86 protein-coding genes and 1 pseudogene are annotated in these 95,171 nt (G+C 41.2%); 41 read left to right on the top strand and 46 right to left on the bottom strand.

What is annotated here, in order from left to right; translation table 11 throughout:
• Window positions 1–355: 355 nt before the first annotated feature.
• The 7 genes from efeB to V7K79_RS16005 form a co-directional block, all read right to left on the bottom strand.
• Complete coding sequence (efeB, locus tag V7K79_RS16035; RefSeq protein ID WP_335048997.1) at window positions 356–1,615, bottom strand: iron uptake transporter deferrochelatase/peroxidase subunit; 1,260 nt, start codon at window positions 1,613–1,615, stop codon at window positions 356–358.
• 241 nt (window positions 1,616–1,856) lie between these two features.
• Window positions 1,857–3,047 (bottom strand): iron uptake system protein EfeO, encoded by a 1,191-nt coding sequence (gene efeO, locus V7K79_RS16030; RefSeq protein ID WP_335048996.1) that lies wholly within the window; start codon window positions 3,045–3,047, stop codon window positions 1,857–1,859.
• 31 nt (window positions 3,048–3,078) lie between these two features.
• Complete coding sequence (gene efeU, locus V7K79_RS16025; RefSeq protein ID WP_335048995.1) at window positions 3,079–3,912, bottom strand: iron uptake transporter permease EfeU; 834 nt, start codon at window positions 3,910–3,912, stop codon at window positions 3,079–3,081.
• 190 nt (window positions 3,913–4,102) lie between these two features.
• On the bottom strand, window positions 4,103–5,371 hold the full coding sequence (locus tag V7K79_RS16020) for an MFS transporter (RefSeq protein WP_335048994.1): 1,269 nt from the start codon (window positions 5,369–5,371) through the stop codon (window positions 4,103–4,105).
• Complete coding sequence (locus V7K79_RS16015) at window positions 5,337–5,810, bottom strand: MarR family winged helix-turn-helix transcriptional regulator (RefSeq protein WP_335048993.1); 474 nt, start codon at window positions 5,808–5,810, stop codon at window positions 5,337–5,339. The genes V7K79_RS16020 and V7K79_RS16015 overlap by 35 nt, the downstream gene beginning before the upstream one ends.
• 19 nt (window positions 5,811–5,829) lie before the next feature.
• Entirely contained in the window at window positions 5,830–6,684 is an 855-nt protein-coding gene (locus tag V7K79_RS16010; protein ID WP_335048992.1) for an ABC transporter permease, read from the bottom strand.
• The gene (locus tag V7K79_RS16005; RefSeq protein WP_335048991.1) at window positions 6,641–7,492 is read right to left on the bottom strand and encodes an ABC transporter ATP-binding protein; all 852 of its coding nucleotides are present in this window, start codon (window positions 7,490–7,492) and stop codon (window positions 6,641–6,643) included. The genes V7K79_RS16010 and V7K79_RS16005 overlap by 44 nt, the downstream gene beginning before the upstream one ends.
• A gap of 406 nt (window positions 7,493–7,898) precedes the next feature.
• Here V7K79_RS16005 and V7K79_RS16000 point away from each other — a divergent pair, with 406 nt between their 5' ends.
• From V7K79_RS16000 to V7K79_RS15990, 3 genes are read left to right on the top strand one after another with little or no spacing between them, the layout of a single operon-like run.
• Window positions 7,899–8,375: a hypothetical protein gene (locus tag V7K79_RS16000; protein ID WP_335048990.1), complete on the top strand. Its 477-nt coding sequence runs from the start codon at window positions 7,899–7,901 to the stop codon at window positions 8,373–8,375.
• 17 nt (window positions 8,376–8,392) lie between these two features.
• The gene (locus V7K79_RS15995; RefSeq protein ID WP_335048989.1) at window positions 8,393–8,530 is read left to right on the top strand and encodes a DUF6883 domain-containing protein; all 138 of its coding nucleotides are present in this window, start codon (window positions 8,393–8,395) and stop codon (window positions 8,528–8,530) included.
• Window positions 8,531–8,549: 19 nt separating this feature from the next.
• Entirely contained in the window at window positions 8,550–8,819 is a 270-nt protein-coding gene (locus V7K79_RS15990; protein WP_335048988.1) for a DUF4926 domain-containing protein, read from the top strand.
• Window positions 8,820–9,133: 314 nt separating this feature from the next.
• Here the strand turns inward: V7K79_RS15990 and V7K79_RS15985 are convergent, their stop codons facing one another.
• Both V7K79_RS15985 and V7K79_RS15980 read right to left on the bottom strand, forming a co-directional pair.
• On the bottom strand, window positions 9,134–9,823 hold the full coding sequence (locus V7K79_RS15985; protein ID WP_335048987.1) for an SAM-dependent methyltransferase: 690 nt from the start codon (window positions 9,821–9,823) through the stop codon (window positions 9,134–9,136).
• 46 nt (window positions 9,824–9,869) lie between these two features.
• The gene (locus tag V7K79_RS15980; RefSeq protein WP_335048986.1) at window positions 9,870–10,436 is read right to left on the bottom strand and encodes a protein-tyrosine phosphatase family protein; all 567 of its coding nucleotides are present in this window, start codon (window positions 10,434–10,436) and stop codon (window positions 9,870–9,872) included.
• Between the two features lie 15 nt (window positions 10,437–10,451).
• On the opposite strand from V7K79_RS15980, the gene V7K79_RS15975 reads away from it, so the two are divergent.
• The 4 genes from V7K79_RS15975 (at window position 10,452) to V7K79_RS15960 (ending at window position 12,061) form a co-directional block, all read left to right on the top strand.
• On the top strand, window positions 10,452–10,592 hold the full coding sequence (locus V7K79_RS15975; protein ID WP_335048985.1) for a hypothetical protein: 141 nt from the start codon (window positions 10,452–10,454) through the stop codon (window positions 10,590–10,592).
• A gap of 372 nt (window positions 10,593–10,964) precedes the next feature.
• Window positions 10,965–11,174 carry a DUF2997 domain-containing protein gene (locus V7K79_RS15970; protein ID WP_335048984.1) on the top strand — a complete coding sequence of 70 codons (210 nt, stop codon included), beginning with the start codon at window positions 10,965–10,967 and terminating at the stop codon, window positions 11,172–11,174.
• A gap of 39 nt (window positions 11,175–11,213) precedes the next feature.
• Window positions 11,214–11,600 (top strand): DUF1257 domain-containing protein, encoded by a 387-nt coding sequence (locus V7K79_RS15965; protein ID WP_335048983.1) that lies wholly within the window; start codon window positions 11,214–11,216, stop codon window positions 11,598–11,600.
• Complete coding sequence (locus V7K79_RS15960; protein ID WP_335048982.1) at window positions 11,600–12,061, top strand: ferredoxin; 462 nt, start codon at window positions 11,600–11,602, stop codon at window positions 12,059–12,061. The genes V7K79_RS15965 and V7K79_RS15960 overlap by 1 nt, the downstream gene beginning before the upstream one ends.
• Window positions 12,062–12,187: 126 nt before the next feature.
• Here V7K79_RS15960 and V7K79_RS15955 read toward each other — a convergent pair whose 3' ends face one another.
• The 3 genes from V7K79_RS15955 to V7K79_RS15945 all read right to left on the bottom strand — a co-directional run bounded on the left by V7K79_RS15955 (window position 12,188) and on the right by V7K79_RS15945 (window position 15,212).
• Entirely contained in the window at window positions 12,188–12,472 is a 285-nt protein-coding gene (locus tag V7K79_RS15955) for a YiaA/YiaB family inner membrane protein (RefSeq protein ID WP_335048981.1), read from the bottom strand.
• 276 nt (window positions 12,473–12,748) lie between these two features.
• Window positions 12,749–14,356: a DUF4335 domain-containing protein gene (locus V7K79_RS15950; protein WP_335048980.1), complete on the bottom strand. Its 1,608-nt coding sequence runs from the start codon at window positions 14,354–14,356 to the stop codon at window positions 12,749–12,751.
• A gap of 250 nt (window positions 14,357–14,606) precedes the next feature.
• Window positions 14,607–15,212, bottom strand: coding sequence for a DUF3038 domain-containing protein (locus V7K79_RS15945; RefSeq protein WP_012406938.1), 606 nt, complete (start codon window positions 15,210–15,212; stop codon window positions 14,607–14,609).
• Between the two features lie 741 nt (window positions 15,213–15,953).
• Between V7K79_RS15945 and V7K79_RS15940 the strand changes: the two genes are divergently transcribed.
• Entirely contained in the window at window positions 15,954–16,883 is a 930-nt protein-coding gene (locus tag V7K79_RS15940) for a molybdate ABC transporter substrate-binding protein (protein ID WP_335048979.1), read from the top strand.
• 337 nt (window positions 16,884–17,220) lie between these two features.
• Here the strand turns inward: V7K79_RS15940 and V7K79_RS15935 are convergent, their stop codons facing one another.
• From V7K79_RS15935 to V7K79_RS15925, 3 genes are all read right to left on the bottom strand, one after another.
• Window positions 17,221–19,659 (bottom strand): endonuclease MutS2, encoded by a 2,439-nt coding sequence (locus tag V7K79_RS15935; protein ID WP_335048978.1) that lies wholly within the window; start codon window positions 19,657–19,659, stop codon window positions 17,221–17,223.
• Between the two features lie 183 nt (window positions 19,660–19,842).
• Window positions 19,843–20,139 carry a DUF2288 domain-containing protein gene (locus V7K79_RS15930; RefSeq protein ID WP_335048977.1) on the bottom strand — a complete coding sequence of 99 codons (297 nt, stop codon included), beginning with the start codon at window positions 20,137–20,139 and terminating at the stop codon, window positions 19,843–19,845.
• Window positions 20,140–20,278: 139 nt separating this feature from the next.
• Window positions 20,279–21,316, bottom strand: coding sequence for an AI-2E family transporter (locus V7K79_RS15925; protein WP_335048976.1), 1,038 nt, complete (start codon window positions 21,314–21,316; stop codon window positions 20,279–20,281).
• Window positions 21,317–21,439: 123 nt separating this feature from the next.
• Between V7K79_RS15925 and V7K79_RS15920 the strand changes: the two genes are divergently transcribed.
• Window positions 21,440–21,571: a hypothetical protein gene (locus V7K79_RS15920; RefSeq protein WP_335048975.1), complete on the top strand. Its 132-nt coding sequence runs from the start codon at window positions 21,440–21,442 to the stop codon at window positions 21,569–21,571.
• Here V7K79_RS15920 and V7K79_RS15915 read toward each other — a convergent pair.
• Together V7K79_RS15915 and V7K79_RS15910 are read right to left on the bottom strand one after the other, a co-directional pair.
• On the bottom strand, window positions 21,560–22,198 hold the full coding sequence (locus V7K79_RS15915) for a lysophospholipid acyltransferase family protein (protein WP_335048974.1): 639 nt from the start codon (window positions 22,196–22,198) through the stop codon (window positions 21,560–21,562). The genes V7K79_RS15920 and V7K79_RS15915 overlap by 12 nt on opposite strands.
• Window positions 22,146–22,292 (bottom strand): hypothetical protein, encoded by a 147-nt coding sequence (locus tag V7K79_RS15910; RefSeq protein ID WP_335049002.1) that lies wholly within the window; start codon window positions 22,290–22,292, stop codon window positions 22,146–22,148. Before V7K79_RS15910 ends, V7K79_RS15915 begins: the two co-directional genes overlap by 53 nt.
• 40 nt (window positions 22,293–22,332) lie before the next feature.
• Here V7K79_RS15910 and V7K79_RS15905 point away from each other — a divergent pair, with 40 nt between their 5' ends.
• Window positions 22,333–27,729: an ATP-binding sensor histidine kinase gene (locus V7K79_RS15905; protein WP_335048973.1), complete on the top strand. Its 5,397-nt coding sequence runs from the start codon at window positions 22,333–22,335 to the stop codon at window positions 27,727–27,729.
• An 84-nt stretch (window positions 27,730–27,813) separates the two neighbouring features.
• Here the strand turns inward: V7K79_RS15905 and fabD are convergent, their stop codons facing one another.
• The 6 genes from fabD to V7K79_RS15875 form a co-directional block, all read right to left on the bottom strand.
• Entirely contained in the window at window positions 27,814–28,695 is an 882-nt protein-coding gene (fabD, locus tag V7K79_RS15900; protein WP_335048972.1) for an ACP S-malonyltransferase, read from the bottom strand.
• Window positions 28,696–28,802: 107 nt separating this feature from the next.
• Window positions 28,803–29,795 (bottom strand): beta-ketoacyl-ACP synthase III, encoded by a 993-nt coding sequence (locus V7K79_RS15895; protein WP_335048971.1) that lies wholly within the window; start codon window positions 29,793–29,795, stop codon window positions 28,803–28,805.
• 78 nt (window positions 29,796–29,873) lie between these two features.
• The gene (plsX, locus tag V7K79_RS15890; RefSeq protein WP_335048970.1) at window positions 29,874–30,896 is read right to left on the bottom strand and encodes a phosphate acyltransferase PlsX; all 1,023 of its coding nucleotides are present in this window, start codon (window positions 30,894–30,896) and stop codon (window positions 29,874–29,876) included.
• Window positions 30,897–31,291: 395 nt separating this feature from the next.
• Window positions 31,292–32,773, bottom strand: a complete 1,482-nt coding sequence (locus tag V7K79_RS15885) for a leucyl aminopeptidase (RefSeq protein WP_335048969.1) — start codon at window positions 32,771–32,773, stop codon at window positions 31,292–31,294.
• Window positions 32,774–33,133: 360 nt separating this feature from the next.
• Window positions 33,134–34,300, bottom strand: a complete 1,167-nt coding sequence (locus V7K79_RS15880; RefSeq protein ID WP_335048968.1) for an EcsC family protein — start codon at window positions 34,298–34,300, stop codon at window positions 33,134–33,136.
• 347 nt (window positions 34,301–34,647) lie between these two features.
• Window positions 34,648–37,254, bottom strand: coding sequence for an ATP-binding protein (locus V7K79_RS15875; RefSeq protein WP_335048967.1), 2,607 nt, complete (start codon window positions 37,252–37,254; stop codon window positions 34,648–34,650).
• Window positions 37,255–37,678: 424 nt separating this feature from the next.
• Between V7K79_RS15875 and V7K79_RS15870 the strand changes: the two genes are divergently transcribed.
• Window positions 37,679–37,822, top strand: coding sequence for a hypothetical protein (locus V7K79_RS15870; RefSeq protein WP_335048966.1), 144 nt, complete (start codon window positions 37,679–37,681; stop codon window positions 37,820–37,822).
• Window positions 37,823–37,972: 150 nt separating this feature from the next.
• A complete protein-coding gene (locus V7K79_RS15865; protein ID WP_335049001.1) occupies window positions 37,973–38,134 on the top strand; it encodes a hypothetical protein in 162 nt (53 codons plus the stop codon).
• A 101-nt stretch (window positions 38,135–38,235) separates the two neighbouring features.
• Here the strand turns inward: V7K79_RS15865 and V7K79_RS15860 are convergent, their stop codons facing one another.
• Complete coding sequence (locus V7K79_RS15860; RefSeq protein WP_335048965.1) at window positions 38,236–38,445, bottom strand: type II toxin-antitoxin system HicA family toxin; 210 nt, start codon at window positions 38,443–38,445, stop codon at window positions 38,236–38,238.
• The gene (locus tag V7K79_RS15855) at window positions 38,442–38,642 is read right to left on the bottom strand and encodes a type II toxin-antitoxin system HicB family antitoxin (protein WP_334796348.1); all 201 of its coding nucleotides are present in this window, start codon (window positions 38,640–38,642) and stop codon (window positions 38,442–38,444) included. The genes V7K79_RS15860 and V7K79_RS15855 overlap by 4 nt, the downstream gene beginning before the upstream one ends.
• A 276-nt stretch (window positions 38,643–38,918) precedes the next feature.
• On the opposite strand from V7K79_RS15855, the gene V7K79_RS15850 reads away from it, so the two are divergent.
• Both V7K79_RS15850 and V7K79_RS15845 read left to right on the top strand, forming a co-directional pair.
• Window positions 38,919–39,893, top strand: coding sequence for a hypothetical protein (locus V7K79_RS15850; protein ID WP_335048964.1), 975 nt, complete (start codon window positions 38,919–38,921; stop codon window positions 39,891–39,893).
• Window positions 39,894–39,895: 2 nt separating this feature from the next.
• Window positions 39,896–40,387 carry a hypothetical protein gene (locus tag V7K79_RS15845; protein WP_335048963.1) on the top strand — a complete coding sequence of 164 codons (492 nt, stop codon included), beginning with the start codon at window positions 39,896–39,898 and terminating at the stop codon, window positions 40,385–40,387.
• Window positions 40,388–40,561: 174 nt separating this feature from the next.
• On the opposite strand, the gene V7K79_RS15840 is transcribed toward V7K79_RS15845, so the two are convergent.
• The 3 genes from V7K79_RS15840 to V7K79_RS15830 form a co-directional block, all read right to left on the bottom strand.
• Window positions 40,562–40,768 carry a DUF433 domain-containing protein gene (locus V7K79_RS15840; RefSeq protein WP_335048962.1) on the bottom strand — a complete coding sequence of 69 codons (207 nt, stop codon included), beginning with the start codon at window positions 40,766–40,768 and terminating at the stop codon, window positions 40,562–40,564.
• Between the two features lie 13 nt (window positions 40,769–40,781).
• On the bottom strand, window positions 40,782–41,057 hold the full coding sequence (locus V7K79_RS15835; protein ID WP_335048961.1) for a LapA family protein: 276 nt from the start codon (window positions 41,055–41,057) through the stop codon (window positions 40,782–40,784).
• 117 nt (window positions 41,058–41,174) lie between these two features.
• Window positions 41,175–42,599, bottom strand: a complete 1,425-nt coding sequence (locus V7K79_RS15830; protein WP_335048960.1) for a phosphoglucomutase/phosphomannomutase family protein — start codon at window positions 42,597–42,599, stop codon at window positions 41,175–41,177.
• A 145-nt stretch (window positions 42,600–42,744) separates the two neighbouring features.
• On the opposite strand from V7K79_RS15830, the gene V7K79_RS15825 reads away from it, so the two are divergent.
• The 5 genes from V7K79_RS15825 to V7K79_RS15805 all read left to right on the top strand — a co-directional run bounded on the left by V7K79_RS15825 (window position 42,745) and on the right by V7K79_RS15805 (window position 45,683).
• Complete coding sequence (locus V7K79_RS15825; protein ID WP_335048959.1) at window positions 42,745–43,599, top strand: PD-(D/E)XK nuclease family protein; 855 nt, start codon at window positions 42,745–42,747, stop codon at window positions 43,597–43,599.
• Between the two features lie 225 nt (window positions 43,600–43,824).
• Window positions 43,825–44,037, top strand: coding sequence for a hypothetical protein (locus V7K79_RS15820; protein ID WP_335048958.1), 213 nt, complete (start codon window positions 43,825–43,827; stop codon window positions 44,035–44,037).
• 18 nt (window positions 44,038–44,055) lie between these two features.
• Window positions 44,056–44,757 (top strand): YwqJ-related putative deaminase, encoded by a 702-nt coding sequence (locus V7K79_RS15815; RefSeq protein ID WP_335048957.1) that lies wholly within the window; start codon window positions 44,056–44,058, stop codon window positions 44,755–44,757.
• 51 nt (window positions 44,758–44,808) lie between these two features.
• On the top strand, window positions 44,809–45,258 hold the full coding sequence (locus V7K79_RS15810) for an SUKH-3 domain-containing protein (protein ID WP_335048956.1): 450 nt from the start codon (window positions 44,809–44,811) through the stop codon (window positions 45,256–45,258).
• 272 nt (window positions 45,259–45,530) lie between these two features.
• Entirely contained in the window at window positions 45,531–45,683 is a 153-nt protein-coding gene (locus V7K79_RS15805; RefSeq protein ID WP_335048955.1) for a hypothetical protein, read from the top strand.
• A gap of 83 nt (window positions 45,684–45,766) precedes the next feature.
• Here V7K79_RS15805 and V7K79_RS15800 read toward each other — a convergent pair whose 3' ends face one another.
• The gene (locus V7K79_RS15800; RefSeq protein WP_335048954.1) at window positions 45,767–47,434 is read right to left on the bottom strand and encodes a transglutaminase family protein; all 1,668 of its coding nucleotides are present in this window, start codon (window positions 47,432–47,434) and stop codon (window positions 45,767–45,769) included.
• A gap of 562 nt (window positions 47,435–47,996) precedes the next feature.
• Between V7K79_RS15800 and V7K79_RS15795 the strand changes: the two genes are divergently transcribed.
• On the top strand, window positions 47,997–50,855 hold the full coding sequence (locus V7K79_RS15795; protein WP_335049000.1) for a cation-translocating P-type ATPase: 2,859 nt from the start codon (window positions 47,997–47,999) through the stop codon (window positions 50,853–50,855).
• Window positions 50,856–51,087: 232 nt separating this feature from the next.
• Window positions 51,088–52,212, top strand: coding sequence for a DNA replication/repair protein RecF (gene recF / locus V7K79_RS15790; RefSeq protein ID WP_335048953.1), 1,125 nt, complete (start codon window positions 51,088–51,090; stop codon window positions 52,210–52,212).
• Between the two features lie 165 nt (window positions 52,213–52,377).
• On the opposite strand, the gene V7K79_RS15785 is transcribed toward recF, so the two are convergent.
• Window positions 52,378–52,848, bottom strand: a complete 471-nt coding sequence (locus V7K79_RS15785) for an MgtC/SapB family protein (RefSeq protein WP_335048952.1) — start codon at window positions 52,846–52,848, stop codon at window positions 52,378–52,380.
• Window positions 52,849–53,331: 483 nt separating this feature from the next.
• Between V7K79_RS15785 and V7K79_RS15780 the strand changes: the two genes are divergently transcribed.
• Window positions 53,332–55,677 carry a putative PEP-binding protein gene (locus V7K79_RS15780; protein WP_335048951.1) on the top strand — a complete coding sequence of 782 codons (2,346 nt, stop codon included), beginning with the start codon at window positions 53,332–53,334 and terminating at the stop codon, window positions 55,675–55,677.
• Between the two features lie 33 nt (window positions 55,678–55,710).
• On the opposite strand, the gene V7K79_RS15775 is transcribed toward V7K79_RS15780, so the two are convergent.
• From V7K79_RS15775 to V7K79_RS15755, 5 genes and pseudogenes are all read right to left on the bottom strand, one after another.
• Window positions 55,711–56,550 (bottom strand): hypothetical protein, encoded by an 840-nt coding sequence (locus V7K79_RS15775; protein ID WP_335048950.1) that lies wholly within the window; start codon window positions 56,548–56,550, stop codon window positions 55,711–55,713.
• A 176-nt stretch (window positions 56,551–56,726) separates the two neighbouring features.
• Window positions 56,727–57,389 (bottom strand): DUF1361 domain-containing protein, encoded by a 663-nt coding sequence (locus V7K79_RS15770; protein WP_335048949.1) that lies wholly within the window; start codon window positions 57,387–57,389, stop codon window positions 56,727–56,729.
• Window positions 57,390–57,867: 478 nt separating this feature from the next.
• Window positions 57,868–58,623 carry a hypothetical protein gene (locus V7K79_RS15765; protein ID WP_335048948.1) on the bottom strand — a complete coding sequence of 252 codons (756 nt, stop codon included), beginning with the start codon at window positions 58,621–58,623 and terminating at the stop codon, window positions 57,868–57,870.
• Window positions 58,624–58,762: 139 nt separating this feature from the next.
• Window positions 58,763–59,421: pseudogene (locus tag V7K79_RS15760) on the bottom strand (iron uptake porin); the annotation flags it as partial.
• Between the two features lie 286 nt (window positions 59,422–59,707).
• Window positions 59,708–60,184, bottom strand: coding sequence for a hypothetical protein (locus tag V7K79_RS15755; RefSeq protein ID WP_335048999.1), 477 nt, complete (start codon window positions 60,182–60,184; stop codon window positions 59,708–59,710).
• Between the two features lie 117 nt (window positions 60,185–60,301).
• Between V7K79_RS15755 and V7K79_RS15750 the strand changes: the two genes are divergently transcribed.
• The 3 genes from V7K79_RS15750 to V7K79_RS15740 all read left to right on the top strand — a co-directional run bounded on the left by V7K79_RS15750 (window position 60,302) and on the right by V7K79_RS15740 (window position 66,293).
• On the top strand, window positions 60,302–61,540 hold the full coding sequence (locus V7K79_RS15750; RefSeq protein ID WP_335048947.1) for a glycosyltransferase: 1,239 nt from the start codon (window positions 60,302–60,304) through the stop codon (window positions 61,538–61,540).
• Between the two features lie 102 nt (window positions 61,541–61,642).
• Entirely contained in the window at window positions 61,643–63,511 is a 1,869-nt protein-coding gene (locus V7K79_RS15745) for a glycosyltransferase family 39 protein (protein WP_335048946.1), read from the top strand.
• A gap of 253 nt (window positions 63,512–63,764) precedes the next feature.
• The gene (locus V7K79_RS15740; RefSeq protein WP_335048945.1) at window positions 63,765–66,293 is read left to right on the top strand and encodes a mannose-1-phosphate guanyltransferase; all 2,529 of its coding nucleotides are present in this window, start codon (window positions 63,765–63,767) and stop codon (window positions 66,291–66,293) included.
• Window positions 66,294–66,401: 108 nt separating this feature from the next.
• On the opposite strand, the gene V7K79_RS15735 is transcribed toward V7K79_RS15740, so the two are convergent.
• Window positions 66,402–66,704 carry a hypothetical protein gene (locus tag V7K79_RS15735; protein ID WP_335048944.1) on the bottom strand — a complete coding sequence of 101 codons (303 nt, stop codon included), beginning with the start codon at window positions 66,702–66,704 and terminating at the stop codon, window positions 66,402–66,404.
• Window positions 66,705–67,657: 953 nt separating this feature from the next.
• Between V7K79_RS15735 and fldA the strand changes: the two genes are divergently transcribed.
• The 4 genes from fldA to V7K79_RS15715 all read left to right on the top strand — a co-directional run bounded on the left by fldA (window position 67,658) and on the right by V7K79_RS15715 (window position 70,671).
• Window positions 67,658–68,170: a flavodoxin FldA gene (gene fldA / locus V7K79_RS15730; protein ID WP_335048943.1), complete on the top strand. Its 513-nt coding sequence runs from the start codon at window positions 67,658–67,660 to the stop codon at window positions 68,168–68,170.
• Window positions 68,171–68,232: 62 nt separating this feature from the next.
• Window positions 68,233–68,985, top strand: coding sequence for an alpha/beta fold hydrolase (locus tag V7K79_RS15725; RefSeq protein WP_335048942.1), 753 nt, complete (start codon window positions 68,233–68,235; stop codon window positions 68,983–68,985).
• A gap of 365 nt (window positions 68,986–69,350) precedes the next feature.
• Window positions 69,351–69,764, top strand: a complete 414-nt coding sequence (locus V7K79_RS15720) for a DUF6088 family protein (RefSeq protein ID WP_335048941.1) — start codon at window positions 69,351–69,353, stop codon at window positions 69,762–69,764.
• Window positions 69,748–70,671: a nucleotidyl transferase AbiEii/AbiGii toxin family protein gene (locus tag V7K79_RS15715; protein WP_335048940.1), complete on the top strand. Its 924-nt coding sequence runs from the start codon at window positions 69,748–69,750 to the stop codon at window positions 70,669–70,671. Before V7K79_RS15720 ends, V7K79_RS15715 begins: the two co-directional genes overlap by 17 nt.
• Window positions 70,672–71,041: 370 nt before the next feature.
• On the opposite strand, the gene V7K79_RS15710 is transcribed toward V7K79_RS15715, so the two are convergent.
• A complete protein-coding gene (locus tag V7K79_RS15710; protein WP_335048939.1) occupies window positions 71,042–72,355 on the bottom strand; it encodes an ABC transporter ATP-binding protein in 1,314 nt (437 codons plus the stop codon).
• Window positions 72,356–72,535: 180 nt separating this feature from the next.
• Here V7K79_RS15710 and V7K79_RS15705 point away from each other — a divergent pair, with 180 nt between their 5' ends.
• The 5 genes from V7K79_RS15705 (at window position 72,536) to V7K79_RS15685 (ending at window position 78,308) form a co-directional block, all read left to right on the top strand.
• Window positions 72,536–73,792: an FAD-dependent oxidoreductase gene (locus V7K79_RS15705; RefSeq protein ID WP_335048938.1), complete on the top strand. Its 1,257-nt coding sequence runs from the start codon at window positions 72,536–72,538 to the stop codon at window positions 73,790–73,792.
• Between the two features lie 419 nt (window positions 73,793–74,211).
• Entirely contained in the window at window positions 74,212–74,784 is a 573-nt protein-coding gene (locus V7K79_RS15700) for a single-stranded DNA-binding protein (protein ID WP_335048937.1), read from the top strand.
• Window positions 74,785–75,221: 437 nt separating this feature from the next.
• Window positions 75,222–75,374, top strand: coding sequence for a hypothetical protein (locus V7K79_RS15695; protein ID WP_335048936.1), 153 nt, complete (start codon window positions 75,222–75,224; stop codon window positions 75,372–75,374).
• Between the two features lie 49 nt (window positions 75,375–75,423).
• Window positions 75,424–76,209 (top strand): aquaporin Z, encoded by a 786-nt coding sequence (gene aqpZ, locus V7K79_RS15690; RefSeq protein WP_335048935.1) that lies wholly within the window; start codon window positions 75,424–75,426, stop codon window positions 76,207–76,209.
• A 212-nt stretch (window positions 76,210–76,421) separates the two neighbouring features.
• Window positions 76,422–78,308, top strand: a complete 1,887-nt coding sequence (locus tag V7K79_RS15685; RefSeq protein ID WP_335048934.1) for an ABC transporter ATP-binding protein — start codon at window positions 76,422–76,424, stop codon at window positions 78,306–78,308.
• A 442-nt stretch (window positions 78,309–78,750) separates the two neighbouring features.
• Here V7K79_RS15685 and ureG read toward each other — a convergent pair whose 3' ends face one another.
• The 6 genes from ureG to V7K79_RS15655 all read right to left on the bottom strand — a co-directional run bounded on the left by ureG (window position 78,751) and on the right by V7K79_RS15655 (window position 85,264).
• On the bottom strand, window positions 78,751–79,347 hold the full coding sequence (gene ureG, locus V7K79_RS15680; protein ID WP_335048933.1) for an urease accessory protein UreG: 597 nt from the start codon (window positions 79,345–79,347) through the stop codon (window positions 78,751–78,753).
• 41 nt (window positions 79,348–79,388) lie between these two features.
• Window positions 79,389–80,066: an urease accessory protein UreF gene (locus tag V7K79_RS15675; RefSeq protein ID WP_442938945.1), complete on the bottom strand. Its 678-nt coding sequence runs from the start codon at window positions 80,064–80,066 to the stop codon at window positions 79,389–79,391.
• Window positions 80,056–80,502 (bottom strand): urease accessory protein UreE, encoded by a 447-nt coding sequence (gene ureE, locus V7K79_RS15670; protein ID WP_335048931.1) that lies wholly within the window; start codon window positions 80,500–80,502, stop codon window positions 80,056–80,058. Before ureE ends, V7K79_RS15675 begins: the two co-directional genes overlap by 11 nt.
• 53 nt (window positions 80,503–80,555) lie before the next feature.
• Window positions 80,556–82,385, bottom strand: a complete 1,830-nt coding sequence (locus tag V7K79_RS15665) for a PAS domain-containing sensor histidine kinase (RefSeq protein ID WP_335048930.1) — start codon at window positions 82,383–82,385, stop codon at window positions 80,556–80,558.
• A 63-nt stretch (window positions 82,386–82,448) separates the two neighbouring features.
• The gene (locus V7K79_RS15660) at window positions 82,449–85,127 is read right to left on the bottom strand and encodes a sensor histidine kinase (protein WP_335048929.1); all 2,679 of its coding nucleotides are present in this window, start codon (window positions 85,125–85,127) and stop codon (window positions 82,449–82,451) included.
• The gene (locus V7K79_RS15655) at window positions 85,118–85,264 is read right to left on the bottom strand and encodes a hypothetical protein (protein ID WP_335048928.1); all 147 of its coding nucleotides are present in this window, start codon (window positions 85,262–85,264) and stop codon (window positions 85,118–85,120) included. The genes V7K79_RS15660 and V7K79_RS15655 overlap by 10 nt, the downstream gene beginning before the upstream one ends.
• A gap of 432 nt (window positions 85,265–85,696) precedes the next feature.
• Between V7K79_RS15655 and V7K79_RS15650 the strand changes: the two genes are divergently transcribed.
• Together V7K79_RS15650 and V7K79_RS15645 are read left to right on the top strand one after the other, a co-directional pair.
• Window positions 85,697–86,824, top strand: a complete 1,128-nt coding sequence (locus tag V7K79_RS15650) for a sensor histidine kinase (RefSeq protein WP_335048998.1) — start codon at window positions 85,697–85,699, stop codon at window positions 86,822–86,824.
• A gap of 241 nt (window positions 86,825–87,065) precedes the next feature.
• The gene (locus tag V7K79_RS15645; RefSeq protein WP_335048927.1) at window positions 87,066–87,653 is read left to right on the top strand and encodes a Uma2 family endonuclease; all 588 of its coding nucleotides are present in this window, start codon (window positions 87,066–87,068) and stop codon (window positions 87,651–87,653) included.
• 115 nt (window positions 87,654–87,768) lie between these two features.
• Here the strand turns inward: V7K79_RS15645 and V7K79_RS15640 are convergent, their stop codons facing one another.
• Complete coding sequence (locus V7K79_RS15640) at window positions 87,769–88,860, bottom strand: hypothetical protein (RefSeq protein ID WP_335048926.1); 1,092 nt, start codon at window positions 88,858–88,860, stop codon at window positions 87,769–87,771.
• A gap of 225 nt (window positions 88,861–89,085) precedes the next feature.
• Between V7K79_RS15640 and ada the strand changes: the two genes are divergently transcribed.
• The 3 genes from ada to V7K79_RS15625 are packed head-to-tail and all read left to right on the top strand — an operon-like array spanning window position 89,086 to window position 91,841.
• Window positions 89,086–90,207 (top strand): bifunctional DNA-binding transcriptional regulator/O6-methylguanine-DNA methyltransferase Ada, encoded by a 1,122-nt coding sequence (ada, locus tag V7K79_RS15635; protein WP_335048925.1) that lies wholly within the window; start codon window positions 89,086–89,088, stop codon window positions 90,205–90,207.
• Complete coding sequence (locus tag V7K79_RS15630) at window positions 90,191–90,826, top strand: DNA-3-methyladenine glycosylase family protein (RefSeq protein WP_335048924.1); 636 nt, start codon at window positions 90,191–90,193, stop codon at window positions 90,824–90,826. The genes ada and V7K79_RS15630 overlap by 17 nt, the downstream gene beginning before the upstream one ends.
• 49 nt (window positions 90,827–90,875) lie before the next feature.
• The gene (locus V7K79_RS15625) at window positions 90,876–91,841 is read left to right on the top strand and encodes a DMT family transporter (protein WP_335048923.1); all 966 of its coding nucleotides are present in this window, start codon (window positions 90,876–90,878) and stop codon (window positions 91,839–91,841) included.
• Window positions 91,842–91,971: 130 nt separating this feature from the next.
• Here the strand turns inward: V7K79_RS15625 and dapF are convergent, their stop codons facing one another.
• Window positions 91,972–92,811, bottom strand: coding sequence for a diaminopimelate epimerase (dapF, locus tag V7K79_RS15620; protein WP_335048922.1), 840 nt, complete (start codon window positions 92,809–92,811; stop codon window positions 91,972–91,974).
• Window positions 92,812–92,880: 69 nt separating this feature from the next.
• Here dapF and V7K79_RS15615 point away from each other — a divergent pair, with 69 nt between their 5' ends.
• A complete protein-coding gene (locus V7K79_RS15615; RefSeq protein WP_335048921.1) occupies window positions 92,881–93,096 on the top strand; it encodes an Hfq-related RNA-binding protein in 216 nt (71 codons plus the stop codon).
• A 408-nt stretch (window positions 93,097–93,504) separates the two neighbouring features.
• On the opposite strand, the gene V7K79_RS15610 is transcribed toward V7K79_RS15615, so the two are convergent.
• Window positions 93,505–93,690, bottom strand: a complete 186-nt coding sequence (locus V7K79_RS15610) for a hypothetical protein (RefSeq protein ID WP_335048920.1) — start codon at window positions 93,688–93,690, stop codon at window positions 93,505–93,507.
• 284 nt (window positions 93,691–93,974) lie between these two features.
• On the opposite strand from V7K79_RS15610, the gene V7K79_RS15605 reads away from it, so the two are divergent.
• On the top strand, window positions 93,975–94,895 hold the full coding sequence (locus V7K79_RS15605; RefSeq protein ID WP_335048919.1) for a diguanylate cyclase: 921 nt from the start codon (window positions 93,975–93,977) through the stop codon (window positions 94,893–94,895).
• Window positions 94,896–95,171 lie beyond the last annotated feature (276 nt).

Below are 95,171 nucleotides of genomic sequence, written 5' to 3'. Positions count from 1 at the left end.
ATGCCATGAGACTGCCCCCAATCTGAGATCAATAGTTTTCAAAGACAGCATACTACTTTATATTTGTCAACTCAAATTGAGATGCGCTTACCCTGCGTCTATAGCAAGGTTATTGCTCATCATGCTCACCTATCAAAACGATCTAGTATTTAAGATTGTGGCTCAGAAACAAGGCTAATATCTACTATCATAACTAAGATTGTTTTGAGCCAATTTCAAATACCTGCGATCGCAATAACTATTAAGCGAATAAAGTGCAGTTAGCAGGTGGTAACATCTGCAAGTGACGCGATCGCTTTTGCCAAATCTTTGTGATTACAGCCTGCTAACCACCGTCAAAAAATTAAAGATAAATCTACACTTCTAGTAATGACTGACCGAGATAACCTCCTTCAGCCTTGACACCAGGTAAAGCAAAGAAATACCCACCACCAATGGGGCGAATATACTCCTCCAAAGGTTCTCCAATCAAACGATTTTGCACTGTCACAAACCCTTTCTCTAAATCAGCTTGAAAACAGACAAACAACAAACCCATATCTAATTGTCCAGATTTGTCAAACCCGCGTGAATAATTGAAACCACGCCGCAGAATCAAACTTGACTCTGATTTACGTGGATTAGCAAGGCGGATATGAGCATTTAGAGGAATTTGTTTACCTTGAGGATCTTGCTGGTAATTGGGAATATCTTTCTCGTACTTCATTCCCAAAGGTGCGCCGGAGTCCTTAATGCGTCCAATAATTGTCTCTTGTTCCTGTAATGGTGTACGATCCCAGCGTTCGACTAAGTTGCGGATTACTCGCACCACTTGATAGCTTCCTCCTACTGTCCAAGGGGGTTCACCATTGTTTGGCTCTACCCAGACAATTCGGTTCATCAATTTGTCGTCACTAGCATTTAAATTTGCCGTTCCATCTTTAAAACCAAGCAGGTTACGCACCGTAGATTTGCCTTGTTTTTTGTGGGTATTTGGCGGCAGAAATCCAGTTATTTGCCAACGCAAAGTTATCAAGTCAGGCAAATTCTTAATGATGTCGCGTAAAGCGTGGAGATTCGATTCTTCAGTATTCGCACAGAATTGTAATAGTACATCCCCATGACATAAATCTGGGTCAAGCTGGTCATTGGGAAAATTGGGCATCGTATCTAACCGCTTGGGTTTCAAATTGGCGAGTCCAAAGCGGTTATCGAACAGTGAGTTACCCACAGATAGGGTGATTGTCAGGTTATTGGGAGCAATGTTCGGGCCCATAATCCCAGAATCACTAGGTGGAAATTTGGGGTCGCGCGGCTTGGGTGTTCCTCCTGCCATGAGAAACTGGATGCGCTCAGTTAAAGTTTTGAACAACCGCACTAAATCCGCCTTATTTGTAGCAGTTGTATCAAATGCAACCATCAAACCCGAAGCCGGAGTCGGAGTCAGAATACCTGCTTGGTGAGGCCCAAAGAACGGCACGACCTCTTCAGATGGGTCAAGAGGCGATCCCAGAAGAGTACGATAGCCCAAAGTCGTCAAGGCTGCTATTCCACCTGCTGCTGCCATGCCGATTAACAAGTCACGACGGCCAAGCTTGGGAGTAATGCGTAAACTTGGTTGCTTTGTGATAGACATAATTTACTCCTCTAGGAATTCGTAAAAGGGGCTGGGGAAGGTGGGGCCCCCTCTGGGGATAAGGGGTAATGGGGATTAGGGATTGGGGTAGTGGTAATCAAACGAAAAATTATGTCCGGGGCTTTAACCCCTCCCAAAATTAGGACATGTTTTCCCAGTCCCCAGTACCTCCAGCGGCGTTCGTTCCCGCCATTAACATAAATGTATATTGGGGGACTCCTCGCCGCGACCAGTTGATCAATTAGTTAACGCCCAGAGTACCGCGCAACTGAGATAAATCTTCAGAAAGGGCGGCTATTGCTGTTTTCATATCTTTTTTATCTGCTTCACTCACTTTGTCGTAGGTAGCAAAACCACCATCAGGGGTTTTGTATTTAGCAAGTTTTTGGTTAACTTTGGTGAAATTGCTATCTACACGCGTCAGCAAATCTGGGTTGGCTTTTTGGATAACGGGGCGCAATAACTCCACAATCTTTTGGGAACCCTCTACATTGGCGCTGAAGTCCCAAAGGTCAGTATGGCTGTAACGGTCTTCTTCCCCAGAGATTTTGGTAGCAGCTACTTCTTCAATCAAGTCAGCAGCACCGCCAACCATCTTTTTCGGTTCAATTGTCAAGGTAGCAATGCGCTTTTGTAAGTCTAGTCCATCTTTCTGTAGCTTTTCGGCAAAAGGTTTCATGCCTTTTGTAGTTTTGTCTTGAAATAAAGCTTTCTCTATACGATGGTATCCAGTGAATTCGGGATCGGCCTCTTTTTTGGCAAAGTCATCAGCACGGGAATCCATCGTTTTATCGAGATCGGAGAACAGTTCAGCTATCGGTTCTGCACGTTCCCAGTGAGCATGGGTAGAGGGATAGAGTTTCGTAGCTTTAGCAACGTCTCCTGCAATCACGGCATCCGTGAAGGTCTTGTTGTCTGCCACTAGTTGGTCAGTTTCTTTAGTGACGTAGACTTTGTATTCTGCGATCGCACCGACTAATTGACCTTGATCTACAGTTGTCTTAGCTTGAGAATTTCCTCCTCCTACTTTTACAGTGAGTTTACCTTTGGGATTGCTGCGTAAACCGCAAGCCATATCATATTCACCCGGTTCTAGATTGGTTTTGAGTTTTTGAACGAAGCCAGGAGCAATATTTTCCTTTTCCTCAATAACTTTCACCCCAGATAAAATCTCCCACTCCAAAGGTTGGCTGCTTTTGTTGGTCAGCACAAAGTTGTTTTCCCCAGATGCTAATGTCAGCTGATTGGGTTCGCAACCTTTATCTGTCACAGTCAAAGCAGTTTCTGTAGAATTGTTAGTAGAAGTATCACTGGCTACTTTTGCTTCTGGAGAATTATTCGTAGAAGTATCGCTTGATTTCTTGGATTCACAGCCAGCTACTGTCAAAGCAATTAGACAGATAATTGTTGAATATTTTAAAACATTTTTCATTGTTATATTTTCCTAAAAATTATTGAAGTAGCTAGGAATGCCTTGCTGTCGTCTTCTGTTCAGCGTTATTTCCTAAGAAGAAGAACAACATAGTAGGAATTAGATAGGCAAAATAGGCGATCGTCTCGCTGACAGTCGGGGTATCGTTATAACCAAAAAATCCCGTCAAAAGTGAACCGAGAAACCCATTTTTGGGAAGTACCCCGCTAGCATCGAATACCACTGTTTGTAGTGAATTCCACACTCCGGCTTCATGGAAAGCTCTCACTCCACTTGCTAAAAGTCCAGCAGCTACCACAATAATGAAAGCTCCTGTCCATTTAAAAAATCGCTTCAAGTTGATGCGGATACCACCCTGATAGATGCCTACACCGACGGCTAGTGCGGCTGCATATCCAAACAATGCCCCCACAGGAGCTTGAATTCCCAAATTTTGCTGAAACGTGGCTAGCAAAAACACTACTGTTTCCAGACCTTCCCGCAGTACTGCAAAGAATGCCATCCATACTAGTGCTATACCCCATTTATCCCCTGACTGTATGGCAGTTTCAATTTGAGAGTGTAACTCGCCTTTGATAGAACGAGCAGCACGGCGCATCCAGAAAACCATCCAGGTGAGAACTCCAACTGCGACGATGGAAATCACCGCTTCAAATAGTTCCTGTTCTTTCTGCGGAAACTCCTGACTGGTTATTTGCAAAATAATTCCAGCACCTAGACAAAGAAAAGTCGCTAGTGCAATGCCAATCCAGACTGACTTCATCAAATGGGTACGTCCAGTTTGCTTGAGATAACTGGCAATGATCCCCACGACAAGTGCAGCTTCAACGCCCTCTCGGAACATGATCAAGAAGGGAAAAAGCATGGATAACCTTATTAGTTATAATTACTATCAAATCATCATGAGAATAATAACTTACTTGAGAACATTTGTATATAAGCGCGAGTCATAAAATCTTTAAAATCTTAGAAGAATAAATTTTCCGTTTCATTGTGATTATTGTCTCTTGCTAGGGTGGGATTTTTATTACCTGATGTTTAATAAATAAATACTTTTATTTATACTCTTGTAAAGCCCCTAACTTGCGAATTCCAGGCCAAATCATAGCTGTAGCAATCACTACTACAATTGTGCCAATTCCACCGCCCACAACAGAAATTACCGGGCCAAATAAAGCAGCAGTCAAGCCTGATTCAAAGCCTCCTAATTCATTCGAGGCACTAATAAACACGCTATTAATAGCAGCAACCCGACCACGCAAATGATCCGGTGTTCTGATTTGAACTAATGTATGGCGAATCACAACGCTAATACTATCTAGTGCGCCACCAAGGATCAGCATCAACATAGACAGCCAAAAGGAACGAGAAAGTCCAAAGATAATTGTGACAATCCCAAAGCCAACCACTGACCATAATAAGGCTGGGCCGGCTTTACGCAACGGAGGTAAATACGCCAGGGTAATAGCCATAGTAAAAGCACCAATGGAATGGGCTGCTTGTAGATATCCCAACTCCACTGGGCCCACGTGTAAAATATCTTTGGCAAAAATCGGCAGGAGTGCGATCGCACCACCCAACAATACAGCAAACATATCCAATGTAATCGCTGCTAAAATTAACTGATTTTGCCAGACAAATTTAGCACCAGCTGCAAGTGCTTTAAGTGAGATTGGCTCAGTTGTGCGGATGGCTTTTTGCTCTTTAATCGGTACTGTAAAAATAAAACACAGCAACGCGGCGATCGCTGCTGCTATATACACTCCTGTAGCACTTCCCAACAGCGCAATCCCAAATCCTCCGAAGGCTGGGCCGATGACTGCGGCTAACTGAAAGCTACTACTATTCCAAGTTGCTGCATTGGTAAACGCACTCAGAGGTATCAACTGCCACATTAGAGCATCACTTGCTGGTCTGAGGAATGCTCTAGCGACACCTGTTAATACCAAGCTGGCGTAAATTAGAAAAATTGCACCTTTAGTATAAGAAAGTACTGCCAAAGCTAGGGAACAGAGAGCTAGCAGCATCATTGACAATAACATGATCAGTTTGCGATCGCGGCGATCGGCCACGTGTCCGGTAATCAAGGTGAGAGCAATCATTGGCAATACTTGCGCCAGTCCCACACCACCTAGAATTATCGCTGAGTTAGTCCGCTCATAGAGTTCCCAGCCGATGGCTACAGTTTGCATTTGCGACCCTATGGACAGTACCAGCCGTCCAATGGTAAATAGCCGATAGTCTCGAAACTTAAAAGCTGCAAAGGGATCGTGCTGTGCAACTTCAGAGTTATGGGGCTTTGAGTTCTGTTTTCTCGAAGACATTTTTTAGTAGAGTTAAGCCTTCTTCAATATTGGAAATTTGGTCTTCTGTAAGACCTTTGAGCAAGTCGGTAATATGAGCGCGAGTTTGATCTTGGGATTGCTTGAGATGGTGCTTTCCATCTTCAGTTAAATTGAGCAGCACCCGCCGCCGCTCTTGAGGATGAGGGATGCGTTGCACGAAGTCGCGTTGTACCAGACGTTCTATGGTTGCTGATGCCGTGGCAGAGGTGACACCTAAATGCTCTGCCAAATCAGATAATGAAGCACCAGGATTACGATTGATAAATGCCAGCGATCGCAACTGAGGTATAGATAAAAAGGCGGCACTATGGGCACGCATATCCGCTCGGATAAACCGCATCACTAATGGAACTGTCTCCATTACTCTAGCGGCACATTCTTCGGAAGTTGCACCTTGAGTAGGTTTATCCAAGGTCATGGGCTTGTTGTTCTCCTAGTTACATGGCCACCCGTGGATAAAGCTTTCCACCAATGATGGCCAAAATTATTAATGTTAATAAGAGAATTGTACAATCCAGACCAAAGCCATAGACGCTAGTACCATTTAGCAGCATGGTGCTGCGTAAGCCATCAACCTCATAAGTCAAGGGATTTAAATGGGAAATGAACTTTAACCAGTTGGGCATCAATGAGATTGGATAGATGGCATTGCTAGCAAAAAATAACGGCATGGTTAACAATTGTCCAATACCTGTCATCCTTTCTCGGCTTTTCACCAAACAGCCAATGATTAATGAAAAAATGCAAAAGGAACCCGCACCCAGCATGACTATCACTAGTACTTGGAGAATAGCTAAGGGATTGAGATTTAGTTTGACACCTAATAAAAATGACAATCCGTAAATGAATATTACTTGAGATAAGCACCGTACCCCACATGCCAGGGCTTTACCCAACACCATCGCCACACGGGGGGTAGGACTAGCTAAAAATTTATGTACAATCCCTAAATCTCGCTCCCAGATTAGCGTCATCCCACCACTAAAAATTGCCACAAACAGAATACTCTGAGCCAAAATGCCAGCAGAAATGAAGTCCAAATAGGGTAAATTCCCTGTAGGAATTGCGCGAGTGCGGGAGAAAACTTGCCCAAAGATCAGGAGCCATAAAGCTGGTTGCACCGCTCGAACTATTAAATCAGTTGGATCGTGGCGGAGTTTACGTATTTCCAACTCAGCGATCGCCAGGGTTTTTGTAACTAGCTCTTTAATTGCAGAGATTAAATTTACTCGGACGGTGGGTGGTGCTTTAACCCAACCGTTGAGCAGTACGTCTGGTTCTTGCTGTGTCACGGTAGTTGACTCCTGATGTTAACTGGTCGCCTGTATAGTGAATAAAGACATCATCCAAAGTGGCGTCAAGCTTACCTAGTGAGGCTTTTAAGTCGCTTGGTGTACCCATAGTAACGACCTCACCGTGCTGCATAATCGCCACTCGGTTACATAAGCTATCTGCTTCTTCTAAAAAGTGGGTTGTTAAAAATATAGTTGTGCCGTAATCAGCACAGAGTTGTAGTACAAGCTGCCATACTTGAGTTCGAGCGATGGGATCTAGTCCGACAGTCGGCTCATCAAGAAACAGAATTTGGGGTTGATGTAAAACTGATATGCCAATTTCCAGCTTACGAATCATTCCACCAGAGTAGTTACGTACCAAACGTTTCGCCGCATCTTGCAAACCCATGTATTCTAGAATTTCATAAATGCGGCGATCGCGTCCTTTGGCAGGTATTCCATACAGCTTGGCGAATATTAAGAGATTTTCGTAACCTGTGAGACTACCATCAGCAGAGAGCGCTTGAGGGACATAGCCGATAGCCCGTCTTACAGGATTAGATTCACGAGCTACATCATAGCCAGCTAAGGTTGCTTTCCCTGCACTGATAGGCAGCAAGGTTGTCAACATTTTAATAACTGTACTTTTCCCTGCGCCATTGGGGCCAAGCAATCCAAATACTTCGCCTTGTTCCACAGATATGCTCAGGTTATTAACTGCGGTTAACTTCCCAAAACGGCGTGTGAGTCCCTGAGTTTCCAAAATCAACAGTTTTGGTTCGCTAGGAGGTTGCGATCGATTTATTGTTCCCGTCAGTATTGTCACAAGTTTGATGCACCAGTAGTACTTAGTAAAACTAACTATTAGCTTCTCAATATATTTGTCTGAAGTCAATACACTTGTTACAGAAATCTGAATTAGAGTAAAAGGAAACTCAGTAGAGTGGCGGCGAGGTTATTGAAGGGCAAAGTATCACTGACAGCGATCGCAGTCTACCCAGCGCCTGTAAGTTCATTGTCAATTTGTGGAATTAAGGTAACAGCTTTCAGTATTTTCCGTTTTAGCTGATTGGTATAAAAGTTAATTATGCTTTATTTATATGAGTTTTTACGTTGTAAAAGAGTTTTTTAATCGGCAATTTTGATTGGTAATTTTGATTTTAATCATAAAAATATATTTGTTCTAATTTGGGAACACTAAAAATAATACTTGAGTACTGAACAGAGTCTGTATGGCAATAAAGGATGTTCTCGCAGATTTCCAGGGAGATGATTTCGTCCCTCCTAGAATCATTCGTGCTACTCGCAGTTTTAATCGTCAAGGTACTTCACTTTATTACTATATTTATGGTAAAGATTCTGATGGGCTTGTTGCTGGTCTAAAATTAGACTTCTTTAGAGAAGTTCGCTTTACTAACTTTAATAAACCTCATCCAGTAGAGAAATATAAACCTTATTTTGATAAATTTATTTCTGGATGGTCTTGTAGCCACGATGATGTGTTGCAATGTTTTGCATCATCGAATTCAGTAACAAAAGTGCAATTAGACAAGATGGCTAAACATTGGGAAATTCCTGTAGAGCGATTTATTAATACTTTATTACTTGCATATATGTTGTTGTGGGATGCTGAGGATGATGGCTGGCTTGATAGCTCTGATTGGGATGGCGGAGATTTCAGGGGTTGCTTACCTCCACTAAAGCGATGAAGCGTCTTGCAAGTTAGGTGGTATGGGAATTTGAACAACGTTACATACTAGATTTTACGCTCAAATGGCAAGATAGAAGTGCGACCATTCGCAGTGGTTGGATTATCGAAGAAGGTTCTGATGTCCCAAGATTAATAACCTGCTATCCTCTGTAATATTTGGAAGTGATACAAGATGACTAAAAGTACAATCAAGTTGCTGGATGTAGTAGCACTGATAGTTGATTTACCTGAATACAATCTGTATCGTGGTCAAGTTGGTACAGTAGTAGAATTATTAGCTGGTGGCGCTGCATTTGAAGTGGAATTTAGCGATGCCTACGGCGGGCTACGCCAACGCAACGCCCGGACTTATGAATCTATTGGTTTACGCCCAGAGCAAATTATGGTGTTACATTTTGAGCCAGCATCCCCTGATTCAGTACGGTCAATGGTGACAGCATAAGTGGTTTGTGCCCAGGGCGATGCCTACGGCTGGCTACGCCTACGCAGCTTTATCAGATATTCTGAAATAAAATCATATCTATAAACCTTTTGCAAAATATCCGATTATGGCGATCGTTGTTTCCCTTAGACCAGAATTAGAAGCACGACTGCGCGAAAAAGCTGCACAACAAGGACAAGATGTTAGCTACGCTCGACCATATTAAACATATACCAGCAAAGCGATCGCATCTGGTAATTTTGAGCGATCGCATTAAAACCGCATGGTTATGAGATTCTATCGCAATGATTATACCAGTTCTCTATAAATATAAATTATATAATATCTCTAGTTATCTTCAACATCTGGTTTCCACCAGGCTGTAGTTCGTATTCAACCTTTTGAATATCTATCTTGTAACCCTTTAAAGTGTAATATTTAACTATTTCATCTAAATGTTGTGAATGTTTCCACATTAAAGTGATCAGGGGAAATATTCTAACTTCTTTAGCAATACGCAACATTTCACCTACTGAATTTAGGTGAAAATCGTAATCGAGATGATCTGAATATAAAAATAATAAATGCGAACAAAGAGCTATATCAAACTCTTGATCATCGTAAGCCAATTTTGGCAATTCACCGACTCTGTATCTGTTACTCTTTTTGCCAGTCTCATAATCAGACAAAAATTCTCGAATAACTTTGACTCGATTGTGCCGCAAATCATCCGGGGATTTATGATAGCTCCATACCCAATCATTTGATGTAGCCTTCATTTGATTAATGATGTTATCTACCACTTCATTAAATCTTTTCAATATTTCATCACTAGAAAATTGGTATAGTGGATCAATAGAAACAACACTTTTACCGTGATGCGTCATTTCTGTATTAAAGCTTGCTGGCCCATCCCCAATCCCAATGATTTTTTTGTTTAAATCTGCATTTGTTAAATTGAATATTTTTATGTATTCATCCATTGATCTTCCAAAAGGAACTACTTGATCTAGAACCATTGCCATAAATTTTACCTTGTAAATATACTGATTAAACAGGATAATAGTAAACTTAAAATGTTTTATGCGCTAGGATACGGCAATCATTCAAAAGCACATCAAGTTCTTTTACAACTGTCAAGGGATTTCTAGCTATAAAGACAGCAGCGATACCTTCGGTAAGCTTCGCTAACGCAGCTTCATAAGGATTTCTACCTGTTCTATTGACAGCATTTATTGCAGCTTGATTTGATAATCCTCTGGCACTAACTAGCCATGCCGCTAACACATGTCCAGTACGTCCAATTCCACCAGAACAGTGTACAACTACTTTCTCATTTTGTTTGTCTGCTTCTATTAAGAAAGGAAGTATTTTCTGTGTGAGGGTTTCTAAATCAGATAAATGGAAATCTGCAATTGGTGTCCAACAAACTAGCTGATTCCCAAATTCCTGTTTGTATATGCTTAGAAGATCGGAGTAAGAAGCAAGCTGTTGTTCATCAAGAAGACAGCAAACACGCTTAATATCTTGGCGCTTCATGAATTCTATCCAATCCTGAACATTCTTGTCGGTGTATCCAGGTCGTGCAGCACCAAAGACTATTCGCTCTTTCTCCCAAGCTAGGGCAAACTTGTACATATTTAACTGTCTAGGTTGAGGTTAGTCAATCTCACCAATGGCAGAAAATGGCGATCGCAGTTTAAAAATTCCTTTACACCAATGCTAGCTAAAGTCACTAATGGCTACGTAAGTATACCCCACCATCTTGCTGTAGACCTGACACTACGCTTGTGAAAAATACTAATATATTAAGCTAAATGGAATGGTAAAAATAAATTTTTTCAATAAATTTTCTATTTTTGTGAATTATCTTGCTGGCCATATTACGTCTAATGCTTGTTTTTAGGACTTTTGCAGCTTACTTAGCAAGCTTCAGTAGTTACCTTGACTAATCAATGAGGTTAAGAGAAACTAACTAAATCCTGATGTATGTGCTTATAATATTAATAACTTTTGTAAAGATTATGATATATATATGTTGAAATATGGAACATTAGTTAACAAATGGCAAGTTCGTACCTAAATAAAAATGTTCCTATGGCTATATTTGTAGCCTTCTGCCAAGGCAGTAAAATTTAAACGTACTTATTCTGGTTGGCCAAAAGAATGGAGACATTAGAGTTCATAATCTATCCAGACGGTCGGGTACAAGAGAAAGTCACTGGCATTGTGGGTGCATCTTGCGCTGAGGTTACAGCAGCAATAGAGGCACAGTTGGGGCAAGTACTTAATCATGAGCCAACCTCAGAATATTTCGCCGCGAAGGTGCAGCAATCTAATCTGGCGAATGCACACACCACTTACAGCGATTGGTAAGTTTTCACAGTAGTTTAGCGTTATTAATTCACAACCACCATGTCACACTTTAGCCAAATTAAGACTCAAATCCGTAACCTTGATTCTTTGAAAGATGCTTTGACTGAATTGGGCGTAGACTGGAAACCTGGCCCACGCGAAGTTCGTGGCTATCGCGGTCAAACCCATCCTGCCGAAGTTAGTATTGAGCAGGAAAATGGCTATGACATCGGTTTTAGATGGAATGGCAAAGAATATGAACTGGTGGCTGACTTACAATATTGGCAGCAAGACCTATCTGTAGATGGATTTTTGCGCCAGGTAACACAGCGTTATGCTTATCAAACAGTTGTGAAGGAAACCGCTCGTGTTGGTTTTCAAGTTTGTGAACAACAAAAAAATAAAGATGGTTCAATTCGCCTAGTAGTACAGCGCTGGAGTGCGTAATGGCTGATTTTCTGCCGTCGCCGGAAGAACAAGAAGAGAACCGTTCCGGTTTGGAACCAGAATTAGGGGGTTTTTTACGGGATGCCCCAGAACGTTCTGGTTTAGAACCGGAATTGGGTGGTGTATTTCGCCAAAATGGTGTTTATGTTGATGAAATCACCTGTATAGGTTGCAAGCATTGCGCTCATGTCGCGCGTAACACCTTTTATATTGAACCAGATTACGGGCGATCGCGCGTAGTTCGGCAAGATGGGGACACTGAGGAAATTGTTCAAGAAGCAATTGACACTTGTCCGGTTGATTGCATTCACTGGGTTGATTACACTGAATTAAAAAAGTTAGAAGAAGAACGCAAATATCAGGTAATTCCTTTAATAGGTTATCCTGTAGAAGAGGCAGTTGTTGCTAGCCAACGTCGGCGTAAAAAGCAAAATTCAAAAACCAAAAAATCCCGTTATTAAGATAAAAACGTTAAATCAATATAATAAAGGACTGGTATATCCAGTCCTTTTGTTTTTTGTTATGTACTTAATTTCTGATGCAGGGATAATTTTGAATTTGGAATTGCCTGTAAGGGCTAACTTCCTTCATTTTAAATTTAGAGGATCGTGTTGTGAAAGTAGTTTTTCTACTTTTGCCTCGTCTAACCTAGCAGTTAATCTTCTAGTTTCATGCAAGTCTCTAGTAGTTTTTGCCAAAGTAAAAGTTGAGCCAACAGAGAAAGCCATACCCATACCCATAAAGCCTTTCACCCAGCCATTTACAGGTAAGTTTACAATGCCGAAGGTGGTCATAGAAATAGAAATCACAAAAGCTGCCCAAGTTTGAATAACCCAAGCTGCACTGTCCTTTTGGCTACCAATTGTTTGCATATTTCCTACCTTTGATATGACTTATTAATATCAATTCTTTATTTGTAATTAAGAAGTGTAAGATTTCATTTGGGTTTCCAAACTTATATCTATAGTTTAGTTTTGGAGAATTGATGTTAACAGTAATTATATTTACTGGTAGGTTTACTGGTATTAATAGTAAGACCAGTTTCATAACTGGACTTTAATAGGTAAGCTCAATAGCAATTGTAGTCAATAGAAACTGGCACAGGATTTGTACCAGTTTTACAAGTGGCATTAAAAGGATGAGTTTACTTATTGATCTGGAAAAGTCTGTACCTTGCCATCAGGACTGAGAACAACTCGAATTCTGACATTTTGTCCATTTTTATTGGCAGAAACAAAAGGTTTGCCAACTTCAGGCATCCCAGCGTTATCAACGAATTCTCTTGCTGCCTTATTAAGGGGGAAAATTCGTTCAATTGTGCCGTCAACACCAACTATCAAACTGTACTCTAATGTTTGTCCCAGTCCAGTAGGTGGTTGCCAGCGCTTTGTTAGGTATTCTCTAGCTTCTGCTACTTGAGGTGTGTCAAATAATGTGCCAGTAGCTACTTCTCTGGATGTGGGGTTTTTACCTGCGTCCCCTAATTGATCGATAAAGGGATTATTCTGTGCAGTCCCAGAGGAGGGAGGTTGTGAAGCAGGTTTTTCTCCAGGAGAAGATTGCTGTAAGGAACGGATTCTTTCGTCTAGCTGTTGTGAGGTTAGTGAGGAGGGTTGGGTTGGCGTATTGACACGATTATTATTGGGTATGGTGTCAAGAGATGGAGGAAGGACTGGTGAAATATTAGTTGGTAAACTGCTTGTGTTAGAAGATAGTCTGGGTGGCAAATTCCGCAGTTGAGGGATAGCACCAGTACCGCTTTGGAGACTTGACCCGGTTGAATTCTGTCCCAGATTTGGTAATATGGCAATTTCCTGGCCGGGGATTTTCTTGGATGGTGCAATCGCTTGATTATTAGGAAGGGTTGCAGTCGTCCCCTGAGGTATTGTCAATGTATTTGGTGGCGGTGCAGAGAAACTACTAGAACTAGGCGCACTTAGAGGTGCTTGGGATAAAGTGGATGTGGAAAGTGGAGGGGTAGAACCTAGCAAATTATTTGATGGAGAGGTTAGCCCAGGTTCAGGCGTAGGAAAGTTTAGTGAGGATGAAGGTTCTAGAGCAGTCTTTACTGCTGCTGAATCTGGTGTTTTGGCTGTCTGCTGTTGCTTTTCTCTAATATTGTTAGCATATTGCCAAGTAACTGGTAAAAAACCTATACCTAATACTAAGACTGCGGCAACAGGTGCCCAAGCAGGGAACCTTAGAATCGAACCTGTGCTATTGAGAGTTGGAAGTGCCATCACATCAGTTGAGTATTCATCTAAAGCACTTGCCAAATCAAATAGTTGTAGCAAACTAAGTTGAATTACTGGGCCAGATGAATGGTTGGCAAGAGAACCAAGAAATAGGTTGTGAGTTAAATAGCTGCTTGGTTCTAAGTGGATATTTGCCCCTGGAATCTGGGCACTAAAGGCATTTAATGTTTTTGTTGAAGACTTTAGTTCTGGCTCATCCACTGCTGTGCTTGACTTTTGAGTACTGGAGAAACTGACCCAAAAGCTTTCTGGAGACTGTTGGAGGAATTGCTGTACATAGTTGGTGACAGCATCACATAAAGCTTCGAGTTGTTCGCGATCGCCCCGAATTGGAACTCTGTGTTCTTCTGCTAGTCGGGGATCGTCAAAACGTAGCTCAAAACTCAAATGTTTGAGGACAGTTTTCCCCATCCAACGAGACAGAGGTGAGCTTTGCGCGAATACTTCTAGCGTGCAAGTCGGTGGGGTGTAGCAACGAATAACAGAATTTGATAGAGGCATGACAGGAACTGCGAAGAAGACTATATTGGGATTTTGCAAAAATTGAGCCAGTTGCTTGCAAACAAAAGTTGCAAAGGTGGATTCCTCCACTCAGAAATTTGTCAGGTTCCTTTCGTTATTCAAACTGGCGTAGCAAGGAGGAAGCATTACTGATAGTGCATTGCCCAAGAGCTAATGACCATCAAAAGAGTTTCCTGACCTAGCAAACTTTTCAAAACGAATTTTGGTTAAGGAATTTCAAATCTAAAATTTAAAATTTTGTTGAACGGTCTATAAGTGCTAGCCAGAGACGGCGATGCCCACCAGGAGCGCTGTAAAAAAGTAAATCTACAAGCAGTTTTAGGGCCAGGTTGGTTAGTAAATCCGTTGAGATTTTCTCGTCCTCTTCCATCCGCTCTTGGTAGGTATTGCAAAAAGCATCAATATAGTCTCCAAGTAAAGCAGCCTGGTGAGGTTCCCGGTTATTTTCTGCCATTTGTTCTAACAGACCGACAGCGCGGCGAATCAATTCCTGGTGCTGTTTGGCTAGGTAGCAGATGATCAAAACAAGCGATCGCGCTTCTTCGACATCTAGCTTTTTTCGCCCTCCTTGACCTTTGCGTAGAGGATTTGATTGGCGCAATCGCCATAAAGCTACGCGGTCTGGCACTCTTGACTCTAAATTCAGATCGGTTGCCGCCGAAAGCATTGCCTCTGAACCAATCCCAGTTAAGGTTTCTAGCGCCAACAGCACCAAGTCTAATTGGGTTTTGATATTGTCCCATTGAACTGTGTTTGGGGCTGGAAGCTTGATTAAATCCTCCCACTGGGAATTTGGAGTGGCTGAGTTGGCGGCCGAGTGCATAACTTTTAGCATAGGTGATCGAGCTGATAGAGGATGTTGCTGTTACCCATTTTGAAACCAGACTCTTAAGAATCAAGCTTGGTTTCCCATAAGCTATGAGCCAGAGGCTTCAGCTAGCTTTGTTATGTGGTAAACAGTAGGTATCTTTGTCCTACTCTAGATGAGAATTTATTTTCGACAAAGTAAAAAATTATCAATTCTAATTAAGGTTTTCCCGACTTTCGCTGTTAGCTCCGTATCAGAGTATAAATAAACTATTGTTTTAAATGCTAACTGCTAACGATCGCTAAGTAATTATGTAGAATACCTCCTAATTTGTTTGCGGTTTTAAATTTTGAAATTTCTTGATATTTATTACTTGGTCTTAATCTATACATAATTACTCTACAAATATTTTACCTGTTTGCTTAAGGCACTTTTTACTGCTGGACATTATTCCAACTTAGTTTTACTTGTGTGCAGCCTGTTATTTCAGTATAGGCTGGGCGACATCAGGACGATTGACGCCTCCATGAATAAAACTGATGACAAACTTAAAAATTTAATAAAGTCAGCATTTGGAAATATTGGATGATTGATTTAATCCAACTTAGTTGGTACTATAACTTTAATCACAAACCACACACACATCAGAACTCATTTATAAAGTTAATGGGCAGAGGTAATACTTTAAATATTTACTAAAACCCACACTGAAGCATGGGTTGCAGATCATTCACCTAGTAAAAATAGCAACGCAATAATATAACAATTATGAAAAAGCATTTTTTTGCCTTTTCACTGATAGCTTGTGCTGTTAGTGTCGTTCTGCCAACTCAGGCATTTGCAGTTAAGCTATATGCTGCTGGTAGTTTGCGCGATAGTCTCACAGAAGTAGCTGAATCTTTTAACGAAAAATATGGAATTCCAGTAGAAACACGCTTTGGCCCATCTGGTCTAACACGAGAATTTATAGAACAAGAATTTTCCAAAACAGGAAAATCCGCAGATGTTTTTGCCAGTGCAGATATTGATAATCCTCAGACATTGTTTGAAGAAGGTTTAAGTGAACCTGTAGTGAACTTCACCAGCAACCGCATCACGGCTGTTGTCAGATCGGGACTTAATATTACATCAGATAATTTGTTGGACTTTTTGCTAAAACCTGAAATCAAGGTGGGAACTTCAACGCCTATAGCAGATCCATCTGGTGATTATGCATGGCAAATATTTGACAAAGCCGATCAAGTTACACCTGGTAATTCTCAAATTTTGAAGAATAAAGCTTTACAGTTAGTAGGTGGTAATCCTAATGCTCCTATAGTTCCTAATGGCAAAAATAGTTTAGTCTATTTTCTCCAAGAAACAAAGCAGGCAGATATATTTTTAGCTTATTACACCAGTGGTAAGACTGCCCAAAAAACAGAAGGTGGTGACAATCTGCAAATAATAGAACTACCTGACTATTTAGCAACCAAAGCTGATTATGGATTGACTACACTGAAAAACACCGACCCCGATGGAAAAAAATTAGCTGAGTATATCCTGTCACAAAAAGGGCAAGAAATTTTAGCAAAGTATGGATTTAGCTCACCCTCTACTTCTGTTCCCGAACATCAGGGAGCAGGTGGAATTCTACTGGCTTTAAGTGTAGCTTTAATCCTGCATAAAAAACAATTAATTAAATCAGACCATCATAGGTAGAAAACTTCTTACCTAATTTTGTCTTGTTCTGATTCAAATCAATCTGATAGTACATTCAATAAGGAACCAATATGTTTACAGTCACGTGAATGATGGCTATACCGATAAACTATTGTTAGTAATCACCAAAGTTCCAGAACCAATAATCTCATGTTTCTTGCTAGTTAGCTGACAATTATTGCCGGATATTTCATTATCTTCATCCTAACTTTGGGTAATGAAATATAGCAGTTTTCGCTTGAATACAGACCACTGTTAGGGCACAGCATTCCTGTGCCCTAACAGTGGTCTGTATTCCATGCAATTGAGAACCGCTATAGTTACATTTATTGCTACTTTATTTTATATGAACAACGGTAACACCACTGCCGCCATCTGCTTGTTCTGCTGGTTCGTAGTTGTTCACTCTGGAATGATGTTGCAAAAAGGCGTGAACTCCTTGTCGTAGCTTACCAGTGCCATAGCCGTGAATAATCCAGATTGGGCCTGTAGCTTCCGAAATGGCTTTGTCTAAAATGTATTCAGCATCAGCCACCCGTTTACCACGCAAATCTATGGTATTTTGGGAAGTCCGAATTTCTGGGACACTTTGCGGTGGCGGGGTTACTACTGCTGGGGCTGGTTTGGGTTTGACGACTGGTTCGGCTTTTTGACCATCTAGAGATTCTACGTCTTGCAACTTTACAGTCATCTTCATTAGCCCAAAGCGAACGCTTAACTCGCCATCTTCATCAGGGGCGGTAATCACATCCGCGAGCTGTCCCAATTTTGGAATGCGGACGCGATCGCCTATTTTAGGCATAAACCCAACTTTTGGTTTTGCTGGCGTTACTGGCTGATATTGCTGACCAATCTGATTTAAAGCGTTGGTTGCTTGCTGCGCCTCTTGGGCTGTGGGCGTACCTTTCTGCAAACGGCGGATTACTTGGGCAATTTCACCTTTTGCTTGGGCGATCGCTTGTTGCACTGCTACTTCCTGTGAAGCCCGCAAACTGCTTTCCCTTTCCTCCAAACTTGCGGCTTTTGCGGATACTTCTTTGTATAAACGTTCTGCTTGTTGCAACAAAACTTGGGCTTCCGCAGCTTTGGTTTCTTGGCGGCGGCGTTGCGCTTCTAAGCCAGCAATCACCTGGTTAACTTCATCTGTGGCTTCTCCAACTTGGGTTTTTGCCTCTTGTACAACTTCTGGTTTTAATCCCAAGCGCAGGGCAATGGTTAGAGCATTAGAACGTCCAGGTATGCCCCACAAGAGACGGTAAGTAGGTGAGAGAGTACTTTCATCAAATTCTACAGAAGCATTTTCAAACCGATCGTCTTCATATTTCAGGGCTTTTAATTCCCCGAAGTGAGTGGTGGCAATAGTTAGCTGGGCATGGTTGGCGAGATATTGCAACAAAGCGATCGCTAAGGCGCTACCTTCCACTGGATCGGTTCCAGCACCAACTTCATCAAGTAATACGAGTGATTGGGGGTTAGGGATTAGGGATTGGGGATTAGGAATTTCCTTTTCCCCAGTCCCCAGTCCCAAGTCCCCTGTTCCCAATGCTTCCAAAATCCGACTAATTCGGCGGATGTGTCCAGAGAATGTGGATAAACTTTGCTGTAAAGACTGTTCATCACCAATATCTGCCAGCACTTTATCAAACCAAGGTATTTCCACTGGTTCGCGGGCGGGAACAAATAAACCCACTTTGGCCATTAATGCTGCTAAACCCAAAGTTTTTAAGGTTACAGTTTTACCCCCAGTATTTGGCCCGGTAATTGTCACCACCCGAATTTGCGGACTAATCAGTAAATCGACAGGAACTACTGGTTGCCCTTGTTCGTGCTGTTGTTGCCACACTAACAGAGGATGTCGTAAGTTCCGCAAGGTAATGATTTCCCTGTCTCCACGCTGGATAAATCGTGGGGGGTTCGCTCCTAGCCAATAACTATATCGCGATCTAGCGGTTGCCAGATCCAAAGTGGTAGCGATCGCTAATAATCTCTCCAAATCTGGTTTAACTGCGGCTACTTGTTCTGTCAAAATGCGGCGAATCGTTTCTTCTTCGGCTTGCTCTCTCCTGATGATCTGCCGCAGTTGGTTGCCCAAGGGTACTATTGAATTCGGTTCCACATACAGCGTAGCCCCGCTAGTAGAGGTATCGTGGACTATACCGGGGATGGCATCTTTTTGGGGTGCTTTTACAGGAATAACAAAGCGATCGCTCCGTTGCGTAATCAGCTGTTCTTGAACTGCTCCAGATTTTGCCTGCAAGATATTTTGCAGTTTTTGAGTAATTTGAGTACGTAATCGCCGCAAGTCTGTGCGAATTTCGCCCAGTTTTTGACTCGCACGGTCAGTTATCTGGGCCCGTTCATCTATACAACGGTGAATTTCCTGTTCTAGTTCTGGATAAGTCCGTAAATCGGCAACCAAATCAGTCAATATCGGCAAATCTTCCTGATTGTTAATCACACGGCGCAAATTTCTAGCACCAGCGAGGGTGGTGGCGATCGCTAACAGTTCATCTCCTGCCAAAACTCCACTACGTTCTGCCCGTTCTAAGGAATCGCCAATATCTTGAATTCCTTCAAATGACAATCCTGTAGTCAGGCGAGTTTCCAGTTGGTAGACTTCTTTGGTTTGGTCTAACAACTCTTGGCTTTGGATCTGAGAATCGGGTATTTTCAGATGACGCGCAGCTGTCGCCCCCAGTTTCGTTGCCGCAAAGGTGGCAAGATGCTGGCAGAGGCGATGCCATTCTAATAATTCTAAGGTTTCAGATTGGATCAAGGTTTCAACATCTAATCTGAAATTATGGTAACAATTCTAGCTCCTAGATGGATAAATCTTAAAGGAGAAAATTTTCCTTTAATTCAATCAGCCAGATAGTCCGTGGTACTAGCTAAGTAATAACTGACACAATAGACTCTCTTTTTTGAGAAAATATGTTATCAAAAACAACAGAAAAACGAATTAGGCAGCAACTATTTCTTGAACCAGAACGTAAGGTTGAACGATGAGAGTATTAAATCGTTTAGTGCGCTCGCCATTCCATTCTCCCACTTGTACTGTCGTAGGTTTGGTAATCAATTGTTTATCAATCCATTGTTCCACTGATGGAATGTTATCACCGGCGATCGCTACTCCAACATCCACCAAGTTTAGCTCAAGGTCTACCAAAATTACTGCATCTCTTTGTACATGAGGAATTAGCCACTCCCACTCTGCCTCATCCAAAATTTCTGTTAATTCCGCTCTTAAATCCGACATTACTTCTCAATGTTTATTTGTAGATGGCTATTTTTACATTATTCCTTAGTTCCCAGTTCCTGACAAATGATTAAGCGCAAAGTCTGAGCGGAGGAAACCTCCGATCAGAACTTTGTAAGAGAGGACTAATGACCAATAACTAAACTTCTGATTTCATTTCATCAATTTCAAATAAAGACACAATTACTCCAGCAATGGGAATAGATATAAAAACACCTAATAATCCTGCTACTCTAGCACCTACTAGTAAAGCAAAAAATACTACTACAGGATTAAGATTCAGCGCGCCCTGCATAATTCGAGGCGCAATCAAGTTATCTTGTATCTGCTGGAGGACAATACAAGCTATTAATACTTTTACTGCTAACCAAACACCTTGAGACAATACAAATAGAGTAACTGTGCTTACTGCTAATGTCGCACCTATACCAGGGATTATATCAACAACTCCGATGATTATTGACAATATCAAAGCAAAAGGCACTTTTAATAGTAAAAATACTAAAAATGTTGAAATTGTTAAAAATGCACTTAATAGCAACTGACCTCTAAAAAATCCTAAAAAAGACCTCCTGATTATATTTGTAAATCTATTACGACGCTGCTTTGGTACTATTTTTAAAATAAAATTCCACAGGTTTTCTCCATCTAATAGCATGAAAAACGCTACCACTGCAATCAAGATAAAAGTTATAAAATTTGTCATTAACCCCTGTAAAATAGCTAAACTATTAACAAGAGTTGATATAGCCTGATTTCGTAATTGTTCTTCAATAAAACTTAAATCTATTTGGAAATTACGGTTTTTTAACAAACCTTCTAGTCCCTCCAATAAAGGCACTAAGGAGTTTACAAATGCAGTGATACTATCAATTAATTGTTGTCCTTGAGATAAAACTGTTAAACTCACTGTAATTATCACACCGCCGATAATTACAATACTGAGCAAGAAAATGACACCAACAGCTATGCCGTGGGGCAAAAAACGCCGCAGCCCTTGTACAGGATAACTGAGCAAAAAAGCTAAAATTGCCGCAAATGTAAAAATAACAATGACCGATTCAAAATAAGCTAAAAGTTGTACAATTGCCCAGCCAGAAGCAACTAAAAGCAAAAATCGAACTAATGCCAGATTATTTAATCGCTCCCAAAAACTCTTGGTTTCAAAGCCGCTCATAATAATTATTAATACTCGCTAAAGGCGAGAAGCAAGCTACGTAATTCATAATTCATAATTCATAATTAAGATATAAAAAAGCTAGTTGTGTGTGTAGCAAGAGAAGGTTATCCAGCCTAAAAGATGGATGATTTATTTGTTGGAAGTCCTTTAGTTGATTCCGAGAATGAATTGATTTTAAGATTAGATCAACTTAATAGCGATCGCTACCTTTCTAAAGCATACATCTCTTGTGTATCTAACTCATCTTCCTAAATCATGCATTTTGTTTATGACTGTGGCGCACTTTTGTGTTATATTCTCCAATTCTTCTTTATTACTGGAGTTAGGAGCATCAATCAAGTTACCAATTCTGACTGTAATCGGAACTGCATGAGGTAAGGACGCTCCTTTTTGTAAAATCTTTTCAGTACCCCACACACTCACCGGCAATATTGGCGCTTTTGCTTTCGCCGCCAGCAGCAATGCGCCTCTTTTGGGGTCTGTAATTCGACCATCTGGGGTGCGAGTCCCTTGCAAGAAAACACCAACAGCCCAACCATTATCGAGATATTGTAGAGCGGCACGGATGGCATTGCGATCGGCATTTCCCCGACTCACCGGGTAAGCACCATACAATTTAATCGCTTGCGCCAAAATCGGGATATTAAATAACTCTTCCTTAGCCATGTACGCCACTGGACGACGTACACAATTAGAGACAATCGGCGGGTCGAAGTAACTAGCGTGATTACTCACTACTAGTAATGGCCCTGAGTTAGGGACATTTTCCGCACCATAAATCTGACCCCGAAAGTAAGCGTGAAGCATGGGGCTGACGACTGACCATTTAAAGGCGTGGTAAAGTGCCAGACTGATCGACGGTTCGCGGTTTTTGTCCACAGAAGATAATGCAAATCAAACTGAACTTAGCATAAGCGATCGCAACACTCAGATCAAACGCAAAAAACCTGTAGATATGAATTGCTTCACTCATCTGGGAACACTAAATCTAGAAATCTTTAAGATTTAGCAGCATGGTTAACACTACGGTCAGTATTACTGGATACAAGGTTAGTAAACAACTCTATAACGGTTCTCGAACGATGGTTTATCGCGGTTATCGAGAAACCGATCAAAAACCTGTAGTAATTAAATTACTGAAAAATCCTTATCCAAGTTTCAGCGAACTCTTGTCATTTCGTAATCAATACACTATAGCTAAAAATCTCAACTCACCTCTGATAGTTCAAACCTACAGTTTGGAACCGTATCAAAATAGCTATGCGTTGATCATGGAAGATTTTGGAGGAATTTCTCTTAAAGATTATTTCATCTCTGTAGACAGGCGAAATATTACCTTTCTACAAGAATTTTTAGAAATAGCGATCGCCCTATGCAATATCTTAGATATACTATACCGTTCGCGGATTATTCATAAAGATATCAAACCTGCGAATATTTTAATTAATCCACAAACAAAACAAATTAAATTAATTGACTTTAGTATTGCATCTTTACTACCACGGGAAACTCAAACGCTCATCAGTCCCAATGTGTTAGAAGGGACACTCGCTTATATTTCCCCAGAACAAACAGGAAGAATGAATCGAGGGATTGATTATCGGACTGATTTTTATTCACTGGGTATTACTTTCTACGAATTACTCACAGGAGAGTTACCCTTTCAGTCCAAGAATATGATGGAATTGGTACATTGTCATATTGCAAAACTTCCTGCTCCTTTGGAGCTATTCAATATTCCTAAATCGATTTCATATATTGTGATGAAATTGATGGCTAAGAATGCTGAAGAACGCTATCAGAGCGCATTAGGACTAAAATATGATTTAGAAAATTGTTTAACTCAACTTCAGTCAACTGGTAAAATTGAGAGTTTTCCAATTGCCCAAAAAGATGTGTGCGATCGCTTTCTTATCCCTGATAAATTATATGGGCGAGAAGTAGAAATAGCTACCCTACTTGAGGCATTTGAAAGAGTTAGCAAAGGTGCAACTGAAATGATGCTGATAGCGGGGTTTTCCGGTATTGGTAAAACTGCTGTTGTTAACGAAGTTCATAAACCGATTGTGCGCCAACACGGTGATTTTATCAAGGGCAAATATGACCAATTTCAACATAATATTCCCTTTTTTGGGTTTGTGCAAGCATTCCGACATTTAATAGGTCAATTATTAACAGAAAGTGATACTCAAATTCAGCAATGGAAGAGTAAAATCTTAAACTCTCTAGGTGAAAATGCACAGGTAATTATTGAATTAATTCCTGAATTAGAAAGAATTATTGGCAAACAAGCACCAGCAATAGAATTATCAGGAACGGCATCACAAAATCGATTTAATTTATTATTTCAAAAATTTACTCAAGTTTTCTCTAGCGTTGAGCATCCATTAGTAATATTTTTGGATGATTTGCAATGGGCTGATTTAGCATCGCTGAAATTAATACAGTTGTTAATGGCTGATACAAAGTATCTTTTATTAATTGGTGCTTATCGAGATAATCAAGTAAACCCAGTACATCCGTTGATGTTGACTCTCGGTGAAATGCAAAAAAATACGGTAATTATTAATACTATTACTTTGGCAGAATTGAGTCAACAGGATGTGAATCAATTAATTGCTGCAACACTTAAATGTTCAGAAAATTTAGCATTACCAATTTCACAGATGGTTTATCAAAAAACTCATGGTAATCCATTTTTTGATACTCAGTTTCTCAAATCATTATATCAAGATGGGCTGATTAAATTTAACTTTTTAGAGGGTTGCTGGCAATGTGACATCACACAAATTAGTCAGCAAGCAGTCACAAATGATGTAGTTGAGTTCATGGTATTGCAATTGCGGAAGCTAGCGCAGCCAACTCAAGATATTCTGAAGTTAGCTGCTTGTATTGGAAATCAGTTTGATTTGAAAACATTGGCAATTGTTTCGGAACAATCGCAAATAGAAACCGCAGCTAATTTGTGGAATGCATTGCATGAAGGTTTAATTTTACCCACTAGTGAAGTATATAAGTTTTATCTTGGCGAGGTAAATCAAACTATTGCTGAAGAAAATTTGGAAATTGTTACCTATAAGTTTTTACACGATCGCGTCCAAGAAGCTGCATACTCTCTTATTCCTGAAAGGCAAAAAAGAGCTACCCATCTACAAATAGGCAAACTATTACTTCAAAACATATCTGATATCGAAAAGGAAGAAAAGATTTTTGAAATTGTTAATCAGTTAAATGTTGCATTAATCCTAATTGTTGATCCGATTGAACGAAAACAACTTATAAAATTGAATTTGAATGCAAGTAAGAAAGCAAAATATTCAACTGCTTATACATTAGCAGTTGAATATTTAACAATAGGTTTAGAACTTTTACCTGATGAAAGTTGGCATAGCGAGTATGAGCTAACACTAATACTATATCAATCTATTACAGAAGTACTTTATCTGAGTGGTGACTTTGAACGTATGGAAAGCTATGCAACTGTCGTTCTACAACAGGCAAAAATCTTCCTCGAACGAATTCCTATCTACAATGTCAAAATTCAAGCTTATATGGCGCAGGCACAACACAAGAACGCTTTGCAAATTGCATTGACTGTTCTTCAATCGATAGGAGTGAAACTGCCTCAACAAGTTAATCAAACTGATATTGAGTCTGAACTGGAACAAACAAAACGTCTTTTGGCAGATAAACCAGCGATAGATTTACTAAAACTGCCCAAAATGACTGATGTTAATATCCTGGCAGCAATGCAAATTTTGTCGAGTATTATGTCAGCTGCTTATCAAGCTGCCCCCTTATTGTTTCGAGTAATTGTCTTTAAACAAGTTCAATTGTCAATCCTCTATGGTAATGCTCCAGAATCTACCTATGCTTATGCTAGCTATGGACTTATACTCTGTGGTGTTCTAGGAGAAATCGATACAGGATATGAATTTGGAGAAATGGCATTACTATTACTTGACTGTTTAAATGCTTTCAAATTAAAGTCAAAAACTCTATTTGCAGTAAACTGTTTTATTCGACATTGGAAATCGCCTGTTAAGGAAACTTTAAATCCTCTTTTACAAGCCTATACAAGTGGTCTAGAAACTGGAGATATTGAATATGCTGTGATGTCTGCCTATGTTTTTGGCAGATATGCTTATTTAAGTGGTCATGGGTTAGACGAATTAGCCCAAGCGATGGAAAACTATAACACAATTATGCATCAGTTTAAGCAAACCACCTATTTAAATTTCAATAGCATCTATTATCAATCAGTTTTGAATTTGTTGGGAATGTCAGATAAACCTTGTTTTTTAATTGGCGAAGTTTATGATGAAGTCACAATGTTACCTCTGCATCAAGCTGCCAATCAAACTAGTATTATTTGTCAGCTTCATTTTTGCAAACTGCTATTATGTTATCTCTTTGGCAATTATCAAGAAGCATTAAATAATGCAGGAGTTGTAGAAAAATATTTAATCAGTGTGACTGGATTAGTACTAATTCCAACCTTTTATTTTTATGAATCGTTGACTAATTTAGCCTTATATGAAAACTGCTCAATAACTGAGCAAAAATTAATTATTGAGCGAGTAATGAAAGCTCAGAATCAGCTAAAAAAATGGGCAGAGAGTGCGCCACAGAATTATGCACACAAATACAACTTGGTAGAAGCTGAAAGCTTTCGGATATTAGGACAAAAAACTGAAGCAATAGAATTGTACGATCGCGCCATTTCTCTTGCTCAAGAAAACGGCTACATCCAAGAAGAAGGACTGAGCAACGAACTTGCTGCCAAATTCTACCTCGACTGGGGTAAAGAAAAAGTCGCCCAAGCATATATGCAAGAAGCATACTACTGCTATGCTCGCTGGGGAGCAAAAGCCAAAATTGATCACCTAGAAAAACGCTATCCTAAACTGCTCCAACCCATTCTGCAACACCAACGAATCAACTTCAACCCCCTAGAAACTATTGCCTTACATGAAACTTCCTCATCACCTCAGACTTCGATAGACAGTACTGGTGTTTCCAATGTTCTGGATTTTACCTCTGTCCTCAAAGCCGCTCAAGCTATCTCCAGTTCTCTGGAAATAGATCAACTCATTACCAGTCTTACCCGGATTATCTTAGAAAACTCTGGCGCGAAAAAATCTGTACTAATTCTTCCTCAAGAAGATACTTGGCAAGTTAGGGCAATTACCTTTATTAATCATGGATTAAATTCTCATATTGAGATACAAACCATTCTTACTTCACAACTACTAGATACTTGTCAAGATATTCCTGTAAATATTATCAATTACGTCAAAAATACCCAACAAACAGTTGCAATCAATAACTTGCAAACAGATATTCCTGGTGTAATTGGGGAATATATGTACCGAATACAACCCCAGAGTGTATTATGTACCCCGATTATTAATCAAGGGCATTTAGTAGGGATTATTTACTTAGAAAATAAACTGACTCCAGGAGTGTTTACTAGCGATCGCCTCAGGGTTATTAATCTGCTTTCTTCCCAAGCGGCAATATCTCTAGAAAATGCTCAACTTTATCAACAAGCCGGGCAAGCATTACAAGACTTACAACAAGCCCAATTACAAGTTGTCCAAAGTGAGAAAATGTCTGCATTGGGTAACTTAGTCGCTGGGGTAGCCCATGAAATGAATAATCCTTTGGGGTTTATTTATGCCAGTCTTAAACAAGCAAAACCTAGCCTTGCAGATATTGTTGAACACTTGAAACTATATCAAAAAAGTCTCCCCAATCCAGATGATGAAATTATCGATCATGCCGAAGAAATTGACTTAAATTATAGTATAGAAGACTTACCCAAGATTATTGATTCAATGGTAATGGCGTGCGATCGCCTGAAAAATATCAGCACCAGTCTCCGCACTTTCTCTCGTGCTGATAAGGATTACAAAGTACCGTTTAATATCCATGAAGGTATGGATAGCACGATTTTAATTCTTAAACATCGCTTGAAAGCTAATGAACAACGTCCAGCAATTGAAGTCATAACTGAGTATGGTAATTTACCTAAAATTAATTGTTTTCCCGGACAATTGAATCAGGTCTTTATGAATATTTTGGCAAATGCTATTGAGGCGTTAGAAGAATCAAATATGGGGCGAGGCTTTGAAGAAATAAAGACCAATTCTAACCGAATTATAATTAAAACCTCAGTAGAAAATGAAGGCATAAAAATTACCATTGCTGATAATGGTCAGGGGATGACTTCTGAAGTCAAACATAAGATTTTCGATCATTTATTTACAACAAAAGGTGTGGGTAAAGGGACAGGATTAGGATTAGCGATCGCTCGTCAGATTGTTGTAGAAAAACATGGAGGAGCGATCGAGGTAAATTCTAGGCTAAATGAGGGTACTGAATTTGTGATTCAGCTACCCCTGTAGCATATACATCTGTTTGATCTAGATAGCACTGCAAGTAATGATTCTCCTGTCTCAACCCTACCTAATAGAAGCTAACTAAAAAAATTAAACAGGTAAATCACTAGCACTCTGGATGTTTTGTAAAATCAAATCAGGGCTATTACGTTTAATCAAGCCAGTTAGGACTTTACCAGGGCCAATTTCCATTACTCGCTCAATACCATTAGCCGGTAATTGCAGACAAATTTCTCGCCATCTTACAGAACCAGTCATTTGTTTATTCAGGCGTTGCTTTAAAATCTCGGCATCAATAGAGGGAACTGGTTCTACATTAGACAAAACTGGTACAATCGCGGGTTGAAATTTTACAGATTCTAAAATGTCTTGGAATTTTGCTGCTACTGGTGCTATTAAGTGTGAATGAAATGCTCCAGAAACTTTTAAGGGAACCGCACGCTTTGCTTTAACTTGAGTCATCACCGCTTGTACAGCCTCAGTCGTGCCTGAAATTACCACCTGAGCCGAACTATTATCATTTGCTATCACCACATCAGGCGTTTGATAAATGACTTTTTCTAACTGTTCGCGGTCAAAGTTCATTAAAGCTGCCATCATGCCATCGACGGAACTATCCATAAGTTCTGCACGACGCTTCACCAGATATAAACCAGCTGACCACTCAAATACACCCGCTATATAAAGGGCAGTATATTCTCCCAAACTATGACCGGCAACTAAATCTGGCTGGTATCCCCGTTCTCGAAGCAGATCAGCAAGAATGCTTTCAACTACATAAAGAATTGGTTGAGTATACAGCGTCTGTGATAACTTCTGTTCTTGAGTTTGACAAATTTCAATTACAGACCAACCCAAAATCTCCTCAGCTTTGGCAAGCTTATCTTTTGCGGATGGTATATCGAGTAAATCCATTCCCATTCCCAGCGCTTGAGAACCTTGTCCGGGAAACACCCATGCAGTTTTTGTCATTGGTCATTAGCCAGTAGTCATCGGTCATTGGAGATTGGGGATTAGGGACTAGGGACTAGGTACTGGGGAAGAGTTTCCCAATACCCAATACCCAGTCCCCAAAATCCCTATCTTCCCCATTGGAAAATTGCTGCGCCCCAGGTAAGACCAGCACCAAAGCCGGATGTCGCAACAATATCATTGGGTTTAATTTTACCTTGTCGTACTGCTTCATCTAAAGCTAAGGGGATGGAAGCAGCCGAGGTATTGCCATAGTGGGCGAGATTACTGATAACTTTATGTTCTGGGATATTCAGGCGTTGGGCAACCGCATCGATAATTCGTTGATTAGCTTGATGCAATATCAGCCAATCTATCTGATCGACGCTGATATTGGCTTGAAACAAAGCTTTATCAATTATTTCTGGCACTTTTTGGACAGCAAAACGGTAGACTTCTTTGCCGTTCATCGTAATCGGTTGGTAAGTGCCTTTGGTGATATTTATATCAGTCAGTAGTTCTTGGGAATTACCTGCATAAGCAAGATTGAGGTAATGGTTTTGAGTACCATCACTTTTAAGTGCAAATCCTAATAAGCGATCGCTTTTGGCAGCCTGCAATACCACTGCTCCAGCACCATCACCAAACAACACACAAGTCCGCCGATCTTCCCAATCTACCCAACGAGACAGGATATCTGCCCCTATTAACAATACATTTCTATAGACACCAGTTCTAATGTATTGGGCTGCTGTAACCAAACCAAACACAAAGCCGGAGCAAGCAGCAGTCAAGTCAAAGGCTACTGCGTTGGTAGCTCCCAATTGCGCCTGTATTTTACAAGCACTACCAAACAAATCATCAGGGGTGGAAGTCGCCAGCAGAATCAGGTCTAGGTCTTCTGCTTTAATTCCCGAAGCGGCGATCGCCTGACTGCTGGCAGCAGTAGCGAGTACACTCAAGGACTCAGATGGCAGAGCTAATCGACGTTCACGAATTCCCGTTCTTGTGGTAATCCACTCATCTGATGTTTCAACTAGTTCACTCAATGTCTGGTTGTGTAAGGAAGTTGCTGGTACTGCCGAGCCACTTCCGATAACTGCTACGCCTAAGTTTTGCACTCCTAATCTCCCAAGCTATCAGCTTTTTGCCCTTTGTCTTTTGTCTTTTACAAATGACTAATGACTAATGACCAATGACTAACCGTTCTCGCGCTCTAGAATATATTGAGACTGAATTCGTTGTATCACTTGGTTGTCAACAGCTTCTTTTGCCATGCGAATTGCATTAAAAATTGAAGGTGCTTGGGAGCTACCGTGACCGATAAAACAGACTCCTGCCACACCTAGCAGTAAAGCACCACCATGTTCGGCGTGATCCATTCGCTGCTTAATCCGCTTCAAGTTGGGTTTTAAAAGTGCTGAACCGATTTGACCGTGCAATCCTTGGGGTAATTCTTCCCGCAGAATTTGTAGAATCACTTCTCCAACGGCTTCGGCAAATTTTAACAATACATTACCTACAAAGCCATCGCAGACAATTACATCAAAGTTACCGGAAAGCACATCACGCCCTTCAGCGTTGCCAATAAAATTAATTTGGGAATTTTCGCGTAGCAGTTGGTGGGCGCGGACGGCTGCATCATTTCCCTTAGAGTCTTCTTCGCCGATATTCAGCAAACCCACCTTCGGTTCAGTTGTACCCAAGACATACTTACTGTAAGCCGATCCCATAACCCCAAACTGCTCTAAAAACTTGGGGCGGCAATCTACATTTGCGCCCACATCAAGTACCAGCACTGGCTTACCAGCAATAATTGTGGGGAAAACTGTCCCAATAGCTGGGCGATCGATTCCTGGTAATCTTCCTAAACGGAGCAAAGCTGATGCCATAGCTGCCCCTGAGTGACCCGCAGAAAATACGGCATCTGCCTTTTGTTGCTTGACTAAATCCATCGCCACATTAATAGAAGCCTTGCGTTTGCGTCTAACTGCATTTAAAGGCTCCTCATTCATAGCGATCGCTTCTTCAGCATTCACGATCTCTACCTGCCCTAAACTTGTTTTTGATGGCAAGGCAGCTTCTATTTGTTGGGGATCGCCAACCAAAAGCATATCTACACCCAATTCTTCTCTTGCTCGCAATGCGCCAGCAACGATTTCACCGGGTGCATGATCCCCTCCCATTGCGTCAATTGCGATCCTTACACGAGTCGATCCCATTGCTCACAGCTTCTAGAAACCTTACAAATTTTACCAGATGGCAATGCCCGAAAAAGCTTAATTTTCTGACCGCCAAATTAATTCTGTTACTATTGCAACAATTTTTGCTGGCAAGCTCAAGATAGCACGAATTGGGGGATTGGGGACTGGGGATTGGGGATTAGGTAATGGGCATGGAGAAGAAACCTTTTAGTCTTACTAGTAGTCTGCCAACCCAAAGATGCGCTTTTTCGGGCTGGGGAAAGGGGAAAGGGAACTGGGTTTGGGATTTAAAACCTTTCCCCCTGCCCCTTATCCCCAGAGGGGGCCCCACCTTCCCCCTTCCCCTTTAAAGAGCTTTCGTCACGAAAGCGAACTACTAGTCTTCCTAGTCCCCAATACCCAGCCCCTGCTCCCTATTCCCCAGTTCCTAGTACCCAATCAACTAGCGTCCGAACACCGTAGCCAGTTGCCCCTGCCCCGTTGTAGCCATTTTCTTTATCTGTCCACACTGGGCCAGCAATATCTAGGTGCGCCCAAGGGGTTTGTTTGACGAATTGCTTCAGGAAAAGGGCAGCGGTGATTGCACCACCTGGACGCGGCCCTGTATTTTTCATGTCCGCAATACCAGACTTTAACCCTTCAAAATATTTTTCTTCCATTGGCATCCGCCAAATCTTTTCCCCTGAAGCTTGGGCAGCTTTTTCAAGCTGTGAAGCTACAGCATCATCAGGTGTGTACAAACCAGCAATATCGTCACCCAAGGCAATGATGTTGGCACCAGTGAGTGTGGCTAAATCAACGATCGCGTCTAAGCCCAATTTGTCGGCATACACCAAGGCATCTGCGAGGGTCAAACGTCCTTCAGCGTCGGTGTTGTTCACTTCAATTGTTTTGCCATTTGACGCTGTGAGAATATCTCCAGGGTGCATGGCGTGACCGCTAATCATGTTTTCAGCCGCCGCCGAAATAAAGTGTACTTCAACATCTGGCTTAATTTGAGCAACTGCTTTAGCTGCCCCTAAGGTAGCAGCTGCACCCCCCATATCCATCTTCATGGTTTCGATGCCGCTACCAGCACCTTTAATGTTGAGTCCGCCGGAGTCGAAGGTTACACCTTTGCCAATGATTGCTAATTTCTTTTTGGGTGTACCTTCTGGCTTATAAGTTAGGTGAATGAATTTCGGTGGCAAATCGGAAGCTTGGGCTACTCCTAAAAATGCACCCATACCCAACTTTTCACAGTCTTCTCGTTCCAGAATTTCCAGTTGTAAACCATGATCCTTGGCGATCGCTTCAGCAGTTTCCGCTAAAGTAGTCGGTGTTACTGCGTTAGCTGGTGCTGCTACTAATTGCCGTGCTAAATTTACCCCGGAAACGACTTGATTGGCGCGAGTAATCGCAGCTTCTTGTCCACCGAAACCTAGTAAATCTACGGTTTCTATTTGTGAACCTTTATCTTCTGGTTCGGATTTAAAACGAATATCTTGATAAAGTGCTAATTCCACTCCTTCTGCGATCGCTTGGGCACTAGCAGCTGGATCGTTGTTCCACAATGGAAAGCTAAATCCGAGAATTTTGCTTTTTTGCTTTTTTCCTACCCTAGCTACAGCCGCAGCAGCGCGGCGCAGAGAATCTAGTTTTAGTGCATCTGGTTTGCCTAAACCTACTAAAATCAATTTCCGCACTGGACTATCAGCATTTACACGGGTGAAAATAGTGCTATTGGCTTTACCTTTAAATTCTTCTTCGGCAATCAGTTCTTTTAAGACTCCAGAAAACTTTTGATCTAAAGTAGCTAGTTCTCCGGTTAACTCCACTGCATCTTCAAATAATCCAATTGCCAAACTATCACCTGCCCACTCTAGTAAAGGCTTATCACTAGGTTGAATTGTCATTTTGGGATTTTGTGTAAATATTCCTTCTTGTACCAGTATTGCTCAAAATTTTGGTTTAATGGTGAGGGGAGTGGGCATTGGGCATAGGGAATTGGGCATTGGGCATGGGGAAACAGAGGTCAGCAAGTATAAGTTAACGAATTAGTATAAATAGCACTCGTTAACGAGTCTTTGATACTCGTTAATCCACCTCAGAACTCCGTTAATGAGTCTTTGATACTCGTTAATCCACCTCAGAACTCCGTTAATGAGTCTTTGATCCTCATTAATCCACCTCAGAACTCCGTTAATGAGTCTTTGATCTTCATTAATGAAGCTATGAACTCTACTCTTTTACCTCCTGCCCCATGCCCCTATACCCTATGCCCCAATTTTATTTGTGTCAATGTCAAATTTGCTGGCGATCGCTTCTATTATTTTTTGCTCAGGTGCTGTAATCTGATTATCAAGCTGGGCAATTTTGTAACATTGAGCCAATAAAGGTATGGCAAAGTCACGATTCAGTTGATTAAGCAATACATCTAAAGGCTTGGGCGATTTGATATTTTGGGCAATGGCATCCAACGAAGTTGGACTGAGGTTTAAAGCTTTTAATTCTGGTAAAATTTGTTGCCAAGTCTTTTCTGGATGACTAGCTAGGATCATGTGAACTAAGATTTGATCCATGAGAGCTTGTTGAGCGATCGCACTTTCTAGATACTTTTCACTTTCGGCTTTTAATGTTGCCAATGTCTGTGGCGATGCCAAGGAAGTAGATTCATCCAGCTTGGTTTCGTAAAATCGACACGCAGCATACCCCAATGAATAGATCATCGTCGCATTTGCACTAGCTCCAATCACTGCACCCGCCAAGGGCAAATTTCGCAGCAAGCCTAATCCCGCAGCTTTCAACAAACGTCCTCCACCTAAAGCCAACCCAAAAATTGCCAAAATTTCACCTTTACGAGCAGGATCTTTCAAATCTAGCCCGTAGACAGATGCAATTTGATAAAGCATTTCTGACTGCAATTTTGTTGTGGCTGTTAAATCAATTGCCAACAATGCCACTGCTATTCCTGGTAAAAAACTAGTAGCTAGTCCAACTGTGGCTGCTTTAGTTGCTTTTTCTACCATGATTCGGTGAGCAAGCTGGCTGGGTGATTCATTTGGATACTGTTTCTTGAGTTTGTTTACTGCTGCTTCTGCTTGTTCTAAATCAACAAGGTTAGTATCGTTAATCAGCCAATTGAGATTTAATACTCCAGATAGTTTTCTAATTAGCCAATTTTCGCTGAGGCGATTTACAACTTGACCACTGGTTTGAGTTGTTTGCTCAATGAACTTGTGTGTTTCTTTTACTGTCGCTTCTCCCACCACTATTGCTGTGTCTAAAACTGCTTGGCCAGTCTCAGCAACAGTTTTAATCAAAGACTCTACTACAGACGGTTCATTTTCTACTGATGATTGAGCCTGGATTTTTACTTCTGAAGTTTCTCTGGGTGAATTAACTAATTTATTTACTTCTCTTTCTTGGGGTTTATCTGCCATTGTTTGACACCATCTTGTAAAGCCTCTCTCTTTAAGTTGTAGCGAAGTTTGAGGAGCTTTATCATCAGTCAGTTCGCTCTTTTCACAAACAGAGTAGCCAAACAACAGCTTGAAAGACCGCAGTCACTTTACACTTTACCTCATTTTGTACATACATAAATGCCTATAATAATTCTATTTAAATTAAACTATGTAAACTTGACAGCGCTTTAATTTATCTTTTAATTTTTGAAATGGGCGAACCTACGTTAGAGAAAATAAACTTCTATAATTTTTTTCCAAGAGCTATCAAAATCAGCACGATCGCTAACATTGGTCAGATCATTTGTTATTTGCCCAAAGTAATATCAGATTCTAGATAGAGTTGCAACATTTGTAGTAGCTAGTTTACAACTTTTTAATATTGGGATCTCAACCCAAAATTCTGCTCCTTGTCCTAGTTCTGAAATACACCAAATAGCTCCATTGTGTTTTTCCGTGACTATCTGAGCGCTAATTGCTAATCCTAATCCAGTGCCTTTACCTGCGGCTTTTGTGGTAAAGAAAGGGTCAAATAATCGTTGCTTAACTACTTCGGTCATGCCAGCGCCATTATCTGCAATTTGTACAGTTATGCGATCCGAGTTGCGTAACTGAGTACGAATTAAAATCTGGCTGGGGTTAGCTTCTATCTCCTCAAGAGTTCGCAGACTGTTATAACTTTCCAGGGCATCAATGGCATTACCGATCAGATTCATAAACACTTGATTGAGTTGTCCGGCATAGCACTCTACTAAGGGAATATCACCATATTCCTTGACTATTTCAATTCTGGCATTTCCAGGCGTTTGTTTGAGGCGATTTTGCAAAATCAGTAGTGTGCTATCAATACCTTCATGAATATTGACAGGCTTCATATCCGCTTCGTCAAGTCGAGAAAAATTTCGCAAGGATAGAACTATTTCACGAATGCGATTAGCTCCCATTTTCATTGAACTTAAGATTTTAGGTAGATCCTCAGCCATAAAGTCAAGGTCGATCGCTTCTATATGAGCTTGTATTTCAGGTGTTGAATCAACATTAGACTTTTGAAAAAGTTCTACCAGTTCCAATAAACCCAGCGTATATTGACTTACATGAGTCAAGTTGCCGTAGATAAAGTTAACTGGATTATTAATTTCGTGAGCTACACCAGCCACTAATTGACCTAAACTCGACATTTTTTCGGTCTGAATCAGTTGGGTTTGGGTTTCTTTGAGATTATGCAAAGCTTGATTGAGTTGTTCTGCTTGGGCAGTAGCAGCAGCAGTAGCAGCGCGGCTTTGATTATACAATTGGGCTTGGTTAATGGCGATCGCTAACTGGTCAGCCACACCTCGAATGATTTCTACCTCTTCATCACTCCAAGGGCGAAGCGCTCTACTATGTTCGCAGACAATCACACCCAAGCGACCCGACTGAGTTTGAACTGAAACTGTTAGTAGAGACTTAAAACCCAATGTCACTAGTAAATTTCGACTTTTGAAATCAAGCCACGAATCTGTCGCAATATCATCAAAACAAAGCAAATTCCCCTGCATAATAGCCTCACTCAAGGCTTCCACATTCTGGATAGGAGAACAGCCTAAAGGTTCTGTTAAGTCGGGAGCGCAAGCTTGCTGACTCAGTTCCAAGCTAGTAGATTCATCTTCTTGATGACACCAAAAAAACTGGCATCGATCAATCTGTAGCAGTTCTCGAACTTCACCTACTACTGTACTCAAAATCGTATTTAGATCCAGCGAGTCGCGAATTTGACTAGATAGACGAGTTTTAAGGATTTTTTCGCGTTCAACTAGCTCTCGCAACTGGGCTTCAGACTGCTTTAACTCTAGCTCTTGCATCTGACGATTGACACTAGCTCTTGCTAGTAGCCAAGAACCAATACCAATTAATCCTACTAACCCGGTATATAGCAGTAGCAATTGACTCAAAAATTGGTTTGATTTGGTCGTAAAAGTCTCTGGTGACACCCATGAAACAATCTTCCAGTGATAGGATTTAGCATCAATTTGATTTTGGCTTGGTACAAAAGGCAGTCCTGCTCCCGTACTAGATTTTTGTGCTTCGACAAGCGGGTAGACTGTGGTAAAAGTGAACATTCCCTCAGCAGTTTGGAATTGTCCTGATTCTTTTTGAGAAATTTGCTGCCATGCCTGGGGAAAAGTTTTACCAAAAGTACGGTTTTTGCGATCGGAAAATATAAATCCCCATTCGTCTTCAGGCTTCAGCCCTTTTAACCAGTAGCCATCGGCATTCAGTAGCATTTCCCGGCTAGAGGCGTTAGCAAGGACTTGATTCAAATTGTCTAGCAGTTTGACGCCGAAATAATTCAACACCACAATACCTCGTTTCTTTCCACGGCTATCAAAAACAGGAGTGCCAAAGCGGATCATTGGCTTGATGGGTTGTTCAATCCGATCTTGTTCGATGTTGAGGTCAAGGGGGGAGACAAACACTTGTCCTTGGTTCAGGCGGAAAGTGTCATTAAACCAGTAGCGTTTGGCTTGCACTTGCAGTTTCTCTTCGGGGACAATCCCTGGTTTACCTTGGTTGAAGTTGACTCTAACAACTTCCTTACCTGATTGATCGAAAAAACGAATTTGGTTGTAAAATTTTTTATATCGAGAAAATAATAAGAATTCTTTGGAGAGTGCCTGTTTTTGTGCATCCACTCCTTCTAAAATTCCCTGTAGCTCATTTTGTTTAGAGATAACCATTAAATCTGAAACAACCGAGTGAAAGTCCCCGCTGATTACTTTTGTTTGTAAATCTACCTTCCTAAGTTCATTGGTTTTTAATATAACTTTCTCAGTTTGTCGCTGTTGGTAGTAGATAGTCCCTACAACACTCCCAGCTAAAGCTGACAACGGCAAAAAAACCATTAGGAAGTTTTTGATTAAAACTCGAACTCGTGAATGGATGTGTGGTGACATATCTGATATTTAAGTAAAACTCCAAAATAAAGCTAAAAATCAACTAAGTTCCAGCTGCGCTACATTTTCTGAGCAAGGTTGAGAAAAGACTTTTTCTCTTGATAGGTATAGGTAATCAGTCCAGCTACCAAATTCACCATGAATTTGAATACTTTGTGATTTCTGAAATGTTCTAGTTGAATAATGTTCTGCCTTTTTTTGCTATTGTCAGTTAGACACTCTGAGAATCAGTACCGAAAAAACACGAATATAAGGCAGTAGTTTTATACCTATAAGTGGTTTTATACTGAGAAAAAAGACACAACGTGATGTCTACGCTAAAAGTGGCTTACCAGAAATTGGTTTAGGAATTAGGCGAGAACGGGGAATTTATCAAGATATAGTGCGGGAGTAGCTGTACTGGTATGACGAAAAAGGGCAAAGATTGCTAACACCAGAAGAACGCATTAGGGAAGCCGAAGAATACACAGCTTTTGAAGAACAGCTACGGATGGAAGCAGAACAAAAAATGAAAATGTTAATTAAAAGATTGAATGCGCTAGGTGTCGATCCAGAAAGTTTGTTGTAGATTCACCAAATCTTGTAATTTTCGCTGCTTTAATGTTAATTAGCTTCCTAGCTAGGGAATTATATTTGTAAAGTAAATAATAGCTTGATGGTACAAATCGTCATGACTGGTTGCTCAATAAATATATTTACCAAAACCTGTATCAAAAATATGGAAGTTAAATTAGGATTTGGAGCAGTCCCAAAACCTCAATATGTCTTTGTCAGCAAAGAATCCGATCACTGCTGGTATATGCTCGCTGAAGATGAAAGACGCATTCCAATTTATGAGAGAGCTTTGATATGGCAAGCGATCGCGCTCACAACTAACTGATACAGAAATTTTGGACTTCATTGATTACCTAAAGCTACAACTAAGCCAAAACTGCCCAATTTAGCTTCTATTGTGTGAGCTTTAGATAATTACGATCGCTTTTAGTCCAAATCTTCTTCGGTAAGCGCAGCATCTTTCATAATGCTTTTCAAAGTTCCAATCGGTAAATCTCGATTACTATGAACCGGAATGGAAAGTATCACATCAACACCTTCCTTTATGTAAATATGATGACTACCAGTAATTCGTTTCAATTCCCAACCCTGTCTTTCCAAAATTTTACAAAGTGCTTTACCTGAAACCGCTTTCATAGCGATATTTCAACCAACTGTTTCTCAGGGTCAAGTTCTTCTCGTTCGCTAGCAACTTCTAACCAACCTTGAATCGCATCTTGCAGCATTTCTAATAGATGTTCGTAGGTGTCTCCCCAAGTGTGGCATCCTGGTAGGGCAGGTACTGAGCCACACCACACACCGTCTTCCTGCCAGATAACTGCTTTAATTTTCATCGCCAATCATCTCTACAAGATTGCGACTAATATTTTAGCATTAAGCCGAGTGCGATCGCTTGTCCATTGCATTAAGGTGTTAGCTTTCCTGCGATCGCACTCAACACGAAAAATATTGACAACTGCATTCATCGCAGTTTCAAATTTATACCTTCTGAATGTTAATTAGTTGGTATATCAGGGAAATCTAAGTATAATGTGATGCCTTATTTTTATGTTTAACCTTTAGACAAGTAGTAACCAAATACTAATCACAATCAGGAGTATTTCAATTTCATGATTCCACTTATTTTGGGTGCTGCTGCTTTGGCTACTGGAGCCTTCGGAGCGCTAAAAAGTGCTGAAGGCATTGGTAATATGAATCAGGCAAAGGAAATTGGTGAACAGGCTCAACAAAAATACGAAAGTAGCTTGCAAAACTTAAAAGCTACCTGGGAAATTACCAACCAGTCAGCAGAAGTCTATGGTCAAATGCAGCTTCGGATCAAGCAGGATACAATTTCACGCTTTATAGCTTTTATTGAGAGAATTGGTCAGCGAGCTTCCCAAAACAATCTAGACATTGTAGCTGGATTAGACATCTCTACTCAGCAAATTCAGGAGTACAAAACAGAAGTTATCAAAGCTGAACAGTGGGTAAAAGGTGGTGTCTCAGCAGCCATTGCAGCCTCAGCAGCAGGTTCTGGTGCAATTACCTTAGCAAGGAGTGTAGGTACAGTTACTGTTTCCAAATTCTTTGGATTGTGGGCTACTGAAGTCGGTATCTCACAACTTGGTGGTGCTGCGGCTTGGACTGGAGCCATAACTTGGTTAGGTGGTGGAACCAGTATGGCGGTTGGTGGTGCTGTACTGGGAGGTATTACACTCGGCCCGGCGTTGATGGTTGGGGGTTTTCAACTTGCTGGTAAGGGTGAGGAAGCTTTGACTAAAGCGCGGGAGTATGAAGCTAATGTCAACGTAGAGATTGCCAATATTGAAGCAGCTCAAGATTTTCTATTACAGGTTAAACGGCGAACAGTGGAACTGGCTAATTTAGTGTGTAATTTAAACAATCGTGCTAAATCCGCACTTCAAGAGCTTGAAGCCCAACATTTTAATCGCGATCGCGATGCTAGCAAATTTCAAGAGGTAGCACTTTTAATTAAAGCACTTGCAGAAATTATGAAAATTCCTATTTTAGAAAATGAAGGACTGTTAAACCCTGTTACTTTAAGCATCCAAGCTAAATACAAAACTTTGGGAGGTATTTAGCAATGGTTTTACCAAGTATCGGTGCAATATGTACTGGGGTTAACGCCACAAAATCATTAGCAAGCGTTATTGCTAATTATAAGCAAATTGGAAAGCAAGAACGGACTAAAAGGCGTGAGATAGCAGCTTTGGAAAAAACACAATGTTTTGATATAGTTGCTTCAGCTTATACTGAATATAAGATAATTGCCGAAGAGGAACAGACAAACAGACGAGAGATTGATGCTTGGGAAAAAGAAACAATCACCAAGATTAATGCCCAGCGAGAGTTGCTGATGGCGTATCTAGATCGCTCTTTTGATGAACGTGCAGAAAACTTTCGCGCCTTGTTTGCTGTCGTCGATCATGCGATCGCATCCGGTAATAATGACCAACTAGCCCTTACGTTAAACTCAATCACAGAAATTGCTAAATCAAGCCCTTTCAAAGACCTTGCTAACTTAGCTTCTGTTCGCGCTGCTTTAGATGATCCAGACCACGAATGGACGTTTTAATTTTATAAAAGTGCGATCGCTCTCTTAAAATATTTCAAAAAAGCTTGCAAACGTAGGCTTTTTTTTATGTAGTGTAAGGCTTACAAACGCTCTGAAATAATAGCGATAGCCAATATCGCAATAGTTGGGCTGTCTGTTCAATCCACAAATTAAAATCTGCTGTATAAGTTCCACTCATAGCCGTTTTCGATCAGTTGCATAACTTAGGCAAGCCAAAATATCCTCTTGTGTCAAATAAGGAAAGTCATCAAGCACTTCCTCGTAGGTCATGCCAGAGGCAAGATAAGATAAAACATCGTATACAGTAATTCGCATTCCTAGAATACAAGGCTTACCACCTCGTTTTCCTGGTTCGATTGTAATAATGTTTTGGTACTGCACAGCTATTCAAACCTCAAAAATCTTCATCGTCAACAAAAAATTCGGCATCGTCTTCCAATCTAGAATTACGCTGCCCAATACTAGCAAGTCCCCAAAGTGGTTGCAGCACTGCCATGCCAATCAACCCGACAACGGCACTAAAAGCTAGCACTAAACCCATTGGTATCTGAATTGATTGGAACGTTAAGAATTTTAACGATACGGGTGTGGCATTTTGGACTGAAATAATTGCGATCGCAATTACCCAAACCGCTACAACTAGAGATGTCAAAAAAGGAGCGATTTTCATACTTTGATTGAAGTGAGAAGTTAGGAGTTATATTTTGCTCAAAATGAGAAATCAGGTGTTAAGAATTGTAAATTAATAATTCTTAACTCCTAATTCATAACTCTTAACTTTGACAGATTAAACTGCTACTGCCTCTAGTTTAGCAATGGCACTCTCTAACTCTTGAGCGATTCGGGTGAGTTTTTCGGGAGTGTTAGTTTCTAAGTAGACGCGTACCAATGGTTCTGTACCGGAAGGACGTAGTAAAACCCAGCTACCTTCTTCTAAATACAGCTTAATACCGTCTTTACGCCCCACCTCCTTGACTTTAATTCCTGCTACCTCTGTAGGTGGATTTTTGGTAAAGGAGTCGATGACGGCGGTTTTGTGTGCTTCTGTGAGGTGCAAGTCTAGGCGGTTGTTGTAAAGTGGGCCATCGGCTTCGGCGATCGCTTCCTTGACAAGTTGACTCAGGGGTTTGCCTTCATAAGCGATCGCTTCTGCCACTAGCATATCGGCTAATACTCCGTCTTTTTCGGGAATATGCCCAATAATACTCAAACCACCTGATTCCTCACCACCAATTAACACGGCAGTTTCGCGCATTTTTTCGCCAATGTATTTAAAACCAACTGCTGTTTCGTAAATTTGCAGCCCATTTTTAGCAGCGAAATTATCCAGCAGGTGGGTTGTCGCGACAGTGCGGACTATGGCGCCAGTTTTACCTTTGTTTTTGATTAAATGACGTGCTAGAAGTAGCAGCACAGTATTTGGAGTGAGGATGTTTCCTTGTTCATCAACGATACCAAAGCGATCGCTATCTCCATCAGTTGCCAAGCCCAAATCGGCTTGATCGCGAACTACCGCTTCCACTAACTCAACTAATTGTTCTCCTTTGGGTTCTGGCATTCCACCCCCAAATAACACATCTCTCCAATCATGGAAACTTTCTAACTGAACGCTACTATGTTGCAAAACTTCATCTAAATAGCCGCGAGAGGTAGAATACAAAGCATCGTACTTTACCTTTAAATTAGCGCTTTTGATTTTTTCTACATCAAGTAGAGTGTAGATAAATTGCAGGTAATCTGGTTTGGGATCGAAAATTGAAATTGAACCTGATGGGTTGCTCCCAGGCAATTCATCCGATGCACCTTCTATATTTGCCACAATAGTATCAGTAATCTCTGGAGTGGCAGGCCCAGCATAATCGGGTATATATTTAATTCCACAGTAAGGTGCTGGATTATGGCTAGCAGTAAACATTAACGCCCCAGCAGAATTTAGGTGACGGGCGTTGTAGGCAATTACTGGTGTGGGACAATCCCGCTCAGTAATTTTCACAGTCCAACCCAAATCTGCTAGTACTTGGGCCGCTGTTTGGGCAAACTGATCAGCTAAAAAGCGAGTATCGTAGGCAATAAGTACTGGTCTATCTTTTGTGTAGGCTGTTTGTAAGTAAGTGGCAATTGCCCTTGTTACTTTCCGCACATTCGGAAAAGTAAAGTCATCTGCAATAATCCCTCGCCATCCATCGGTACCAAATTTTATTTTGCTAGACATTTTTGCCACTTGCTCCGGTACATTATCAGTACTATAAAAGCTTCCCGCAAAGCGTGTGTAGCAGCAAGTATCCTTTGAAGTTCTTTCTAAGAAAGCCTTAGTTTAAACTTCTCCCCACCGTATTTTCTCTCACTGTTTCTGAGCAATGTCAACCCCCGATCGACCTTTTGCCAGTTATCACCTTTGGTCTCTAGTTGCCCCAGCGACTGGGCAAGAACGCTGGCATTGCCAGATGAGACGGGGGTTTATCAAAGCACGGCAACATGAGCCACAAGTCAAAGCACTTTTAGGGCAAGCCACCGCACCCCAGCGAATTGGCATACTCGCCCAAAAAGGCGTTTATGAGTTTCATCATCACAGGCATCTGTTGAAGCAAGCAGATGGTGTAGAAAGAGTTGCACAGCTACTTAAATTAGGCAACTCAAGCATTCAAGTCCAGCAACGCGTGCTGCAAATTTTGCAAAAATATCACGATGCGCCGTTGCTTTTGGATAAAGATATTATCCAATTAACTCCAGGTGATGAAGGCTTTCCTAAACCGATAGTAGTTGAACAAGAAGATTATTGCTTTCGCTTATATGCGGCTATGGACTGCGTTTTTATTGAGTCTGATAGCACTTTACATATTTTGGATTTCAAAACTGGTAAGTCGGCTTTTGACAAACGACAGGCATTAGTTTACTTGTTAGCTGCTCGTTATCTTTACCCTGGACGAAAAGCTGTTGCATCATTTTATAATTTAGAAATATGTAAAAAATCAGAATTAATTAGTATTAATAATAGTGAATTAGAATCCTTAAAATTTGAGTTAGCGAATATTGCCCACAAGCACCAGTACGATTTGCATAAATATCAGAAAGAAACTACTAATTTCAGTACAATATTCCCTCCTAATCCTGGCTCTCACTGTCGCTTTTGCCCATTTAATTCCATCTGTGAGTTTGCCGATTTTAAGCAGCATCAATCATATCCATTGCCCAGTTTGAGAGTTAATAGCTAATAGGGAAATGTAGAGAGAATTTGCAATGTTCGCTTTTCGTAGACATCGCATTCTAAGTAAACACCTGAAAATCTTGTCTGACAAGTATTTAGAAATAGGAATTTCAATGCGTCTGATTTACGTCTTTATCTTCGTTAAATTTTTAAGAAACATCCGCTAAATCCTCGTATTTTTACTGACCTCATTCTCCACTCATGTCAGACAACCTAGATGTAAATTGTACCCATGTTCATCTTTGGTTGTGAGGACTGTGAGTTTTCTGGTTACTATCAAGGTTGTCCTAAAGATATAGTTGTGCTTGATGGACAGCTTTCGCCTGATAACTTTTTTGCCGGTGGTACAGGTACAACTACTAAAATTTCCGACCCACCTCAGTGGAAAGATTGGTCTCAACAAAAACGCAATACTGCTATTAATTTACTAAATAATTCTGATTAGCAAGGTTTAATTAGTTCAATGCCAGAAGGGGGGAGATTAAATCCTGGGGATAAAGTTAATGCTCCAACTGTTATCATTCCAGGGCAAGCGGAAGATGATCCAAATACTCCAGCAGATGAGCGTTTGCTGAAAAAGCAGCCGGGATTTTTTACTAATCCCGGAAGAGATGATTTTGATTATGACGCAGACAAAACAGCAGACGCTTCCGATCCTGAGCCGCAAAATCCTTCTGTGCCAACAGCAAGTAGTGGTTCATCTGACCCATCATCTACTTCGCCTGATTTTAATGAACCACTCGATACTTCTCAGGAACCAAGACCAGAACCATTATCAGAAATACCCGAAACTGCGCGAGCGAAAGATTTGGCGGAAGCAAAGGCGGCTGAACTGCGTAATACGTTGCCTAAGAAAGATCGTCCAGCTGCGACAGCCGCCGCAGTGGATACTGAGACTGGTAAGGTTTACTATGGCACTAGCGGTAAACCTTTACCCACAATAATCGATGAATATTTAGCAGAGCGAATGCCTGTACCTAGTGAAGAAAAGTGGGAAGTTTCCAACTGTGCTGAGTTTAAGGCAGTCAATGATGCGCTGTTAGATGGAGCCAACATAATGGATTTAGAAGTCCATACCGTTAGGACTAGATCGGGTGAAGCATATTCCCGGTGTAGAAATTGTCGAAAAACTATTGATAGTCCAAACGTGACAAGCGACCCATAGCCCGTTGATTAATCAAGGACAATCTTGACATAGGAAAAGGAACAATTACTTATGGCAGTATTTTCAACAGAAACAAGAGCGTTGCTACAGCAGGTAGGATGGAGCGAAGACCGTTGTGTGAATACAAGCGAATACGAGAAAATCTTGCAGTCAGAAGGGTATCCTATTCATACAGCTGTAGTAGATTTTCTAAGGCAGTTTGGGGGCTTGCGAGTCGTACACCCACATCATCGCCTTAAAGAAGAAAAGGACGAATTTTACATTAATCCAACGGTTACTGCCTCACATATCTATCCTGAAAGGGTTGAAGATTACAGTGAGCGGGTAAATGCTCCGCTTTGCTTAATCGGCGAGGCTTTCAGCTATCATATGACTTTAGTGATGGCTCAAGATGGTAAAGTATACGCAGGCTACGACGATACGTTGATTCATGTAGGGGACTCTGGAATTGATGCCATTGAAGCCCTTTGCAGTGGAAGGGATATGCCAGAAGTACCTTGACACGAAGCCTAGTTTTGGTTCAGAGGAAGCGGGTAATGGTAGAAGCAAAGTATCGCAGCTATAGCTTTGCAATAGAGATACCCTTCGGGGCTAAATTAATATGCCGGACGATTATCATTTACTTCAACTTGGTGATTTAACGTCGCTAATTACAAGTGTAAATGTGTCTCTATGGGGAAACGAAGTATCAGTTGAATGTGTGTACGATCCTACCGAGGATCGCTTGCCTTATGTGCTAGTTTTTCTAGGACTGTCATGACATAAGGTGGAGTGTGCATGACTCAGAGGAAGTACATGAAGTAGAAGCTGATCTTATCGGCTTTTCTATCGGTGCAGAATCCCATAAGAAAGGTGCTGTAATTACCACAGACATCTTTGAACTATCTATAATTTACGGCAGTTTTGTTCTTCAAAAAAATTGGTAATAAGCAGAGAGTATTAAGGTGTGTTAGCCTACGGCATAGCACACCCTACTCGCTTTCTTAGCACCTTTCCCCAATGCCCAAATTCAAAAAGGTGGTAATTCTTTAAGAATTGTGAACCGAATATGATTAATCGCCAAATCGCCGATGGGAATATCTTCTTTGGTTAGGCGCGCACCTTTGCTTGTCACAGTTTCAAAGGTGATGCCTTTGCCAATTTCGATGTGATACCAGCACAAGCCCATAAAAAAGCGCGTTGGATAAGGCCCACCTTCACTCACATCGTCAGGATTTGATTCCATTGGCAACCAGCCAAAATTTGGGACGTAGAATTCTAGCCAAACATGATTAAAATCGGGTTGTAGCGGTACTCCTACGAAGTCACTATGGGGAGGACATTTGTATCTACCTACGGTGCGGCAGGGGATGCCATTTAAACGGGATAAGGCAAGTAAAACGCCGACATATTCGCCACAAGAACCAACGCCCCGTTCTAAAACTGTGTCTGGCGCATCAATGTAAGGTTTAATACCGTAGGATAACTGATCATAAACGTAGTTGCGGATGCTGTGCATTTTCCGCAGCACATTAGTTTCAGAACCAATCGCTTCTCTGGCGGCACGGCGAACAATGGTAGTATCCATTGCTAAATCGTCGTCATCCACTAAATAGCGTATTTGTAATTCTGGGGATAATTCAGGTATATTCTCTACATCTCTAGGTGTAATCCGATATTTAATCCCTCGAACTTCCAAAAGTGCTTTCCAGCCAAATATATGCCGTTCTCCTGGTGCCAAAGAATCAAATTTAAACACTGCTACACGTTGCCCCTCTACTACTTCTTCGGTAAAAGGTATACCAATAGGTTCAACGTGTTTTACCTTTTGACGCTCAGTTTCCGATGGTAGAGCGATGCGCCATTCAACATCAGGTAAATAAACTTCATCTAGAGGTGCAATTTCCTCAGCATAAGACATTTCAATCAGATAGCCGTTAGAGAGAGCGTAACGCTTATCTGGCTGGTAATGATAATACAGAGGATGAATAAAAGTGCGATCGCGGAATGTTAGTTCATGACTCGGATCGGCATTGGGGTTATCCCGGATATAAGGCTCCTCTGTAGCATAAGCGACGTAGATACTTTCTTTGCCTATTTCGTCTTTATGTATTGCTATGCCTGTAGGACATTCAAAGGGTGTCAAAACACTGAATTGCAGTTCTCCCGTGGCTCTGTCCATCGCGTAAACTGATTGTTCGATGCGATCGCAAATCCATAGCATTTCTTGGTTGACTGCCAAATTCTCTATCCCAACTCCAGGGGCATAAAATCTGGTAATTTCTTTTCGCGTTTCGCGGTCAAAAACCAGAATGTAGCCCAGCCTTTGACAACTTACATAAACTGTTGTATCCCAAACAGCAATGCCATCAGCTGCATAAGGCAATGTTACAAAATGTTCCAGATCCAAAGCGTTGAGCTTGCACAAATAAACACTATTTTCTCGGCTCACCCACAGGGTATCATCCCACACCGCTAGACCAGTAACATCGAGAAATTCTTCAACTTGATGAGGATTGAGAATTCTGCTGTTGTCAGAGGTAGGATCGATCTCCAGTAGATGTCCTTTAATACTGTCAATGGCAATCAGTCTATCTTTAATGAAAGTAATGCCACACAGGCTAGCAGCAGTAAGCGGTCGAATTGTTCTTTGCCCAAACATCTGGCTAACGGTCAAAGTGGGGAGTGCAAAACTCATAAAACCTTATGGTAAGTGTAAAAAACCCTCACCTTTAGGTAGGGGAGGAAACATGACTCAAACGGTTTTAGCGTGGTAATACCAATTGCTTGAGATAGAAAAATCCTAGTCGAGCAATGGCTCCCCCGGTTGGGGTGAATGAAGAGTGCTGAGTTAAAAGACTGCCCACAATGGGCGTTGCTCGAACCCAAGTACATCAATAGACCTCTTGCAAAAGTAACTTTTGCAAGAGGGGGGAAAGGGAAAAGGTTAAAGGGGAAAGGTTTAGGGAGCCTTTTCCCCTTACCCCTTACCCTTTCCCCGACTTCTGCAAGAAGTCTAATTAGTGGTTCTCGATCGCCACGTTTACGGGGAGGTACTAATAATTATCGGTACAATGTGTTCCGAAAAACTCTTTCGTGAGAAATAATACTATGTGAAAATAGGAGGAATTTACAAATATTAAAAATTACATATACACTCATACAACTGGGCAATCGGCTTAATGTAACTTTAGAAAATGGAATTCCTGCCATCACTAAATTATGATCGAATTTTGTAACCATTTGCTGTGACCTACACGATGTCTGCTAATTCTCTGCCTGAAGGTGCCGCCGTTTGGCATAGTTTAGAAGTTGATAAAGCGCTAGACCTGCTTGATAGTAACGCAGACAGCGGCTTAACACCTCAAGAAATTGAACAGAGATTACAAAAATACGGCCCCAACGAACTTGAAGAAACTGCTGGCCGTAGTACTTGGGAAATTCTACTCGATCAGTTCAAGAACATTATGTTGTTGATGCTGATTGGCGTAGCTCTCATTTCTGGGTTTTTAGACTTAATGGCTTTGCGGGAGGGTAGATTAAAGCCTGGTGAAGTGCCATTTAAAGATACGATCGCGATTTTAGCAATTGTTATCCTCAATGGCATACTCGGCTACGTCCAAGAAAGCCGTGCCGAAAAAGCTCTGGCTGCTTTGAAAAAAATGACTTCTCCCTTAGTGCGGGTGATCCGCGACACCAGACTGGTGGAGATAGCAGCTAAAGAACTAGTTCCAGGGGATGTAATGCTGCTGGAAGCTGGGATGCAGATAGCCGCAGATGGACGCTTGCTCGAACAGTCGAATTTACAAGTGCGTGAGTCGGCATTGACTGGTGAAGCGGAAGCGGTGAATAAACAGGCATCATTAAAATTGCCGGAGGAAACATCATTAGGCGATCGCTTAAATGTCGTCTTTCAAGGAACTGAGGTAGTCCAAGGACGCGCCAAGATTCTGGTGACTAACACCGGAATGACTACAGAACTGGGTAAAATTGCTGCAATGTTGCAGGCGGTGGAAAGCGAACCTACGCCTTTACAACGGCGAATGACTCAACTGGGTAATGTCCTAGTTACGGGTTCTTTAATTCTTGTGGCGATCGTTGTCGTTGGCGGTGTGATTAAGGACGGAGGTTTTAAAAACATCCAAGAACTCTTGGAGGTTTCCTTGAGTATGGCGGTTGCTGTAGTGCCAGAAGGTTTACCTGCCGTAATTACTGTCACTTTGGCACTGGGAACCCAGCGAATGGTGCGCCAAAATGCCTTGATTCGCAAATTGCCAGCAGTGGAAACGTTGGGTTCTGTAACTACCATTTGTTCTGACAAAACTGGCACCCTGACTCAAAATAAAATGGTGGTGCAATCGATTTCCACCAATAACAAAACTTTTCGCGTCACTGGCGAAGGTTATGCTCCCACAGGAGACTTTCAGTTCAATGGTCAAAAAATTTCCTTAGAGGAATCTCCAGAAATCTCCGCGTTATCAGTCGCTTGTGCTGTTTGTAATGACTCAGTGTTGCAAAAAGAACAAGGCGAATGGGCAATTTTGGGAGATCCTACAGAAGGGGCATTAATTACTCTGGCGGGAAAAGCTGGAATTGAAAAAGACCAGTGGAACAGTAAATTACCTCGCGTTAGAGAGTTCCCCTTTTCCTCAGAACGGAAGCGGATGAGCGTGATTGCTCAGGTGGAGGGAGTCGCCACAGGTGAAGCATTTTCCAGAGGTGTCGATCCAGCGATCGCCAGTTTTCTGCAATCGCAACCTTATTTAATGTTTACCAAAGGTTCTCCAGAATTAATCTTGGCACGTTGCACTCAGATTCATTTGGGTAATGACACAGGTCGCTTAACTGAAGCACAACGCCAGAAAATTTTGGCAGAAAATGACCAAATGGCGAGTAAAGGTTTACGAGTGCTAGGTTTTGCTTACAAACCCTTGGTAGAGATTCCCCCAGAAGGTTCAGACGAAACATCTGAGCAAGATTTAGTCTGGCTGGGATTGGTAGGAATGCTAGATGCACCACGCCCAGAAGTCAGGGCATCTGTACAAGAGTGCCGAGAAGCAGGTATTCGCCCAGTGATGATTACTGGCGACCACCAATTAACAGCACGAGCGATCGCTACCGATTTAGGAATTGCCCAAGAAGGCGATCGCTTACTCACAGGTCAAGAATTGCAACGGATGACTGACCAGGAATTAGAGCAAAACGTTGACTTGGTAAGCATCTATGCCAGAGTTTCCCCAGAGCACAAACTGCGAATTGTCCAAGCACTGCAACGCCGGGGTCGATTTGTAGCGATGACAGGCGATGGTGTCAACGATGCTCCAGCCCTTAAACAAGCCGATATCGGTATTGCAATGGGCATTACTGGTACTGATGTCAGTAAAGAAGCTAGTGACATGGTGTTACTTGATGACAATTTCGCTACCATTGTCAGCGCCACCAAGGAAGGCAGAGTTGTTTATACCAACATTCGCCGTTTTATTAAATATATCTTGGGCAGTAACATTGGTGAAGTTCTCACAATTGCAGCCGCACCCTTAATTGGTTTGGGAGGTGTTCCCCTGACTCCCTTACAAATTTTGTGGATGAACTTGGTGACAGATGGTTTACCAGCCTTGGCATTAGCTGTGGAACCTCCAGAACCGGATGTCATGCAACGTCCGCCTTTTAGTCCCCGCGAAAGCATTTTCGCTAGGGGATTGGGTTCTTATATGATTCGCATTGGCATCATCTTTGCGATTATCAGTATTGCCTTAATGTGGTGGGCTTATCAACATACCCATGCTGCCGGGTATCAGGGAAATCCCGAAGCTTGGAAAACAATGGTATTTACTACCTTGTGTATTGCCCAAATGGGTCATGCGATCGCGATTCGCTCCAACAACCGACTGACCATCGAAATGAATCCCTTCTCCAATATATTTGTCTTAGCGGCTGTTGTCGTCACCACGATTTTGCAACTAATGCTAGTTTACGTCCCGCCTCTACGAGATTTCTTTGGTACTCATTACTTGAATATGCAAGAGCTGGGGGTTTGTATTGGTTTCAGTGCTTTAATGTTCGTCTGGATTGAAGCAGAGAAGATATTTTTGCGGATTATGGGCAAGAAAGCCGTGTAAATTGGGGAGCCAGTCGCATGGGCGGGTCTCCCGACTTGTGCGAACTGGCGTCATGGGGCATGGGGAAGAGGACAAGGGGACAAGGAGAATTGGGGACAAGGGGAAGGGAAAAACTTGTTGCGAGTTCTAACTTTTATCACCTTGTCCCCTTGTCCCCTTGTCTCCCCTGCTTCTTCTTTGTCTCCCTCCTCTCCAATCCCCAATCCCCAATCCCCCATGCCCAATTATTACCATGTACCTGAAAACTCTAAACCTCCGACAATTTCGCAATTATCAAGACCAAAATGTTGAGTTTACTGCTGCCAAAACAATTTTGGTAGGTAATAACGCTCAAGGAAAGTCGAATTTGTTGGAGGCGGTGGAGTTATTGGCGACATTGCGATCGCACCGCATAACCCGCGATCGCGATTTAGTTCAAGAAGGGGAAGCTATAGCCCAAATTAATGCCACCCTTGAGCGACAAACAGGTGTTAGTGACCTGACCTTAACCTTGCGCCGCAATGGTCGCCGTAGCGTTGCTCTCAATGGTGAATCGATCCGCCGTCAAATGGATTTTCTCGGCATTCTCAATGCAGTCCAATTTTCCAGCTTGGATTTAGACTTAGTACGTGGCGGCCCTGAAGGTCGCCGCAACTGGTTAGATACACTATTAATTCAACTTGAACCAGTTTATGCTCACATTTTGCAGCAGTATAACCATGTGTTACGCCAGCGCAATGCCTTTTTAAAACGCCATGTAGAGACGTTAGATGCAACTTCTTTACAGTCAGAACTAGCGCTGTGGGATGCACAGTTAGCGACTACAGGAACTAGGGTAATTAGACGACGCGATCGCGCTATCCAAAGATTAGCTCCCATTGCTACCACCTGGCACGGCAGTATCAGCGGCAGTACAGAAGTTCTGCAAATCAAGTACTTGCCTAATATTCCTTTAGAGGATAACCAGCCAGAAGAAGTACAGCAAGCTTTTTTAGCAAAAATTCAGCAACGAGCCGTTGCTGAAATGTACCAAGGTACTACCCTTGTCGGCCCCCATCGAGACGAAATAGAATTAACCATTAACCAGACACCTGCTCGTCAATATGGTTCTCAAGGTCAGCAACGAACGCTGGTTCTAGCTTTAAAATTAGCCGAATTACAATTAATTGAAGAAGTCGTCAAAGAGCCACCATTACTATTACTTGATGATGTTCTTGCCGAACTAGATTTATCCCGCCAAAATCAATTGCTTGATGCGATTCAAGACCGCTTTCAAACTTTAATTACTACCACTCACTTGGGTTCTTTTGATTCCCAATGGTTGAAGTCATCCCAAATCCTTTTGGTGGAAGCAGGAGAATTAACAATTAAAAATTAAACATTAAAAATTAATATGTTTGGATTAAGGGTTATTGGTGTAGATAATTAGTCTTTAAAGATGCAATTTATTGCATCTTTACATTAGGGTTTTGTTGCTTATTCTATATTGTATTGATTTAAATATATTTTCATCCGGGGACTTATAGTGTCCATCTGTATGCCTCTACTCTAATTTTTTTTGATGTTTTTCAAACCTTTTAAAAACGCTGAGAACTAAAAAAGTTAGCATTGCACTGATTAATCCTAACTGCCATAAACCACACCCAGCAGCAATTCCCAATGCAGATGAAACCCAAATAGCTGCTGCTGAGGTGAGTCCGTGAATTTCAAGTTGCTGTGATGCTTGAGAAGATTGGCGCACAATTTCTCCAGCACCAAGAAATCCTACACCAGCTGCAATCCCCTGAATCACGTGGCTAAGTGCATCAGGACTAGCTTGCAGTCCTCCTGTCTGCAAAATTATCAAGGTAAATAAGGCTGAACCTAAACTTACCAGTATATGAGTTCTTAAACCAGCTGGTTTGTGCCTAATTTGACGTTCTAAACCAATGATTGCTCCAATAAGCAATGCAGTACATAGCCGGAAGCTGATATTCAGCCAATCATCAGTTGCAAGGTAGTAAGTGTTTGCCAATGTTTAGTCTGATATGAAAAATTCTATATACTAGGTTAAATCGTAATATTTTTATAAAAATAGTACAAAACTATTCTTAGTTTTTTTGCTATTTAAAATAAGTTAGCCACAAAACTATACCTTAAACTGCTAAATTTAACCCATATACTTAACAATTAAATATGATCCAACCATGTACAAGTCGAGCAAATCAGTTATACAGCGTATTTAAGATTGCTAAAGTACACAACGATTCGTTTCAAAGCCAGGTATAAAGCCTGTTTTACTTATGACTACTGTTAGCACAGCCTATTCGGAATTCTAAATTATGCTGTCAGGAGTTTCTACCTCCTGTATCCTGCTTCAAAACCCGTAACTTTGTAATTCATGCAAAATAAAACTACTGTAAGTCCTAAGTAATTTTTGTTCAGAATTAAGTGGATTAACCTGATAACATACCAAAAAGAAATCGCTGTGGTTACAAATAGACAACTAACAAATTGAGTGAATAAACTCTACTGGCTAGATCAAATTAAACTACAAGACCGCGCCAAAGTAGGTGACAAAGCCTTTTACTTGAGCAAAATTATCCAGCGTGGCTATCCTGTGATGCCTGGTTTTGTAATTTCGGCGGAAATTTTGCGGCAATTTCTCGAAAATCTCAATAGTTCGGAATCATTAGTAGCTGACTTACCTTATTCTTCACTACACCTAGATGTCACTAATTGGCGTCAACTTCAGCAGGTGGCTAGTCGCTTGCGTCAAGAAATTCTGAGTGCAACTGTAACTCAGGAGTGGGTGAATACAATTTTCCAAGCAGCTAGAGAATGGCAAACTAGCTGTTTGATTCTTCGACCTTCATTGGCAGTATCAACTGCTACTCCAGGAATAAACAATATATCAAGTTTACTGGAGTCGGTATTTTGCCAGTGCGAACCGGAAGCGATCGCACTGGCTCTAAAGCGCACTTGGAGTCAAATATTTCGGGCCCGGAGTCTATTATATTGGCAGCACTCAGGAATTAATCTGCAACAAATTAATCTCGCCGTTTTGGTGCAACCTGTTGAAAATGCGATCGCCAGTGGCTCACTCACAGCCAACTCCTCTGGGTGGGAAATTGAAGCTACTTGGGGATTAGGAATTGCGATCGCTCTTGGCGAAGTACAGCCAGATGTTTACTACATTCAACCAGAAACTGGGGTTGTGCTTGAGCAACAACTGGGCAATAAAATGCTGGCTTATGGTGTTGATAATCCAACATCTAGAACTTTTTGGCAACCCGTACCCAACTCAGTGCTAACACCAGATCGCAATTGTCTAATTACCTATTTACTTCCAGAAGCACAACAAAAACGGTACTCTTTACAACAAGAATACTTACAACAAATAATTTCTCTGGGAACTCAACTAATAAGTGAACTAGGTAAAACTTTTACGATTAAGTGGACTATCATTCAACAAACGACATCTGACAAACTTTATATAACACAAGTTAGTCCTTCTCAATCAATTTCCCACTCACACTTCATTCGGGGACTAGGAGCAGCCGGGGGACGGGTTGTAGCCACTGCCTTAGTAATTATTAATCCGCAACAGAAACCCGAACAACTACCCAAGGGAGTGATTTTAGTAGTACCAACAGTTACACCTGATTGGTTGCCATTATTGCAACAAGTTGGTGGTATTATCACAGAACAAGGGGGCTTAACCAGTCATGCGGCAATCCTAGCTAGAGAATTAGGTATCACAGCAGTAGTCAACGCCACATCTGCCACAACTTTAATCCAAACTGGCGAACGATTGCTGCTTGATGGCGACAGAGGAGAAGTTTATCGCATCAAAGGAGACTCAAAGGAGGAGATGGAGAGAGGGAGAGAAAAAAATCTTCTTTCCTCGCATCACCCCAACCCGAAAGCGCCTCATCCGGCTGTTACGTCTCATCTACCTATGATTGCTACCCAATTGCTGGTTAACTTGAGTCAGTCCACTTTAATAGAACAAGTGCAAAACCTGCCTGTGGATGGAGTGGGATTATTGCGCTCAGAATTGATGGTACTAAATATATTGAACGGACAACATCCCAATAGTTGGATTTTAAGCGGGCGTCAGGCAGAATTGTTAGAGCTATGGTCTGAGCAGATTATGCAGTTTGCCCGTGCCTTTGCCCCAAGACCAGTTTTTTATCGCTCTTTAGATTGGCGATCGCAGGATTTACCATCATTGAGTGATAGTTTACAATCTTCGCCCCAATCGATGTTGGGCGAACGTGGCACTTTTAGCTATTTACAAAATCCCGCAGTCTTTGAACTGGAACTGAAAGCTTTGGGGAGTGTACAACAAGCTGGCTACACCAATGTCAATCTACTGTTGCCCTTTGTGCGGACTGTAGAAGAATTTGTCTTTTGTCGTCGCAAAGTTGAGCAAGCTTTTTTAACCGAGGTGGTGGAGTTTCAATTGTGGATGATGGCAGAAGTCCCAAGCGTCTTGTTTTTATTACCAGAATATGTTATTGCGGGTGTGGCAGGAATTTCTATTGGTACAAATGACCTGACCCAATTATTGCTAGGAGTGGATCGAGAACAAGGACAGCTAGCAAAAGTATTTAATGAACGTCATCCAGCAGTCATGGGTGCGATCGCTCAACTGATCCAGATGGCTAAAAGTGCCGATATACCTTGTTCAATCTGCGGTCAAGCACCAGCCCTTTATCCAGAAATTATTGATAAATTAGTGGAATGGGGTATTACTTCCATTTCCGTTGAACCAGAAGCAGTTGAGCGAACATATCAAGCGATCGCTCGTGCTGAACAACGTCTAATTTTAGCAGCAGCACGCCGAAAACTTAATTAGTTATAAGTTATAAATTAATTGCTTACTGCCAATTTATTTAATGTAGCCAGTTTCGCGCAAAAACTTCCGTAAATCGGCGAAATATTTAGTGCGGTCGCTTTTTTTATAAGCTTGCTGCACTCGCCCCCATCCATCCTGTCCTTGACTTAACAGATATTTATCTGCCAAATAAGCTGCTAAAAAGCCCTTACCATCATCGCCTTGTTGCCGTGCCTGAGTATAAGTTTGCCATAATTCTGAGGCATGATTAGAGATTAACTTGGGATAGCGACGAGTCACATCAACCATTTTCCCTTGGCGATAATACCAAATTTGTAGGGGATAGGCAGAAGCAGCGTAAGCTGTAAAAGCATAGGCAAAGCGATCGTCTCGGCTATCAAACTCTAGCAGTCCATCTTTGTCTAAATCTTTAAGTTGATAACCACCATTGCCCCATTCATGACGAATCTTAAGATACTTTTGGGATTCGCTGTCGTAGCGGTAAATCAATGAATAAGTACAACAATGCGCTCCACCTGTAAAGAAATCGGCGATTATTTCTGGTTCTTTGTTACCGTCCAAGTCTTGCACTGGTAAGTTATTTTCTTGTCCAGATATATTCCCCACAGGTCTGTCATATTCATCTTCTTGCGGCAGCTTTTGATCCAAAACAGTTTTACCCGCCCGGATAATTTTCAATCGGACATTTTTATACTGATATTCCTCTAGTTTTTCGTAAGATATTTCTGCCTGCACATTGCCTAATTCTCCAGTTATTGTTTCTGCTGTTACCGTCTGGGTAAATACAGCCGTTGCACTCAAAAAAGATAAACCGATTAGAGATTGACTGATAAAGGAGCGAATAGCAATCATCGTTGGTGTTGTATATAGCACATTCAACTTTATACAACACCGCAGAAATATTCAATATCGGTAAATCGCTGCAATGACCAAATTTTTAAAGCGAATTGGGTCTTGTCGCACTTCTGGCCCGGCTGGGTGCGTTGGCATATAAATGGAAACACAATTTCCTCTTAGCTGTTCTATTAATGTCTATCAAAAGCTTTCAATCATCCAGCATTTGGAGTGTTACGATCGGAGTGTTCTGTCTTAAGAGGATATACATTTTTTGGTTGCCTAACAAAACCCAAAGTTACTCGTTTCATAATCCAGTACAGCCCGACAAGGATCACAAAACTAATAGCAATAATTACCAACGGCTGTTTACCGAGAATTTCTTCGACACCTTTAGTCAATACGGCATCGGGTTGAGTAATAAAATCCCAACTGTTGAAACGCAAAAATCTTCCCCAATAGACACCAATAGCACACAGAAAATGTGTAATCAACTCAAAGCGCCAAATCCATTGGCTTTTACCGATACGATGTAAGTAATGACCCCAATTAATTAACGATATTACATAAGCTTCAAATCCACTTAAAATTACTAACAAATATAGGGGAATAAGTACTAAAGTAATCATCCACACCGATTGAATCGTGCGGATATCATCTATTAAGTGAATTACATCGGTCAACAAATACGGTGCATTTGGTAAGAAAGCATAGAAAACTAAGAATCCTAGCCACCAAAGCCAAGTGCCACCGCGCCTCATGCGAAATAGCCAGACACTCAAAGCTAAAGGTATAAAAGCCAGAAATAAATTCCAAGTCATCCAACTCATATTGATTCGCAAGACTTGCACGACTTTGGCTATCAATTCTTCTTTCATAGGTGCTTACTCGGAAGAGGTTTTATTGATATAAATTCACTTTGTAGTGTTAATGTTAACCTTAGCAATCGAGTTTTTTTAGCCTCCAATAAAATTAATTTCCTCCAATATTAGACAAGATTTCTGTGTAAGTTAAAAGTAAATGCAATCTCCTGTATGTCCAAAATTTAGAGTTTTTATGCTGGAGGATGAAATTTATCAACCAATCGGCTTAAGTCACTAGTATAGCCAGAAAATCATCAGGGTAAAACATACCACCGAAACCTAGTCAGAGTAACAAAAACGCCGCGAATAACTGATGATGGACTTTTTTAATTGCAATGTTGCCCCTGTGCTAACTTATTATATTGATTTCATTTTGCCCTGCTAGAGTTCCAGAAGCAGCCAAAATTTTTATCAAGTTGGCCTTTGCTTAGAGGCAGACGAGACGCGCATCCCACAAAAAGTAGTTGGATATTTTTTATTGAAAAGTCCCTAACTAACGCAGTAGCACTCGACTACGCGGGCCGATCGCTTGTTTGGGTGAAGTAGCTGTTGTACAACTTTTGGCAGAATTCTGTGAACAAGCAGCTTGAGCTAGGGTTGCAGGGTTAACAACTACTTGATTAACCTCTAAGGAATTACCGTTACTCAATTCCATATTAGGTGTAGTAAAAAGTGATGGAGAATTAGATCCAGATGTATACGTTGTAGGTGTAGGGGAAGTTATCGCACTTCCACTATCAACTACAGGTGCAATATTGAATTCATTTCCACTATCAACTACAGGTGCAATATTGAATTCACTTCCACCATCAACTACAGGTGCAATATTGAATTCACTTCCACCATCAACTATCTTTGGGAGAGTGGATATACTATCACTACTAATTACGGATGCAGGAGTGGGTGTACTATCACCACTTACTATCGGTGCAGGAGTAGGCATACTACCATCAGCACGTGTTTTTACCTGCACATAGTCTGACTTGTATATCGGGACGTAATTAGTAGGATTGTTCTTAGTATTTAAGTTCCGCGAGTAAGTCCCCGTGTCGTCTGTATCAACACGAGTAATGCTTTGATTGAAATTGGGATTATTTCTAGGGAGTTGGATAGTCCCTGATAATGTGCCAGTGCTTTGAATTGTGATTTGAGCCAAAACGCTTGTTCCAGTTAAAGCGATGATGACTGCGGCTAAACTGCTGCTGCTAATAAGAACACAACCCAACTGAATTGATGAATTTAATTTCATGAAAAAATTACTCCTTTAATCACGTATCAAAAAGAACACTTACTACTTTTACCTACTCCCACTAAGCAATGAAAGCATCTAATACTGAATTATGTAATGTGAAAATTGCGTATTTTATTACATTTACATCAGTACAAAACTAAAACCGGAAACTTGCTCTTAATGTTCCAACGATTAATGCATCGTTAGCGGCATTGTGATCGGGATTGAAAATGACAAACAAGCCTGGAGTCAGGGCAATATTGTCGCTAAGTTGGGTGCGGTAAAAAACTTCTACGTGAATTGATGTGTCATTACGTCCGCCTGGTGTCCCCCCATCAGAAAAGTTGGGAAAATTGAAGCCATCAGGTAAAGTACTGGAAGTAATTTTGGGCGGTTGTCCGACAAGAACGCCTCCTAAATTCCCAGGACGCAGCAAATTAGGGAAAGCTGCGAATATTATCCAATTGGTAGTTTCTACACTTCCAGAAAGGTTAGATGGCTTGGAGGAAGTAAAGCCACCCTAACCGCCCAATTGCAAGTTAGGGTTAATTCACCAAGCAACGGTAGCGCCAATTGCTTGGGTATCGAAAGCTGTAGGATCGATCTGCAAAAGGTGATAATCAGTTGAGAATCGCCAATACCACCTCCCAGTAAGTTATCTGGGGAGTGGGAATAGAGATAATGTATGCCGACATCAATGTTATTTGTAGGTGCTAAACTTAACTGAGCGCCAGCAGTATATCTACCGCCAAATAGTCCGCCCTGGTTGATGTTGCCAGGAAAATTCGGTATTTCGGTACTATAAACGCCTTGCAATCTTTGCAGCAGGATTAAATCTTCATTATTAACAGTATTAATTTTATTGTTAGCGATCGCATTGTTAATTTTCTCCAAACAAGCATTTAAACCAGTCGCAAATTCATAAGGGCTGATGCTACGATTCCCCAGATAAGTCCGATCCGCATATCCAGCAGTCCAGCCATAGCGAGTGATTAAAGTTACTCTGGTTCAGAATGTGAGGTAAAAGCAGAGGGGCAAGAGAGTAGGAGGAAATTCAAAAATTAAAAATGCCCAATTCCCAATCCCTAGTCCCCCAAATAGATTATTCTGGCTCGCTACAATACTTATTCATCTGATTCACTAACGTATCTGACTGTTTGCCAACAGTTGTAGCTGTTGTCAGTGCTGAGTCAATTTCGGCTCTCGCCTTTTGAATTTTTTCTCTCCCAGATTCTGAGGCTTCTGCTGTCTTAGTTGCACCAAGCGCTCTAGCTGCCGTAGCGATCGCTTGACTAAGATTTTGAAAAATCTTCACAAAATCGCCTTGAAATTCTTTCAGTTTCGGATCTGTTAGCTTCAGTTCTCGAATGGATTTAGTCACAAAGTCTAAATCTTTAGATAGCTGTATGCTAGTTATCACTTGCGTTCCTTTATTTTTATCAATTAGAGAAGTTCCAGTATTCACAACTCGAATCAGTCGCTGGCACTGGGAAACTTTATTGTCGCTGCAACTAATAACGAACAAAGCAAGGCTTAGGCTAACAGCAGCAAGAACAGTATATTTATGTAAAACAGACATTAACACCCCAACAGCAATCAAACCCACAATATAGTATCCAATATTACGGGTAAAATCAGCAGATGTTTGCCTCTATTTTCCACAGACTTTACACACCCCCGTTTTGCAATTTGGAATATGAAAACAAACTCATCTAACTCGCTGTTAACAGTATCAACTGGCCCACTAAAGATTTCAGAGTTGCCTCCCAACTCCGTGGGTACAAGTGATGAATCTATTCATCTTTCTCTAGTAATTCCTACTTATAAAGAGCGTGAAAACATCAAGAATATAGTCAGCATATTGAGTCAATTACTGGATGAATCTATTGCAGAAAACTATGAACTAATAGTGGTAGATGATGATAGCCCAGACCGAACCTGGGAGATAGCACAATTTTTGACGACAGAATACCCTCAGTTGAGAGTGATGCGACGCCAACAGGAACGGGGGCTGTCTTCAGCGGTGATTCGTGGGTGGCAAGCAGCTACAGGGAATGTGTTGGGGGTGATTGATGGAGATTTACAACATCCACCAGAGATACTCATACAACTGTTGCGTAGTATTGAGCAAGGAGCAGATTTGGCAGTAGCTAGCCGTCATGTAGAAGGAGGCGGTGTTAGTAGCTGGAGTGTTGTTAGGCGTTTTTTGTCTCGTGGCGCTCAGTTGTTAGGCTTGGTGATCTTACCGGAGGTATTGGGCAGGGTTTCTGATCCGATGAGTGGTTATTTTCTGGTGCGCCGGAGTGCGATCGCAGGTGTAACACTTAATCCAGTCGGATATAAAATTCTCCTAGAAGTAATTGGCCGGGGAAAAGTAGACCAAGTTGCCGAGGTTGGGTATGTATTTTGCGAACGCAAAGAGGGCGAGAGTAAGGTGACATGGAAGCAATATATAGATTACATCCACCACTTAGTGCGATTGCGGCTTTCCACAGGGAAAGTAGGACGATTGCGTAGAAAAGTCAATTTCCCCATCGGTCGATTTGTGCGTTTTGGGTTTGTTGGCTTTAGTGGTGTGTTTGTGGATTTAACAGTGTTTCACTTGCTGCGTACTGTAATTCATTTAGGTTTAACTCGCAGTACGATTCTTTCGGCCGGAGTGGCAATCGTAAATAATTTCCTATGGAATGATATATGGACTTTTAGTGATATTTCTCAAGGGCAACGTGCTTTGCATCAACGTTTCAAGCGATTTTTGAAGTTTAGTGCGGTCTGTTTAGCAGGAGTTATATTACAAGCTCTAATAATTAACTTTCTCTATAATATCTTGGAAATAAATCAGTATTTAGCTAAGTTGATGGCGATCGCAGTTGCTACCATCTGGAACTTCTGGGTTAATTTGAAACTTAGCTGGCGTGTCACAGACGTGAAATAATCACAACGAGGGATTTGAGATTTAGATTTTTATTTTTAGATTTTAGAACGAACTTAAATCTCAAACGTCAAATCTACAGATCCATGAGTGTGAGGCCCAGCAATGAGAGTTCTTTTCCAAGGTGCATTTTATTTTTACAAACAAATTATCTCGTTGCTACCTGCATCTGCTATACATTTCCTGCCTCTGGCAGATAAAAACTTTGGCTTACAACGCAAGTATTGGCATAATTGGCAGACTCGCCTTCCTCCTTGGTGGGTTGATCTCTTGGCGATCTTAATCTGGCTGATTGTCGGCATCAGCTTGCGCCTAGTCAACTTGACTGCAAAGCCTCCTTGGACTGATGAATTTGCCACCTTGGTGTTTAGCTTGGGGAATACTTTTTTATCAGTTCCCCTAGATCAAGCGATCGCACCTGATATTCTATTACAACCACTGCAACCAAACCCAGCGGCGACTATTGGTGATGTCATTCACAACTTAGCTACACAAGATAGTCATCCACCACTGTATTTTGTACTGGCCTACCTGTGGATGAAATTATTTCCCAGCGATGGAGGATTAGTATCGTTGTTTGGTGCGCGATCGCTACCAGTTATATTCGGTGCTGCCTCCATTCCGTGTGTTTACGTATTAAGTAGGGTAGCGTTTCGTTCGCGATTAGTGGGACACTTAACTGCTGCCATGATGGCAGTATCACCCTACGGTGTATTTTTAGCACAAGAAGCGCGTCATTACACTTTGGCAATCTTATGGGTAATTGGTTCCCTCACCTGCTTAGTAATTGCCACACGTCATATTCAAAACCGCACACCTTTACCTATATGGGTAGCACTTTTATGGGTAGGAATTAATGCTTTAGGTATTGCAACTCATTATTTCTTTACTCTCACTCTTTGCACAGAAGTCGTAGTTTTGATTTTTATTGCTTGGCTTCAATTGCAAAATAGCAGCAAATTTTCTCTTTTCTTCTCTCCTCCCTGGCGGCGCATCTATGCCGTTGCTATAGCTACTTGTGTGGCGGGTTTAATTTGGATACCAACCTTGTTAGAGAATGAAAATCGTGGTGCTTTGACCGAGTGGATTCGAGGTTCGCGCGTTGGACTAGATTGGTTAAGCCCAATTTTTCAAGCTTTAGGAACATTGATTGCAATGATTTCCCTATTACCAATTGAATCTTCTCAAGCTTTGGTTGTGATTCCTTCTGGATTGGTGATGCTGACTTTCTTTATTTGGGCAGTACCAATTTTGCTGCGTGGAATTAAAATTCAACTACAGCACCCAGAAAACCGGATGATGATTCAGGTGCTTGCTGGAGTAGTTATCAGTGCGATCGCTTTATTCTTTATCTTTACGTACTTTTTAGGTATTGACCTCACCAGAGGTGCTAGATATAACTTTGTTTACTTTCCGGCGATCGTTGTTTTACTAGGCGCAAGTCTTGCAGTTTGTTGGCATCCTTCCCAGGAATGGATGGAAACAGAGCCAGGGAAAAATCGGATAACAAGCATAGGTAAATGGGGAATAAACGGGAAAAAAGCCGTAATATTAATTTGGTTAATGGGATTTTTTAGTGCAGTTACAGTAATCTGCAATCTCGGCTATCAAAAATATTATCGCCCTGACCTGTTTGTGCAACTAATTCAACAAATATCCCCAACACCAGTACTGATTGCCACCACCCACAAAACTTATGTACATACAGGGGAAATGATGGGAGTTGCAAGGGAGATTAAACTTGCAAATTCACTCCAAAATCCTCTGTTTCTCCTTGCTCATCAAGATAGAGATCCGAATGCTTCCACCATTGCTCTGGAAAATACTTTAAAAAAACTACCACGACCTTTTGACTTGTGGCTGGTAAACTTTCACGCACCCGTAGCAGAAACCATGAAAACATGTGTTATGTCTAATACTCAATCTTTGCCAACTGTAGATGGCTACGAATATGAACTTTATCATTGCCAATAAGTTGGGGACTGGGGACTAGGGACTAGGGACTAGGGGGATGAGAAAGCTAATAGGGAGAAATATTGAACAAGTTTCTTCCCAATCCCCAATCCCCAATCCCCAATCCCCAATTCCCAATCCCCAATCCCCAATCTATATGCATCTTGTGGAAGTTCCTCAAATATCAATATCCATAGGAGACTAGAGAAAGAAAAACAAAATATATCTCACACGTTTTCAAGTAGCGAAAGCTATAACTAGCTAAGGAGGGTTTATGCGTGCAGTATTGATGGCAGGGGGTTCAGGAACGCGACTTCGCCCGTTGACTTGCGATCTGCCCAAACCGATGGTACCGATTCTAAATCGACCAATTGCTGAACATATTATCAATCTCCTTAAACGACATCAAATTACGGAAGTTATTGCGACATTGCATTATTTACCTGATGTCTTGCGAGATTATTTTCAAGATGGCAGCGATTTTGGTGTCCAGATGACTTATGCTGTCGAAGAAGATCAGCCTTTGGGTACATCTGGCTGTGTGAAAAATATTGCCGAACTTCTTGATGAAACTTTTTTAGTTATTAGCGGTGATAGCATAACAGATTTTGACCTGACGGCAGCGATCGCATATCACAAACAAAAAAAGTCAAAAGCTACTTTGATTTTAACCAGGGTTCCCAACCCGACTGAATTTGGAGTGGTGATTACTGATGAGGAGAGACGGATTCGGCGATTTTTAGAAAAACCCTCTAGCAGTGAAATTTTTTCTGATACCGTCAACACTGGTACTTATATTCTCGAACCAGAAGTTTTGGAATATCTGCCAGCAAACGTTGAAACTGACTTTTCCAAAGACTTATTTCCTTTACTACTAGAAAAAGATGAGCCAATGTATGGTTACATTGCTCAAGGTTATTGGTGTGATGTTGGTCACTTAGATGCTTATCGCGAGGCTCAGTATGATGCGTTAGATCGAAAAGTGCAACTAGATTATGCCTACAAAGAAGTTTCTCATGATTTATGGGTAGGTCAAAATACTTACATCGACGATACGGCTGTAATTGAAACTCCAGTAGTGATTGGTGATAATTGCCGCATCGGAGCAAGAGTACAAATTGAGGCAGGAACCGTAATTGGGGATAATGTCACTATTGGCGCTGATGCTAATCTTAAACGTCCCATAGTCTGGAATGGGGCATTTATTGGCGAGGAAGCAGCTCTTTCTGCCTGTGTGATTTCCCGTGGCGCTCGTGTAGACCGCCGCGCTCAAGTATTAGAAGCTGCGGTTGTCGGTTCGCTTTCTACGGTGGGAGAAGAAGCCCAAATTAGCCCAGGCGTGCGTGTTTGGCCCAGTAAAAAGATTGAGTCAGGCGCAGTTTTAAATATTAACTTGATTTGGGGGAACATCGCTCAACGCAATTTATTTGGGCAACGCGGTGTCCAAGGATTAGCTAATATCGACATCACCCCAGAATTCGCTGTGAAATTAGGATCTGCTTACGGTTCTACCTTAAAACCTGGTTCTAAAGTAACGGTTTCCCGTGACCAGCGTAATATTTCTCGGATGGTGACGCGATCGCTGATTGCTGGTTTAATGTCAGTAGGTGTTGATATTCAAAACCTCGATGCCACAGCTATCCCCATTACCCGCACAGTTATACCTACAATGTCGGTAAATGGTGGTATCCACGTCCGGGTACACCCCGATCGCCCTGACTACATTTTGATTGAATTCATGGATGCCAAGGGGATTAATATCTCCAAAGCTGTGGAAAAGAAAATTGAAGGGGCTTACTTTAAGGAAGATATGCGACGGGCGCTAATTCATGAAATTGGCGATGTATCTTATCCTAGCCAAGTCATGGATCGCTACTGTACTGCTTTTGAGAAACTTTTACATGTTCATACACTCCGCAACAGTCGCGCAAAAGTGGTGATTGACTATGTTTATGCCGTATCAGGGGCAGTTTTACCTCAAATGTTAGATAAATTTGGCGCTGATGCAGTCGTACTAAATGCCAGTGTCAATAAAACGGCGATGTCAATCACTGACAAGGAAGGATTGCTGACTCAGTTAGGTCATGTAGTGGAGGCATTGAAAGCTAACTTTGGGGTGCAAGTATCCGCTAATGGAGAACAGCTAATTTTAGTTGATGAATCAGGCTACCCAATTCGTGGGGAAATGTTAACAGCACTGATGGTAGACATGATGTTAACTGCTAACCCCAGAGGAACAGTAGTTGTACCAGTTCATGCTTCCAGTGCTATTGAACAAGTCGCCCGTCGCCATGATGGCAGAGTAATTCGCACTAAAGCCAACCCTACAGCTTTAATGGAGGCTTGTCAGAAAAACCCGAATGTGGTGATTGGAGGTAGTGGGGAGACTGGTTTTATTTTCCCACAACTGCATCCGGGATTTGATTCCATGTTCTGCATTGCGAAGATAATTGAAATGTTGACCATACAAGAGCGATCGCTTGCTGTTGCGCGGTCAGAATTACCTCGTGTAATTCACAAAACTTATACAGTTCGCTGCCCGTGGACAGCCAAGGGTGCTTTGATGCGTTACTTAGTCGAAACTCACCCAGCCCAAAACCTAGAACTCATCGATGGAGTGAAAATTTGTCAACCCTACGACGACAGTTGGCTGTTAGTTTTACCAGATGCCAGCGAACCACTGGTGCATTTATATGCAAATAGCAACGATCGCGAATGGGTAGATGAAACTATGAGAAACTACCGCACCCGTGTCCAGTCGTTTGTGGAAAGACAACAAGAATATCAACCAGCTGAAGTTTAATTCGTGATGACGCTCTCTACGAGACATTAAAAGCGAACGCGGACTCGCTACCGCTACGCTAACGTAATTCGTAATTCGTAATTGAATTCTTTAATTACAAATTACGAATTATTTAGGGCATTCTGGTAAATTTCTCTCAGCGTAATTGCAATCAAAATGAATTAAAGCTTCCCTAGTAGAATCGAATCCTGGAGTTGTCCTATATGGGCTACTTGTTGGACTTGCTTCATATAGCCAAATTTTCAAATAGTAATTACTATTATCATCTGTAGACCATAATTCATAACGGTAATTACCTCCTGACCCCTGACTATTTAAGTAATCAGCTAATACTTTATTTGATGTAGACACAAAGCTCAATACAGTCAAAACTGGAATTATAGATAGTTTTAGTATTTGGATTAATTTCATAAATACACAAAAAATTTACTCCCTCTAGCTTCTTTTACCGAAGTAGTTTTTGAAACCAGTAATTATCAGGAATATTTTATAAGTATATTGTAACAAATACAACCAATGTTTTCAGCAGCGATCGCACTATTTATCAATTAATTTTCTTGATTAAAGTCGGTAAAAATGTATGCAACCTATGAGAAATATATTCGCGAACAATTTGCAGTCGCTACTGCAATATTGATTCACTTAATTAGGACTTACGCAAAATATTTCTCAACCTCTGATTTCTCCGTGCCGCACTAGTTGCTTCTCCCTTGGCGCTAGCCTCTCTCTTTGGGAGAAGGTGAGACGCTCTAGCTTGCTTCCCCGTTCGCGCTAGCGTCTTTGAAGGAGAAGGGGTACAAGTCTCCCACAAGGGCGCACTGGCTTCTCTGTGCCTCAGTGGTTCGTTATTCCGTAACTTGTACGTAAGTCCGATTAATATTATAGTACAGTAAGTCGATAATGTTGCCGTACTATCATGAACCAAAAAATGGTGTCACATAACTCCTCCTAAATCAAGTCTTGCACCGCTTTTAGCCTAAACTCTTTTGTTCAGACGTTCATCTCAACTACTCCTATTCAAGTCAGTGCAAGGTTTCTGACCAATTAAGGTACGAAAATTCTTGCTGCCTCGTCTAGTTTTCAGTTTGTTTACTGAAATTCTTAACAAAAGTTTACTTAATCAAATAAAAAAGACTCTCAATAAGTCTGGTAGTATATTTTCAGAGTTATTGAGATTGATACTCATTAAGTAGGTCATGTATTTGAGGTATTTGCAAACTTTTTGAAAAGATAACGCCATGCAAGCGTGGCAGTTCAAACACTACTGGAGTCGATGCCTTGATGGGCAGGGAACGCTGGATTAACCAACCTCTCAGGGCGACTTTTCTGCAAAGCACACAACTATTTATTTATCAGGTGTCAATATGGCAAAAAAAATTGGTTTGTTTTACGGTACTCAAACTGGCAACACTGAATCTGATGCGGAAAAAATTCGGGACGAATTTGGTGGTGATGTTGTAACATTACATCCCATTTACGAGGCGGATACTAGTAGTTTTGATGAGTATGAATTGCTGATTATTGGCTCTCCCACATGGGATATTGGTCAACTTCAAAGCGATTGGGAAGGCTTTTACTCTGATTTGGATGAAATAAATTTTAGTGGTAAGTTGATTGCCTATTTTGGTGATGGAGACCAATATGGTTATAGCGATAACTTCCAAGATGCAATTGGAATTCTGGAAGAAAAAATTTCCAAACGAGGCGGTAAAACTGTTGGTTACTGGTCAACTGAGGGATATGACTTTAATGAATCGAGAGCTGTAAAAAATGGCAAATTTGTTGGTTTGGCACTTGATGAAGGTAGTCAATCTGAGCTAACAGATGAACGAATTAAAACTTGGGTTACTCAGTTGAAGACAGAATTTGGTTTGTAAAGATTTGGGGCGCACGGCTAGCTGTGCGCCTTTATTGAAATATTTGGAAGTTATAGGTATTTATGTCTGATTCATTTGATGTTTTATGGTTAAGTGCCAGTCCTGCTTTACAGCGTTTTGATAAACCATTACTTGAATATTTATCTAGTTATATAAATGTCGCCCAGTGGGAATACCAGCAAACTAAAGATGAAGCCAGTTGCATAGATCAAGCCGTGGATTTGCTGTATGACTTTTTCAAATCGCTTGATCGCCCCGTGCATTTAGCAGGACATGGGATGGGTGGTGCGATCGCCTTAACCTTTGCGCGTCGATTTCCTCAAAAAGTGCGATCGCTGACTCTGCTGGCTGTAGCAGCTCAACCTGCAAACAATTGGCAAGCTCACTATTACTTTCAAAGACAACTTTTTAGCATCAGCCGTGAGTTAATTTTAGCAAGTAGTGTTCGCAGTCTTTTTGGAAATCAACCGCCTCATACTACTAAAAAGTTAGTAGCAGCTTTAGATAAAGATTTAGAACAATCTCCATCATCACACTCTTTATTTAAGTTGGTTTATTTACCCAAGGGTGGAGTTTCTATGCCAATGATGGTATCTGGTAGCAAGAGCGATCCGGTAGTCAACCCACCTGCATTGCATGACTGGTTAAATTGGTTCAAGCCAGAAGATAAACTCTGGGAATGCCCACAAGGGTATCATTTTTTTCACTACTTCTATCCTCAACAGGTTGGCGAACAAATTTTGAGTTTTTGGCAAAGTCACCATCCGCATCTACTGGAAGCATCTGCACTATCTTTTAGCACTTCTACAAATTAGTAACTTTGAGAGTGCGATGCCTGAGGACAAGCCTTACTGCTAGGCACTTGTGAAATTTGCGATGTAATGGGATACGTTCGCCTTTAGTATTGACGCTGCGATCGCGACTTAAATGAGGAGAAATCCGATCCGCCAGACCACTGAGTTATAGTAGCCAGGGCTGGCTTGGTGCGTGTGGTAAGTAGATTTTGAGTAGGTTACTACTTACACACCAGAAAATAATTATTTAAAATACTATTGCTAAATTAAGTTACATTATTCAACAAATCTGCTTTATGATTGTGTTGTTAGCTGATAAAAGTCATTCAACCTCTCGATAAGTCCTTACTACTTTACTTAAATCCTCGCCAGGGGAGACTAAAAAGATGAAAACCCCTAAAACAGTAGAAGACATAATCACTAGTCGAATTGACAGTAGCGGCCGTGATGTCTTTATGCGTAAGGATTTTGTAAATATTGCTAGCTACACTCAAATTGGGCGTAGTCTTAAGGAATTAGTAAAAAAAGGTAAAATCGTTAAAATTGGTTACGGGCTTTATGCTAAAGCTGTATTTTCTCCTTTGTCAAAGCGTATAGTTCCCCGTCGAGGGTTACGTGAACTAGCAACTGAAGCTTTAAAGAAACTACAGATAGAGGTTGTTGCATCAAGCTACGATCAAGCTTATAGTCAAGGACGTACAACGCAAGTTCCAACCGGGCGAGTTGTTGGCGTTAAAGGGCATATTTCACGTAAAATTGGTTACGACGGTAAATATGTAACCTTTGAATACGTTTCTTGACCAAAATCTTGTAGAAGTTATCGCCAGTGATCTCGGTGTTGATCCTTCGTTTGTTGAGAAGGATTGGTATGCTATGCAGATAATTGCATCCTTGATGGCTGTCAATCATTTTGGTGTACAGTTAGTTTTTGCAGGGGGAACTAGCTTATCAAAAGGGTTTGGACTTATTAAGCGTTTTTCGGAAGACCTTGATTTCAAAGTAATTTTGCCAAAAGCAAATCCTACACGTCATGAATGCAGTACTTATCGAAAGCAAATTGTTGAAGTAATCCGTGGAAGTAGTTCAGAATGGTCATTGGACGACGAACCAAAATCTGAAAATGCAAATCGCAAATTTACTTGCAACATTCGCTACAAAGATAATTTTGAGATAACTGCGGCACTTCGTCCTTATATAAAGTTAGAAGTTAATTTTGTTTTGCCTACTTTGTCTATTGAACAAAGACCTTTACAGTCTTTTATCGCTCAATCAATGGATGAACAACCAGAGGTTCCTTTAATGGCATGTGTTTCACCCATAGAAACAGCAGCAGAGAAATTAAGTGCTTTAACTTGGCGAGTGTTATCTAGAAACAGAGGTAGTGAAAAAGATGATCCGTCTCTTATTCGCCATTTATATGATTTAACAGCATTACGAGGCTTAATTTTTAATTATTCAAATTTTTCGGATTTAGTTGTTAGTGTGATAGCAGAAGATATAAAGCGCAGCATAAAAAAAATTAAATCATTGGCTAACTCCCAAGTAGAATTCTTGCAAGAAATGGTGCTAACACTAGAAAATGATTCTTTGTATGGTAATGAATACCAGCAATTTGTTACAGGAATGTCTTACGCCGTAGAAGGCGAATGCCCTACTTTTAGTGAAGCTATAGACGCTGTGAAAAGCATAATTAGCATAATTAAATGAAAAAAATAACAGTTTAGTTAAACGTGGCACTCGACACTATTTAACAATAAAAATCTTAATTTTTGAATACCCTATATAGCTTTGAATTCATATATTTTATTTTTCATAGCTTTATAGGCTTCTTCTTTTGTTGATAAAAATTCTCCTAAAAGAATTGAGTTATAATTTCCCTTACTATTCTCTAAAGATTCTCCAATTATAGTAAATAAGCAATAACCCTAAGTTTAACTGACTAATTCAAGGCATAAGTTATGAAATTTTTTACTCCAACCAGACATGGTATGAGTCCTCACTAGAGACAGGTGCATTAGTCACTGTTGATCAAACCCAATCCAGAGTGCATATTCTACCAATTAAGGCGTAGATAGTCTTAGGGAAATATTGCTAACTCAGTTTCTGGGTCAAAAAAGTGAATTTTTTCTAGAGTTAGCGATAACCAAAGTTGCTCTCCAACTTGTACAAATCGATCTGGTGGGATTCGTACTTGTAGGTAATTGGCTGTAGTCGCAGGTTTAGATCCTGGTTCGGCAATTTTAACAGCGAGAAAGGAATCGTTGCCGAGATTCTCTACCAAATCTACTTGTACGGGTAGATTTTTGGTGGCTGGCATACTCAAATTTAAGTGTTCTGGGCGAATGCCTAAAATTAAAGTTTTCCCATCATATTTTTGTAAAGCTTTTCCCCAGACTTCTGGCAGGGTAAAACGAAACTGGGAATGAGTAATCAACTGCGGGGCATGAAATTCTACAGAAATAAAATTCATCGGTGGTGAACCAATGAACTCTGCCACAAAAAGGTTGGCAGGGCGGTTGTAAAGTTCTAGGGGAGAAGCAACTTGCTGAATTTTACCCTCAGACATAATCGCAATCCGATCGCCCATTGTCATCGCTTCTGTTTGATCGTGGGTGACGTAAATTGTCGTTGTCCCCAATTGGCGCTGCAATTTCACAATTTGAGCGCGAGTTTCCGCCCGCAGTTTGGCATCTAAGTTAGAAAGCGGCTCATCCATTAAGAATACTTGGGGGTCACGCGCGATCGCTCGTCCCAATGCAACCCGTTGTCTTTGTCCCCCAGATAGCTGTTTGGGTAAGCGATTCAGCAATGTTTCGATTTGCAACAGTTGGGCAACACCACGCACCTGCTCATTTACCGCCCGTTCTTTATCAGAAGTGAAGCGCAATCCTTTAGGTAACTTTCTTGTCGCTCCTACAAAAAGATTTTCTGCCCACGTCCGAAGATCAGAAGTATTTTCTCCTCTGCTTCTCTGCTTTTCTGCTCCCCTGCTTCCAGTGCGACGTAACCCAAAGGCAATGTTGTCATACACCGTCATGTGAGGATAGAGGGCATAATTTTGAAACACCATTGCGATGTCGCGTTCCTTGGGTGGTAGGTCATTGATCAAGCGATCGCCCACCCAAATATTACCACCGGTCATCACTTCTAACCCGGCGATTAACCGCAGCAGAGTGCTTTTACCACAACCAGAAGGGCCTACCAGCACCATAAATTCGCCATCTGCGATCGTCAGGTTAATCCGCCGCAAGACATTGATACTTCCCGCCCGTTCTTGCGCTGCATCAGTTTTCTCCTCAAGTGTGAGAGGAGATTGGGTTTGTGAGTTAACACTTTCTCCTTTACGTGAGGAAAAACTTTTATAAACGTTTTCTAAAATAACTTGGGACACAACTGTTAATTATTATCACTGGGCATTGGGCATTGGGCATTGGACAATATGACTAATGACCAATGACAGTTTAGCGCCCATCATAATACACGTTCTATGTAAATACGAAAAGTTAAAAAAACAGCTTGTACCATAAAAAGCAAACTATTCTAAATTTTAGGGCTGTCAGGAGGTGTTGTTATGACTACCGATGTACCTAAAAATCTTTCCCAAGACCTAAGCATTAACCCTGTCCATGACATTGTAGACGTACAAACCACAGATTGTTGCATTGTGGGTGGAGGCCCAGCAGGAGCAGTATTGGCCCTGTTGTTAGCGCGTCAAGGCATTTCTGTGATGTTGTTGGAAGCACACAAAGACTTAGATCGCGATTTTCGCGGCGATACGATTCATCCGTCGGTGATGGAAATTATGGAGGAATTGGGACTTAGCGATCGCTTGCTAGAACTCTCCCATACTAAAATGCGCCAAATTAGTATTCAAACTCCTCAAGATAATGTCACATTTGCAGATTTTAGCCATCTGAAAACCCATTATCCCTACATTACAATGCTTCCCCAGGTAAAATTCCTGGAGTTCATTACCCAAGAAGCACAAAAATATCCTAGTTTCCATCTGGTGATGGGTGCGAATGTGCAGGAATTAATTACTGAAAATGGTGTGATTCAAGGTGTCCGCTATCGAGGAGGAGGTGGTTGGCATGAAATTCGGGCAATACTGACAGTGGGTGCAGACGGTCGCCACTCACGTTTACGCCACTTAGGTGAGTTTGAATCCATCGAAACTTCGCCACCAATGGATGTCCTCTGGTTTCGCCTACCGCGTCAGCCAGAAGACTCTGAAGGGGGAATGGGGCGCTTTGGTCAAGGTAAGCTAATCGCCATGCTTGACCGTGGTGATGAGTGGCAAGTTGCATATATCATTCCTAAAGGAGGCTATCAACAACTAAGGGCTGCGGGTTTGGAGGAATTAAAAAAATCTGTTGTCGAAGTGGTGCCAGAATTCCAGCAATACATTCAAAATTTACATGATTGGTCACAAATAGCTTTTCTCTCTGTCGAGTCCAGCCGTGTCAAACGTTGGTATCGTGAAGGTTTGTTACTCATCGGTGATGCGGCTCATATAATGTCCCCTGTTGGTGGAGTTGGCATTAACTACGCGATTCAAGATGCTGTAGTTGCGGCGAATGTACTCGGCAAACCGCTCAAAAACCGACAAGTACAACTTAGCGATCTAGCAAAAGTACAACGTCAACGCGAGTTACCCACACGCATCATTCAGGCGTTTCAAACTTTTATTCAAAAGCGGGTATTGGCCCCAGTTCTCACCTCAAATCGCACCTTTGTACCACCTGCGTTTTTGCGCTTACCCATCTTGCGCGACCTTCCAGCCAGGTTGATCGCCTTGGGTGTTTTTCCAGTTCACGTCAAGGCTTAATTTTTGCCAAAAATCTTTTCTATTTAATCAATTAATGGTACAATTATACTACTCTATGCAGAATTGAATGCTCATTTAGTCAAGCGAGGGTGGCGAACAGTATACTCAATGCTGTTCAAAGCGATCGCTTGGCTTTTATGCTAGAAAGAACTAAAAACTCAAAGCGTAAGAATTCTGCACCCAGGAGTCAGAAGTCAGAATTGATAAGGAGTTTAGTATGATTGGTATATTCATTCATCAAGTGTTCTCCTGACTCCTGAATTCTGAGTCCTGAATTCTCTTCTCAGAGTGGATGTAGAAAATTTGTTCAAACATTATTAAAAAATGCAAAAGATTAAACCTATTTAGATATTAATTACCACTACATAGAAAAACCCCTCTTTTTGAATCAGCACTTTTTGCAGTCAGGAGTAATTTTAATGAATAGCTGCGTTTTGATGGCAGAAATTATCAACGAGCCGCAACTCCGTTATACAGCCGATAATCTCGGAGTCACGGAAATGCTGGTGCAGTTTCCCAATTCTCAGAAACCAGAAGATCCGCCAGCCACGCTGAAAGTTGTTGGTTGGGGGAATTTAGCAACAGAAATTCAGCAAAACTACCACCAAGGCGATCGCGTCATCTTGGTAGGACGTTTAAGTATGAATACTGTTGATCGTCAAGAAGGTTTTAAAGAAAAACGCGCTGAATTGACAGTACAACAAATTCAATCTGTTGGAGGTAGTTTTAATACCGATCCATTACCCTCAGCAACCGTAACTCCATCATTCACTGAAACTGCTCCCCGACAACCATCTTCAGCATCTCGTCCTCCACAGAAAGAGGTTCCCACTTACGAGTCAGCACGTCCAGCGCCTACTCCAGCGACAAATCCTGTTGGCGTTGCTCCCCAAACGAAAACTTACGAACCCGTACCCCAACCCACTTATGAGCGAACCACTTATCCAGCAGTGAAAGAGGAAGAACCAGATCCAGATGATATTCCCTTCTAAAGTTGGTAATTGAGCGTGTATTTAATTTGCTTACATACTTGGCAAAAAGCATTACGATTAGACAATTCCTACAAATAGCCATCCTTTAGGATGTGCTATTTTTTTGTCTGCCTTGACACTTTGCGTCTTATCGTGAGAAATCGCTTAGTTTAGCTATCGAGTGATTTAGAAATAGAGAAAGTTATACCGTTTTTTAAGCAACTGAGGTACACCCAAATCTTTTTTAGCAAAGTTAGTACTTTGAAAACGTACCTCACCAAATCAGGAACCACTATATAAGCAGGTGGGTGGGAAAATTTATCGTTGAGATGAGGCAGATGGCAGAGGGCAAGAGGCAGGAGGGAAGAGGGTTTTAGTCTATTTAATTTTTCTTTACATAGTTTTGTTTTATTGTGCCAACTTACTTAGTAAGAAGCTATCCTATTAATAAGATTTGTGTGACAAAGCTTAAGCTGATTGAGAACCAAAAAACGAAAAATCAAGGTTTTTTAGCACATTTTACAAAGCTATTACAACCATCTATAAAAGCTGATAAGTTTAACGGTGTTGGCGCTAAATCTGTAGTTACAATATTTAAAAAAATTTCTTAACGCTTAATTTATAATGCTTTCAATCAGTTGCTTAAGCAAGGAACTATTTATGGTATCAATTTTTACACGATGTTTAGCAGAGTTTGTGGGTACTTTTGTACTAGTATTGGGTGGCTGCGGAAGTGCTGTTTTTGCAGCAGCATTTCCAGACGCTAAAGCCAATGAATTAGGAATTGGCTTTGTAGGTGTTGCTCTGGCTTTTGGTCTAACAGTGCTAATTATGGCTTACGCAGTCGGTCATATATCCGGTGCTCATTTTAACCCTGCTGTATCATTTGGTCTTTGGTCAGGAAAGCGTTTTCCTGGCTCTGAGTTACTTCCATACATTATTGCTCAGGTATTGGGATCAATATTAGCCGCAGGTCTAGTTTATTTAATTGCCAGTGGTAAACCAGGCTTTACGCTTTCTGGTTCCAATCCGTTAGCGACAAATGGTTTTGGCGTACACTCTCCTGGAGGCTATTCACTGGCTGCTAGTTTCATTACAGAGGTTGTACTTACCTTCATTTTTTTAATTGTGATCTTAGGTGCAACAGATGGTCGTGCACCAAAGGACTTTGCACCAATTGCTATCGGTTTGGCACTAACACTGATTCATTTGATTAGCATACCCATAACGAATACATCAGTCAATCCTGCTCGTAGTACTGGTCCAGCACTTTTTGCTGGCGTAGAACTGTTTAAGCAAGTATGGCTGTTTTGGGTAGCTCCAATTTTAGGTGCGATATTGGCAGGTTTATTCTATTCAAGAGCTTTAGGTGAATCAGGCGCACCAGTTGTAGGTGAGGCAGAACGTGAATTTTCGCCCGATGCGGATGATTATTCGCGACGATAGTAACCTAAGTTGCAAGTTATCAGACTCTAGGGTGCTTCAAGCACAGAGTTGAATTCGATCTAGATGCAACCAGATGTACGGTTGCGCTACGCGCAACCACAAATCAAACTCAATCAAAACTAGATATACTTAACTACTGATTTACCTACACATACATCAAAACTATTGTTAAAATCCAAATAATTTTCAGTTAAGATTCATACCCAACTCCTATGAGAGAAACTGTCCTAGAGGTTCGCAATCTCCAAGTTGAATTTCCCGGTGATGGCAATCACGTCAAAGCTTTGGATGGTATTTCCTTTGAGTTGCATCGAGGTGAAACTCTAGGAATAGTAGGAGAATCAGGGAGTGGTAAATCAGTGACAGCCCTAGCTGTGATGAGTTTGTTGCAAACTCCCGGTATAGTGACTGGCGGTGAAATCTGGTTTCGTCCTCAAGAGAATGCTAACCCCATCGATTTAGTAACATTGCCTCCTGAGCAAATGCAGTTACACCGGGGTGGCGACATCGCCATGATTTTTCAAGAACCGATGAGTTCGCTTAATCCGGTTTATAACATCGGGTTTCAGCTAATAGAAGCGATTATGCGACATCAAAATGTGTCAGCAGCCCAAGCACGACAAATTGCGATCGCAGGTCTGCAAGAGGTTAAACTTCTACCTAGTGATGAAGAGATCCAACAGCAGTATATCGAAACTTGGCATCAAAGCAACAGCAATTCATCGAAACCAGAACCATCAAAGTTGACGCAGTTGCTTAAACAACACAAAGAAGCCATGCTGGAACGCTACCCTCACGAACTTTCTGGGGGTCAGTTGCAACGAGTGATGATTGCAATGGCAATTTCTTGTAACCCATTAATCTTAATTGCCGATGAACCAACCACAGCTTTAGATGTGACGGTGCAAGCGACTATTTTGGAGTTAATGCGAGAATTACAGCAAAGCCGTGACATGGCAATGATTTTCATCACCCACGACTTGGGACTAATTTCAGAAATTGCTGACCAAGTAGCGGTAATGTATAAAGGCAAAGTTCTTGAATCTGGTACTTCTGAGCAAATTTTCAGTAATCCCCAGCATCCATATACTAAAGGCTTGATAGCTTGTCGCCCCACACTCAACCGTCGTCCCCAAAAATTACTTACCGTTTCTGACTATATGAGTGCAGAAGAGACGCCAACGGGACAAGTAATAATTCAGCCAAAAGAACCTGCACAACCCATAGAAGTGACTACCGAAGAGATTGCTGCAAGATTGGCAAACTTCAATGAATTGGAACCCCTGTTGCAAATCCGCAACCTGAAAGTTGGTTTTCCAGTGCGCGGGGTGTTTGGTGGGACAAAACGCTACACTATGGCAGTTAATGGCGTTTCTTTTGATGTCAAACCAGGGGAAACAGTAGGTTTGGTGGGAGAATCTGGTTGCGGTAAAACTACCCTTGGTAGAACTTTGCTGCGCTTAATTGAACCGATGAGTGGTCAGATTATCTTTGAGAAACAAGATATTACTAGTCTCAAAGGAGAACGGTTGCAAAAACTGCGGCGGGAAATGCAAATAGTCTTCCAAAATCCTTTTAGTTCCCTCGATCCCCGAATGAAGGTTGGGGACGCGGTGATGGAACCGTTGTTAATTCACTCCGTTGGTAAGACAAAACAACAACGACGCCAGCGAGTAGTCGAACTGTTAGAACGGGTGGGGTTGAGTGCAGATGCAATTAACCGCTATCCTCATCAGTTTTCTGGCGGTCAACGCCAACGGATTTGCATAGCCCGTTCTTTGGCGTTAAATCCTAAGTTTATCATCTGCGATGAATCAGTTTCAGCGCTGGATGTTTCCGTACAGGCGCAGGTATTAAATCTTCTCAAAGAATTACAGTCAGACTTTCAGCTTACCTATATTTTTATTTCTCACGATTTAAGTGTAGTGAAATTTATGAGCGATCGCATTTTAGTCATGAATCGCGGTCAAATTGTTGAAGAAGGCACAGCCGAAAGTATTTACCAAGAACCTAAAGAGGAATACACACAAAAATTAATTGCTGCGATTCCTACTGGTAGTGCTGAACGTGTGCGAAGTCGTCATCAGAAAGCTGTATAGAAATAGAATTCAGGAGTCAGGAGTCAGAATTCAGCATGGGATAGCAAAACAGTAGCGAGTATTCGAGCGTCATACTAATTCGTAATTCGTAATTAAGAAAGTTATACCAATTTGAAAAAAGAATGCGAAAAATCGATTATTTGTAGAGACGCAATTCATCGCATCTTTATCGAAAGATGTGTTGCAATCATTAATTTGATTGGTAAGCTGTTCCACATTTAACTTGCATATACTGGGCGGGCGAGACGCCCACCCCACAAGAAATGTACAATTTCAGATTATGTAAACTAGATGTGGTTTAGCTTATTAGATATGGCATGGTTTTCGGGATTTAAATGTGTTGCCTTATTTTAGAGAATTGGTGTCAAATCTGAATAAACGGTTTACACCCGTACTAAATATATAAATTTAGTTGTTTTGATTATGATTTATAAATTTTTTGTTAACAGATATTTGTACAAACAAAGTTAATTACATCTGCAAGTCCCGACTGAGTTTTTAAATTAGTAAAAATAAAAGGTTTATCGCCACGCATTTTTTTAGCATCTCGTTCCATCACACCTAAATCTGCACCAACGTATGGTGCTAAATCAGTTTTGTTAATCACTAGCAAATCAGATTTAGTAATACCAGGGCCGCCTTTGCGGGGAATTTTATCACCAGCCGCAACATCAATGACGTAAATTGTTAAATCTACTAATTCTGGACTAAAAGTAGCAGCTAAATTATCACCACCACTTTCCAAAAAGACCAAATTCAAATCGAGAAAACGTTCTTCTAACTCTTCAATTGCCGCCAAATTCATCGAAGCATCTTCGCGGATAGCAGTATGAGGACAACCACCAGTTTCTACACCCAAAATGCGATCGCTAGCCAACGCCTGAGAACGCACTAAAAATTGAGCATCCTCCTGAGTATAAATATCATTCGTCACTACCGCAATCTGATACTGCTCGCGCAATTTTTTACATAAAGCATCCACCAAAGCCGTCTTCCCCGAACCCACTGGCCCAGCAACCCCTACTCGAAATGCATTCATAACTCCTTACTCCTGTACAAACGCGATTAATCGCGTCTCTCCTAACTCCTAAACAACCTTGTATACTGCGTTTCATGCTGCATACTCGCCAGCGACAAACCCCAACTACAACAGGCGAGTTGATCGTCCTCCAAAGCGAGAATTTCCAATGTCGCAGCACTGAGTAATGATTGTAAATCTAGCAATAACTGTTGTCCTGCTGTTTGTCCAAGGGGAATAAGTTTCACGCCAGCAGTAATCAAATTACTTGCCCAACTGTGCAGATATGCGAGTAATGCTGCTTGGATGCTGATTTGCCAATGAGCAACGGCAATGCCAAAAGCGATCGCATAATTGCAAGGATTCCTAACAGCATTAGCAATAGGTATAATCTGCGGTTCTAGTTTAGCAAGTAATTGGATCAGCGATCGCCCCATTTGCCAACTAGAGGCGCGTAATTCTTCTGTTTCCCTAGCTGCGGATAACCATAAATTCCAACGGCATAAAGACTCAATATCACCTATTTTTGCAGCTTGCTGCGATCGTACCATCACCGCCGCCTCCAAGCGAATTGCCCCATAAAGCAACTCTGCTTTTAACCAATCTTTGAGATGTGACTGGTTAGCGATCGTACCATTTTCCACCAGCATTTCCAAACCTTCAGAATAACTATATGCTCCCACAGGTAAAGCGGGGCTAGCCAGCTGCAAAATACTCAAAAGATGACTATCAGTGAGCATGATGGTATTGTCCATAAGCTCCCAATTCTGGCTGAAACGGTAAAATTTCCTCTTTAACTTCCAACCCCAATTGTTCTAACATCTGGCGTAAAACCGAGTCTGAGGACAAGCGTAAATAAGTTGGGGTAATTTCTACAGGTACATGGCGATTTCCCAGATGGTATGCTGCTCGTAATAATAAAAGTGGTGTTTGGGCAAAGGCAGTGAGAATTAGTTCTGGTTTAGCAGTAACTCTGATTAAACAGCTATGGGTTTCTTCTTGCAAAATATCGCCATCGTGTAAGACAGTTCCTCTGGGTAAATGTAAAAACACAACTTTACCATCTTCAGTTTCAAAGCGATGACGAGTGCGGGTGCGTTCTTCTGCTGTCAGCGCCAGAGTGAAAGTAACTGCGGCTTCAGGGTTAGGTGGTTTAAGTTGGGTAAATGTCAGCATACAGAGTTTCGCCTGATTTTCCGCTTTTCATTATGGTTTTAATTTAACTTTAGTCAGTTAATAGGCAATGTAAACCAAAAAGTTGCCCCTGCGTTCAATGTACTGTTCACACCAATTTCGCCACCGTGAGCATGGATAATTTGCTTACACAGATACAATCCTAATCCCAAACTTACAGAATTACGGATATCTGCACCCCGAAAGTAAAGGTCAAAAAGCCGATCGCTTTGCTGTTGATTAATTCCCACGCCGTTGTCACTAACAGTACAATAAATTTTGTCATCTCCACGAGTAGCGTTGATTGTCAAGACCAATCCAGGGGGATTATGTTTGAGGGCATTAACAATTAAGTTAGAAAAAACTCGCCATAGTTGCGTGGGATCTGCATTCACTAATGGCAAATCTGCGGATACCAAATTTGTCAGCTTGGCTTGATTTTGTGTCAGCAATGGCTCCAAATCAGCGATCGCAGCTTCGACAACCGTCAATAATTGTACGACTTGACGTTGTAAAAAAACACCCTGCACCTCACTAATATGAGTTTCCATCAAGGAATTAATTAAGTTCAATTGGCGATCGCTACTTTGAATCATCCGTTCTAAAATTGAGCGTGAAATAGGGATTGGGGATTGGGAAGAGACTTCTTCAATAGTTCCCTCTTGTCTTTCTTCTTGCCCTTGATCCCCAGTTTCCAGTCCCCCACTGTTAAGCAAATTCTTCAGTACCATTAAAGTACCTAGTACTGGGTTGCGTAAGTCGTGGGAAACTGCATGGAAAAATACTCGTAGTTCTTCTTCAGTTTGCTTGCGTTGGGTAATGTCTTCAATCAAACCTTCGTAGTAAAGCAATTTTCCTTCTTCATCACAGACTGCGTAGGCTTTTTCTGAAATCCAGACAATACTCCCATCTTGACGATAAATTTGGGACTCGAACTCGGAAACGCTGCCATACTTTTCCATCAGGCGCACAAATTCTGCCCGACGGTTTGGATCGACGTACAATTGTTCAATATCAGTGAAATTTGCTGTCACCTCGTTTGCTAAAGAGTAGCCATAAATCCTGGCTAAAGCTGGATTTGCCGTAATGTAATGTCCATCAGGACTACTTTGAAAAATCCCTTCAACAGCGTTTTCAAAAATGCTGCGATATTTAGCTTCGGCAACTTTGAGTTTTTGGTAGGCAGATTCCAGTTCTTGACGGGCGAAAAATTCCGAACGTTGCAAGCGATCGTACAGATAAACACCGATGTCACATATAGTACAAAACCAGAAAATGTATAAAATGAATGTTACATCATATATTCCTGGGTGATCGGGGATTGGTGTTTTTAGCCCAAGTGCTGTATTCACACCAAAATAGTAAATCAGCACACTCACTTGAGTCAGCAAGTGAAGAATCCAGCATACGGGCATCAACACAGCTTGGCTCAAGAACAATAGCGACCAACCAATGGTATCCGGTAGCGCGAAACCAGTAAGAGTTGCAAATAACTGTGACGCGAAACTAATTGACCAAGAAGACCCTAAAAATAATAAATCTGGGCGATGACGACCTAATTTAGTTTTATGTAAGGCAAAGCAAATAATTATACTTGCAAGCATTGCCACATCAATTACCAGGCGTTGAGTTCTAAGTTCTTCTGGTAGTTGCTGCAACTCTGCAAAAGGAAAAAACAAGCCGTAAAAGTCTCGCAAAGTAAAAGACAATAGACAAATCAGTGCCAGCCATAACCATAAACGTAATCTCTGCCACAAGAAACGATTACGCCAAGCTCTATAAAGAGTGGTGATTTCATCTGTTGTTGGTGCAGAAAAGGTTTTTCTCCACCAGCTTTGCACTGTTGTAAATGGAGTAGCCATTAGCATCCGAGCAACTTTGCCCATACCTTGAGGGTGTTTCCTTTACTCAACATTGCCATAAATAACACCCTCTCATTTTTTGGTGATTTATGGGCGATTTGTTACGGATGAAGTGAACAGAGGTAGTGTAAACCAGAAAGTTAATCCACGCTTGCGATTACTCATAACCCCGATTTCGCCGCCATGCGCCTTAATAACTTTCCGACAAAGATACATTTTTAAGCCAATACTTGTAGAGCAGCAATCTTGAGGCTCGCGGACATGAAGATCGAAGAGGCGATCGCACTCTACTTTACTCATTCCCACACCATCATCTTGAATCTGAATGCGAATCATTTCCCCCTCAACGGTGGCATTCAGAGTAAAATGTAATCCTGGTGGATTATTTTGCAACCTATATGCGATCAAATGTGCTGAGACTTTCTGCAAGCAAGTCCTATCCGCCATTACTAACGGTATATCGGCAGGAACCAAGTTCTTCTGAGTTGCTTGGTTTTGCGTCAGTATAGGCTGTAAGGAGGCAAATATTTCTTTCAGGAGATTGCTAAATTGCACAGGTTCGGGTTGAATTACTAGACCCTCTTTTTCAGCAGAATTAATTTCTAGTAATGAGTTAATCATTCCCAACTGGCGATCATTCCCCTGAATCATCCGCTCGATGATTGAGCGAGATATGGGTATTGGGGATTGGGGATTGGGGATTGGGCATTGGGTATTGGGCATTGGGCATTGGGAAGAGACTTTTTCAATAATTCCCCCTTGTCCTTGATTCCCAGTCCCTGATCCCCCTTGTCCCCTTTTTCCCTGATCCCCAGTCCCTAGTCCCCAGTCCGCACTCCCCACTCCCTGATTTAACAAATTCTTTAATACCATCAAGTTACCCATCACCGAAGTTCGTAAATCGTGGGCAACTGTGTGCAAAACTACATCTTTGACACGATGCAAATTTTCAACTTCTTGTATTTTCTGCTGCAACTGCGCTGTCCGTTCTTGGACTTGGTGTTCTAAATTAGTGTTGAGTTCTGCTAGTTTTTGGTAAATCTGGCTTTGTTGAATTGCGATCGCTACCTGTTGTGACATCTGCTGTAACAAATCAATTTCTATTGGCTGCCAATCACGCGGCCCTGAGCATTGATTGGCAATTAACGCACCAAATAATTCATTATCTAGCATAATTGGTACAGTTAAAGTCGCCTTTGTTTGGAATTTCCGAAAGTGCGCTTTTACTTTGGGAGATACTGATATTTGCGTTACGTCTTCAACGACACGCACAAGATTATCTTTTAGTAAATTTCGTAATTCTTGTAAATAAGCTTCATCATTAGTAGACCAACCTGAAACTGATGGATATTTGGGATCTACTGATTCAGCAAGAGTTCTGACTCCTAAATTAGCATTATTTAAACCGATAAAAACTCGATCGGCTTGCAGAAATTGCCTAACTTCTGTCACGGTGGTTTGAAGAATTTCTTCTAAGTTAAGCGAAGACCGAATTCGCACTAGGGTTTCTGCCAACAAGCGATCGCGTTGCGCACAAAGGCGTAATTGTGCTTCTACCTGTTTGCGTTCTGTAATGTCGTGATGCACTGCTAAAATCGCAGGAGTACCATCCAAATCAATGACTTCGGCTGAAAGCAGGCTTGTAATTATCTCACCAGATTTTTGCCGAAATTCAATTTCCAAGTTACGAGCGACTCCCGTGCTTTGCAACTCTTGCACTAAGTTTAGGCGATCGCGATCGTTTACCCAAAGATTTAACTCAAAAGAACTTTTACCAATTGCTTCATCTCGCCCATAACCTGAAAGATTCACAAAACTGTCGTTAACTTCGATAAAGCGTCCATCTTGCAGCGTGCTAATCGTAATTGAATCGGGGCTACAACTAAAAGCTTTCGCAAATTTTTGAGCAAGATTTTGTAAGACGATTTCTCCTTGTTTGCGATCTGTGATATCTCGGACAATTGCTAATACTTCATCTGCACCACTAACTACCAACCGCGCCTCATAATCTCTGACTCCCAAAGATGTCGGTAGTTGATATTCACAAGTTTGCAAAATTCCAGAATCTAAAGTTTTAGCGATCGCTACTTGGCTAATGGCTACAACATCACTCGGCAATAACTCTTGCAAATTTTTTCCAACTATTTCTTCTCTCGACAAAGTGATATTTGCGTCCTCGCTTTTCAAATCTAGATACTCGCCATCGCGGCTGATGCGAAACATTAAATCGGGGATAGCATCTAAAATCGCTTTATACCGTGCCTCACTTTCTTGCAATTTTTCTTGGGCTTGTTTTTGGTTTGTAACGTCTATAACCAAGCCATGCCAAAGAAAATCACCATTTTCTTGTAATTCGGGTTGCAAAGTACCTTGAATCCATTTAAGTTTGCCACTAGGCGTAACGATCCGACTTTCCCAATGCCAAGGTGTAAGAGTCGTGCGACAAACAGCAATAGATTCTGAAAAAGCTTTTATATCCTGTGGATGAATCAGTTTGTATAACACCTGAATGTCTGCCTGTATAGCTTCTGGTTCTAATTCATACAAATATTTACAACCAGAACTAATATAAGGGATAAATACAGAACCATCCTGCCGTTGCAGAATTTGGAAAATCATTCCCGGTAAATTGCCAGTAATTGTTTCCAACAGAGTGATTTTCTCTGGTGGAAAATCTGGTTTATGCGGTGATTTTACAATTTCATCCACTCTTAGACCCTTTGATATATAAGCAATTGGCATAATATTCAAGGTAATCATAGCCATTGTAAAAGTTTTTGGCTGTCAGCGCGTAGGCGTAGCCCGTCGTAGACATCGCTAACAACAAAAAAAAGTGGCTCTTCTTTCAGAGTAGTTCTGGATGCTGCGATCGCATTCACCCAATCGGGTGAACCATTTGTCAAACAGCGAATCAGTTCAGAAGTGCTGAGTCACTTTCAGGCAAAAGTTTCATCTTTTTCTGAACACTAAGTACAGTTTTGCATAAATTCGTAGCTTTTTTAAATGCCAAGGAATATAAAGATATAGCACTGCTACGTCTCTACAAGAGTTATGAATAATAATTAATTTCTAGAAATGTCTCATAAATGACTAATTAATAAAATTTTGTAGTCAGCTAATCGTCATTAAAATAGCACTCCGTGTCTTTGCGTAAAAGTATCTGCACATCAGCTTATTTTCATATCTTTGAAAAACAAATCCTGATTTTGGGAACAATAACTATTATATGTGCTGCTAAAAGTCAAACTTGTAATAAGCAGTCTTGATTATTGAGAGCATAACCATGACAACAGCAATTCATGATTTTTATAGCATGAACAGTCACAGCAGAGGAAATAATTGGCGGCAAGCAAAATCCTCGTGCTTTAGAACATCCTGATGATATTGCTGGCATCGAGCAAGCAATGATGGAATCTGATCAAAATCTGACACCATTTGTTCATGAATGGCGACTCATCTTGCCATCAGGAACCGTGAAATGGGTACAAGCGGCATCTCGTCCAGAGCGACAAGTGGATGGTGCAATTGTTTGGGATGGTTTAATTTTAGATATTAGCGATCGCAAAGCTGCCGAAGCTATCGTCCAGCAAAAATCTCAACAACTAGAACAAGTAATTGAAGACTTACAAAAAGCCCAATTACAAATTGTCCAAAGCGAAAAAATGTCAGCCCTTGGAAATTTAGTTGCAGGTGTCGCCCACGAAATCAATAACCCAATTGGCTTTATCGCTGGAAATGTCAACGAAGCGAAGTTAGGATTAGAAGATATCATTGAACACTTGCAATTGTACCGTTCTGGTGCATCTACAGCAGAAATTGAACAACATGCCCAGGAGATTGAGATTGATTATCTTTTGGAAGATATACCCAGAATGATTAAATCTATGAACGTGGGGTGCGATCGCATTCAAAATATCAGCACTAGCTTGCGAACTTTCTCGCGGGCAGATAAGGATTACAAAGTTCTGTTTAACATCCATGAAGGTATTGATAGTACTATTTTAATTTTGAAACATCGCCTGAAAGCTAATGAGCACCATCCAGCAATTGAAGTGATTACCAACTACGGCAATATTCCCCAAGCAAAATGCTTTCCTGGGCAACTCAATCAGGTATTTATGAATTTACTAGCAAATGCCATTGATGCCTTAGAAGAATCCAACCAACGATACAGTTTTAATGAAATCCTTGCTAATATTAATCAGATTACTATTACCACATCAATGTATGATGATAATTATGTAAAAATTCAAATCTCTGACAACGGTATTGGGATGAGCGATGATGTCAAAAAACATATTTTTGAACATTTATTTACTACTAAAATTGTCGGCAAAGGTACAGGATTAGGATTAGCGATCGCTCGACAAATTATAGTCGAAAAACATCAAGGCACTTTGGTAGTAAATTCTACTTTTGGACAAGGCTCTGAGTTTGAAATAACACTACCAATCGGGAATTGACTAAATAATTCGTAATTAATATTATATTTGCATAATTAGTTATGATTTCCACAGTCAATTTTACCCCACACGCACGCCAGATGCTCTCTTTGAGAAGCAGCTGCGCGTAGATTGCTTATTTGCAGAGTACGCAGACTCGTTAACGATTCACTGGAGGGTACAGAACAAGCACTGATTGCAACTACGAATTATTTTGACAGACTACTAAAATAAATATATTGCTTTCACCCAAACTGATAATATGAATACTACCACCATCAGTTTACCTCCTATCCTCGAATTAAATATCGACTTGACTGACGAGCAATTTTTTCAGCTTTGTCAAAATAATCGAGACTTCAAGTTTGAGCGGACAGCTTCAGGGGAATTAATTATTATGCCACCTACGGGGAGTAGTACTAGCGATCGTAATGCCGATTTAACTTATCAATTAAGAGCTTGGAGTCGTCAAAATCAGCTAGGTAAATCCTTTGACTCTTCTGGTGGTTTCAAATTTCCTAACGGTGCAGAGCGTTCTCCAGATGCTTCCTGGGTGAAAATGGAACGATGGAATGCTTTAAGTGAAGCAGAAAAAGAAAGATTTGCTCCTTTGTGCCCCGATTTTGTGGTTGAGTTAATGTCTCCAAGTGATTCATTAGAAAAAACGCGAGCCAAAATGAGGGAATACATCGATAATGGCGCTAGATTAGGCTGGCTAATTAATAGAGGACAGCAACAGGTAGAAATTTATCGTTTTAATCGAGAAGTTGAAATTTTACAAAGTCCTAAAAATCTATCGGGAGAAGATGTTTTACCAGGATTTGTTTTAGATTTGGCAGAAATTTGGTGAGTAATTGTTTACCCTGAATCATTCGTAATAAACAAGAAACCCGACAAATTTTACGAAGCCGGGGATTTGTGGGTTGTAATTCTCACAAACAAAATAGGATTGCTATACTACCAAATTATGATAATTTAATTTCACGAATAGCCCAGACAAGTACTTCTAAAAACTCTTTGAGAACTAATTCATCATTCAGAGCAGAGAAAGGAATATACCAGCAATAAGGATTAATAGAAATTGATGTTCCTATGACAGACTTAAATCGAGTCAGAAGTTCTGCTTTATTTTCTTCTAAATTGAATGGTGGCTCGTAGGCACAAATTTCTACAGTGGCATTACTCCAAACTCGGAAAAAAGTACGATTTTTTCCCTGATAATAAAATTTAGGAACAAAAGAGCCATGACTTCTACCTGTACCCCATTGAATCTGCAACATTTGAATAGTCGCCCATTCTAGAATCAGACTGGCGACATGAGCCGCTTTTGGACTGTATTTAATCTCAACTTCTTTGATGAAAGTTGATGCATTCCATTGTTTTTTCTCTAAGGAAAGTGTGGGAGGTTTCTTAATTTGACCAATGACTGTAGGAACCAAAGTTTTTAAACCCTGACCTACATATTGTTTAATCTCTACTGCCAATACTTGAGCCGGACTCATTTGCTGATTTAAAAACTCGACTATCCGCTGAAGTTCGACAGGAATTTTATCAGCCACAAAGACGAGACGGACTTTACCTAATTGCAAGTTAACTTTGACTTGTTGCCAAAACTTTTCTAAATCAGCCTCTTCGTTACCAATTAAATCTATTAGTAGCTGTTCAGCATTAGAATTAGCTTCAAACTGGGGACGGATTTTCTCAATTGACCAATAAACTACCGCATTAGCTGCATAATCAAGCATCTGACCAACCACTTCTCGGCGAATCCGGGTATCGCTCCTCCGCTTAACTTCTACAATGGTGGGAATTCCATCTTGATCGAGAAATAAATGATCGAGTGCCCAACGTCCAGCACTATCTTCGCTATCTGGTATTGCTATCTCCTGTGAGATTAACAACCAGCGTCTTGGTGCAACACTGTCTATCTGTTCTCCTGCTAACAAACTCGGATAGTCAGCTAGTAGCTTTTGTAGTCCATCTTCTGATTCATAAGGTTCTTCCTTCATTTCAACTAATTGACAATTATCCTGAATCAAGTAAATACCACCACTCATAAAAACTCCGTTGTGTTGACCTAATTTAAGGTTCCCAATTTCATCGAGTAGCCAACACCTGTTCGGCGAGTTGGTATATTAAAAAATTGAGATAATCAACTTTGATCGCAACAATCAGATAGAAAGTAGTTTATCGATACATTTAATCTAGTTTTACTTAAAGGCAAAAACTAATAATGCGCGCTCGAAAGTGGGATGCTTGGCAGCAAATTTTAGGAGGCATGAATGCAATTACAACAGACACAACTTTTAGAAAAAACACTCTGGGAAGCAGTTCTCAATCGAGATTACACTTTTGAAGGCAAGTTTTTGTATGGTGTTCGCTCTACAGGCATTTATTGCCGACCTATTTGCCCTAGTCGCAGACCGAATCGGAATCAAGTTTGTTTCTTTGAGTCGGCACAAGATGCTGAAATTGCAGGTTTTCGACCTTGTAAGCGCTGTCAGCCACAATCTGAAACGGTTCCAAATACAGCCAAAATCTTAGTAGTATGTCGATATATTGAAGCACAAGTCGATCGCATCCCAACCCTCTTGGAATTATGCTCTCAGGTGGAAATGAGTCCCAGTTATCTACAAAGAATATTCAAGCAAATAATTGGCGTATCGCCTTTTCAATATGCAGATGCACTACGTAGCCAACGATTGAAACAGCGTCTTCAGTCGGGGGAAGAAATTGCTGATGCAGTTTACGACACGGGGTATGGTTCAAGTAGTCAACTTTATGAGAAAGCACCTAAACAACTGGGAATGACGCCAAAAACTTACCAACAAGCTGGAAAGACAATCAGCATTGTCTATGCGATCGCTCCATGTCCATTAGGATATTTGCTTGTGGCAACAACACACAAGGGTATCTGCGCCGTAAAATTAGGTGATCAAGCAGACAAGCTCGAACACATTTTGAAGCAAGAATTTCACCAAGCGCAGATCGTGCGTGACGATCGCACACACAAAGACTGGATACAAGCAATCCTCAATTTTATTGCAGGAGGCGAGGCACATCTTGATTTACCACTTGATATTCGTGGGACAGCATTTCAGAAACAGGTTTGGCAAGCATTACAAAAAATTCCTTATGGCGAAACCTGCACTTACACTGATATTGCTCGTAATATTGCCAAACCCCAGGCAGTCCGAGCTGTAGGTAATGCTTGTGGAGCTAATCCGATCGCGCTAATTGTACCGTGTCATCGAGTGCTGCGAAGTGATGGCAGTCTTGGTGGTTATCACTGGGGAATTGAGCGCAAACAAAAACTGCTTACACAAGAATTAGAACGCACCGCGCGGGATTATAATTCTTCCTTACTCGCCACTCCTTTTTCCAAAGATGACTCAAACACCTGAACTAGAATCGTTGACTGAAGAAAGTTTGACCCGTGGTTTAATAGTGCTTGCCAACCTTGATAGCGATTTGGCTCGGATTTTAGAAACACTGGGGCCTCCACCAATATGGTCAAGAGAAGCGGGTTTTGCAACACTGTTGTGCATAATTCTGGAACAGCAAGTTTCTGTAGCGGCTGCAAGGGCTGTATTTAAACGTCTATGTGAGGTTGTAACTCTGACGCCAGAAAACTTTTTGATATTGGATGATGTTCAATTAAGAGGAATTGGATTTAGTCGGCAAAAGATTCTATACTGTCGTGGATTGGCTCAGGCGATCGCAACTGGTCAGCTTGACCTCAGCAAACTCCAAACAATGGATGAAACTACTATCAGAACTGAGTTAAAGCGTCTCAAAGGGATCGGAGACTGGACAGTTGATATTTACTTGCTAATGGCGCTGCAACGTCCTGATGTCTTTCCTAAAGGCGATTTAGCGATCGCGATCGCTTTACAAAAACTCAAAAACTTGGCAACGCGTCCAACACCAGTGCAACTAGAAGAAATGACACAGCACTGGCGACCGTGGCGAGCAGTTGCAGCAAGACTTTTATGGCACTATTACCTAAGTAATCCCAAATAATTCCTCTTTCTTGGCACACTTAGCGGTTCCTATTATAAATATAAACTAAATGGCAGAAAATCAATTAAGCTTAATACCAGAAAAGTCTGAGAAAACTTCAAAGATACTGCCGATAATCATAGTAATAATTGCATTACTCGCTTTATCTTCAACAGCAATATTTATTAAAATTGCTGTTAGAGAAATGAGCGCTGTTGCTACATTTTTTAATCGTTTATGGATAGCGGCTATTATCTTTGGATTATGGAATGGAATTAACCAAGCACAAACTAAAATTACAGATGATGAACCTGTATTACCACAGCAGCCTTACCCAATCAAAGAGATCGCGTTTTTAATTGCAGTGGGTTTAGTTCATGTATTAGGTCGATTATCTTGGACTTGGTCGCTAACTCAGACTAGTGCTGCTAATGCTAATGCCTTAGGTTGCCTCAATCCGCTATTTACTACTTTAGGAGGATGGCTATTTTTTAATCAAATTTTTGGTCGCAAATTTATCATCGGTCTGATGTTAGCCATAATCGGTGCGATCGCTGTCGGATTTGAAGATTTATTGCGTTCTAATAATAATATTACAGGTGATGCTGTTGCCTTCATATCATCGATATTTTATGCAGCAAACTTTTTACTTATTGAACAGATCCGTAATAAATTTTCAGTTATCACCATACTTTGGTGGCGTTGTGCGATCGCAACTTCATTGATGATACCAATTGTACTAATCTTTGAAAAACAAGTTTTTCCAGTTACTTTGTCGGGGTGGTTAGTAGTGTTTGCGCTAGCTGCTATTTGCGAAACCTTGGGTCATGGGCTAATTATATACAGCCTCAAATATTTTTCATCAGGATTTATCTCTTTATTCTTACTACTCAATCCAGTGATTGTTGCGATTCTTGCTTGGATACTTTTCTCGGAAAAATTGAGTATTTTTAACTTGTTAGGTTTGGCTCTAATTTTAGCGGGTATATATCTAGCAATTTCTAATAAAGAATCTGTGCAATCTAAAGTTGAGTGAATTTTAACGAGTTCGTAGTAAAAACTTTAGCCCTGATTTTCTCAGCCCGAAAGTGCTTACTACAAACCCTTAAAATAAGTTTGTAGTCTTCTATGGTATTACTCAAGTAGTAATGCCAATGGTAAGTCGGTTACAGTTTACCAGTGAATACCTTTTTGGCCGGGCCTGTCATGTAAACTCGTTGGTCGATTTCTGACCATTCAATTTGCAAGGGACCACCAGGTAATTCTATAGTGGCAGTGCGATCGCATTTCCCAGTTAATACACCAGCTACTAAAGAAGCACAAGCACCAGTCCCACAAGCTAAGGTAATTCCAGCACCCCGTTCCCATACCCGCATTTTTAAATAGTCACGGCGTACCACTTGAATAAATTCGGTATTTATGCGTTGGGGAAAAACTGGGTGATGCTCAAATTTTGGGCCGATGGTTTCTAATTCAATTGCTGCGACATCTTCCACAAAGGTAATGCAGTGGGGATTTCCCATATTTACACAGGTGACATCCCAAGTTTTTCCCGCTACCTCTAAAGGCTGAGAAATTACTTTTTCTTGGGCGGGTACAAGGGTAGTAGGAATTTCACTAGCAAGTAACCTGGGTAAACCCATGTCTACTTTAACTTTACCATCAGATAACAGTTGGGGAGTGATTACACCACCCAAAGTATGAATGCGATATGAGTCTTGATTCCGGGATTCCCCTTCTAAGTCTGCCAAAAAGCCAGCTAAACAGCGAATGCCATTGCCACACATTTCTGGTTCAGAACCATCAGAATTAAAAATCCGCATGGTGTAATCAGTGCCGTTTTCTCCAGGCAAGGCAAAAATTACACCATCAGCACCGATACCAAAGTGGCGATCGCACAACTCGATCGCTTGCTCTGGAGTCACTACAGGCAATGATGACGAGCGATTGTCAATCAGAATAAAGTCGTTGCCTAGACCATGATACTTAGTAAATTCGATTGCCATTTCTTCAAGGATGAATTATCAAGGATTAGTTACTCTTTATTTTGCCTTGTAGGTTCATTATTACTAAAAATGCTTACCGAATTTGACACCACTTTACCCAGTATTAAACAAGTCCAAAACCTAATTAAACAAACAACGCCAGTAGAATTAAAGCTGCTGACTGGTGATGTACTTACAGGAAAGGTTTTATGGCAAGATCCACAGTGTATCTGTATTGTTGATGAAAACACTCAGCAAACCATTGTTTGGAAACAAGCGATCGCTTATATTAAACCCAAGAGTTAGTCAAAAATCGGCGTTTGAAACGCCCCTTTCCACGGTGCTGGCTAAAATTTACCAAATTAGGAAAACCTTGTAGTGTTAAAAATGATTTTTACTACCACTACAAAAAATTCTTAAGAGGTTGTTTTAAAAGTATTTGGCTGTTATTTTAAGCACTTATTGATCCCCCCTAACCCCCCTTAAAAAGTGGGGAACCGGAATCAAAGTCCTCCTTTTTAAGGAGGATTTAGGAGGATCTAGAACCTTTTGATACCGACAAGAGGACTTTTAAAACATCCTCTAACGTTACGAACCCAAACTAGTACCGTAAGGCAAAAGTCAAAAATCAAAAATCAAAAAGCTTTAATTTCGCGCTTTCTGGCTATTTTAAATGGTAGGTTTATTTACGCCGCGTTGTATAGCAAAGTGCTGTTAGCGGATAGCTAAGGTTGAGCCACTGCTGAGTAAAAACCCTTTTTTCTCAAGGCTTTGAGCCAACACTGTCCTAACATTAGTGACTACGGCTATACTATAGCGCTTCTCGTTTGCGTGAGGTACACCTGTAGGGGCACGGCAGTGCCGTGCCCCTACACCCCGCGATATAATGTTGTACCGCATCTGAATGGGAACCGCGAAGTTTGTCAAGGGAACTTGGCTATTTATTGGGTAAGGGGAAAAGGGGAAAGGTTTTTAATCCCTTTCCCTTTCCCCTTTAACCTTTCCCCAACCTCCAAGAAAGCATTTTTGGGTTGGTAGAGTACTAGTGACACTTTATTAGCCGAAGTCAACAGAGATTAGCGATCGCTTGCTTTTGCATTTAAGATTTTTATATACCAAAAGTAATGAAATAGGCATCAATCAAATAAACGTGTAATAAAATTGAAATTTTATATAGATTTCAGATGATTGTTCAGTTAGACAATCTTTGTTCCTATTACCAAAGATTTGGCGCTTGCCTAGAATCCGGCGATCAAGATGAGTCATGTTTACTGTGGGAGCAGGCATTGCAAGATGTCTTAGACTGGGTGCAGGGTAAAACTTTAAGCATTTTGGACTATCAGTTTTTGGTAGCCAACCAAGAACTAGAGCGTCGCCAACTTCAGCAAAAACTAGAAGCCGCTAATGAAGAATTGCAGCGATTAAATATTATAGCTACTATCGATTCCTTAACTCAAGTGGCTAACCGCCGACGATTTGAAGAGTATCTTGATATTGAGTTGCGGCGCATGATACGCTCACAACAGCCCCTCTCCCTCATCCTTGTTGATGTAGATTTCTTCAAATCCTACAACGATACCTATGGTCATCCAATGGGCGATCGCTGTCTTAGGGAAATTGCTAGAGTCATCGAAGATGTTGTTCAACGTCCTACTGATTTAGTTGCCCGTTATGGTGGGGAAGAATTTGCTGTAATTTTGTCTAACACAGACATACATGGTGCTGCTTACATTGCAGAAAAAATTTGCTTTGCTGTACGGAAACTGGCAATTCCCCATGAAAATTCACAAGTTAGTTCTCATGTAACCCTGAGTGCTGGGTCAGCTACAGTAATTCCTATATCTAATTTTAACTCTCAAAAAATAATTGTGGCGGCGGATAAGGCATTGTATCAAGCAAAGGCAGCAGGACGCGATCGTGTGTGCAGTCAAGAGCAAACGTTCCTCTCAGATAAGTTGTTCATTAGAGAGGAGTTATGGCTGTCTATACACAAATTCCACCAGCTTAAAGAGAAAAACCAACAGCTTATGAAGCAAGCCCAGGAGGCTATGGAGAAAAACCAACAGATTATGCACGAAAGCTCCAAAATTATGTCTATGCGATAAAATTTTTGGACAATTATTCCTGTCAATATTTGCTAATTGGATTAGTTCATTTTTTATTAAATTACTCTTCTTACAACTGATACAGCGCTTCTCGCTTGCGTGAAGTACATCCCTAGGGGCACGGCACTGCCGTACCCCTACACCCCACGATATAATGTTGTACCGCATCTAAATGGGAACCGCTATAACCCTCTTCTGTCACTTTCCGGTTATTCTAAATAAAAGGATTAGAAGAAAAAACTCTGCAAGGGAGGTAGGGCAATGGATGTAGAATTA

Source organism: Nostoc sp., from assembly GCF_036917575.1.
In the GTDB taxonomy this organism is placed as follows: domain Bacteria; phylum Cyanobacteriota; class Cyanobacteriia; order Cyanobacteriales; family Nostocaceae; genus Nostoc.
This window is presented reverse-complemented; position numbering and strand designations above follow the sequence as displayed.

Bases quoted from the DNA above. Each gene is read 5' to 3' on its own strand.
- fabD (WP_335048972.1), bottom strand. From the start codon at position 28,695: ATGACAAAAACTGCATGGGTGTTTCCCGGACAAGGTTCTCAAGCGCTG.
- V7K79_RS15800 (WP_335048954.1), bottom strand. From the start codon at position 47,434: ATGAGTTTTGCACTCCCCACTTTGACCGTTAGCCAGATGTTTGGGCAA.
- V7K79_RS15830 (WP_335048960.1), bottom strand. From the start codon at position 42,599: ATGTCTAGCAAAATAAAATTTGGTACCGATGGATGGCGAGGGATTATT.
- V7K79_RS15815 (WP_335048957.1), top strand. From the start codon at position 44,056: ATGCCAGAAGGGGGGAGATTAAATCCTGGGGATAAAGTTAATGCTCCA.
- dapF (WP_335048922.1), bottom strand. From the start codon at position 92,811: ATGGCAATCGAATTTACTAAGTATCATGGTCTAGGCAACGACTTTATT.
- recF (WP_335048953.1), top strand. From the start codon at position 51,088: ATGTACCTGAAAACTCTAAACCTCCGACAATTTCGCAATTATCAAGAC.
- V7K79_RS15630 (WP_335048924.1), top strand. From the start codon at position 90,191: ATGACTCAAACACCTGAACTAGAATCGTTGACTGAAGAAAGTTTGACC.
- V7K79_RS15675 (WP_442938945.1), bottom strand. From the start codon at position 80,066: ATGCTCACTGATAGTCATCTTTTGAGTATTTTGCAGCTGGCTAGCCCC.
- V7K79_RS15645 (WP_335048927.1), top strand. From the start codon at position 87,066: ATGAATACTACCACCATCAGTTTACCTCCTATCCTCGAATTAAATATC.
- V7K79_RS15865 (WP_335049001.1), top strand. From the start codon at position 37,973: ATGGAAGTTAAATTAGGATTTGGAGCAGTCCCAAAACCTCAATATGTC.
- V7K79_RS15795 (WP_335049000.1), top strand. From the start codon at position 47,997: ATGTCTGCTAATTCTCTGCCTGAAGGTGCCGCCGTTTGGCATAGTTTA.
- V7K79_RS15910 (WP_335049002.1), bottom strand. From the start codon at position 22,292: ATGAGTGAAGCAATTCATATCTACAGGTTTTTTGCGTTTGATCTGAGT.
- efeB (WP_335048997.1), bottom strand. From the start codon at position 1,615: ATGTCTATCACAAAGCAACCAAGTTTACGCATTACTCCCAAGCTTGGC.
- V7K79_RS15855 (WP_334796348.1), bottom strand. From the start codon at position 38,642: ATGAAAATTAAAGCAGTTATCTGGCAGGAAGACGGTGTGTGGTGTGGC.
- V7K79_RS15835 (WP_335048961.1), bottom strand. From the start codon at position 41,057: ATGAAAATCGCTCCTTTTTTGACATCTCTAGTTGTAGCGGTTTGGGTA.
- V7K79_RS15640 (WP_335048926.1), bottom strand. From the start codon at position 88,860: ATGAGTGGTGGTATTTACTTGATTCAGGATAATTGTCAATTAGTTGAA.
- V7K79_RS15955 (WP_335048981.1), bottom strand. From the start codon at position 12,472: ATGCAAACAATTGGTAGCCAAAAGGACAGTGCAGCTTGGGTTATTCAA.
- V7K79_RS15945 (WP_012406938.1), bottom strand. From the start codon at position 15,212: ATGCTAAAAGTTATGCACTCGGCCGCCAACTCAGCCACTCCAAATTCC.
- V7K79_RS15820 (WP_335048958.1), top strand. From the start codon at position 43,825: ATGTTCATCTTTGGTTGTGAGGACTGTGAGTTTTCTGGTTACTATCAA.
- V7K79_RS15740 (WP_335048945.1), top strand. From the start codon at position 63,765: ATGCGTGCAGTATTGATGGCAGGGGGTTCAGGAACGCGACTTCGCCCG.
- V7K79_RS15685 (WP_335048934.1), top strand. From the start codon at position 76,422: ATGAGAGAAACTGTCCTAGAGGTTCGCAATCTCCAAGTTGAATTTCCC.
- V7K79_RS16020 (WP_335048994.1), bottom strand. From the start codon at position 5,371: ATGTCTTCGAGAAAACAGAACTCAAAGCCCCATAACTCTGAAGTTGCA.
- V7K79_RS15615 (WP_335048921.1), top strand. From the start codon at position 92,881: ATGCTTACCGAATTTGACACCACTTTACCCAGTATTAAACAAGTCCAA.
- V7K79_RS15960 (WP_335048982.1), top strand. From the start codon at position 11,600: ATGGCTGATTTTCTGCCGTCGCCGGAAGAACAAGAAGAGAACCGTTCC.
- V7K79_RS15885 (WP_335048969.1), bottom strand. From the start codon at position 32,773: ATGACAATTCAACCTAGTGATAAGCCTTTACTAGAGTGGGCAGGTGAT.
- V7K79_RS15665 (WP_335048930.1), bottom strand. From the start codon at position 82,385: ATGGGCAAAGTTGCTCGGATGCTAATGGCTACTCCATTTACAACAGTG.
- ureG (WP_335048933.1), bottom strand. From the start codon at position 79,347: ATGAATGCATTTCGAGTAGGGGTTGCTGGGCCAGTGGGTTCGGGGAAG.
- V7K79_RS15905 (WP_335048973.1), top strand. From the start codon at position 22,333: ATGGTTAACACTACGGTCAGTATTACTGGATACAAGGTTAGTAAACAA.
- ada (WP_335048925.1), top strand. From the start codon at position 89,086: ATGCAATTACAACAGACACAACTTTTAGAAAAAACACTCTGGGAAGCA.
- V7K79_RS15825 (WP_335048959.1), top strand. From the start codon at position 42,745: ATGTCAACCCCCGATCGACCTTTTGCCAGTTATCACCTTTGGTCTCTA.
- V7K79_RS15985 (WP_335048987.1), bottom strand. From the start codon at position 9,823: ATGGCAATGGTTCTAGATCAAGTAGTTCCTTTTGGAAGATCAATGGAT.
- V7K79_RS15930 (WP_335048977.1), bottom strand. From the start codon at position 20,139: ATGTCGGATTTAAGAGCGGAATTAACAGAAATTTTGGATGAGGCAGAG.
- V7K79_RS15705 (WP_335048938.1), top strand. From the start codon at position 72,536: ATGACTACCGATGTACCTAAAAATCTTTCCCAAGACCTAAGCATTAAC.
- V7K79_RS15660 (WP_335048929.1), bottom strand. From the start codon at position 85,127: ATGGCTATGATTACCTTGAATATTATGCCAATTGCTTATATATCAAAG.
- V7K79_RS15875 (WP_335048967.1), bottom strand. From the start codon at position 37,254: ATGTCACCACACATCCATTCACGAGTTCGAGTTTTAATCAAAAACTTC.
- plsX (WP_335048970.1), bottom strand. From the start codon at position 30,896: ATGGGATCGACTCGTGTAAGGATCGCAATTGACGCAATGGGAGGGGAT.
- V7K79_RS15610 (WP_335048920.1), bottom strand. From the start codon at position 93,690: ATGCGGTACAACATTATATCGCGGGGTGTAGGGGCACGGCACTGCCGT.
- V7K79_RS15700 (WP_335048937.1), top strand. From the start codon at position 74,212: ATGAATAGCTGCGTTTTGATGGCAGAAATTATCAACGAGCCGCAACTC.
- V7K79_RS15765 (WP_335048948.1), bottom strand. From the start codon at position 58,623: ATGAAATTAAATTCATCAATTCAGTTGGGTTGTGTTCTTATTAGCAGC.
- V7K79_RS15880 (WP_335048968.1), bottom strand. From the start codon at position 34,300: ATGGCAGATAAACCCCAAGAAAGAGAAGTAAATAAATTAGTTAATTCA.
- V7K79_RS15845 (WP_335048963.1), top strand. From the start codon at position 39,896: ATGGTTTTACCAAGTATCGGTGCAATATGTACTGGGGTTAACGCCACA.
- fldA (WP_335048943.1), top strand. From the start codon at position 67,658: ATGGCAAAAAAAATTGGTTTGTTTTACGGTACTCAAACTGGCAACACT.
- V7K79_RS15750 (WP_335048947.1), top strand. From the start codon at position 60,302: ATGAAAACAAACTCATCTAACTCGCTGTTAACAGTATCAACTGGCCCA.
- V7K79_RS15850 (WP_335048964.1), top strand. From the start codon at position 38,919: ATGATTCCACTTATTTTGGGTGCTGCTGCTTTGGCTACTGGAGCCTTC.
- V7K79_RS15990 (WP_335048988.1), top strand. From the start codon at position 8,550: ATGACTAAAAGTACAATCAAGTTGCTGGATGTAGTAGCACTGATAGTT.
- V7K79_RS15735 (WP_335048944.1), bottom strand. From the start codon at position 66,704: ATGAAATTAATCCAAATACTAAAACTATCTATAATTCCAGTTTTGACT.
- V7K79_RS15810 (WP_335048956.1), top strand. From the start codon at position 44,809: ATGGCAGTATTTTCAACAGAAACAAGAGCGTTGCTACAGCAGGTAGGA.
- V7K79_RS15940 (WP_335048979.1), top strand. From the start codon at position 15,954: ATGAAAAAGCATTTTTTTGCCTTTTCACTGATAGCTTGTGCTGTTAGT.
- V7K79_RS15745 (WP_335048946.1), top strand. From the start codon at position 61,643: ATGAGAGTTCTTTTCCAAGGTGCATTTTATTTTTACAAACAAATTATC.
- V7K79_RS15920 (WP_335048975.1), top strand. From the start codon at position 21,440: ATGGATGATTTATTTGTTGGAAGTCCTTTAGTTGATTCCGAGAATGAA.
- V7K79_RS15965 (WP_335048983.1), top strand. From the start codon at position 11,214: ATGTCACACTTTAGCCAAATTAAGACTCAAATCCGTAACCTTGATTCT.
- V7K79_RS15925 (WP_335048976.1), bottom strand. From the start codon at position 21,316: ATGAGCGGCTTTGAAACCAAGAGTTTTTGGGAGCGATTAAATAATCTG.
- V7K79_RS15725 (WP_335048942.1), top strand. From the start codon at position 68,233: ATGTCTGATTCATTTGATGTTTTATGGTTAAGTGCCAGTCCTGCTTTA.
- V7K79_RS15860 (WP_335048965.1), bottom strand. From the start codon at position 38,445: ATGAAAGCGGTTTCAGGTAAAGCACTTTGTAAAATTTTGGAAAGACAG.
- V7K79_RS15980 (WP_335048986.1), bottom strand. From the start codon at position 10,436: ATGTACAAGTTTGCCCTAGCTTGGGAGAAAGAGCGAATAGTCTTTGGT.
- V7K79_RS15605 (WP_335048919.1), top strand. From the start codon at position 93,975: ATGATTGTTCAGTTAGACAATCTTTGTTCCTATTACCAAAGATTTGGC.
- aqpZ (WP_335048935.1), top strand. From the start codon at position 75,424: ATGGTATCAATTTTTACACGATGTTTAGCAGAGTTTGTGGGTACTTTT.
- V7K79_RS16000 (WP_335048990.1), top strand. From the start codon at position 7,899: ATGGCAATAAAGGATGTTCTCGCAGATTTCCAGGGAGATGATTTCGTC.
- ureE (WP_335048931.1), bottom strand. From the start codon at position 80,502: ATGCTGACATTTACCCAACTTAAACCACCTAACCCTGAAGCCGCAGTT.
- V7K79_RS15720 (WP_335048941.1), top strand. From the start codon at position 69,351: ATGAAAACCCCTAAAACAGTAGAAGACATAATCACTAGTCGAATTGAC.
- V7K79_RS16015 (WP_335048993.1), bottom strand. From the start codon at position 5,810: ATGACCTTGGATAAACCTACTCAAGGTGCAACTTCCGAAGAATGTGCC.
- efeU (WP_335048995.1), bottom strand. From the start codon at position 3,912: ATGCTTTTTCCCTTCTTGATCATGTTCCGAGAGGGCGTTGAAGCTGCA.
- V7K79_RS15625 (WP_335048923.1), top strand. From the start codon at position 90,876: ATGGCAGAAAATCAATTAAGCTTAATACCAGAAAAGTCTGAGAAAACT.
- V7K79_RS15950 (WP_335048980.1), bottom strand. From the start codon at position 14,356: ATGCCTCTATCAAATTCTGTTATTCGTTGCTACACCCCACCGACTTGC.
- efeO (WP_335048996.1), bottom strand. From the start codon at position 3,047: ATGAAAAATGTTTTAAAATATTCAACAATTATCTGTCTAATTGCTTTG.
- V7K79_RS15755 (WP_335048999.1), bottom strand. From the start codon at position 60,184: ATGTCTGTTTTACATAAATATACTGTTCTTGCTGCTGTTAGCCTAAGC.
- V7K79_RS15970 (WP_335048984.1), top strand. From the start codon at position 10,965: ATGGAGACATTAGAGTTCATAATCTATCCAGACGGTCGGGTACAAGAG.
- V7K79_RS15770 (WP_335048949.1), bottom strand. From the start codon at position 57,389: ATGAAAGAAGAATTGATAGCCAAAGTCGTGCAAGTCTTGCGAATCAAT.